The organism is uncultured Bradyrhizobium sp. (assembly GCF_947648125.1).
In the GTDB taxonomy this organism is placed as follows: domain Bacteria; phylum Pseudomonadota; class Alphaproteobacteria; order Rhizobiales; family Xanthobacteraceae; genus Bradyrhizobium.
Window position 1 is genome coordinate 339,465 of the sequence record NZ_CANSMR010000002.1, and the last position, 109,971, is coordinate 449,435.

A 109,971-nucleotide genomic window follows, 5' to 3' on the forward strand; every position below is an offset into this window, starting at 1 on the left:
AGTTCGACACATTCGATTGATCGGAGCGTGACCGCCGGGACCGAGACACGAGCGGCCGCAACCGAGCCTGCCTGCGCGCAATTCAAATCCGGTTGCGGGACCTGCGACAAAACAACCCGACGGGCAACTCGGCAATAAGCGTCAAGCTGCGTCCCCACAACAACTGTCATCGCCCGGCTTGACCGGGCGATCCAGTACGCCGCGGCCTCTCGGTTCGAGCACAGGCGTCTCTGGAATACCGGATCGCCCGGTCAAGCCGGGCGATGACACCGAACTTGTTCGAGACCGCGCCACACATTCGATGTCGTCCTGGCGAAAGCCAGGACAACGATGGGGCAGATTGCGGGCTCAAATCTATCACCGTCGCGCTTCAAGACGACCGCTTCGCGGCCCCCTCAACGTGGCGGTGCCTATAGAGCATACGCTCGAGATCCCAATCCACCGTTGAACTCGCGCCAACTCGCGGGTTACGCTGTCACCAATCGCGCCCCCTCGCTGGAAGGATCACCATGAACGGCAATCGATATTATGGCGTGCGCGTCGAGGGCGCGAAGTACGGCGTGGGGTTCGGCTCGGCGCTGGCGATTGCGATCTCCTACACCAAGAACCATTCGATCCTGTGGGCGATCATCCACGGTATCCTGGGCTGGCTCTACGTGATCTACGCCGCGCTGTTCGGATGATGCGGACAACATGACCGTCATCTCGATCCAGTCACAGGTCGCCTGGGGCCATGTCGGCAACAGCGCGGCCACCCTTCCGATCCAGCTGCACGGCATCGACGTCGTCGCCGTGCCGACCACGCTGCTCAGCAACCGGCCGGGCTATCCGACCATCCGCGGACGGGTGCTCGACGTGCAGCTGGTCGCCGACCTCTTGCGCGGCATCGAGGAGCGGGGCGCGGTCGAAAGCGCCCGGATGATCCTCTCGGGCTATCTCGGCTCGGCCGACATCGCGATTGAGGTCGCCGACTTCGTCGCCCGTGCGAAAGCGGAAAACCCGGCCCTGCTCTATTGCTGCGATCCCGTGCTCGGCGACCGCGACCGCGGCATGTTCGTGCGATCGGACATCCCGCCGCTGGTGCGCGACCAGCTCTGTCCGCTGGCCGACATCATCACGCCCAACCATTTCGAGTTCGAATTCCTCTGCGGCACGCGGGTGACGACGACCGACGACGTCATCGCGCAAGCCCGCGCGCTGATGGCGCGGGGGCCTGCGACCATCGTCATCACCAGCGCGGAGCTTGCCGGCACGCCCGACGGCGAGATCGAGACGCTGGCGATCGAGCGCACGGGAGCGTGGCGCGTGCGCACCCCGCGCGTGCCGATCAGCCCGTCCGGCACCGGCGACCTGTTTGCCGCGCTGTTCGTCGCCGCCCGCGTGCGTGGCCTGGCGACGCCGGAGGCGCTCAGCCACGCCGCGTCAGGCATCCACGGCGTGCTGGTGCGCACGGCGCAGAGAGGAACCGAGGAAATGCGCATTGTCGAAAGCGCTGAGGTGATGCTTGATCCGAAGCCGCGCTTCACCGCGGTCGCGATCCCTGCATCCTGACATCCGGGACACATTTCATGATCGACATCACCACCCTCCTCACCTACGCCGCCGTCGTGCTCGGCCTGTTCCTGATCCCGGGGCCAGCCGTGCTGCTCGTGCTCGCGCGTTCGGTCACCGGCGGGCCGCGCGTCGGCGTCGCGACCGGGTTCGGCATCGCGCTCGGCGACCTCGTCCACACCGCCATGGCGACCTTCGGCCTGTCGGCCGTGCTGATGACCTCGGCGCTCGCGTTTTCGATCGTCAAATATGCAGGCGTGATCTACCTGATCGTGCTCGGCGTCCGCGCTTTGTTCGAGAAAAATGACGACCTGCATTTGCCGGCATCGCAGCCCGTCGATCCCAGGCGCGCGTTCCGGCAGGCGATCTGGGCAGAGATGCTCAACCCGAAGACCGCGCTGTTCTTCCTCGCCTTCCTTCCCCAGTTCGTGCATCCCGGTCACGGCTCGGCCGTGGCGCAGTTCGCAACCCTCGGCCTGATCTTCGTTGCGATGAGCGCCGCCTACACCTCGCTGCTCGCGCTCGCCGCCGGCCAGATCGGCCCGTGGATCCGACGGCATCGCCGCATCGGCCAGTGGCAGGGCCGCGTGGTCGGCACGATCTACATCGCGCTCGGCATCCGCCTCGCGTTTCAGGAGCGCTGAGCCGCGCAGGGCTTAACGGGGGGCATGACATGATCGGGGCCAGCCTGAAAACACGTATCGCGGCCATCATCATCGCCGGGCTCGCGGCGCTGCTCGCCGCGCCCGCGCTGGCCTTCGACTACGCCCGCTACAAGGACGCCGATCTCGACGATGTGCTGGCGCAGCCGCGGCCCAAGACCGGCGTCGACCTCAACGGCTCGAAGCCATTGCGGCTTGAGGTCGTGCTGGTCTCCTACGAGGAAGCTTGCGCGATCCAGACACTCCAATCGACCATGCGGATGCAGGGCTACACGACAGAGCAGATCGATGGCGTCCAGGCCTCGCGCTGCATCAAGGTGCGCTCGGCGAAAGGCAAGGAGGCGATCCTTTTCATCCAGGACGTGGTGCGCGCTTTCCTGCCCCGCGAAGTGCCACTGGGCAGCAGCCTGACCCTGTTCACGATCCATATCTTCACTGCGCACGAGGGACCCGGCCTGCTGGTCAATGAATTCCAGGCCCCCAAGGCCGCTCCCGCCACGGCCGCCAAGGAAGCAACGAATCCACCTTGTGGATGCGGCACGACGGACTTTCATCCCGGCGTCGACATGACCTCGGAAAAGGAAGGTGCGCCGGTGGCCACGATGGATGATGGCGTCGTGATCAGGGTCGAGCAGGATGACCAGGCCTCGGTCGACGCTCTCAACATCGGCCACTGCGGGCGTTATGTCGTGGTGAAGCACATCTATCCCAATGGGCACGTCGTCTTCAGCCGCTATGCCCAGCTCGGCCGCGTCGTCGGCGCCAACGGCCAGCCGGTTGCGGTCGGCGCCAAGATCAGGAAGCAGGACAAGATCGGCGAGATCGGCCCGCGCAAATTGCTGCATTTCGAGATCCGTCCCGCCGTCATCGGAGCGCTCAAGACGGATGCGGCGTGGCAGGCGCGCTACGGCAGCGACCCGTCGATGGACTGGTCGCGCTACGATCCCGTCAATCCCCAGACCTTCGATGCGGACCTGTTCGCCGGCCGCGCGCGCAAGCCATGAGGACCAAATCGTGAGGACCCAAACCGGAGAACCAACGTCTCCGCTCAAGCCGCAAGCCACATATGACGACTTCGCCCGCCTCGACATCAGGATCGGCAAGGTCGTCGAGGTGCAGCCGTTTCCCCGCGCCCGCAATCCCTCATACAAGGTCGGCGTCGATGTCGGCGCCGGGCGGACCATGTGGTCGAGCGCGCAGATCACGAATTACGAGCCGGCGGCGCTGGTCGGCTCGCTGGTGGTGTGCATCTGCAATCTCGGGCCGAAGAACATCGCGGGTTTCACCTCGGAACTGCTGATCCTGGGCGCCAAGGATGCCGGCGGCCAGGTGATCGTGCTCGGCCCGCGCAGCCAGGTCGCGGTCGGCGAGCCAATCTTCTGACGTCGCCTCGATCACGGCCGCGTGATTCAAATCGTCTGGATTCCCCGTAGTTTACCGATGGGGGATCACCCGGATTCTAAGTGCCCGCGCGCGCTGCTATTCCAGCGCACGAGAATCGCTTCGGCATGGGAATCGGAAGATGTCTGCAGTTTTCTTTCACTGCTCCGACGACAAGCACGTCATCCTGGATCGCACCGGCGCCGCGATGGATTTTACGGAGGTGCGGGTGTATGCGGAGCAGCTTGCGCGCAGCTTTGTCATGACACCGAGCGTAGAAGACTGGCGCAACTGGGCGGTCCACGTCACCGACGATATCGGTACCGAGATCTTCGAGCTGCCGTTCGCCGCCGTTCTCGGCGAATTGCACTGAGGGCGTGCCATGACGTCGATGGAACTCACCCTGCAGCCCTTGCGGCGCCACTTCGCCCGCCTCGTGGCGCGCTGCGTCGCGCTGATCGAGCGCTTCTTCAACCCCTATCGCCCCGAGCTGTATTACATGCGCGGGCCCGGCCCGAAATGCCGCGCCAGGCGGCAGGCCATGCTGCGCGACTAGAGCATTTTCGGTTCTGATAGAATCAGAACCGAAGCTCTAGTTTGTTGTTTAACGCGTTTTCTTCACGCGAACCGGTGTCCACTTCGCTCGAAAACGCTCTAGTCCGAGGGCTTGAGCGACGAGAAAAGGCCGATGGGCGTTACGCCACCGGCCTTCTCCTGCGGCTGCCGGTTCCCGGAGTCCGGTTCCGCCGCAATTCCACCTGGCCCCAAGCTTGCGACGACAGTTTTAATCAAATCTTAACGGCATGGCGGTGAGCTGGATGACAGGACTCGTTCGCCGTGCCGCGCGTGTAGTCGTTCATCGCGCTGGATGTGCTGCACATCGTTTTTGCGCCGATCGCCCGACGATTGTGCGCGATGCATCTTAGGGAACGCCCGACTCAGTGTTACCCTGTGATGCAAACCGAAACGGAGACTTCGGAATGCCGTACTACACCTTCGATCTCGTGGTGGGGGACGAGTTCCGCAATCAAGGAACGATCATCCTCGAAGACATCAGCCTCGCTTCCGATCGCGCCGATCAGCTCGCCAACGAGCTGTCGCAGGTCAAGCCGGAGTTGAAGGCGCGCGGCTGCGCCGTGCGCGTCACCGACATCGACCGGCGCGAGCTCTACCGGACGCCGCTCGATCCTGTGCCGCGGTGGCGCAGGGCGGGCTAGCGTCCGCACGCTTGAGGTTCAACTGATCGCGCCGGCCCGCGCGCGGTCTTGATCTTGCTGCGTGCGAGGCGGCCGGTGTTGCCGCCTCAGCAAGACCAATCTGCGCGCGGCCCGATCACTTCTTCATGTTCAACCGGCCGATGAAGTCGCGTTTGCCGAGCGGCGCGCCCTTGTGGCGGAGGATGTCGTAGGCGGTGGTCGAGTGGAAGAAGAAGTTCGGCAGCGAGAACGACATCAGGAATCCCTCGGCCGTGAACGGCATCGTGCGTTCGCCGAGCTTGAACATCACTTCGCGCCCGAGCAACGCGTTGACCGCGTCCGGCGTCAGCGCCGACAATTCGCTGTGCGCGTCCTTCACCAGCGCCTGCAGCGCGGCGTAGTCCAGATCGGGCTTGCCGGACGGCGGGACGAACACACCGTTCTTGGCGGCTTCCATCGCGCCGCGGGAATGATGCGCGAGCGAGACCACCTGAAAGCGGAACGGCAGCATGTCCGGAAACAGCCGGGTCTCGACGATCTCGGCCGGATCGATGCCGTTCGCCTTGAAGTGCGCGAGGCTCTTGTCGAGAAAGCCCGAGGCGGCGCCGAGGATCTGCAGATAGTTGGCAACGGTCGCGTCGTAGAGTGAAAAGGTCATGGCGAATTCCCCCAGATAGAAAATTTGTTTGCTGCTTGTCCTGAACACAGTTCCCGGAAACTCCGGCGAAGGCAAGCGGCATCGGGGGCGCAAATCGAATGGATCCGGCGCACAGCGCCAGAGCACTCCGGCAGGCGTTGCGCGCTCCCGCGGTCAGCTCTGATGCGGTCCGCGCATCATCTTCATGGCGTCCTCGATATGGCGCCACTCGCGGGCCTCTTCGGTCTCGCCCTTGCTCTCGCAAGCGATGGCGTTCTGCGCCGCCTCGGCAATCGCCTGCAGGCCGTGCTTCTCCAGCATCTGCCGCGCGATGGTGTGGATCTGCATCTCGGCTATCATGGCGCTCTCCTCTGCTGTCCGACGCCGTAGGGACAGGCTGACCGCGCTCCCGCGGACTGACTTCAAAACGGCCGAACGCCGCGTCTGGTTCCAGCATCCCGGCCGGCGCGACACAATCAGCGGTTTCCACGCGCCGTGGCGGCGGTTACAGAGAGGCGGACCCCGCTCCCTCCCGAGTTGCCGGACCCATGGCGCAGAACATCTATGACGATCCCGGCTTCTTCGCCGGCTATAGCCAGCTGCCGCGGCAGGTCCGCGGACTGCTCGGCGCGCCCGAATGGCCAGCGATCCGCGCCATGCTGCCCGACATCACCGGCAAGCGCGTGGTCGATCTCGGCTGCGGCTTCGGCTGGGTGTCGCGCTGGATGCGCGAGCAAGGCGCCTCCGGCGTGCTCGGCGTCGACCTCTCGCAGAACATGATCGTGCGCGCCACGGCGATGACGCAGGATCCGGCCATCGCCTACGAGATCGCCGACCTCGAGACGCTGGAGCTGCCGAAGGCCACATTCGACCTCGCCTACAGCGCCCTCACCTTCCACTACATCAGGGACTTCGATCGCCTGGCGCGGATGCTGTATCGCACGCTCGTCCCGGAGGGGCACCTGGTCTTCACCATCGAGCATCCGATCTACATGGCCGCCACCCATCCCGACTGGGGACAGGACCAGGACGGTCGCAAGACCTGGCCGGTCAACCGCTACTTCATCGAGGGCGAACGCCGGACCGACTGGTATGTGAAGGGCGTGCTGAAATATCACCGCACCATCGGCACCGCGCTCAATGCGTTGATCGGCGCCGGCTTCACGCTTCGCCATGTCGAGGAATTCTCCCCGACACGGGAGCAGATCAAGGCTGTGCCCGAACTGGCCGACGAACTGGAACGGCCGATGATGATGCTGGTGTCAGCGCAGCGCTAGCGCATGATCCGGAAAAGTGCGAAGCGGTTTTCCCTCGCGACAAACGCGTAGCGTTTGCGCGGAGATCATGCGCAAACGGCAATAGAGCATTACGCCGCGAGCAGCTTGTCGAATTCCTCGGGCGGGTATGATTTCCCGTCCTTGTCGGTGATCACCACCTGCCATCCCTCGCTCGCCCAGACCTTGGCCTTGGCGATGATGATGAAGGTGCTCTCCCGCTCGATCCTGACCGTTTCGTTCTCGCGTTCTGCGATCATCTTGTAGGCCAATGCTTGTCCCTCGCCGACGTCATCCATTCGCCGCTGTGTTGGCAGCGGCGTTGGGCCGCAATTCGCCGGGAGCATGACAATTTGGTGGAAGCACAGGCGCCGGATACGGCAGAGCGCAACGTGCGGTCGCGGCTAGCTCAACTTGCCCATCAAGGTCGGTATATCCAGCATGCGCCTGGCCTTGCCGCAGCCCGCAGCGCACTCTACGTGCATGCTCAAAGAAAAACCCCGCCTCGGTGGGACGCCAAGGCGGGGAAGGTTCATTGGGTAGAAATCCACGCGCCTGGAAAAAGAGAGCGCGGGGAAGTAGCGGCAACAATTCTATTTGCAGCCAGCGTTCGGACAACAGGATTAAAGCGCGCGCAGCGCCGGGACTTTTTCCCGATCCGTCCGGCAAAAATCCCGAACCTGGCTTACGACGCAGCTCACTGCACCACGTCGAGCCTGACATTCGCGACGCCCTTGCCGATCATGCCGAGCGACTGTGCGGCAGAATACGAGACGTCGACGATGCGCCCGGGAACGTAAGGTCCGCGGTCGTTGACGCGTACGGTCACCGAGCGGCCGGTCTTGACGTCGGTAACGCGCAGCTTGGTGCCGAACGGCAAGGTCGGATGCGCGGCGGTCAGTTCGTGCGCGTTGAACTTCTCGCCGCTCGCGGTCTCCTGCTCGTCGCTGTAGAAGCTCGCGACGCCTTGCGAGGCGATCCTGGTGCCGGCGGTCTTGCGCGCGGCGTACGGCGTGTGCTTACGCGCGGTGGCGACATGTGTGCGCATCGCCGATGACGCAGCCCGCGACGGCTCGGCCCGGCTCGCGAGCGCCTGCGAGCGCTGGCTGACGACGGAGGATTGCGCACAGGCGGCAAGCGACGCCGCGCCGATCACGATGGCGCAGAGCCGAAGCGGCTTTCGCGCATGAGTCAACAAAATTGCGGGCGCAGCGTCGCGCGCGCTGCGTTTGACGTCGACGTACGAAATGACTGCATCGTCGCGTGACATGTTGCATCCCCAACTCGCGCCCCAGCCCAAGCCGAAAATCCAACACCCGCATGGCCGAATCCAATCGGGGCGGAACGGTGGCGGAGCGCGGTCGGACGTGCCGCCGGCGACCCGATTTCCCCTCGGGTGTGGTGGATGCGCCACACAACCAGTGAGATTCACCCGGAAACGCGATCATGGAGCTTCCCCGCGCGCCTGGGCGAGCGCCTGCCCCCCGGCTCCCGGCATCGGTTCCCGAAACTCCCCAACCTCTCCACCCTCTCGCCTTGCTTTGGTCAAACCGGACTGGAGTCGTGGGGTCAGGGCCAGGGGTCGATACAGAGCTCAAATTGCCGGCCGCCCATTTGCGGTTGACCTTGGACTGAAACGGGGACCGCCATGCAATCGACACTGAAAGACGCAGATCCGCACGATATTTTCGCGATCGAACCTAGCTTCGCTCCGGCACGCCCGGACAACGCCGCCGCGCCTGCACCCGCCGTCAAGGCAGCGCCGGGGCTGCGCGAACCATGGTTTGGCCCGAGCCTCGCGCCTTCTTCCACGCCACAGGTCGCGCCCGCCGCCCCCGTCGCGTCGCTGCCACCGGTGACACCGATACCAGCGGCGGCGCCGCCGGCCGCGCCGGAATACAGCACCGCGAGCCATGACGGCAGGCTGGACGACATCAGACTGGAGCGCGCGCCGCGTCCGACCAACAAATGGGCGATCCGCGCCTTCTGGTTCCTGTTCGCGATCGCCGGCGCCATGGGCACCGCGGCGTGGCAACACTACGGGCACCGCGTCAAGCAGGTGGTGGCGGAGTACGTGCCCCAGGTCGAGGCCCTGACGTCGCTGCTGCCGGGCAAGGCCACTCCCGCCGCCGACCAGGCGAGCCCGCCCGCGCAGGCGGCTGCCGCCGATCAGCCGGCCGAGGCTGCTCCGGCGGCTCCGCCACAGGACGTCGCCACGGCGCAGCCAGCGGCTGCCGCAGCACCCGCTGCCGCAGCGGCGCCAGTTGCGGCCGCCGCCCCGGCAACGACAGCCGCAGTGGCACCCGACCAAACGCAATTGCTGCAGTCGATGGCGCGCGATCTCGCCTCGATGGGACAGCAGATGGAGCAGCTCAAGACCAGCATCGATCAGCTCAAGGCGAGCCAGGATCAGCTGACGCAGCGGGTCGCACGGACAACCGAGACCAGGGCCGTCGAGCCTCGGCCGGTCGCGCCGCGCCCGCGTGCCGCGATCGCACCGCCCCCGACGGCGCCACGCACGGCTGTTGCTTCACCGCCGGTGCGCCGGTCGTACCCGCCGACCCAGGCCTACATCCCGCCGCCCCCGGCTGCATCAGCGGCCCCGCTGCCGGCGCCCGTTGCAGCCGCACCGCAGGTTGTCGCGCCGCGGCCGGTGCAATCGCAGCCGTCCTCTGTGGTCGATGCTGATGATAACGGCCCCGTGGTTCGGCCGCCGATGCCGCTGCGCTGACGGCCAGCTAACTGGTAATGAAAAGGCGCCGATCGCGATGACGCGATCGGCGCCTTTTGCACATCAAATGCGAACTACGCGCTCTGTCCCGGCGGCAGCACGACCACGGTCGCGCCCGGTTTGACGTGCTGGTAGAGATCGATGACATCGGCGTTGTTCATGCGGATACAGCCCGACGAGATCGCCTGCCCGATATATTCGGGCTGGTTGGTGCCGTGGATGCGGTAGAGCGTGTCCTTGTTGCCCTGATAGAGGTAGATGCCGCGGGCACCGAGCGGATTGGCCGGTCCGCCGGCGACACGCGCCGGATACGGCCCGAGCCGCTCCTGGATGTCCTTGGTCGGAACCCAATCCGGCCATTCGGCGAGACGGCCCACAGTGGCAACGCCGGAGAAGGCCATGGCCTCCTCGCCGACGGCGACGCCGTAGCGGATCGCCTTGCCGCCGGGCAGCACGTAATAGAGGTAGCGCGCGTCGGTATCGACCAGGATCGAGCCCGGCTGCTCCTTCCGCGTGTAATCGACAATGTGGCGCTGGAACTGATCCGGAATCTTGGCGTCCGCATAGGGCGGATGCGCCAGCAATTGCCGATCGCGCGGCGTCATCGCGGCATCCGTCACCGGCGACAGCGTCGCCTGCATGCAGCCGCCAAGTGCGATCGAACCCATCAGCACCGCAGCAAGCCCCAACTTCGACACGATCATTCTCCCCTGCGTCAAGTTGTGGCACTTGCTGCCGAAATCGTGCTGAAATCGTGGCAGCCCCGACTGGAACACGGCTGTTTGATCGGTTCCTTCCGCAAGTGTGTCCTTCCGGTTGCAGTCGGTTCCCGCGGACGCTAGCCTTGCGGCAAAATTGTCTAAACACCGGGAGGAATTCGAATGCGTTACGCTCTGCTGATCGGCGGCCTGATTGTCGCGGCAACACCGGCCCACGCCGATCCGCGCGCGGCCTATGTCACCATGGTGCTGCAGGCCTTTGCCGCCAAGGTCGAGTGCCCCGGCACCGATCTGGTCTATCAGGACCTCGTGCAGCGCGCGCAGGACATGCACCTGCCCGACGGCACCACCGAGCAGGTGCGCAAGGCGATCGCCTTCATGCATACCGGCGGCAAGATGGGCGAGAAGCAGGCCGACGACCTGATGACGGAAGTCGCGATCGCAACCCAGACCACCGACCTCGACCAGCGCCGCGCCGGCAGCATGACGACCTGGTGCCAGGACCAGAAGACGCGGCTTGCGGGCTACATCAGGACGAAAGAGTAATTTCGATTCTCAATCGAGCTCCGGCGGCGCGAACCAGTTGGTCAGCGACAGGCCGCCGTCGACCACGATCGATGCGCCGGTGACGTAGCCGGAGAGCTTGTGCGAGAGCACAGCCAGCGCCATCGGCGCGAGATCGTCCGCCTGACCAAGCCGCCCGAGCGGAATGTGCTTGGCCAGCGCGGGATCCGCAACGAAGCCGCCGGCCGCGATCGCGCCGGGCACCAGCGCATTGACGCGGATGCCGTAACGGCCCCAGCTCTTGGCAAGCTCCTTCACCAGCATCGCCATGCCCGCCTTCGCCGTCGAGTAATGCGGCAGGTTGCGCGGCGTGCCCGCGTGCAGCGAGGTGAGCAGCAGAAACGAGCCCAGCGTCTTCGCCGCGATCAGCTTGCGCGCCAGTTCGCGCGACAGATGAAAACCGGCATCGAGATTGACCGCGTGCATCTGCCGCCAGGTCTCTTCATCGACCGCCATCGCATGATCCGCCTCGCGACGCGGCGGCGAAGCGCTGTGGACGAAGTGCGTCACCTGCCCGACCGTGGCTTGCGCATGCGCCAGCAGGGCGTCGCACGCCGCACGTTGCGCGAGATCGCCGACCCAGGGCACGGCAAGCTCGGGACGCGGAGCGGCCTTGATCGCGGCCAGGACCTTGTCCTCATGCAGGTCGGCGAACACCGTGCGCACACCTTCGCCGACCAGGGCCTGCGCGATGGCCCGGCCGATGCCGTTGCCGGCGCCGGTCACGAGGGCTGCCTCGCGCGCGGGATCGAAGGGCGATGTGAAGAGGCTCATGAACGCGAAACTCCCGGGCTTGCAGATCTGCGCTCAGTATGGCGGCGCCTTGCGCGCCCGCTGTGCCTTGGCGGCTTCGATCCACCAGGTGAAGTCGTCGGCAAAGCGTGGAAAGGCGCGTTCGAGCGACTTGCCGCCCTCGCCGATCGGCTTGCCTTCGGCGGACAAGGTCTGCGCGATCGGGCCCGCGCTGATCGTGCTCGACACCACCACCATGCCCATCTCCGACAACGTGCCGTGCCAGGCGGTCGCGGCGCGCGCACCGGCGAACCGCCCGGCCGAATAGCTTGCGATCGCCGCCGGACGCCAGAACCATTCCTCAAGGAAATGATCGGTCAGGTTCTTCAGCCCGGGCTGCATGCCCCAATTGTACTCGCCGGTGACGAACAGGAAGCCGTCGGCGTCGCGGATCTTGCCGGCAAGCGTTTCGAGCACGGCCGGCGCCTGGCCCTTGGGATGCTCCTTGTACATCCGATCGAGCATCGGCAGGCCGACCTCCTTGGCGTCGATCAACTCGACGTCGTTGCCGCGCGCGCGAAGGCCGTCGACGACGAAGTGCGCCAGGCGGATGCCCATGCGATCCGAACGATAGGAGCCGTAGAGAACGAGAATGCGGTGGGTCATGATGGCGCGATCCTACCACGGCGCTGCGACAGCCGTCCCGCGGCCGGCGCGCAGATGTTAACCGGCATTCCGGCGCGTTTTCCCGGCATTAAGCAATTCGTCGCAGGTCGCCCGCCGCGGCCAAAAATCGCCAGATTTGTTTTCTGGATATGCATTTGCTTCGAGAAGGAGAACCCGACATGCGGATCGCAAAGCTGGTCTTCGCAGGCTCGCTCGCGGCCATCGCTGCAATTGCCACGCCAGCGCTGGCGAAGAGCGCCGAGCGGCAGAAGGCCGACGAAAAAGCCGCCACCACAACCAATTCGGCCGGCTGCCAGGCCTACCAACAGGCTGCCGACGGCACCTGGAACCAGCTTCCCTGCGGCGAAGCGGGCACGGGCGGCGCGACCCAGCACCGCGCCGCGACCAAGGGCGCTGACGAAGACTCACGCTAGAGTCTCTGTGGGAACCGCCGCGCGTACGCCAATCGGCGGACACGGTATCGTACAGCTGTCGCCGCATTCCCGGTCTTAACCTCTCTCCTTACGGAGGGAGCCGGATGTTCAAACGAGTGGCAATCGCGGTACTTGGGCTTTCGCTCGCGCTTCCATTGATACCATCGGAAGCCGCGGAGCAGCATCGCGGCGGCGACGCCGCGCTCGGAGCGTTGTCGGGCGGGATCATATTCGGCCCCATTGGAGCCGTCGCCGGCGCCGTCGTCGGCTACACGGCCGGACCGTCCATCTCTCACTCGCTCGGCGTCCGTAGCCATCAGACACATGCGCGGCGGACCAAATCCGTCAGACAGGCGCAGGCATCCACGAAGTATCGTCAACCCGCACCGGACCGTCAGGCGGCACTCCCTGCGGCGGCGCCGGCAGCGGCACCGGCACCGGCACCGCCGCCGTCTCCCCTCGAGACGGCAACGACAATGCCGCCGGTCCAGCCGCTGGAATAGGCGACGGCCCAGCCGGAGTACCTCCGGTTGTCGCCGCTCGAGTGAACGCCCGATCATAAACCCAAGCTTAATGCGCACCCGGTACGGTTGAGGCCTCTCCTCTCCCGTCAAGAAATGGCGCGCATCCCATGAAAATCGGTACTCTCCTGACGGCCGCGATCGTCTCTTTGTCCGCGGTCGGCGGCGGCCTGGCGGCCTATGTCGCGGCGACCAAGTACCAGACCATGGACAAGGTCTCGACCGCCCAGAGCCGGCTCGAGATCGTCCGCGCCGTCGGTGATATCCCGCGCTACATGAACCCCGAGCGTGGCTACGCCACCAACCTGCTGCTCGCGGGCGGCACGATCGATCCAAAGCAGATCGCCGAGCTCGACCGTCAGCGCCAGCTGACCGACGGCGCGCTGGCCAAGGTCAACCAGGTGCGCGCCACCCTGCCGGGATCGCTCGACGATGGCGAGGCCATCGCGCGCGAGATCGACGCGCTGAAGGTGAAGTTTGCCGGGCTGCGCGACGCCATCGCGACTGCAATCTCAGGTCCGGCCGATGCCCGCCGCGCGGCCGCCGGCAAGATCGTCGCCGACAATTCCGTGTTCAACGCCGGTGTCACGACGCTGCTCGACGAGCAGGTGCGGCGCCTCGCCGGCCTCGACGGCAATGCCTATCGTCAGGCCAGCTACGCCAATGTCGCCTGGATGTTGCGCGACACCGGCGGCCTCAATGCCAGCCTGCACAAGGCGCTGGTCGGCGCCAAGCGCGTCGCGACCGATCAGGAAAAGCTGGAACTCTACCGCTCGACCGGCCGCACCGAGCAGATCCTCGCGACGCTGCAGGAATTGCGCAACAATCCGGCGACGCCTCCCAACGTCATGACGGCGCTCGGCAAGATGCAGGCCGACTATGTCGAGCGCTTCGGCAAGGCGCTGAAGCTCGCCAAGGAAGGCGCAGTGACCGGCAAGTACGAGGTGGATCTCGACACCTACTATCCGGAATCGCAGATCGGCCTCGCCGCCATCATCACCGTGCGCGACGCATTCTACGAGAACGCCGAGCAGGTGCTTGCGAGCGCCTATTCGTCGGCGCGCTTCAGCTTCGTGATCGCACTGACCGGGCTGCTCGCGGTCATTGCCGTCAGCGCCGGCCTCATCGTCGTGGTCCGCCGCCGCATCCTCAACCCGATCGCCGCCCTCACCGGCCGGATGTCGCGCCTCGCCGCGGGCGACGTCGCCGAGGCGATCCCGGGCGCCGCACGCAACGACGAGATCGGCGCGATGGCCGCCGCCGTGCAGGTGTTCAAGGACAACAGGATCGAAGCCGATCGCCTCGCGTCCGAGAAGGAAGCCGAGAACGACGTCAAGATGCGCCGCGCCCGCGTGCTCGACGATCTGACCCGCGCCTTCGAGGCGAAGGTCACCGAACTGGTCGGCGGATTGTCCGCGGCGTCATCGGTGATGGAGGACACCGCGCAATCGATGTCGGCCACCGCGGCCGCCACCAACCGCCAGGCCGCGGTCGTCGCCGCGGCGTCGGATCAGACATCGACCAACGTGCAGACGGTCGCGAGCGCGACCGAGGAATTGACCTCCTCGATCTCGGAGATCGCTCGCCAGGTCGCGACCTCGACCGAGATCGCCGCGCGCGCCGTCGACCATGCCCGTCGCACCGGCGACACCGCGCGCTCGCTCGCCGAAGGCGCCCAGAAGATCGGCGACGTCGTGACGCTGATCCAGAGCATCGCGGCACAGACCAACCTGCTCGCGCTCAACGCCACCATCGAGGCGGCCCGCGCCGGCGAGGCCGGTCGCGGCTTTGCCGTCGTCGCTTCGGAGGTGAAATCGCTCGCCGGTCAGACCGCGAAGGCGACCACGGAGATTTCCGAGCAGATCACCGCGATCCAGACCGCAAGCGACGAGACCGTGACAGCGATCCGGAGCGTCGTCGACGTCATCACCGAGATCGACCAGATCGGCACCGCGATTGCCGCCGCGATCGAGGAACAGGGCTCGGCGACCAAGGAGATCTCGCGCAGCGTTCAGGAAGCCGCGCGCGGCACCCAGGAGGTCAACTCCAACATCTCCGGCGTGCAGCGCGCCGCCGACGACACCGGCGCGGCAGCAACCCAGGTGCTGGGCGCGGCCGAGCAGCTCTCGACACAGTCCAAGGACCTCGCCGGCCAGGTCAACCGCTTCCTCTCCGACGTGCGCGCGGCGTAGTCGCGAATCCGTAGGACGGGTAGAGCGCGGCGAAACCCATCGCTCCGCGGCGAGTGTTGATGGGTTTCGCTTCGCTCGACCCATCCTACATTCGTCATGACGTGATCGAATGGTGACGTGGCTCACTCCACGTGCTAGCCGCCGCGCAGGCCAAGCACGCGGCGGGCGATCGCCTGGCGATGGACCTCGCTCGGGCCTTCGTACACCCGCATCAGGCGGGCCTTCTGCCAGAGCGCGTTGAGCGGCAATTCCAGGGTCACGCCGAGTGCGCCGAGCGTCTGCATGGCGTGGTCGCAGGCCTCATAGGCCATCTCGGTCGCGAACACCTTGATCATCGAGGCCTCATGGCGGATGTCCTCGCCGCGATCGGTCTTGTCGGCGGCCTCGCGCACCATCAGCCGGCACGCATGCATGCGCGTGGAGATGTCGGCGATCCACCACTGGATCGCCTGGCGCTCGGCGAGTTTGACGCCGAAGGTCTCGCGCTGCTTGGCGTGCTCGCACATCATGTCGAGCGCGCGCTTGGTGATGCCGACGCAGGTCGATCCCATCTCGAGCCGCCGCGTGCGCAGGCGTAGCTGCATCGGCGCATAGCCCTTGCCGACCTCGCCGAGCACCGAGTCCTTCGGGATGCGGCAGTCCTCGAACACGATCTCATAGGTCGAGCCGCCGCCGACCATCGGGATCTCGCGCTCAATGATGAAGCCCGCCGTGCCCTTCTCGACGATGAAGGACGTGATGCCGCCCTGGCGCTGGTCGTTGCCGACGCGCGCCATCACGATGATGAAGTCGGCGGCCCGCGCATTGCTGATCCAGATCTTGCGGCCGTTCAGCACCCATTGCTCGCCGTCGAGCACCGCGCGCGTCTTCATGCCCGCGGGATCGCCGCCGGCGCCGGGCTCGGAGATCGCGATCGCCGACGCCATCCGGCCCTCGATATAGGGCTGCAGATACTTCTTCTTCTGCGCGTCGGTGCCGACCGCCTGCAGCATGCGCAGGTTCGGCGAGTCCGGCGGCAGCACGAACGGCACGCAGCTGCGGCCGAGTTCTTCGTGCACCGCGGCCATCGTGCGCGTCGGCAAATCGTGGCCGCCGAGATCCTCGGGCGCATCGAGGCCCCAGAGGCCGAGCTCCTTGGAGACATCGCGCAGCCGCTTGCGCTGCTCCGTGGTGAGCTCGGGATGATCGCTGCCGGGCAGTTTCGATTTCAGATATTGCGGCTCCAGCGGGATGAGTTCGCGATCGACGAATCTGGCGACGGTCTCGCGGATCATGGCTGTCTGTTCGTCATCGCTCATCTGGGATTCCTCGCCTGTGCTGTTTCGCTTCACAAAACCAGTAGCGCATTTTTTATCGGCAGGAATAGCGGAAACGCGCGCACGCGCTCACGCTCGTGCAAGAGTTTCATGGTGCGGAATTCAATATCCCGCGGCGCGGTCAGCGCGTGCGCAATTGCGCAGAACGTGGCAACGTGTCGAGCAATTGATCGCGCAGCACGATGTGCTGTCGCCGGGAATACGATCGACGACCCGACGCGCAAATCGCAGTTGCTCGCTCGCGGAACAGCGCGCACCCGTCGCTGCAAATGCCGCTGCGCAGCGCCGCAAGTGGCCCGACCCTACTCGGCAAAGCCGACATAGCGGACAAAATCGCTGTTGGCCTCGCGGTCCGACCGCACCGCGTTGGCGGCAAAGCTGTCGTCGGGATAGCCCATCGCGACGCAAGTCATGATCACCTGGTCTTCCGGGATGTTGGCGACCTCGCGCACGATGTCGGAACGCATGATGCCCTGGCCGTTGATCACGCTGCCGAGGCCGCGATCCCAGGCCGCCAGCACGATGCCGTAGCAGAGCGCGCCGAGGTCGAAATGGCAGACCGCGCCGGGATCGAGGATCCGGTCATAGGCCAGGACCAGCGACACCGGGGCGTCGAACTGGCGGAAGCCGCGCAGCACCCAATCCTGGCGCATCGGCTTGTCGTCGCGGGCGATCCCCATGGCCCCGAACAGCTTCTTGGCGATGTCGACCTGACGCCCGCGATGCACGCCCTGGTACTCGCCGTGGCTGACGATATCGCGCTTGGCCTTGGCGCCGGCGATCATCTCCTCCATGTTGCGGCGCCGCACTTCCTCCAAGGGCGCCCCGGTCAGGACATGGACGTGCCAGGGCTGGGTGTTCATCGAGGACGGCGCGCGCTTGGCCACCTCGATGATCTCCTCGACGGTCGCCCGGGACACCAGCTGCTTCTTGAACCCGCGCACGCTTTTGCGTGTCTGTACCAGCGTCTCGAACTCCATTCCGCGTTTCCCCCATTTTGTTCCGCGCTGCACGCGGAATTTTCTCACGGCTATCCGGGTATTTTATAGACAAATTCGGCTGTGGGAACTTGATCGGGCCAAGAATCCGATATCCAATCCGTCCACTGGTTTGGTTTAGGGAGAACCCAGATGAAGCGGATTTTCTTGGCGGCCGTGATCGCGACCTTTGCCGCCGGTTCGGCATTTGCACAGGACGCCTCCTGCGAGACGAAAGCCGTCGGCAAGGACGGCAAGCCGCTGGCCGGCGCGGCCAAGACCTCGTTCATGAAGAAATGCACGATGGATACCTGCGAGACCAAGGCGGTGGGCTCCGACGGCAAGAAGCTCGCCGGTGCGGCCAAGACCTCGTTCATGAAGAAGTGCCAGAGCGGCGCCTGAGCCTCTCGCCGGCGCTTATTTAGCCCCCCTCAATCGGGACAGATCATCGGGTCGCGCAGGACGCGGCCCGAACCGCTATTGATCGGTGTCCTCAGAACGAGACGCCGACCCGGACGCCCCTGCTCCAGACCCGACGGCAACGCTTCCTGGTGTTGCCGTGAAACATCTCGAAACGTTCGGGCAACTGGACCGGCTTGGCAAATTCCAGGCAGGCCCCGCCGGCGGAATAATCCACCAGCCGGCATTCGATCAGCGGCGCCTTCGGTTCGAGCTGGAGCTTGACCACGCTGGAGACGCATCCTGTCGGACGAACACGCGCAAATCGTCGGGGATGCATCGGGCCGCCTCTGGTGGAATCGTACCAATAGATTCGCAACCGCCCGTTAAGATTTCGTTCAGGCGAATTGTTACGATTCGTGTCTGCCGCCGGACGGACCGGCGGGCACGACGCCGGCACGGCGCGAGGCCGCCAGCGTCACCGATGGCGCTTCCCCGAACTGCGACCGGTAGCTCCGCGAAAAATCGCTGAGGTGCCAGAACCCGTAGGCCAGCGCACAGGCCTTGACGCTCGGCGCGCCGGCAAGCAGCTGCTGGCGCACCAGCCAAAGCCTACGCAGACGCAGATAGCGATGCAGGCTGATGCCCCGGTAGCGCTGGATGGCGTCGTGCAGCGTGCGCACCGACACGCCGATCTGCCCGGCGAGCTCGCCGCTGTAGATCGGGTGAGCCACGTCGCCGGCCAGGACGGCGCGTGCGTCGTTGAAGACCTTGAATTGGCGCGTCGTGTTGGCCCGCGTCGCCCACTTGGCCGGCACGATCTCGGCGAACGCGTTGTCGATCGCGGCCAGCAGCGTTTCCTTGATCGACGCGCCCGTGGCGAACTCGGCAATCGTGACCTGATCCGAGGTGACGAGCAGAACCTGCCTCACCACCTCGCGCAACCGATCCTGCGCGCGCTGAGAGATCTCGTGAATGCTGAAATGGAGACCAGGTTTCGGCCAACCGCGGTCGACGATCTCGGGCGTGAACATCATCGAGACATATTGGCGGGGCGTCTCCTCCACCGAGGTGTAGAACGCGCCGCCGCCGCCGAGCACGACCACCGCACGATCGCGCTCGACGCCGTTGAACCGCATCGGAACGCCGTCATCCATCGTGAAGCCGACCGCAGTCGTATGCCGCGCAAGCTGCGCGTCGACGATCCGCGGGAATGACTGTGTGTAGTTGAGCTCGCATCCCGGCAAACTCAGGATGACCTGCTCGGCCGAAATCTTTCGTGCAAGTGGTGTGAAATCAACATCCAGATCCCGGATCGAACTCCGGAATGCATCGACATCGTCAAAACGAAAGACTCTCGGCACCAGCAATGGCGCCGTCAAATGACTGCTCCTGTGAAATGGTCTCTAAAATTGGCGCGCGGCGCCGCGCACAGCCCGCCGCATTGATAAATTGCATGCACAAAATGCGAATCGTCCAATCAACTCAATCAAGAAAAATGCGGTCCGCTCGTCGAACCCGACAATCTGGCAAAATAGCGCTGCTGCCGAATTTCGATAGTGTTTGCCGGGATATCCACCGTTGGGATCAGCCTCCACATCGATTTCTATACCCCTATTAAAGATTCGGGGAGCAGATTGACATCGGGAACGATGATGTTCCCCGTCGCGGAACATTTTAGGGACCGCAATGACAGCCATTGCCTCGCCCGATCTTATTGCCAAGCTCGACCAAGTCTTGAGAGCCGGTTCCCCAGACCTTCGCACCCGCATGTTGCAGGAGGTGGCCGGGCTGTTTCTCGACGACGCTCACCGCCTCAGCGAGCACCACGTCAAGCTGTTCGACGACATCCTGATCCGTCTGACCGAGAGCGTCGAGCTGCGCACCCTGACCACGCTCAGCCGCTCGCTCGCCGACTTGCATCTGGTGCCGCGGGAGCTCGCCCGCCGCCTCGCCAACCATGACGATGCCGATGTCGCCGCTCCGATCCTGCGAAAATGCGCCTGCATTCCGGACGCCGATCTGATCGACATTGCCTGGATGCGGGCCGAAGGACATCTCTGCGCGATCGCGGGACGCAAGGCCGTCAACCATGAGCTCACGGACATTCTGCTGATGCGCGGCGACAGCAATGTGCTTCGCGCTCTCGCGCGCAATCCCGGCGCCGACCTGACCAGCGCAGGCCTTGCCATGATGGTCGATGCCGCAGAGCGCGACGAGGACATCGCAGCCGCGCTGGTCGCTCGCAAGGACCTGCCTCACCGCGTTCTTGCCGACCTCATCAAGCAATCCACGCGGCGCCAGCAGACCCGGCTGCTCAAACTTGCACGCCGCGAGTTTCAGGACACGATCCGCGCCGCGATCGATGCCGGCCTCGCCGCGAAACCCGTTCAGGCAGTGTGAGTGGCGTCATGGCGTATGGTGACCGCAGGGCGGAGCGCGTCAAGCTTGAGACGCACCATCCCGTCAATCTCATGGGGGTCGACGGCACGTGGCGGCGGAGCTGCATCCTGCTCGACGTCTCGCAAAGCGGCGCCCGGCTCGAGGTCGACGGAACGCTTGATGTGCTGAAGGCGCAGGAGTTCTTCCTGGTGTTGTCCTCGCGGGGACTGGCGTTCCGCCGCTGCGAGCTGGTTCGTGTCGACGGCATCGAGATCGGCGTGAGATTCATCGAGGAACGCAAGCGAAAGGGCCGCGCCGTCATTCCGAAGTGAGACTTGCCGAAATGAGGATTGGCGGCATCCGGCCCGAGGGGAAGTCGACGACATGACCTTGCAGAGAGCAACAAGCATCGCGGTATCGGCGGTCTCCGCCGCACCATTGCGCGGCACCATCGCAGTCGACTGTGCCGGCACCGTCGCGACGTTCGAGATCGACGAAGAGCTCGCCCATCGCCTGTGCAGCGATCTCGAGCGGTTTCTGACCCAGGTCCCGCGCCGGACCAGCACGGCGCGGTCCGGCTGACATTGCCCCCGAGCGCGGGCGCTGCCTACTCGCGCTTGAAGCGATAGTCGAAGCTATCGCCGTCCGCCTTGATCAGGCCGACGGTCGGCGCCGGAAAATGGATCGGCAGGATCAGCGTGTCGGTCCCGGCGACCGAGGCAAAGAACTTCCGCCGCGAGACTGCCGATTGCTTCGGGTCCCAATCCGGCTTGGCCGACCACTCCGGCTCGCGGCACTGGATCGCGTGGTGCATCAGATCGCCGGCGACCACCGCGCGCTGACCCTTCGAGAAGATGTTGACGCAGCAATGGCAGGGCGAATGGCCCGGCGTCGGCGTCAGCGTGACGGTGTCGTCGAGCGCATAGTCGTCGTCGACCAGCAGCGCCTGCCCGGCTTCGACGATCGGCAGGCAATTGTCGCGAAACACCGTGCCGGGCGGATTGGCGCCCTTGGCGTTCTCGGCCTCCCAAGCCGCATACTCGCCCTTGTGGAAGACGTATTTCGCATTCGGGAAGGTCGGCACCCAGCGCCCGTCGCGCAGCGTAGTGTTCCAGCCGGTGTGATCGATATGCAGATGGGTGCAGAACACGTAATCGATCTGCTCATACGAGATGCCTAGCGCGAACAACTCGTTGCGCCAGCGCTCCTTGCCCGGGAAATCGAACGGCGGCGGGTGCCCCTTGTCCTCGCCGGTGCAGGTGTCGACCAGGATGGTATAGCGTGGCGTCCGCACCACGAAGGTCTGATAGGTGATCACCATCATGCCGCGCGCGGTATCGAAGACTTCCGGCTCCATCGTCTTCAAATGATGCTTGAACACGGCGTCGTCATAGGCCGGGAAGAAATCCTGCGGCCGCCGCCATGGTCCCTCGCGCTCGATCACCGCGTCGATCGTGATGTCGCCGATCCTGATCTGCTTCATGCCGTTTCGCTCCCGCTTTTTCGTGAAGCGTAGCGGGCGGTCCCTCGCCCCACAAGGCACGGATCACGCAACGCGCCATGCGGCCAGCCGCTCCCTTGCTGCCGGCGGCAAGATCGACATCGTGCTCTATCCCGGCGCGCCCCACGACTTCGACAATCCCGGCCGCAACCGCCAGTCGAACCCCGCCAACAGTGCGGCGCTCAGGGGTGCGATGGTGCGGGCGATTGCCGCAGTCGACGGCTTGAAGGATTAGGCCGCCGCAAATCGACCAGAAACCGCCCCTACCTCGACCGGCGATCCAGCAAGGAAACGAGTCGCTTGGGCAGGAAATTGAAATACGCGGCAGCGGCGATCGTTGCCGTCGCCGCCGGCATCTACCTCAACAACTCCAGCCTTCTCGCAACCCGCGCCGGCGGCAAGCCGGTGCTCCTCGCCCATCGCGGCATCGCGCAACGCTTCGACGAACGCGACCTCAGGAACGACACCTGCACCGCGGCGCGCATGCAGCCGCCCACCCATGACTATCTCGAGAACACGATCCGCTCGATGCAGGCGAGCTTCGATCGCGGCGCCGATATCGTCGAGTTCGACGTCCATCCGACAACCGATGGCGAATTCACCGTGTTTCACGACTGGACCGTCGATTGCCGAACCGACGGCCAGGGCGTCACCCGCGAACAGCCGATGGCGCGGCTGAAGATGCTCGATATCGGCTACGGCTACACCGCCGATGGCGGCAAGACCTTTCCATTCCGCGGCAAGGGCATCGGCTTGATGCCCTCGCTCGACGAGGTGCTCAAGACCTTTCCCGACCGCCGCTTCCTGATCAACGTCAAGAGCCGCGATCCCGCCGAGGGCGAGAAACTCGCAGCGGTCTTGAACCGGCTCCCCACCGAGCGGCGCAAGCTGATCATGGTCTATGGCGGCGATGAGCCGATCGAGGCGATCCGGCGTCTTGCGCCGGAGACGCGGACGATTTCGCGCGCAACGATCAAGAGCTGCCTCGTTCGCTATCTCGGCTATGGCTGGACCGGCATCGTGCCGGACGCCTGCCGCAACGCCATCGTGCTGGTGCCGATCAACTACACACCGTGGCTGTGGGGATGGCCGGACCGCTTCCTGAACCGCATGGCGGCGGCGAACAGCGCGGTGTTCGTGCTCGGCCCCTATCAGGGCGGCGAATTCTCGACCGGGGTCGACGATGCCGAGCTATTCCGGCGCCTGCCCGAAAACTATTCCGGCGGCATCTGGACCAACGAGATCGAGACCATCGCCCGCCTCACCGGCCGGTAGATCCGGCCTCTCCTGTCATTTCACCGTCATAGAAATCGTGGACTGAAGCCGCTCGCCGCATCGAGGATAACGCTATGAACGGACCGACCGCCGCCCGCCCCAAGCTTGCCGAAACCGTCATCGAGCCGACGGTCAAGCTGCGCGAGGTCAAGGTCGGCCGTTGCTGCGAGGTCCTCGGCGACACCGCGATCGAATATACCGAGCTCGGCGATTACTCCTATCTCGGCAGCGGCTGCATGGTCGCCGACGCCGTGATCGGCCGGTTCTGCGCGATCGCGGCGCAGGTTAGGATCGGCGCACCCAATCACCCGGTCGAGCGTCCCTCGCAACATCGCTTCACCTACTGCCCTGAATACTACTCGGCCTCCGCCGAGCGCGATCATGGCTTCTTCAGCGATCGGCGCGCGGACCGCGTCGTGATCGGCAACGACGTCTGGATCGGCCACGGCGTGATCGTGCTGCCGGGCGTCACCGTCGGAGACGGCGCGGTGCTGGCGGCCGGCGCGGTGGTCTCGCGCGATGTCGCGCCCTACACCATCGTTGGCGGCGTGCCGGCCCGGCCGATCAAGGAGCGCTTCAACCGCAAGATCGCGGCCGAGCTGTCGCAGATCGCCTGGTGGAACTGGCCACCCGAGACCATCTGGGAGCGGCTACCGGAATTCCAGTCCGGAGACGTCGAGGCGTTCTGCGCGCGATGGAAAGCTTGAACTAACTCCGCAGCCCCGGCGCTTCCTGCCCGGTGCGCGCGACGTATTCAGTGTAGCCGCCGCCATATTGGTGGATGCCATCAGGCGTCAGCTCCAGCACGCGGTTGGAGAGCGCGGCGAGGAAGTGCCGGTCGTGGGACACGAACAGCATGGTGCCCTCGAACTCGGAGAGCGCATTGATCAGCATCTCCTTGGTGGCGAGATCGAGATGGTTGGTCGGCTCGTCCAGCACCAGGAAGTTCGGCGGATCGAACAGCATCTTGGCCATCACCAGCCGCGCCTTCTCGCCGCCCGACAGCACCCGGCATTTCTTCTCGACGTCGTCGCCCGAGAAACCGAAGCAGCCGGCGAGCGCGCGCAGGGAGCCCTGGCCGGCTTGCGGGAATGCATCTTCCAGCGACTGGAACACGGTCCGCTCGCCGTCCAGCAGGTCCATCGCGTGCTGGGCGAAATAGCCCATCTTGACGCTGCCGCCGACCGCGACCGCGCCGTCATCGGGCTCGGTTGAACCGGCGACCAGCTTCAAGAGCGTCGACTTGCCGGCGCCGTTGATGCCCATCACGCACCAGCGCTCCTTGCGGCGGATCATGAAGTCGAGACCGTCATAGATGCGCTTGCTGCCGTAGGCCTTGTGGACATTCTTCAGGCTGACGACGTCCTCGCCGGAGCGCGGCGCCGGCTGGAATTCGAACGCCACGGTCTGGCGCCGCCGCGGCGGCTCGACCCGCTCGATCTTGTCGAGCTTCTTGACCCGGCTCTGCACTTGAGCTGCGTGCGAGGCGCGCGCCTTGAAGCGCTCGATGAACTTGATCTCCTTGGCGAGCATCGCCTGCTGCCGCTCGAACTGCGCCTGCTGCTGCTTGTCGGAGAGCGCACGCTGCTGCTCGTAGAACTCGTAATTGCCCGAGTAGCTCGTGAGCTGGCCGCCGTCGATCTCGACCACCTTGTTGATAATGCGGTTGATGAACTCGCGGTCATGCGAGGTCATCAGCAGCGCGCCTTCATAACCCTTCAGGAACTGCTCCAGCCAGATCAGGCTTTCGAGATCGAGATGGTTGCTCGGCTCGTCGAGCAGCATGACGTCGGGACGCATCAAAAGGATGCGCGCCAGCGCCACGCGCATCTTCCAGCCGCCGGAGAGTTTGCCGACGTCGCCGTCCATCATCTCCTGGCTGAAGCCGAGACCCGAGAGCGCCTCGCGCGCACGGCCGTCAAGCGCGTAGCCGTCGAGCTCCTCGAACTGATGCTGCACCTCGCCATAGCGCGCGATGATGTCGTCCATCTCGTCGGCCTTGTCGGGATCGGCCATCGCGGCCTCGAGTTCCCGGAGCTCGGCTGCCACGACACTGACGGGGCCAGCCCCGTCCATCACCTCGGCGACCGCGCTGCGGCCGGACATTTCGCCGACATCCTGGCTGAAATAGCCGATCGAGATGCCGCGATCGAGCGAGACCTGGCCTTCATCGGGGATTTCCTGGCCCGAGATCATCCGGAACAGCGAGGTTTTGCCGGAGCCGTTCGGGCCGACAAGGCCGATCTTCTCGCCCTTCTGGAGCGCCGCGGAGGCTTCGATGAAGAGGATCTGGTGGCCGACTTGCTTGGAGACGTTATCGAGGCGGATCATGCTCTCATACTGGGAACTGAGGGTTTGCGGCCTCTTATTCGATCTGGGACGTGGGTGGAAGCCCATTCCTTGGGGTTTCGCGCCGTGCTCCATGCATGCCACGATCGTTGCCGATGGAATATGACATGAAGCTCTTCGGCGATCGGTTCTGGGGCGTCACATGCAAGTCTGGTTTCTCTATCTGCTCGGGCTCGGCGCCGGCATCAGCGTCGCCACGCAGCAGGTCCTGAACGGCAATCTGCGGTCCGCGCTGAACTCGCCGGCCTGGGCTGGGCTCGTCAGCTATCTCGGCGGCCTCGTGACGATGGCGGTCGTGCTGGTCGCGACGCGGGAGCCGGCGCCGTCCTGGAAGCTGGTCTCGGCCGTGCCGTGGTGGGCCTGGAGCGGCGGCATCCTCGGCGGCGTCTTCATCCTGCTGATGATCCTGCTGCTGCCCTCGCTCGGCGCCGCGACCTTGCTGGCGCTGGTGGTCGCAGGTCAGATGACCGCGGGCATCGCGATGGACCATTTCGGCGCGTTCGGGCTGGCGCAGCATCCCGTGTCGATCTCACGACTGGCCGGCATCGCGCTGATCATCGGCGGCGTGCTTCTGATCAAGGATTGAGGCCATCGACAAGCCGATCGATGCGATTGATTCCCTGAATGAGAAAGCTCCGCTGAATCCGTATCCGCCGTCGAATGACGTTATGACGCAACCACCCGGGTAGTAGTCTCTGGGTGTGGACACCCGCCGATTCGTCGCTTAGCTGTAAGCACCCGCCCTCGTCGTGTTGCGTCATGCGGGACCGACCCTCCCTGTTCATTTGCGTCAAAAGAATTGCGCATCCCGCCAGCGTCGAGAGGCCGCATCCCGGGCTTCGGCGTGAGTCGGAGGTTGCGAGGAGCACAACATGACCCATCGTTTCCGTTTGGCCGCTGCGCTGGCGTTGCTGCTCGGCAGCGGCGGTGCGGCGCCGGCCCAGTCGCTGCCTGACTACATGGCGCCGATCTCCGGCAAGACCGCGTCCACGCCGGCCGAAATCGCAACCAAGGACGTGCTCGCACTCAACACCGGCATGTTCGAGCTCTATGGCGATGCGGCACGGATCTTCCAGAAGAACATCCTCGACAAGCATCCGGTGATCCTCGGCCTGTTCTCCGGCGCCGGCGGCCGCCTGATCCTGTACCGGCCCGGCAAGCCGCCGACCGAGGCGCCGCAGGTGCCGGTCGTCTATCAGCTGCTCAAGTCGGTCGGCCACAGCACGATGGCGCTGGCCGAGGTGGTCGGCCCCTACGTCAACAATCCTGACGACAAGGCGTGGCGCGGCTCGATGCAGGCCTATCGCAGCCGGATGCAATCGGCGCTCGACGGGCTCGATGCCACGCCAATGCAGGCGGACTGGCGCGACAACAACCGCGCCATCCTCAAGAACAACATCGCCTTCATGGATGAATGCCTCACCGCCGGCGCGATCCCCTTCGCGACGCTCGAGGCATTCGGCAAGAAGCAGGCGCCGCTGCTCGCCAGGAACGTCGCCTGGGCCGCGCAGACCCAGGTCGCGCACTGGATGACCGTCATGGCCGACTGGAAGACCCAGCTCGGCGCCGACTGGGACAAGACCTACGGCGCGAGCAACACGATCTATGTGGCGCGGCAGAACAACGTGATCTTCAGCGTGCTGGCGCAGTTCTTCGGGCCCGATGCCATCAACAGCCGCTTGATGCTGATCGAGACGATCTCCTTCACCACGACGCCGTCGGACATGCTGGAGTCGCTGACCCGGATCATCGCCGACCGCTCGGTCGGCGCGCTGTTCTTCGGCAGCTACCATTTGATGGACTACGAACTGATGGGGGGCGATGCGCGCGAGGCGATCATCGTCGAGACCAAGAAGCGCGGCATGACGACCTTCCTGCCGCCGCTGGTGCCGTTCGGTTCCAAGCAGTGGCCGACCTTGATCACCCCGGGTCCGGGACCGGCCACCATCGCCGACCTCAAGTGAGGCCAGATCTACAAGTGAGAAGGCTACGACCTATTGCGGCATTGCGATTGCACTCGCTTTGCCGCAACACTGCAGCGTGTATTTTGCCAATTCATAAACCGCGGCGCGATACGCCGCCGAAGCGTTGATGAGAGATCAGACCATGCGGCCCTCGCGACGCGAATTCGTGAAGTGGTTGTCGGCAGGCGGCATCTCGGTCAGCCTGTCGCATCTGGCGCTTGCGAAGGAACCGGCCTTCGCGACCCACGAAACGCTTCCCGGGCGCGGCCATTTCAATCCGGCCGCCAAGGGCGCCGGCCGCGTCGACGGGGTGGCAAAGGTCACCGGCGCAAAGCTCTACGCCTCCGACTTTCGTGCCGCCGACATGCCGGGTTGGCCTGTGACCACCTCGCACGCCATCCTGGTCCGCGCCAACGACGCCACGCATGTCTATGCCGGCATGGACCTCGGCCGCCTCGATGGTCCTGCGAAGCCCTCGGTCGTCGTGACGTCGGCCGATCTCGACCGGATCGGCACGCGGGTGCCGGAGTTCTACACCGGTGATCTGTTCTGCCCGGTCGGCAGGACGCCGATCTATCTCGGACAGCCGGTCGCGCTGTTGATCTTCGAGCAGTTCGACGCCTTCGACCGGGCACGCCTCGCGCTGCGCGATGTCGGCTTCGTCAAGTTCGGCGACGAGACCGGTCCGGTCGTCCTGCCGAACTTCGGCGCGTATCGCTTCACGCGCGTCGCCGGCGCCACGTCAGAGGCGCCCGACGTCTATTCGCCGATCCAGGCCGGCTGGGTCTCGCCGAGCCGCATCCAGAACGCGGCGCTGCCGGTCTGGCTGCCGCTCGCCAAGGAGACCAAGGCGGACTACGCCAAGGCCGCAACCTATGGCGAAGAGATCCGCGCCCAACTTGCAAAGGACGATCCCTCGCAGCTCGTGCTCGACCGCGAGTTCGAGACCCAGTCAGTCGATCCGATGTTCCTCGAACCGGAGAGCGGGCTCGCCTGGTACAGCGACAACAGCGGCAATCTCGAACTGGTGCTCGGCGTGCAGTCGCCCTATGAGGCGACCGAGTCGATCGCCTTCATGCTCGGCAAGGCCCGCCCACAGTTCCGCCCCTCGCACATCAACGCGCAGTTCGCTCATGTCGGCGGCGGCTTCGGCGGCCGCGACCACACCCCGTTCGTGCTTTACGTGGCGCTGGCGGCGATGTTCTTCCCCGGACGGCCGGTGCGGCTGGCGCAGGATCGCTACCAACAATTCCAGGGCGGCATCAAACGTCATCCGATCAAGATGCGCTCCCGGATCGGCATCGATCGCAAGAGCGGCAAGATCACCGCATTCGCCGCCGATCATGTGCTCGACGGCGGCGGGCTCGCCAACTTCTCCGCCAACGTCGCGACCGTCGCCGCCACCGCGGCGATCGGCATCTACGACATCCCGAAGGTCGACGTCACCACCGTGGCGCTGCATTCGCGCGGCGTCACCGCGGGCTCGATGCGCGGCTACGGCGCGCTACAGACCATGACCGCGCTCGAAGTCCTGATCGACGAGGCCGCCAGCGAGCTCAAGGTCGATCCGATCGCGTTCCGCCGCAACAATGCGTTGAAGCAGAACGGCCGGACCATGACCGGCAATCCCTACATCGTGTCGGTGCGCACACCCGAAATCCTCGACAAGCTCGAGACGCATCCGATCTGGCAGCAACGCGCCGACTTCAAGCAGAAAACAACGGAAGGACGGCTGGTCGGCACCGGCGTCGCCTGCGTCACCAAGGATTACGGCGCGGGCGCGGATTGCTCGCTCGGCCGGGTCGAGATCGATCCCGAAGGACGGATCGCGATCTTCTGCGACCACGTCGAGATGGGCAACGGCATCGGCACCGCGCTTGCCAACCGGGTCGCGAGCCATCTCGGCGTCGTCGCCAATGAGGTCGCCGTCTCCCGGGTCGACAGCTACGAGGCGCTCGGGCTCGTGACGTCCGGTAATCCCTACACGATGGATCAGAGGACCCAGGATCTCGCCGAAAAGAACCCACGCTGGGTCCCCGCGATCAGCTCGGCCACCAGCGCCTCGATCGGCGCGCATGTCGGCACGCACTCCTCGGCCGAAGCGGCCCGCGTCATCTTCCGCTTCGGCCTGTGGCCGGCGGCGCTCGAGCTCTGGCACATCGGCAAGGCCGATCCGCGCGCCCGGCAGTGGGACGGAGCGCGCTGGAACGATGGCCAGCTCGTGCTCGATGATCTCGCGCCGCTGCCGCTGTCAAAGCTTGCCGCGACCGCGCATGCGCGCGGCTTCGTCACCGGCGCGGTGGCGCACAGCTTCTCGCGCTGGGCCTGGTCGCGCGCGCGCTTCCCGCTGTTCGGCGAGCAGTACCGCGCCGAGATCGACGCACTGGCGATCCGCCGTGGCCGCGGCCGGTTCGAACGGATCGACCGCGTCAGCGTCAAATTCCCGCCGACCGACAACAACCGGATCGGCACCGCCTATACCTCGATGTGCGGCACCTTGGTGCGCGTCGAGATCGAGCGCGCGACCGGCATCCTACGCATCGCCAAGGCCTACAGCGTGTTCGAATGCGGCCAGGTGCTGGTGCCCGAAGTGGTGCTCGGCCAGTCGCATGGCGGTTTTGCCATGGGCGTCGGCTACGCGCTGCTGGAAACCCTGCCGCCGTTCGAAGGCGGGCCCGGCAACGGGCAGTGGAATCTCGGCCAGTATCTGATCGCGCGCGGCTCCGACCTGCCGCTGCACGATCTCGAGATCGAGATGCTGCCGCCGCTGACGCCGGACGAACCGCCGAAGGGCATGGCCGAGGTGGTGATGATCCCGATCGTGCCGGCGCTGCTCAACGCCATCAACGATGCCACCGGCCACCGCTTCCGCTCATTGCCGGTGACAACGAGCCTGCTCAAGGGAGCGCTTGCGTGACGACGCTCAACCTCACCATCAACGGCCGCAAGCACGGCCCGATCGAGGTCCGCGACGACCTCTCGATGAACGATTTCCTTCGCGAAATGCTCGGCATGACCGGCACCAAGTTCGGCTGCGGCGCCGCGCAATGCCTGAGCTGCGCCGTCATCATCGATAACCCCGACGGCACGAGCTACACCACCCCGACCTGCGTGGTGCCGGCGACGAATTTCGACGGCAAGGCGATCCGCACCGTCGAGGGCCACGCCAAGGACGGCGAGCTCTCCGCGTTGCAGCGGGCCTTCATCGACCATTTCGCGTTCCAGTGCGGCTATTGCACGGCCGGCTTCCTCAACGAGGGTCAGGTGCTGCTCGAACTGCTGGCACGAGAGCCAGTGGCGCGGGACCAACTCGAAACCGTCATTGCCGACGCGCTCGATGGCCATCTGTGCCGCTGCACCGGCTACATCAAGTACCACCAGGCGGTGCGCGACGTGATCCTCGCCGATGCCAAACGCTATCTGACCGCCAACAAGTGAGCCCGCCAGCGATGACATCGGAAACGCGGTTTCGGATCATTGCAGTGCTGACGGCGCTCGCGACCAGCCTTTGCGCAGGCTATGCGGCGTCGGAGAGCGCGAGCCACGCCCTCGCCTCGCCGGAAAGCTTTGCCGGTATAGAGAATGTCGAGCAACGCTCCGCGGCGATCTTCACCGAGCTCGGCAAGGTGCTGACCCATCCGCGCTGCACCAATTGCCATCCGGCCGGCGACAGCCCGCGGCAGGGCGACATCAGCCGGATGCATCAGCCACCGGTCACGCGCGGTGCCGATGGCCATGGCACCAACGCGATGCGCTGCTCGATCTGCCACCAGCACGCCAATTTCGATCCCGGCCGGGTGCCGGGTCACCCGGAATGGCACCTCGCGCCGCGCGAGATGGCGTGGGCCGGGAAAACCGTCGGCGAGATTTGCGCCCAGATCCGCGATCCCGCGCGCAATGGCGGCCGCAAGGTCGAGGATCTGATCGAGCATATCGGCAAGGACACGCTGGTCGGCTGGGCCTGGCATCCCGGCTTCGGCCGCTCGCCGGCGCCGGGCACGCAGGCAGAGGCCGCCGCGCTGGTCGAGGCCTGGGTGAAGACCGGGGCGGCCTGCCCGCCCTAGCGCGGCGAAGCATTGCGTTTTCGAGCGAACCGGCGTCGCTCGAAAAACATCTAGAAGCAGAGGTTGGTCACGGCATTGCCGCGCTTGTCCTTGATCACGTACGGACAGCGCGCGCGCTCCAGCGCCTTCTTGGCATCCTCGTCGCCGAGCGCTGCCGCCCGTTCGTAATAGGCTTTTGCTGCACCGGTATCCTTCGGTCCGCCGCGGCCGGCCTGCGCGAAGGCGCCCATCCGCTCCAGTGCGCCCGGATGGTTCTGCGCCGCAGCCTTCTCGAACAACGCCCGCGCGCCGGCATCATCCTGCGCGCCGCCCTTGCCTTCCGCCAGCATCATGCCGAGCTGGTACTGCGCCTCCGCATTGGTCTCGGCAGATTTTGCCAGCAATTCGCGCGCGCGTGCCGGGTCGGACGCTACGCTGCCGCCGAGGGCGGCGAGATTGCTGACGCCGCGCGCATTGCCCGCCTGCGCCGCGCGCTCGAACAATTTGCGCGCCTGCGCCTCGTCCTTGGCGACACCGGTGCCATTGCCGTAGAGCACACCGAGCTCGACCATCGCCGAGGTCGAGCCCTTGTCGGCTGCCTTGCGCCAGGCCGACATTGCTTCCGCGGTCTGCCGGTTGGCGGCATAGGCTCGGCCAAGCTCGTACGTCGCGCGGCGCGACGATTTTGCCGCCACCGCGCAATACTTGATCGCGGTGGCGATATCGGCCGACGCAATGTCGGGCACGCCCTTCACGTCAGCCGGCTTGTCCGGATCGGTGGGATCGGCGGCGAGCCGGTCGCACAGCACGAGGTCGGCCGATTGCGCGTGAGCAAGCACAGGTGCGGCCAGCGCCACGGCAAGGACAATTGCATGGAAAGGTCTGAACATGACCGGCAGGTTGCGTCGCGGTGCGGGCAAATTCAAGGCTCGAGCCCGGTCGCGCGCAGCACCGGCGCGACATCGGCCGACGCCAGGTAACGCAGCAGATGATCGGCGGCTGCTGCGCGCTCTGAGGCGACCATGCGGCCCGCGGAAAACACCGCCGGCGTCTGCAGGCCTAGGGGAATTGGCCCGACGATTTCGACGCCATCGATCTGCTTCAACTCGCTGATCTGCTGGATCGCAAGGTCGGCCTCGCCGCTGACGAGCCTTTCCGCCGTGAAGCCCGCCGGAATGATCACCGCACGGGCGTTGACCGCCTCGGCAATACCGAGACGCGCGATCAGCTGCGCGAACAGGATGCCGCTGGCGCCGAGCCGCGAATAGGCCACCGCCCGCGCGCCGAGCAGCGCGGCACGCAATGCGGCTTCGCTCGCGATGTCGGGATGCGCGGCGCCCGCTTTCACGGCGACGCCGACATAGGACCGTGCGAGATCGACAACACTTTTCCGCGCAACGCGGCCCTCGCCGGTCATCTCGTCGAGGCCCTCGCGGGTCAGGATCACGAGATCGGCGGTCTCGCCGCCGCGCAGGCGTTCGAGCAGCGCCAGCGTCGGCGCGAAATCGGCATCGATCCGCACACCACTTGCCGCCTGGTAGGCCGCGGCAACGCGCGCGACCGCGCCCTTCAGCGCCAGCGTCGAGAGCACGCGAACCGAATTGTCCATTCCCCTTACGCCCGCCGCATCAGCTTGAGCGCGGCCTTGAGGCGGAGGCTGCGCTTGCCGGCAAGCGCCGTCGCTTCGAGCAAAGCGCCTTCCGCGTCGCAGGTACCGGCAAAGCCGATGCCGACCTCATGGCCGCCGAACACAGGGTTCTCACCCATCGCCGAGGTGTGCTCCTGATTGAGGATCTGCCCCTTCCAGCGACCTTTCTCTGACGTGTAGGTGCCGAGATAGTAGAAGAACGCATCGCCGCCGAGGATGCGGCCATTATTCAGCAGCATCACGCCGGTGAGGCTGCCGTCGACACCGTCGAGCAGCTGGATGTGGATCGAATAGAGCCCGTTGATGATGCCGCCCTCGCCGACCCCGCCTGCGATCGGGACCTCGTCCTCGGTGATCGGCGTCATCACCGACTGGAACGGCACGCCGGGCAACTCCTTCAGCTCGCCCTCGAAGCGGTAGAGCTCGCCGTCCGGGCCGCCCTTGGCGAGCAGCGTCGCGTCATCGGTGCCGGCCATCGCACGGTAGTTCGGATCGGGGTTGTGGCGGACGGTCTGGATCTCGACCGCGACCTCGTCGCCGGCCTTCTCGTAGGTGCCGATATGGGCGAAGGCCGAGTTGCCGCCGAGCATCTTGCCGTCGCCGACATACATCACGCTGCGGCCGACGGCGCCGCCCAGCTCGAACCGGACCTTGTAAAACCCTTCAAACAAGCGCCGTGTCCCCGGGCAGCCAAGATACAACCGTTGTCTAGCGCGGTTCATAACGCAGCGAAACCGCTTTCGGCGGCAGGCCGCCCGCAAAGACTGTCGTCAAAAAGCAAGGGTCCGCCAAGGCAGTCGCCCTGGCGGACCCTATTGCGGTACCGGATGGCTCCATCCGGGTCTGACAGCTGCTTAGGCGGCGGCCATTAAGCCGGAGCCACTTAAGCCGCGGCCTTGGCGCCGGTCGGCACCTCGGAGATCGTCTTCAGGATCTGCGAAGCGATCTGGTAGGGGTCGCCTTGCGAGTTCGGACGGCGGTCTTCCAGATAGCCCTTGTAGCCGTTGTTGACGAAGGAGTGGGGCACGCGGATCGACGCACCACGATCAGCCACGCCATAGCTGAACTTGTTCCACGGCGCGGTCTCGTGCTTGCCGGTCAGACGCTTGTCGTTGTCCGGGCCGTAGACGGCGATGTGGTCCATCAGGTTCTTGTCGAAGGCCTTCATCAGGCTCTCGAAGTACTCCTTGCCGCCGACTTCGCGCATGTACTTGGTCGAGAAGTTGGCGTGCATGCCCGAGCCGTTCCAGTCGGTGTCGCCGAGCGGCTTGCAGTGGAATTCGATATCGATGCCGTAGCTCTCGGTGAGGCGCAGCATCAGATAGCGGGCCATCCACATCTGGTCAGCGGCGGTCTTGGAGCCCTTGCCGAAGATCTGGAATTCCCACTGGCCCTTCGCCACTTCGGCGTTGATGCCTTCGTGGTTGATGCCGGCGGCGAGGCAGAGATTGAGATGCTCTTCGACGATCTTGCGGGCGACGCTGCCGACGTTCTTGTAGCCGACGCCGGTGTAGTACGGGCCCTGCGGAGCCGGATAACCCTCTTCCGGGAAGCCGAGCGGACGGCCGTCCTTGTAGAAGAAGTATTCCTGCTCGAAGCCGAACCAGGCGCCTTCGTCATCCAGAACGGTGGCGCGCTTGTTCGAGACATGCGGCGTCTTGCCGTCGGGCATCATGACTTCGCACATGACAAGCACGCCGTTCTCGCGCGCGGCGTCGGGATAGCAGGCGACCGGCTTCAGCACGCAGTCAGAGCTGTGGCCTTCAGCCTGCTGAGTGGACGAACCGTCAAAGCCCCACAGCGGAAGCTGTTCGAGGGTCGGGAACGACGCGAATTCCTTGATCTGCGTCTTGCCGCGCAGGCTCGGCGTCGGCGTATATCCGTCGAGCCAGATATACTCGAGCTTGTACTTGGTCATTGAACCTCTCTGTTGATGATGCAAAACCGTGAGGAACCGAAAGCCAGTCGGCCGCCGCACGCGTACCCGGCCACCATCGGCCGGCTCTTACTAAGCAATTAAAATGCCAGTCGCTGCACTGCGGCACCCGCCCGGCCTGCGGATGTCCACAGCGGACATCGCATTTTTAGCTGCGACAAAGCAGCGCAGCTGGCATGCGCCACGATCAGCCAAAATCTTCTCTCAGCCCCCTCCGCCGCCCGTTTCTGCAGCAAATTCAGCTACGACACCGGCCGCCGATTAATGCTGCGGCAGCGCCATGTGACAGTTCGTGTCCAACCATCGGGCGCCGGGCAACCATCACCTCGGCCCAAGCGTTGGTCAGCTGCATCCTGCCTCGCAGGATGCAAACCCGGAATTGCACACTAATTGGACAGAGAATGACTATTTCTTGGTCAACTTGCACCCCGCCGGGCCCGGTCCGATATCAAAACGACGGTAACGACACGCGAATGAGTCGGGCGCACCATGGAGGCTCGCTCCGGCCATAGGAGACTTTGACATGATCACGACGGGCCAAAATCAGGAATCGGCAACGATCTATCAATTCCCGGCTGGGGGCCGCGCGGCTCTCGGCGGACGCCGCTACGGCGAGATGCGGACGGCGCGCGAGCTTGTCGCTGAGGTCGAGACCTCCGCTTGCAGCGAGAGCTGGTACCATCAGGCGGCCATCGACGACGCTAAGCCGAGCCGCGATCACTGATGTCGATCAGGCAGAGAGGCGCGACGCAAAAACGTCAGACAGCAACAGAGCAGTAGGAAAGGGTCGGAACGCAGCGTTTCGGCCCTTTTTCATGCCAGCTCGCAGGCCGTCACCGGCCGCTTGGCGTGCCGGAGCCTGGTCAATCCAGCCCGCGTGATCTCAAGCGTGACCCCGCCGCCCCTGTAGCGCGTGCCCGTCAGCGACAGACGCTTCGTCAGTGTCACCGCCTTGCCGTCGAGTTGCAGATGCGCGCGGGTGTCCCCGCCAAAGAACGCCGCAATGAACTGCGTGCCGTCGGCACAATGATAATTCCGGAAGGCGGATTGCGCCGGCGCTGCCGAGGAACCAAAGATCTCGAAAAGAATTGCGCCGACGAGAATGGCGCCTCCGCGATAAGTCATATTCTCCCCCCGAGAGGCCGGTTATAGACCTGTCTGCGCCGACACTCCTGCGCCAGGATTCATCCACCAAGTTTTCTGCGCCAAGTTTTCTGCGCCAAGACCTCACCAGCTGCAACAGGCCCGCCCGATGTCAGAAGCCCCTGCCCGTCACCTCAATCTCGCCGGCGCCAGCAATTTTCGCGACCTTGGCGGCTACCAGACGCGTGACGGCCGGACGGTGCGCTGGCGGCAGATCTTCCGCTCCAACCATCTTGCCTATCTCACCGAGCAGGACATCGCTGTGGTGCGCTCGCTCGGGGTCAAGAGCGCGTTCGATTTCCGCGGCGTTGCCGAGCGCGCCGAGGCGCTGTGCAGCATGCGCGACGTTGCCGTGCATTCACTTCCGGTCGAGCCGACGGTGGTTGCTTCGCTGCGGGCGATCGCCAGCAACCGTCAACTTCTGGAATCCGACGCGATCGACGTGATGCGGGATTCCTACCGCGGTTATGTCCAGGACAACACGCCGCGCTATCGCACGCTGTTCGCTCATCTGCTCGAAGACCGCGCCCCGCTGGTGATCCACTGCACCGCGGGCAAGGACCGCACCGGCTTTGCCTGCGCGCTGATCCTGCATTCGCTTGGCGTCCCCGATCAGGTGATCGCGGACGACTATCTCCTGACCAACCAGTTCTACAAGCGCGACCCGGCCCACAGCACCGAGCTGCCCGATGACGTCAAGCAGGTGCTCGGCACCGTACGCGCGGCGTTTCTGGAGGCGGCGTTCGAGGCGATCGATGCCGATTATGGCGGCCTCGACGGATATTTCCGCGAAGGCCTCGGGCTCGGCCAGGCCGAGCGCAAGGCGCTTGAAGGCCGCTATCTGCAGGCCTGATCAATTCGCGCGAGCGCGATTCAATCAGAACCGAAGGAGCTCAGGCCGCAGCGGCCTCGAGCTCGAGCTCCGCGTCGAGATCGGCGATTACATCCTCGAAGGCCGAGATCGCCTGCTGGATTGCGGCGATCTGCATCAACTCCCAGCTGCCCACTGGTCCCGTGCGGTTTTGCAGCGCCACCACGAGATCGCGCCGCTGCTCCTTAAGCTGAACGAGCGGTAAACCGTGATCCGGAAGATTTCCCATTCGCATAACCCCTACCTTGGCTGGAGTTCCGCTTCTAAGGAAAGGGTTCTGAAAACGACTTACGGAACTGCCGCAAATTTTATCCAACCGGCCCACCTCCGTAGTCTTACGTAGTCGGGTCTAGGTGATGCCTTCCGGCTTCAAGGCCTCGTCGATCGCGCCGAACAGCGACTGGGTCACACAGTTCGTCGCCCATTCGCTGGTGTGAAGCTGCCCGCCATCGTCGAGCTCGCTAAGCGGAATCCCGGCATCGGCCCAGCGTTTCATCAGCGCGAAACGGCTGAACAGGTTGACGCCCTTGGTTGACGTGACCTCCGCGATCATCGGCATGATCACATTGGCGAGATTGAGCGCAGCGTCCGTTCCGACGATCGCCTGCGTGTACTGTGAATCCATCACGATCACGTCGAGCGGCTCCGCGGCGAGCACGTCGAGCCCGGCCTCCAGCGTGGCGCGGACCTCGGCCGGATTGTAGCTCTTGTAGACGGCGTTGGTGCCGACTTGCCAGATCACCAGCACCGGCGCCTCGGTCGTGACGTCGGACTCGATGCGCGAATATTCCTCCGGCGCTTCCTGGCCGCCGATCCCGCGGTTGATCACGTCGATCATCCGGCCGAAGAAGCGTTGCCGCAGCAGCATTTCGAGCCGCGGCGGGTATGGCAGGATGTTGTCGGCGCCCGCGGTCGACGACGATCCGAGCGCCACCACCTTGATCTTGCGCTGGTGCCTGAGCGCTTCCGCGAAGTGCGGCAGCCGATGAGCGAATTTGACGAGTTCGAGATGGGTTTCGCACGGCCTTGGTGTCGGCATCGCAAACATCCTTGAGGCGAATGAATTGATGAATGCGCGCAGTAGGAGACGAAATTGGCGGCATTGCAAATGAAATCCGCCTGATCATAGTGGGCAGCAACCTGTTGCTGATACGGAGACCGCCATGAACGGAAAAGCCATCGTCATCACCGGCGCGCTTGGCGCCCTTGGCAAAGTGGTCGCCGAAGAAGCCCTGGCGCGCGGCGCGCGCGTCGCCGGCATCGATCATGCGGCCTCGCAGCTTGCCGCGACGGCCGATCGTATCGAGCTCGGCAATATCGACCTCACCGACACCGCGCAGGCCACGGCTGCGATCGACAAGGCGGCGGCGCATTTCGGCCGGCTCGACGGGCTGATCAACATCGCGGGCGGCTTTACCTTCGAGGCGGTGAGCGACGGCGATCCCGCGACCTGGCAGCGCATGTTCGCGATGAACGTGATGACCGCCTTCAACACGTCGCACGCGGCGATTCCGCACCTCATCAGATCGGGCGCCGGACGGATCATCAATATCGGCGCACTCGGCGCCTTGCAGGCGGCCTCCGGCATGGGTCCCTACGCTGCCTCGAAGGCCGGCGTGCACCGCCTGACAGAGTCGCTCGCTGCCGAGCTCAAGGGCAAGGTCACGGTCAACGCGGTGCTGCCCTCGATCATCGACACCGCCGCCAATCGTGCCGCGATGCCGAAGGCCGATATCTCGAAATGGGTGACGCCGAAGGAACTCGCCGACGTCATCCTGTTCCTCGCCAGCGACGCCGCGAGCGCGGTCACCGGCGCACTGCTGCCGGTCAACGGGCGGGTTTAGCGCTCCACTTTGTCCCGACGTCTTTTCGCCCGATGCTAGCAATGCTATATATCTGGCATGACCACTGCCGAAGACATCGAGAAGGCCGTCGAACAGCTGGCTCCTCGCGAGCTTGCACGTTTTCGCGCCTGGTTTGAAACGTTCGATGCCGAGCGTTTCGATGCGGCGATCGAACGAGACGCAAAAGCCGGGAAGCTGGACGCCCTGGCAGACGAAGCCTTGACGGCGCATCGCGCCGGGCAGTCGCGCGACTTGTGAAGCACTCCGCCTCCCCGAAGTTTTGGGCCGCCTATCAACAGTTGCCTGTCCCAATCCGGGAGCTCGCCGACGCGAACTTCGCACTGTTGAAGCGCAATCCACGTCATCCATCTCTCCAATTCAAGAAGATCGGGCGGTTTTGGTCCGTTAGGGTCGGCTTGCGTTATCGAGCGCTCGCCGTCGAAACAAACGAGGGATATCTCTGGTTCTGGATCGGCTCTCACGCGGAATATGATCGCCTGATCAGCTAACGCCGCGAGCCCGTCGAGCATCGCCCGTTAGTCCGCAACCAGCAGCCGCAGCTTCGACCTGAAGCGGATGCTCTGCTTGCCGGCGAGCGCCATGCCGTCGCCCTCGGCGGTCTCGTCGGTGTAGGTGCCGGTAAAGCCGATTGTGACCACCTTGCGTTCCCACACCGGGCGCTCGCCATAGGTCGGCGAATGCTCCTCGTTGGTGACCTCGCCCTTCCACTTGCCGTCGGCCGCGGTGTAGCTGCCGTGGGCGAAGAAGAACGAGTCGCCGCCGCGCATCTGGCCGTCGCGCAGCACCATGACGCCCTGGTTGCCACCAGAGACGCCATCGAGAAATTCGACGGTGATGTGATAGAGGCCGTTCCGGATCATGAAATGGTCGCGCCCTGTCCCGGCACAATAATAGCCGCCTGGCCGCGCTTTGGGCAAATTCCATCCGCCTCAATGGGCGCAATTCCGCGCTATGCTGGCACCTGAGTCGCGGCGGGATGCCGCAGGAGCCGCCTGTTGGAAACCGCGCTTTATCTGCCCGTCAAACGCTTCCTGGAAAAGCTCGGCTTCACGGTGAAGGGCGAGGTCGGCGGCTGCGACCTCGTGGCACTGAGCGGCGGTGATCCGCCTGTCGTCGTGATCGGCGAACTGAAGCTCGCCTTCAATCTCGAACTGATCCTGCAGGCGGTCGATCGCGCCGGCGCCGCCGACGAGGTGTGGATCGCGGCCAAGGTGTCGGCCCGCGGCAAAGGCCGCGAGAGCGATGCGCGCTATCGCAATCTGTGCCGGCGGCTCGGCTTCGGCATGCTCGGCGTCACCGATCGCGGCGACGTCGAGGTGTTGGTGCCGCCGCCGACTGCGGCACCACGCCGCAATCCGAAGAAGCGCTCGCGCCTGATCACCGAGCATCGGAAACGCAAGGGCGATCCTGCCATGGGCGGATCGACGCGGGCGCCGATCATGACCGCCTACCGGCAGCAGGCGCTGGCCTGCGCCTGTGCGCTGTCGGATGGCCCCCGGCGAGTGCGCGACCTGCGCGCCGAGATTCCCGACGCCGGCAAGATCCTACAGCATAATGTCTACGGCTGGTTCGATCGCGCCGAGCGCGGCATCTATGTGCTGACCGATGCCGGCCGTGCCGCGTTGAAGCGCTGGCCGCAGCAGCCGATCAATGCATCAGGGGCGGAAGCCGCCCCGTAACAACAGGGGGAGATCATGATCGTCGTCACCGGCAGCGTTACCGCCCGCCCCGACTCGTTCGACGAGGTGCGGCGATTGAGCCTCGAACATGTCCATCGCTCGCGCACCGAGCCCGGCTGCATCTCGCACGCGGTGCATGTCGACTGCGAGAATCCGCTCAGGCTAGTATTTTTCGAGCAATGGGCCGACCCCGCCGCGTTGGCGGCGCATTTTGCGGTCCCCGCCTCGCGCGATTTCGTCCGCTCCCTGCAATCTCTTGCGGCCGTAGCGACCACCATCGAACTTTATGACGCTCACAAGATTGAGAGACTCTAGCTGCATGGCTGGATTGCCATCTCATATTCATATTGCAATGCAACATTGGGGACCTTACGTATCTCCCGCGATTCAAAGATGAGGCGGCGATGAGCGGAGACTGGAACACCAAGTATGGCACCCGGCGCGTGCGGCATGATCCGCCGACGCTGGAGGAGGCAATCTTCGCCGCCATCGGCATCACCGAAGACGTGGAGGCCCAGGCCGAGATCGCGTCGTCCCTGATGGGGCTGCCCTATGAAGAGGTGCTGGCCGAGGTGAAGAAGACCGCGCGCGTCAGCGCCCGCACCGGCACGGCAACCCGCGTGATCGCCGGCGAACAGGGCGCGCAGCGTTCGGTCGTGGTCGAGCGCCGTGTGGTCCGCCGCTTCGCGATCGACAAGCGCACCGGCACCTGAACAACGACATCCGGTTACTCAAAGAAAAAGGGCAATCAGCTGAGCGGATTGCCCTTTTTGTATTTGACGTGAGATCTCAGCTCAGGCTGCCCGGCCCCAGCCGGACATCTGCATCACCATTCGCCAGTAGGCGCGGTTCATGTCGACGATCGCGCGCGCGGCCTCGACCGGAGTCACCGGAGCAGCGACCGGCGCCGGTTCAGCCTGGTGCGGTTCGGTCAGATCGATGCTGCCAGTGGACTCGCCGTGACGGAAGGTCAGCTGGGCACCGAACTTGGTGGCGAGCGCACGCATCGCGTCGTTCTGCGCGCCCGTCGTGATGCGCAGGCTGCCGTAGCCCTTGGCATGCGCCTCGGCGATCAGCTTGCGGAACAGGGTGCTGCCGACGCCCCTGCGCCGAACCGACCGCTCCACGCTGAAGGCGATTTCCGGCTGTGCATCCGGTGACTGCTCCGGCGGATGCAACTCGGCCGCGCCGCGGACCACGCCATCCTCGAAATAGGCGATGATGACGGTGCCGTCGTTGGCGCAGCGCTCGGCATAGCGGCGGATGAAACTGTCGTCGATGAAGCCATGAAAACGATCATGGCGGCTGGTACGGTCCAGTCGCAGCAGGTGATCGCGCAGCAGAGGAAGCTCCTCCTGCTGGCTCAACGTCCGCACGGTGCCCTTGGCGGACGTCGGACGAATGGAATCATAGTTCATTTCATAACTCCTCTTGGTAGCCCTCGAGGAGGCGTCGAGTCCCTAGCACCCCTATATTGTGCGTCGCAGCATATAATTCAAGTCTCTAGATTCATTTAAGTAAACAATGATGTGATCGACAAATCACATCATTGCCTCATCATAATACCAATTGCGTTTGCGTAACCACCGCAACCAGCTTGCCGTCCTCGGTCTCCAGCCTGGTCTGCCAGACCTGGGTCCGCCGGCCCCGATGAACCGGTGTCGCCGTCGCGATCACGGTGGTGCCCTCCTTGGCCCCACCGATGAAGTTGGTCTTGCTCTCCAGCGTCGTGGTGCCCCTGGCGTCCTCAGGCAGGTTGATCACGGTGGCGGCGGCGCCGACCGAGTCGGCGAAGGCCATCACCGCACCGCCGTGGATGGTGTTGCGCAGGGTACAGAGGTCCGGCCGCACCAGCATTTTCGCGACCACGCGATCCGGGCTGGCTTCGGTGAAGGTGACGCCCTTCAGTTCCGCAAACGGCATCTTCATCGACTGGATCTTTTCGAGCGGCGTCATGGGCACTCCCTAGCTTATGCGGGCTTCTTCGAGATTGGTGTTCGGCATGATGGATTGCCTGACCGGGCCGGGCAATGACGTCAGAGGTAATGGTGAGGATGACGTCATGACCGCCGTGACAATCGCTGGCTGGTCTGCATACCGTCGGCGATGCGCGACTTCCCTCCCCGCCGGATCGTCTGCCTCACCGAAGAGACGGTCGAGACGCTGTACCTGCTCGGCGAGCAGGACCGCATCGTCGGCGTCTCCGGCTACGCGGTGCGGCCGCCCGAGGTTCGCCGCGAGAAGCCGCGTGTGTCGGCGTTCATCTCCGCCGACATTCCGAAGATCCTGGCACTTGAGCCCGATCTCGTGCTCGCCTTCTCCGATCTGCAGGCCGACATCGTCGCCGATCTCGTGCGCGCCGGTGTCGCCGTCCATGTCTTCAATCAGCGTGATGTCGCCGGCATCCTTGCGATGGTCCGCAGCCTCGGTGCGATGGTCGGCGCCGCCGAGCGCGCCGGGCAACTCGCGCAAGGACTCGAACAGCGGCTGGCCGCGATCGCAGCGACGCCGCGCCCGGCGCCGCGGCCAAAGGTCTATTTCGAGGAATGGGACGATCCCTTGATCAGCGGCATCGGCTGGGTGTCCGAACTGATCGACATCGCCGGCGGCGAAGACGCGCTGCCGCACCTGCGCGCGCACAAGGCCGCCAAGGATCGCATCGTCACGCCCGACGCCGTGCGCGCGGCGATGCCCGACGTGATCCTGGCGTCCTGGTGCGGCAAGAAGGTGGTGCCCGACCGGATCCGCAAGCGCACTGGGTGGAGTGACATTCCGGCCGTGCGCAACGACCGCATCGTCGAGATCAAATCGACGATCATCCTGCAGCCCGGCCCCGCCGCGCTGACCGACGGGCTTGATGCGATCGTGAAGGCTTTGTGGGCGGAGCGGGGTTGAGTACCTGCCGCCGTCATTGCGAGCGCAGCGAAGCAATCCATCTCACCGCTAGCCGCGAGATGGATTGCTTCGTCGCTTCGCTCCTCGCAATGACGAGGAAGGAGCGGAACTACGCCTTCTCTACCCCGCACCATTCAGCGATGAACAGCGCGGTCGCCTTGGTCGACTTCAGCAGCGAATCCAATTCGACATATTCGTTGAAGCCGTGCATCGCCGCACCACTGGCGCCGAAGCAGAGGCTCGGGATGTCGTAGTTCAGGCCGTAGAAGCGCGTGTCGGTCAGCGCGGTGAAGGCGCGGTCTTCCACCGCGCCGCCATAGACCGCCTGATGTGCCTTGGCGAAGGCGGCTTCCGGCGCCTCGGAATTCACCAGCTCATAGCCTTCCGACAGGAACCCCGACCATTCCACCTGCGGCGGATTGTTGGAGAGGAAACGATGGTCGCGCGCCGCGGCCGACACGCAGGCCAGAATCTCCTGCTGGCATTCGGCGATCGACCAGCCCGGCAGCACCGCGATGCGGCAGTCGACATCGCACCAGGCCGGCACGCTGGACGCCCAGTCGCCGCCCTTGATGATGCCCGGGTTGAAGTTGATCGGGTGATTGACGTCCTTGAAATGGCGGTCGGCCTTGGCGCGCTCGTTCCAGGCGATCTCGAGCTTCTCCAGCGCATGCATCAGGTGATATGCCGCCATGATCGCGTTCGAGCCGGCACCGGCCTCGAACACATGCACCGGGAAGCCGCGCACCTTCAGGCGGAACCAGATCACCCCGACCTGCGAGCGGATCATCTTGCCGTTGGTCGGCTCCGGGATAAAGCAGGCATCGGCGCGATAGCCGCGCTGCAAGGTCGAGAGCGCGCCGACGCCGGTGCTCTCCTCCTCGATGACAGACTGGAAGTGAATCCGCGCCGTCGGCTTCAGCCCGGCTTTCTTGATCGCATCCAGCGCATAGAGCGCGGCAATGGTGCCGGACTTCATGTCGCAGGCGCCGCGGCCGTACATCCTGCCGTCCTTGATGACCGGCGAGAACGGCGGCGTCTCCCACATCTCGAGCGGGCCGGTCGGCACCACGTCGCAGTGGCCCTGCAGGATCAGCGATTTGCCGGCATTGGTGGCCGGGCGATAGGTGCCGACCACCGTCCGCGCCTTGGAGAAATCATGCTCGATCGGGCCGAAGCCGCGCAGGTCCTTCAGCTCGTCGAGATTGATGTGCCAGTCGTCGACCTCATAGCCGCGCTCGCGCAGGAGATCGCCGATCATGTCCTGGCACGGCCCCTCGGCGCCGCGGGTCGAGGGGATCGCGACAAAGGCCTGCGTCGTCGCAAGCTGCGCATCGAATCCCTCGTCAACGGCGGCAAGGATTCGTTGTTGCGTCTCGGCAGTCATTCGGCAGCTCCATGGAGGACATCAGAAAAGGCGGGAGCCGCACCGTAACCCGATTTCACCCCTCCTTGTATTGCGCAAAATAGGCATCCCGCAATGCATCTTCGAGCAGACGGCCTTCCGAATAGCCATCAAGCGTCGCAGGCCGCGTCACGCCGTCGAGCAACCGCGGGCACGGCTCGGGTGCGCCGAGCACGGTGCGAACCGGAATACGCTCGGCATAGATCGGCAACTCGTAATCCTCGTCGTCGTCGGCGACGCCCTTGGCGCGCACTTTTGCCGAGGCCTCCTCGATCTCCATCGCGATGAACGAGGTCGCCTTGATCTCCTGCTTGTTGCTGGCGCGCAGGCTCGCGGTGCGCTCGGGAAAGAAGCGGTCGACCATCGCAACGATCGCGCGCTCCTTCTCCTCGGGGTCGGTCACGAGATAGGCTGACCCGAACGCCATCACCGCGCGATAGTCGGCCGAATGGTTGAAGCCGCAGCGCGCCAGCACCAGGCTGTCGAGATGGGCGACCGTCAGGCACACCCGCTGGCCTTCGGACTGGTTCTCCAGCATCCGGCTCGCGCTGGAGCCATGCCAGTAGAGCTTGGTGCCCTCGCGCCAGAAGAAGGTCGGCGTGCAATAGGGCTGGCCGTCGATCACGTAGGAGACATGGCACAGCATCGAGGCGTCCAGGATCTTGTGCACGGTGGCGTGGTCGTAGAAGCCGCGGTCATGGCGGCGCTTGACCCGGTTGCGGGACGACATGGGGTAGGACGGAGTGGACGCGCCTTCGGTCACGGCAGTGCCTTTCGAAATCTGGAATCTGTCCAGAGTTGTAGCGGCCCATTTGGTCTGCGATAGTGCCAATTCCATGCGAAAAATTCCGACCAATTCTCGAGAGCCCACGGCGCGCAAGCCGGAGCTGCCGCTCGACCTCACCGGCCCGCACGTGACCGCGGGCGCGGCCTCGCAGCAGCGGCTCTATCAGGCGCTGTGCCACACCATCGTCGGCGGCCTCGTCAAGCCGGGCGAGCCGCTGCCGCCGTCGCGCGCGCTGGCGAAACAGACCGGCTTCCGCCGCAACGCTGTCACTACGGCCTATGAGCGGCTGATCGCCGACGGCTTTGCAGTGGCGACCACGGGTTCCGGCACCTTCGTTGCGGCGCGCATTCCGGCCCAGGCCACCGCGCCGCGACGCGCCAAGATCGAGATCGAGCCGCCGCAGCACAACGCGCTGTCGCTCGGCTGCACGCATATCGATGACCGCGCGCTGCAGCGCTTCCGCGCCTTTGCCGGTCGCCGGCTGCGCGCCTTCGGCTCCGAGCATCTGCATTACGGCGATCCCCGCGGCAGCAGCGAGTTGCGCGCCGCGATCTCGGACCATTTGCTGTCGGCGCGTGGGCTGCGCTGCGATCCCGACCAGATCATGCTGGCCTCGGGCACGCTGCATGCGCTGCGCATCGTGCTCGGCGCCATCCTCAAGCCCGGCGATCAGGTCTGGTGCGAGGACCCCGGCTATCCGGCGGCGCGGCGTGCGATCGAGCATTGCGGCTATCGTCCGGTGTCGGTGCCGGTCGATGGCTCGGGCATGCGCATCGACAAGGGACGCGTATCCGCTCCCGCGGCGCGCGCCGCCTATGTCACGCCGTCGCACCAATTTCCGCTCGGCGTGCAGATGTCCATGCCGCGCCGGCTCGAGCTGCTCGACTGGGCCCGGGATGCCGGCGCCTTCGTGTTCGAGGACGATTACGACAGCGAGTTCCGTTACGACGGTGCGCCGCTGCTGTCGCTCGCCGGCATCGATCATCTGCGCCGCGTGATCTACATGGGCACGTTCGCGAAGACGCTGTTTCCGGGATTGCGGATCGGTTACTGCGCCCTGCCCGAAGCCTTGATCGGTCCGGTGACGGCGGCGCGCGCCGCGCTCGATCGCTTTCCCGGCACCCTGATGGAAGGCGCGGTCGCCGACATGCTGAACTCCGGCGCCTTCGCCGCCAACCTGCGCAAATCGCGCAAACTCTATCGCGAGGCGCGCGACGTGCTGGCGGCGACACTCACCCGTGCATCGGAGGGTGAGCTCACGGTTCCCGTGCCGTCGCAAGGCCTGCATCTCGTGGCGCGGCTCGATCCCTTAACCGATCCGCTGATCGCCGCGCAGGCCAAGGCCAATGCGGGCGTCGGCGGCTGGCTGCTGGCCGAGACCTATCATCGCGCACGGCCCCTGCCCGGCTTCGTGCTGGGATTCTCCGGTCATCCGGTTCCGCAACTTGTCGCGTCTGCGGAACAATTGGCGCAGACGACGCTGGCTGCGCTGCGCGCGACGCGCAAGAAATCCGTCAAGCCGTCCGCCACGCCGCAGCGCTCTAGGAGAATCGCAACCACCTGACTAAGGTCGCCCGCGTTCAGTCAGTGTCCGCCTATGGAGATACCGGATGCCCAATCGCAACGTCCTGTATCTCGTGATCGGCGCGCTGGTCGTGATCACAGGGATGCTCGGCTACAATCTGTATCAGGCGAAGAAGCAGCCCGAAGGCCTGCAGATCAATGTCGGCCCCGACGGGGTCAAGATCCAGAACAAGTGAAGGAGGCTGCGATGCCGCGCATTGGATTGGTCGCGCTGGTCAGCGCCGCCGCGCTTGTCGCGATCATTCATTCCGCCTCCGCACAGACCGTCATGCGCGAGGCCGACATCGTCGACCTCCGGGTCGGTCAGCGCGTCCTGGTCGACGACGGCTCCTGCCCGGCCGGGCAGATCAAGCAGGTGATCGGCGCCAGGCTGAGCCAGAACGGCGTGGTGCGGACCCAAAGTTGCGTGCCGCGCCTCGCCAAAAAGTAAAGCGCCCCGCTGTCGCGAGGCGCCTCATTCATCATTGCTTCGGCAACACGCCGCTCAGTTCGAGATCGGCTCGAACATGCATTGCAGCGTCGGCTTGGCGATCTTGGTGAAGGTCGGGCCAATCTCGTTTTGCTTGGACGGCGGCACCCAATCGGTCTCGATGGTCGGCACGCCGGTCTCGCTGATGCCGCGCAGCAGCGCCTGGCGCAGATCGGGATCGTCCACCGTCGCGGCAGCATGGTCGTGCAGGCAACCGCACACGGCCTCGGGATGCGCCCAGCGCCCGAGCATATGCGGCGCGCATTGGCGCACGAACTCGTCGCGCGGCTCAGGCACCCGGTACAGCGAGCGGATCTGCATCGACTCGAGTGGAAGTTGGGATTGGGCCTGCGCGGAACCTGCCAAGAGACCCATCAGGGCGAGCGATGCCAGGATCGCGGCGGAACAGATACGGAGCAACATGGGGAGCCTTTACCGGCAGTTCTGTTTGTCGCGTCGCGCTCAGTTGGCCTGCGCCATCACCATCGTGGCCGAGGTGACCACCGGCGAGCCGTTATAGGAGAAGGTGCCGATACCGGGCAAACCGTTGTCCGGGGTGCCAGCCATCGACGAACCGGCCATCACGAAGGCGAAGGCGAGGATCAGGCTCATGGTCCGCATCTGACAGTCTCCGTCATTCCCGTTCGGCGTCCGGCGCCGTTGTTGACGGTTTGATAACGATCTGCCGTTTCGGGAGTTCTGCGGAACAAGCCGAAAATGGTTTCGTCGGCCGGAGAATTGTTTCGTCGGCGGGCCGCCCACGAAACATTGGCCGGAAAACACCAATGTTTTCAGTGAGAGTGCGACGCCCGTGAGCGCGTTCAACATTTCGCGCACGAGGGCCGCCCGGCGGCTGCACGCTGGCCCGCGGATTATGCGCGCAAATTGAGGGAGCTACCGCGCTTTCTTAACTTTCCTCTGCTGAGACAGGAAGCAGCACAGCAAGAGCGGTGTGAACCGGCCGGCGGTTCGGCCGACTCATCTGGGCACCGTGCAACCATCTTCGCGGTGGCACGTTGTCGTGATTCCCGATCCAACGGAGGATGTCAGTCGTGGGCAATGGCAACATCGGTGTTGGCAATCAATCCGCGGCCGGCAAATCCGGCCAGCAGCAACAGATGACGGCCGCGATGCCGCAGCAGGGCGCTTACGTGATGGGCGACAATGAATGCGCGCAGCAGAAGCTGGTCCGCCTCGTCGGCTGCCGCGACTCGAAGGTCAAGCCAGGCCTCAGCAGCGTCGGCACGAAGCAGTTCGGGCAAACCAACCGCTAGCTCGTCCGCCGCTTCAGCCACCCGGGCCAAGCCCCTGCTCCTGCTACTGAATGAACTCGCCGCACTTCTGCACAGCGGTGGCGTCGGCCGCGCCCCAAGGCATGATCGGAACCGACGACGTCGAATTCTTCGGCGAGCCCTCGATCAGCTTGTCGGAATACACCATGTAGACCAGCACATTGCGCTTGGCGTCGCAGCCGCGCACGATCTGCATCTTCTTGAAGAACAGCGACCGTCGCTTGCTGAACATGTCGTCGCCCTGGCCGAGCTTGCTCTTGAAGCGGATCGGCCCGATCTGCCGGCAAGCCAGCGAGATATCGGAGACTTCCTCGGCGAGGCCGAGCCAGCCCTTGAAGCCGCCCCTCTCCGGAACCGTGAAGTGACAGGCGACGCCCTCGACCTCGGGGTCGTCGACGCCATAGGTGGCGAGCTTGTCGTTGGGGCTCACCCATTTGAACACCGTCGAGCGGCGAAAGATCAGGTCCGGCTCGTCGGCCGCGGCTGCAGGAACTGCCTGTCCCAAGGCCAGCAACATCAGCAGCGCCGCGCAGCCCCATCGAGACAACAGTCGCACGTCACACAAGCTCACATTTCTCGATGTCATTGAGGTCTCCGCGGGGTGGGTTCCGCCTATGTAGTGCGCAAACGCCGCACAGGAAGGCGCTGACAGTTCGGTGATCAGACCGGGCGCTTTAACCTCCTGTGAGGCTTTTTTGTTACTCTTTCGTCGAAAAACCGCCCCTCACGGAAGGGTTAGATCGCTTGCGCTGGTGAACGCGTTCGGCGTCTGCGACAACCAACAGATAGTTTGGACTGGGATTCGGAATATGCGCGCAATCGGACGTCGGATCTCGATTTTTGATTCTGCGAATGGGCGGTTCTGGCAGTTTGCAATTCTGACAGCGGCCGGCACTGTCGCCGCTTCCTCGCAGGCCGATGCAGCGCTGTTCTACTGGAATCGTGACTCCGCCTATTACGGCGATGTCGAGCCGATGCCGCCGCAGCAGCCACGGCCGAAGCCGAAGCGCAGTACAGCCAAGAAGAATCCGGCGATCGAGAAAGAGGCCGGCCGCAAGCCGCAGGGTCCCCTGATCATCTCGGTCTCGATCGACCAGCAGCGCGTCAGCATCTACGACGCCAACGGCCTCTACGCCGAGAGCCCGGTATCGACGGGCATGAAGGGGCATTCGACCCCGATGGGTGTCTTCAGCGTCATCCAGAAGCAGAAGTACCACCAGTCCAACATCTATAGCGGCGCGCCGATGCCCTACATGCAGCGCATCACCTGGTCGGGCATTGCTATGCACGCCGGCGTGCTGCCCGGCTATCCGGCCTCGCATGGCTGCATCCGCATGCCGACGTCGTTTGCGGTCAAGATGTACAACTGGACGCGGATGGGCGCCCGCGTGTTCGTCACGCCGGGCACGATCTCGCCGGAGAATTTCTCGCATCCGCTGCTGGTGACGCAGAAGGTCACGCCGCAGCAGCCGGTTGCCGATGATGTTCTGAAGATGGATGCGCCGCTCGGCGTGAAGAGTGACAAGGGTGCCGACAAGCAATCCAGTCTCGACTTGCGCACCAGCGTCGGCCATGCCGCCGCCGCGTCGCTGCGCGACAACACCCACACCGCCGATGCCAGCGGCGCGATGCCGGCGGCAAGCGCGTCGGCGACGATGTCCGATGCGTCCTCCTCCGCGCGCGACGCCATTGCGGAGAAGATCGCGGCTGACAAGTCCGAGGCGAGCGCGACCGAGCCTGCCGCTGCCGACAAGCCGGCCGACACCAACTCCGCCGCTGGCGACAGCAGCGTCGTCACCGACGACAAGACGGTCGGCGAGGTCACCGGCAGCACCGACACGCCGAAGTCCGAGGTGTCCGCAAGCGACCCGGTGAAGGCCGAAGCCAAGGCCGATGAGCCGAAGGCGGACGCGGCCAAGACTGATGCGGCCAGCAAGGACGCAACCAAGGCGGCGGATGCGGTCAAGCCCGCCGAGGCGGCGACTGCCGCCGACGCCAACCAGGATGCGGCCAAGGATCCGGCACGGCTGCCGGGCGTTGCCAAGATCGACATACCTAAGCGCGCCGGCCAGATCGCGGTGTTCATCAGCCGCAAGGATTCCAAGCTCTATGTACGGCAGAACTTTGCACCGCTGTTCGAGGTGCCGGTGACGATCGCGGCCAGCGACCGGCCGCTCGGCACGCATGTATTCACCGCGGAAACCGACAAGACGGATGCGAACCTGCTGCGCTGGTCGGTGGTGACGCTGCCGACCCGGAGCGCCGCCCGCATCGACGTCGAGGAGCGCGCCTCGCATCGTCGCAAGATCGCGGCCGCAGCGCCGGTCGAGGCGAAGCCGCAGCCGGCGACCAACACCCCGGCCGAGGCGCTCGACCGCATCTCGATTCCGGCCGACGCGATGGCGCGGATCAACGAAGCGCTCGGCACCGGCGGATCGATCATCGTCTCAGACCTCGGCGTGAACCAAGGTGAGACCGGCGAAGGCACCGACTTCATCCTGCCGCTGCGCTGATCCTTCCGGCCCCTCATTCTGAGAGCCAGAATCACGTTCGGTCATGGCCGGGCTTGTCCCGGCCATCCACGTCTTGTCTTGCTCGATTGGAGCGAAGGACGTGGATGCCCGGCACAAGGCCGGGCCTGACGGCTGCGGTGTCGCGATATCCCCAATAACGCCTTCTTGAAAGCCTGCGCCTGGCCGCTGGATTATGATCCCGACGAACATCTGTTCCGGGGACGAGACCATGATGGACCGCAGGACAATGATCGTGGCGGCCTTCGCCGCGGCCGCAGGATCCCGTGCGCTGCATGCGGAGCAGCCTGCCATGAGCCGGATCACGGCCTACGCCTTCTCATTTCCGGCACTCTCCGGCGGCGACATTCGGCTCGCCGACTATGCCGGCCATCCCCTGATGATCGTGAACACGGCCTCGCTCTGTGGCTTCACGCCGCAATATGCCGGCCTGCAGCAACTGTGGACCGAATTTCGCGACCGCGGCTTCGTCATCATCGGCGTGCCTTCCAATGATTTCGGCGGCCAGGAACCCGGCGGCCCGACCGAGATCGCCGAGACCGCGCAGCATCAATACGGCGTCACCTTCCCGATCGCGGCCAAAGCCGTGGTCAAGGGCGCAAACGCGCATCCGTTTTACCGTTGGGCGGCGGAGGCACGGCCCAAGGACGTGCCGCGGTGGAATTTCCACAAATACCTGATCGGCCGCGACGGCTATATCGCCGACGTCTTCCCTGAGTCGGTCGCGCCGGACGACACGCGCATCAAGACCGGGATCGCACGGGCACTGGCGGCGGCCTGAGAGGCGGCGGTAATCCCCGGAATTAACTGGGATTTCGGACAGAGCCCCGCCACGTTCATTGCCTTGGCGTCGCCACTGTGACTAGGGTACGATCGGTTTGGGGGTGAAGCGGCCTTGGTTGCGGCAGTGCCGGCACCGGGACCGCGATCAGCAGGGAACACGCCATGCGCATTGCGGCAGGTCTGATTTTCGCAGGGACCGTATCGTTGCTCGCGTCGAGCGCAGCCTGGTCGCAGACGCCGCCCGCCAAGGGCGCCGCCGCAGCGCCGGCGGCAGCACCAGCGGCCGCAGCTCCAGCGCCTGCCGCAGCTGCGCCGGCGCCCGCCGCAGCGGCCGCTCAAGTGCCGCCGAAGCAAGCGCCGCAGCCGGCGCGCGCCGCCTGCAACAATCCGAACGCGCTCGGCGTCGCCCGGACCGTCGAGATCGACACCACCGGCGGACCCGGCTTCGGCTTCGAGCATTTCAAGCAGCTCGACTTCCTGCGCGATCATGAAGTGGTGCTGACCTTCGACGACGGTCCGTGGCCGGCCAACACGCCGGCGGTGCTGAAGGCGCTCGCGGATGAATGCACCACGGGCATCTTCTTCCCGATCGGCAAGCACGCCACCTATCACCCCGAAATCCTGCGCCAGGTCTATGCCGCCGGCCACACCGTCGGCTCGCACACCTGGTCGCACGAGAATCTGAACAACAAGAAGCTGACCGAGGATCAGAAGAAGGACGAGATCGAGCGCGGCCTGGCTGCGGTCAAATGGGCGCTCGAGACATCACCCTCGCCGTTCTTCCGCTTCCCGGCGCTGCAGCATCCGCCGGAGATGGTGACCTATCTCGGCAATCGCAACATCGCGATCTTCTCCTGCGATCTCGACTCCTTCGACTTCAAGTCGAAGAACTCGCAACAGGTGATCGACACCGTGATGAAGAAGCTCGCCAAGCTCGGCAAGGGCATCATCCTGATGCACGACTTCCAGAAGCACACTGCGGAAGCGCTGCCCACGTTGCTGACGCAGCTCAAGGCCGGCGGCTACAAGGTGGTCGCGATGCGCGCGAAATTCCCGGCGACCGTGCTGCCGCAATACGAGCAGGAGCTTGCCAAGGACGTCAAGCTGCCGACCGTGAGCTCGCGGCCGGTGAACAGCGTCGTCACCACTGTCGATCAGTAAACGCGCCGGCGATATTTCTGGTGTCTGGGTTGCGTATCGAGGGTTTCGTCATCGTCTCCGCCGATGGCCGGTTGGCGAACGCGCGGAATGTGATGCCTGACGACCTCAAGATCGAGGGCGACAAGCGGTTCTTCACCGCTGCCCTCGACCGTGCCGACCTCGTCGTGCATGGCCGCCACTCCCAGGAAGAGCAGCCGAACGCACCGAAACGGCGCCGCGTGATCCTGACCGGCAAGGTCGCCGCGATCGCACCCGACCCGGACAATCCGAAGGCGTTGTTGTGGAATCCCGCCGGCTGCCCGTTCGAGACCGCGAGCCGCGAGGCCGGCGTGAGCTCGGGCATGGTCGCCATCATCGGCGGCCCCGGCGTGTTCGGCATGTTCATGGACCGCTACGACACGTTCTGGCTCTCGGTCGCACCGAAGGTGCGCATCCCCGACGGCGAGCCATGCTTTCCCGGCGTCCCTGCCCGCACCCCGCAGCAGGTGCTGTCAGCGCACGGCCTTCACGCCGGCGCGCCGCAACTGATCGACGCCGCGCAGGATGTCAGCGTCACGCCGTGGCGACGGGTGGGTTGATTCCGGTCAAGCCACTGCGGCGCGTAACATCAGCTGCGCTGCTTGCGGAACGAGTTCTTCACCGTGATCTTGTCGCCCTCGAACTGAAAGACGTCGCAACCCGCGACTTCGACCGCCAGGCCGTCAGCGCCTGTGCCCGTGAAAACCCACTCCGAGCAGCCACGATCACCGGAGACGAAATGACGAGCGCCGTTCCAGCGCGCGTCCGGAAACAACTGCCACGCACGCATGAAGCCGCGGCGCACCTCTTCCCTGCCGCGATACACCGTGCCTGATACGTCGGGCCCGGCATTGGCCTCGAACACACAATCGTCGGCCATGAACGACATCAGATCGTCGATGGCGTGACGATTCCAGGCGTCGGCGAACGCTTCGAGCGTTGCAATGGTCACCTTGCGATCGGACGTCATGCGGCAGCCCTGACCGCATCCGCGAGGTGAAGCCGGTCATGGAGGAATTCCGCAATCATCGTCTCGACGTCGCATGCGCTTCCATCGGCGCGGAGCACCGTCGCGGTACGCTGATAGAAGTGATCGGCACCGGCCACATGCACGAACTGATTGGCGAGTCCAACGCGGTCAAAATGCGCGCGCATCTCGCCGATACCGTCGAGAATGACCGGAAGATCGCGTTCGCCATGGAACACCAGAGCGGCCGGCGCGATCGCACCGTCGGTGAGATGGAAATCCATCGTCGGCCCGGCGATACGGCCGGACAACGCGACAACGGCGGCAACCGGCGCCCGTTCCGCAAATGCTGCATTGAGCGCGATTGCGGCGCCCGCAGAGAAGCCTCCGCACACGATCCGCGTGACGTCGACGCCATAGGCCTGAGACCGGTTGCGGACGAAGTTGATCGCCTTCGTCATGTCGTCGGTCGCGGCTTCCAGCTCGTCGGCCATCATTTGCGGCGTGCATGGCGGCAGGCCGAGGATGTTGCGGACGAAGTCGATACGGTCGGTATTTTGCGGCTGGCCCGGCAACAGGAACGGCGTGACGCCGGGGTCGGGCGCCTCCTGCATCAGCCGGTAGTCGATCGAGAAGCAGACATAGCCGCGGCGCGCGAACTCACGGCAATACTCCGCCATCGCCGTGCTCGGGTTCTCGCCCTCGAACACTTCCACGCCCTTGGCGCCGCGATGGAATGCGCCGCCGAACGCGAGGATGAGTGCCGGTCGCGGCGCCTTGCCGTCACCGGCCGGACGGTAGACGTCGAGCTTGAGCTCGCGGTAGCGCGCAGGTCCCTTCCCCGCGACGTAGCCGACGCCGCCGACGCCATAGGTGACGTCGGGCGTGAACACGACGTCGTGGACCTTGTCGAGATAGAGTGCGTCGGCCGGTGGCCTGGACGAAACAGTGCTCACGGAATCCTCCTCACGTTCGAGCCGGCCGCGCCGGACCGGTGCTGCCACGCACGATCAGTTCGGTGGCCAATTCGATATGCTCCACGCCGGCAGCGCCGGCGAGCTTCGCCAGCAGGCTGCTTGCGGCCATCCGCCCCATCTCAGCGGCGGGCGTTCTGACCGTCGTGATCGCCGGGGTCATGGCCGCCGCAATGTCGAGGTCGCCATAGCCCACGACGGACACATCGCGCGGCACCGACAGGCCGCGCGACGTGCATTCCATCATCGTGCCCGCGGCGAGCAGATCGTTGGCACAAATCACCGCGGTCGCGTCGGGAAAACGCGCCTGCGCGGTCCGGAATGCATTGCGGCCGTCCTGCAGCCCGCTGCCGCCGGCGAAGATCACGCGGTCGCGTGGAAACGCGACGCCGCGACCAGCGAATGCGTCCTCGATGCCGGCCAGGCGATCGCGTTCGCGGTCGCTGACGTTCAGGAACGCCATGATGGCGACGACGTCGCGATGGCCGAGGTCGAGCAGATGATTGACGACCGGTTGGATCGCCTTGCGATGATCGAACCCGACCGACGCGACCGTGGTGTCGTAGGACCAGGTGACGATGAACGGCTTGCCGAGGTCATTGAGCAGCGGCAGCAAGGCTGGATCGTGCTGCATGCCGACCAGCACAACGCCATCGACGCCCTGCCGGATCATCGAGCGAACCGCCGCGAGCTCGGTCTTCTCGTCGAAATCCGATGTGGCCAGCAGCAGCGTGTAGCCGTGTCTTGCGATCTCGGACTGCAAGCCCTCGACGGTGCTCGCGAAGTAGGCGTGGCGAAGCGCGGGCACGACAGCGCCGATCACCATGCTGCGGTTGCGGCGCAAAGACCGCGCCAGGCCATCGGGAATGTAGTTGAGCTCTGCGGCTGCGGCGTTGACCCGCTTCAGCGTCGCTTCGTTGAGCAGGTCCGGCGTGTTGAACGCCCGCGACACGGTCGCCGGCGACACTCCAGCGAGATCGGCGACCTGCGCCAGCCTTGAGACACCGCTTGGGGATTTGTTCCGGACCGCAATCATAGATTCTGATATCTATTTCATCATAATCATGAGTAGGCCGGCGAGCCGGCAAAGTCAACGAGGCCAACAACGGCTAGATAAGACACTGATAATACGCATATTGTGGAAGATTTAGGCGCCCCGCCCACATATCAGGCGATGCAGGCCCTTGACGCGAGGCGTCTCGGATGTCCTGATTATGAAATTGATTTCATAACAGGGACGGACGATGCGCAACACTCCCTACTTTGCTGGTTGGTATGTCGTGGCCGGTTCGGGCATCGGCATCGCTTTTGGCTCGCTGCCCTTCTTCGCCGCAGGCTTTGCGCTGCTCGCCGGCGCGATGGCCAAGGATTTCGGCTGGAGCCAGCCCGAAGTCGCCAAGGCCGCGTCGATCTTCTTGCTGCTGCAAATGGTCGCCTACCCGTTTTGCGGCTGGCTCCTCGACCGCTGGGGCTCACGCAGATTTGCGGTCGCCAGCATCGCGCTATTTGCCGCATCGGTGCTGGTGCTGAGCCGGATCGACGGCTCGCTCTTGCAGTTCTATCTTGCCTTCGCCCTGATCGGCATCGTCAGCGCCGGCACTAATGTCGTCTCCTATGCCCGCGCCATTGCGCTGTGGTTCAACCGCAAGCGTGGGCTGGCGCTCGGCATCGCGGCGAGCGGACAGGCACTCGGGTCGTTCGTGATCCCGATCCTCGCACACCGGCTGATTTCGACGCACGGCTGGTCGTTTGCGCTGGTTGCGATGGCTGCATTCGAACTCGTGGTCTGCCTGCCGCTGGTGGCGCTGCTGGTCAAGGACAGCCCAAAGCCGTTCGGCCTGCTGCCCGATGGCGCGAGCAGCACCCAGGCGCCCGGTACAAGCGCACCGGCTGATGACGGCATGACGGTCGGCAAGATCGTCCGAACCGGCGTGTTCTGGAAACTTGCGATCTGCTTTGCCGTGATGGGCATGTCGTTCTACGCGATCGCGCCCAACATCGTTTACATTTTGACCAAGAAGGCCGGGATGAGCCTTGCCGATGTTGCGACGGTCCAGGCGGCCTCGGGCATCGCCGTTCTGTTCGGACGAATCGGCTTTGGCTATCTGCTCGACCGGGTGCACGCGCCGTTCGTCGGCATCGTTGCCCTAGCGCTCACCAGCATCTGCGCCATGACCTATGCAACGACGTCGATACCGACGTTGATCATCATCGCAGCCGTCCTCAGCGGACTTGCGATCGGTGGCGACACCGATTTGATGCCGTATCTCGCCAGCCGCTATTTTGGCACGGCTGCGGTGTCGCGGATCTTCGGCTGGTTCCTGTTCGCCTTCTTCCTTGGCGCCGCGATCGGGCCCGTCGCCTTCGCCCAGCTGAGCGCGACCTTCGGAGGCTCCGACATTCCGCTGATGCTGCTGGCGGGAGTGCAAGCCATCCCTGCCCTGTTGTTCATCTCGATCGGCCGCTACCGGACCGGACCGGCCGAGGCCTCCGGCCTCACCGCGGCGGCATCGTCGTGAGCCGCTTTACACATCCCCATACGCCGGGTCGTCGCGGCGCGGGCCGCGGCCGTAGCCGGCGATGATGAACAACGCGCCGATCAGCGACAGGTTCTTCAGCGCGTCGATCAGGGTCTTGGCATTGTCGGGCGCCGGCTGATTCCAGAAATCATGGAAATAGAAGGTCGTGAAGCACACGAAGATGATCAGCAGAATCGCGAAGAACCGCGCTAGCACGTTCACCGCGATCATCAGCCCCGCGATGATCTCGAAGCCGCCGATCGTGATCGCCAGCAGCTGCATGAAAGGCATGCCGACGAAGGTCTCGATCTGCTGCGTATAGGGCGCGACGATGGCCGGGATCGTCACCTTGGCCGTGAGCAGATCCGCCGTTGCCTGGATGCCGAACAGCTTGCTCGCCCCCGAATAGAGGAACAGCACGGCGAACAGAATCCGTCCGAAGGTGATGAACGCTGGCATGGGTCGGCCTCACTGGATGGCAGAAATCGGACGAAGCAGGCGGAGCGAGTATGGCCGCCCCGCCTGCTTCGATCAAATCGAATCCGTCCGACGTCGCTCGTTCACCCGAACAGCGTCGGCTGCGCGCGGCCGGCACGCTCCTGGGCCTCGACCGCGGCAACCGCGGTCATGTTGAGGATGCCGCGCGCCGTCACGCCGGGGGTGAGGATGTGCGCCGGGCGCGCCGGACCGATCAGGATCGGCCCCACCGGCAACGCGTTGGCCAGCGACTTGATCATCTGATAGGCGATGTTGGCGGCGTCGAGGTTCGGCATGATCAGGATGTTGGCCTCGCCTTCCAGCCGCGATTGCGGCAGAACGAGCTTGCGCGCAACCGCCGACAGCGCGGTGTCACCCTGCATTTCGCCGTCGGCCTCGATCTCCGGATGCTTGTCCTTCAACAGCTGGGTGGCCCGCCGCATCTTGCGTGAGGAATCCGTGTCATAGCTGCCGAAGTCGGAATGTGACACGAAGGCGACCTTCGGCTTGAAGGCAAAGCGCTGGACGTGGATCGCCGCGAGCGACGCAACTTCCGCCAGTTCCTCCGCACTCGGATTCGGCCGCACCTGGGTATCGGCGAGGAAATGGGCGCCGGTGGAGGTGATCATCAGCGCCAGCGCGGCATAGTCGCTGACCCCCGGCAGGAAGCCGATGATCTCGCGGACATGACGCAGATGGCTCATGTAGCGGCCCTCGACGCCGCACAGCATCGCGTCCGCCTCGCCGCGTGAGACCGCCAGCGCCGCGATCACCGTGTTGTTGGTGCGGACCACCGTTCGCGCTGCCTCAGGCGTCACGCCGCGACGGCCGGCGACGTCGATATAGGACTGCACGTAGGAACGGTAGCGCGGATCGTCCTCGGGATTGACCAGGTCGAAATCGCGGCCGGCCTTGATCGACAGGCCGAAGCGCTTGATCCTGGTCTCGACCACGGACGGACGGCCGACCAGGATCGGCCGCGCCAGCTTTTCCTCGAGCACCACCTGGGTCGCGCGCAGCACGCGCTCATCCTCGCCCTCGGCGTAGATCACGCGCACCGGCTGGGTCTTCGCCTTGGCGAACACCGGCTTCATGGTGAGGCCGGAGCGGAACGCGTAGCGTTCGAGGCTCGCGGCATATTCGTCGAAATTGGTGATCGGCCGGGTCGCGACGCCGGACTCGATTGCGGCCTTGGCGACGGCCGGCGCGATGCGCAGGATCAGGCGCGGATCGAACGGGCTCGGGATCAGCGAGCCCGGGCCGAACCCTTGCGTTTCGCCGCTCTCGAATCCATGGGCCACCGCATCCGACGGTGGATCGCGCGCAAGCTGCGCGATCGCGTCGACTGCGGCATGCTTCATCGCCTCGTTGATCGCAGTGGCGCCGACATCGAGCGCGCCGCGGAAGATGAAGGGAAAGCACAGCACGTTGTTGACCTGGTTCGGATAGTCCGACCGGCCGGTGCAGATCATTGCGTCGGGACGCGCCGCGCGCGCCTCTTCCGGCATGATCTCCGGCACCGGATTGGCAAGCGCCATCACCAGTGGCTTGTCAGCCATCTGCTTGACCATTTCAGGCTTCAGCACGCCCGGTGCCGACAGCCCGATGAAGATGTCCGCGCCCGGAATGACGTCAGCCAGCACGCGCGCGTCGGTCTTCTGGGTGTAGACCGCCTTCCAGCGGTCCATCGTGGTGTTGCGGCCCTCATAGACCACACCGTCGATGTCGCAGACAAAGATGTTCTTGCGCTGCGCGCCCATCGAGACCAGGAGATTGAGGGTCGCGATCGCGGCGGCGCCCGCGCCCGAGCAGACGATCTTCACGTCGGATAATTGCTTGCCGTTCAGCAGCAGCCCGTTGACGATCGCGGCCGCGACGATGATGGCGGTGCCATGCTGGTCGTCGTGGAACACCGGGATCTTCATGCGCTCCTTGAGCTGCCCCTCGATCTCGAAGCACTCCGGTCCGCGGATGTCCTCCAGATTGATGCCACCGAAGGTCGGCTCCAGCGCCGCGACGGTCTCCACGACACGCTCGATCGTGTTGGCATTGATCTCGATGTCGAACACATCGATGCCGGCGAATTTCTTGAACAGCACCGCCTTGCCTTCCATGACGGGCTTGGAGGCCAGCGGGCCGATATTGCCGAGCCCGAGCACCGCGGTGCCGTTCGAGACCACGGCCACCAGATTGGCGCGGGCGGTCAGCGTCGCCGCCTCGGCGGGATTATTGGCAATCTCGGTGCAGGCGGCGGCCACGCCCGGCGAATAGGCCAGCGCCAGGTCGCGCTGGTTGGCGAGCGGCTTGATCGCCTGGATCTCGAGCTTGCCCGGCCGCGGCAGCCGGTGATAGGCGAGCGCGGCGTTATGGAGTTCTTCAGACGATGACGACATGCGTGCTTCCCGCGTTTCCGGCCCAAATTTCTTGTTTCTGTGCTAATCCAGGCAAAAGTCAGTTGTCCGGCAAATCGAGCCGGATGTGAAGCATGTCCCGCCGCTTGGATGCAACATCGGATACTATCCCCGTCAACAGGCCCGGGCGGGCCCGTTCATCGATGCTGCACCTTCCGACCGCCGCTTGGCAATTTTTTTCCCTTGATGATCCGGAGTTGACCGAATGAAGAAAATTCTGCTCGGCTTGATCGCCGTCGCAGTCGTCGCGGCCGGCGGCTACTTCGGTTTCGACTTCTATGTCCAGCGCCGGGTCACGCGCGACGTCGAGGCCGCTTTCGAGCAGGTCCGTGCCGCCGGCGCCAAGGCGAGCCACGGCAAGATCGCGTTCGACGTCAAGAGCCGCACCCTGACGATTTCGGACGTTGCGGCCGAGTCGGCGACACAGCCCCCGGTCAGCATCAAGATTTCCAGCCTGACGGCGTCGGGCCTCGGCCAGCCGGAAGCGGCACGGGTCTCCGCCGATCGTATCGAGTTCAACGATGTCGAAGTCGGCCTGGCCGGACCGACACCCGCGGTCGGCTCCTTCACCTACAAGGCGCCGCGGGTCACGGTGAAGGACTATTCCAGTTCCGGAGGCCTGCCTCAGCTTCCGGCCTCGTCGTCGACCTTCGAACTGTACCGGTTTGCATTCACCCAGCTTGCGCACATCAACGCGTCATTGGTGAGCGTGCCCACCTTTACCGGACCGATGACTTTCAGCGCTGTCGCGCATGCCGGCGACGACGCCAGCGGCGAATTCGCTTACTCGGGCCTTGCCATCGAAAACATGAAGGACGGAAAAATCGCGTCCAGCAAAACCGACAAGGTTACGTTCACGGTCAATCAGCAGGCGGCCGACAAGCCGATCAAAATGACCGGCGACCTCGCCAATATCGTCGCGACCGACATCGACGTCGGCGCGATGGCAGCGATGTTCGATCCCACCAAGGCCAACGACGACCGGGAATACCGGATTCAGGGACACGTTTCGGCCGGTCCCTATGTCATCACCGCCACCCCTGGCATAAACTTGCGGATCGACGATATAACAGTCGACAACGTCAGGATGAACCCGTCTCGGATGCAACTTCCGGCGCTGATGGCGATGATCCCACCGCCGGGGAGCCCGCCACCGTCTGCTGCCCAAACGCGCGACCTGCTGGAGAAGATCGCCGGCATTTATTCAGGCGCCGGCATCGGAAATGCCGAGATGCATGGGCTCTTGCTTGAAACACCGGAGGCCCCGCTCAAGCTCGCCTCGATGCGCTTCAACTTCGAACACGGCAAGATCGGCGAGTTCACGGTCGAAGGACTCGATGCGAGTGCGCCGAAGGGCACTCTCAAGGTCGGACGGTTCTCGCTGAAGTCGTTCGATGTCGCCAAGTCCGTCCGGCTAACGGCGCAGCTCGCCGGACAGAAGCCGACGCCCGAACAGGCGCTGGCGCTGCTTCCGCTGATCGAGGGAGTCGAGTTCAAGGGACTCGTTTGGCCGTACAAGAACACGGACAAGCTGGTCAAAGTCGACGTCTTCAGCCTCGACTGGGGTCAGTTCGTCGGATCGATCCCGAGCAGGCTGCACCTGACCGCGAAGGTGGCGACACCGCTTGATGCGGCCATCCCCGGACAGGACGCACTCGTCGCCGCCGGGATCGACCGGATGGCCGTCGATGCCGATCTCGGCGCGGTCTGGACCGAGGCGTCACGCTCGTTCGCGCTCGAGCCGGTCAAGCTCGACATGGCTGGCCTCCTCAATGCGTCGGCGAAGGTCACGCTCGCCAATGTGCCGCGCGAGGCCTTCTCGACCAGCGCCGCGGAATCGCTGGGCGCGGCCGCGCAGATCGAGACCGGCACGATTGAACTTGCCGTCCACGACCTCGGCGCCATCGACCTCGCCATCGCCCAGTACGCGCGCACCCAGAACGTCAGCAGAGACGAGGCGCGCAACGCCGTCCTCAGCAGCATCAAGGCGCAGGGCGAAGCGATCAGCGGAGGCAATGCCGATGTCACGGCTCTCGTCACCGCCATCAGCCAGTTCATCGAGACGCCGGGACAGACGTTGGTCATCAAGCTGACCCCGCGCGCGAGAGCGCCGGCGCTTCAGCTGATGCAATTGCTCAAGACCGATCCACAGTCGGCGCTGGCGCAATTCCGGATCGAGGCCTCGACGGGGTTGTGATTGCCCCTCCCGTAGCCCGGATGGAGCGAAGCGCAATCCGGGACAGCGTCGCCGCAGGAGAGACCGCCCCGGATTTCGCTCCGCTCCATCCGGGCTACGCATCGCGAATCTACCTCTCCCCGTAAGAACGGGGCGAGGTGACTTCAAAGGCTAGCTCTTCGCCGGCAGGTTGGTCCTGATGTGCAGCTCCTTGAGCTGCTTCGGCGTGGCTTCCGACGGCGCGCCCATCAGCAAATCCATGGCCTGCTGATTCATCGGGAACAGTGAGATCTCGCGCAGATTGTTGGTGCCGCACAGCAGCATCACGATGCGGTCGAGACCGGCCGCCATGCCGCCGTGCGGCGGCGCGCCGTACTGGAACGCACGGTACATGCCGCCGAAGCGGTCGATGACCTCCTGCTCGCCATAGCCTGCGATCTCGAACGCCTTCACCATCGCTTCCGGCTTGTGGTTGCGGATGCCGCCGGAGGCGATCTCGTAACCGTTGCAGGCGATGTCGTACTGGAACGCCTTGATCGTCAGCGGATCCTGCGACTTCAGCGCGTCGAGACCGCCCTGCGGCATCGAGAACGGGTTGTGCGAGAAGTCGACCTTCTTGTTCTCCTCGTCATACTCGTACATCGGGAAGTCGACGATCCAGGCGAGCTCGAACCGATCCTTGTCGATCAGGTTCAGCTCCTCGCCGAGCTTGGTGCGCGCGAGACCCGCGAATTTCCAGAACTTCTCGGGATCGCCGGCGACGAAGAACGCGGCATCGCCTTCCTTCAGGCCGAGCTGGTCGCGGATCGCAGCGGTGCGCTCCGGGCCGATGTTGTTCGCAAGCGGGCCGGCACCCTCGCCGCCCTCGCGCCACATGATGTAGCCGAGGCCGGGCTGGCCTTCGCCCTGCGCCCAGGAGTTCATGCGATCGCAGAACGCGCGTGAACCGCCGCCGGTGCCCGGGATTGCCCAGACCTGGTTCTTCGGGTCTTCCAGCATCCGCGCGAACACCTTGAAGCCGGAGCCGCGGAAGTGCTCGGAGACTTCCTGCATCACGATCTTGTTGCGCAGGTCCGGCTTGTCGGAGCCGTACTTGCGCACCGCTTCGGCAAACGGAATCCGCGGCCAGTTCTTGGTCACCGGCTTGCCCTTGGCAAAATCCTCGAACACGCCGGTGATGACGGGCTCCATCGCCGCGAACACGTCGTCCTGCGTCACAAAGCTCATCTCGACGTCGAGCTGGTAGAACTCGCCCGGCAGCCGGTCGGCGCGCGGGTCCTCGTCGCGGAAGCACGGCGCGATCTGGAAGTAGCGATCGAAGCCCGACATCATCAGGAGCTGCTTGTACTGCTGCGGCGCCTGCGGCAGCGCGTAGAACTTGCCGGGATGGATGCGCGACGGCACCAGGAAGTCGCGCGCGCCTTCCGGCGAGGACGCCGTCAGGATCGGGGTCTGGAATTCGAAGAAGCCCTGCTCCTTCATCCGCTTGCGCATGGAATCGACCACCGCGCCGCGGGTCATGATGTTCTGGTGCAGCTTCTCGCGACGCAGGTCGAGGAAGCGGTACTTCAGCCTGATGTCCTCAGGATATTCCTGCTCGCCGAACACCGGCAGCGGCAGCTCGGCCGCCGGGCCCAGCACCTCGATCTCCTTGATGTAGATTTCGATCAAGCCGGTCGGCAATTCCGGATTGTCGGTGCCGGCGGGACGGCGGCGCACCTTGCCGTCGATCCGCACCACCCACTCCGATCGGAACTTCTCGACCTCGGCGAATGCCGGCGAGTCCGGATCGGCCACGCACTGGGTAATGCCGTAATGGTCGCGCAGATCGACGAACAGCACGCCGCCATGGTCCCGGACACGGTGGACCCAGCCTGACAGCCGGGCCGTCTGGTCGATATCGCTCTCTCGGAGCGCGCCGCATGTGTGTGACCGGTAGCGATGCATATTCGTTCCAAAACTGATGTCGGAGAGGAATCGCAATAGGAATTATCCTATTCGAAGGCGCTCGGTTTACCCGAGCCCGCCCGGGGCGGCAACCAACGGAACGGCAAGTTTTAGCTCGAAAACGCACATTTTCGGGTCCTCCGGAGCTGACCGTTTGCCTATTCTCACCTTCGGCCTATCTTTCTGGACATGACCATCCATTTCCCGTTCCAGAACACCTATTCGGCGCTGCCGGCGAACTTTTTCGCCCGCGTCGCCCCGACCCCGGTGGCCTCGCCCCGGCTGATCAAGCTGAACCGGCCGCTCGCGGTCCAGCTCGGGCTGGATCCGGACCTGCTCTCGACGGCGGAGGGCGCCGAAATCCTCGCTGGCAAGCGCCTGCCTGACGGTGCCGACCCGATCGCTATGGCCTATGCCGGCCACCAGTTCGGGCACTTTGTTCCCCAGCTCGGCGACGGCCGCGCCATCCTGCTCGGCGAGGTCATCGACAGCGACGGCGTCCGCCGCGACATCCAGCTCAAGGGAAGTGGCCCCACCCCGTTCTCCCGCCGCGGCGACGGCCGCGCCGCGCTCGGTCCGGTGCTGCGCGAATACATCGTCAGCGAGGCGATGTTCGCGCTCGGCATTCCAACCACGCGTTCGCTCGCCGCTGTCGTGACCGGCGAGCCCGTGATGCGCGAGACGGCGCTGCCGGGCGCGGTGCTGACCCGCGTCGCCGCGAGCCACATCCGCGTCGGCACCTTCCAGTTCTTCGCCGCTCGCGGCGACACTGACGGCGTGCGCGCCCTCGCCGACCATGTCATCGCGCGGCACTATCCCGAGCTGAAGGATGCCGCCCAGCCCTATCACGCGCTGCTCGCCGGCGTCCTCGCACGGCAGGCCGCGCTGGTCGCGCGCTGGCTCCTCGTCGGCTTCATCCACGGCGTGATGAACACCGACAACAGCTCGATCTCGGGCGAGACCATCGACTACGGCCCCTGCGCCTTCCTCGACGCCTACAACCCGGCGCAGGTGTTCTCCTCGATCGACGAGATGGGCCGCTACGCCTATGCCAACCAGCCGCGCATCGCGCTGTGGAATCTGACCCGGCTCGCCGAATGCCTGCTGCCGCTGTTCGACAGCGAGCAGGAGAAGGCCATCGAGCAGGCGCAAGTGATCCTCGGCGAATTCCCGGAAAAGTTCACCGCGGCCTATCAGGCCGGGCTGCGCGCCAAGGTCGGCCTGTTCACCGCGCGCGACGGTGACGAAGCGCTGATCCAGGACCTGCTCGACGCAATGGCGAAGAACGCAGCCGACTTCACGCTGACCTTCCGCCATCTCGGCGAAGCAGCCAGCGATGACGCCGCCGATGTCCGTGCGCAATTCACCGATCCGGCAGCATTCGACGAATGGGCCGTTCGCTGGCGCGCCCGCCTCGCGCTCGAACCGCAGACGCCGGCCGAGCGCAAGGCCGCGATGGATGCCGTCAATCCGGCCTTCATCCCGCGCAACCACCGGATCGAGGCGGTGATCCAGGCGGCCGTCAACAGCGACGACTACGCGCCGTTCGAGGAGCTGCTGACGGTGCTGGCAAAGCCGTTCGAGGACCAGCCGCAATTCGCAGCCTACGCCGACCCGCCGCTGCCCGAGCAGATGGTGACGCAGACGTTCTGCGGGACGTGAGCCCAAGATTTGTAGGATGGGTAGAGCGCAGCGAAACCCATCAATCTCGCCAGCGGAACCGATGATGGGTTTCGCTTCGCTCTACCCATCCTACTCTCACACCGTCACCACGATCTTCCCGAACTGCACGTTCGACTCCAGATACCGGTGCGCCGCGACGATCTCCTCGAACGGAAACGTCCGCGCGATGATCGGCTTCAGCGCGCCATCCGCAAGCCCATCGAGGATGAACGCTTTCGCCGTGGCGAGCCGCGCCGGATCCTGGACGATCTCGTGCACACGGTAGCCGCGCAGGATCAGGCTCTTGCTCAGCACGGTGAACAGCGGAAACGGCGTCGGTTCGGGACTGAGCCCGCCATACTCGATCAGGATGCCGCCATGCGCCATCGCTGCGGTCAGCGGCATGAAGACGGGGCCGCCGACCGGATCGAGCACCACGCGAACGCCGTTCGGCCCTGCGATCTGCTCCAGCCTTGATTGCAAATCTTCCTCCGCGGACGCGATCACATGCGCAGCACCGGCGCTGCGCAGGGCCTGCGCCTTGGCTGAGGTCCGCGTCACCGCGATCGGAATCGCGCCGACACGATTGGCGATCTGGATCGCGGCGAGCCCGACACTGCTCGATGCGGCCGTGATCACGACGAACTCCGCACGAGCGAGCTTCGCAATATCGATCAGGGCGCCATACGCTGTGAGGTATTGCATCCACACCGCGGCCGCCGCCTCGAACCCCAGCGCCGACGGATGCTTGATGACCAGCTCGGCCGGGAACGTCGCGAGTTCAGCATAGGCCGGCCAGCGCGCCATCGAGATCGGCGGCACGATGCTGACGGCATCCCCCAGCGCGAAACCGTCGCCCCCCTCGCCGATCGCCTCGACAATGCCGGCAGCCTCGAGGCCGAGGCCGGACGGCAGCGCCGGCGTCTCGATATAGCTCCCCGCGCGCACCAGGGCCTCGGCGCGGTTCAGTCCGAGCGCCTTGATCCGGATCTGAACCTCGCCGCGTGCCGGCGGCGCGATCGCAACGTCCTCGATGCGCAGCACCTCGGGACCACCATGTTGATGAAAACGAACCACGCGAGCCATCGGCAGCACTCCAAAATGATTGAATTGAATGAGCTATGCCAAGGCCAGTTCAGCGGATAAATCATCCCGCAGACTGAACAGTCAAAACTGAGGGTTTCGAATGATGGACCGCCTGACCAGCATGGCCGTGTTTCTCAAGGCGGTCGATCTCGGCTCCTTCGCGGCCGCCGCCGAGGCACTCGAGATGTCCGGCCCGATGGTCGGCAAGCATGTCCGCTTCCTCGAGGAGCGGCTCAGCGCCCGCCTGATCCACCGCACCACGCGGCGTCAGAGCCTGACCGAGTTCGGGCAAGCCTATTACGAGCGCTGCCGTGCGGTGCTCGCCGAAGCTGATGCCGCCGATGCGCTCGCGGCGGATCAACTGTCCGAACCGCGCGGACGGCTCAAGGTGACGATGCCGGCGCTGCTGGGCCGGCACTGCGTCGCGCCGCTACTGCTCAAGCTGGCGCAGAAATATCCCGCGCTCGAGCTCGACCTCTCGTTCGGCGATCCGGTCGCCGATCTGATGGAGGGCGGCTACGACCTTGCGATCAGGACCGGTGATCTCGACGAGCAATCCGGCATGATCACGCGGCGCATCGCACGCCAGCGCATGGTGGTGTGCGGCTCGCGCGCGTATCTGAAGGCCAACGGCAAGCCGCGCACGCTCGACGAGCTCGGCCAGCACCAGGCGCTCGTCTATCGCCGCCTGGGGCGCGCGCGCCCGTGGCTGTTCCCGCGCGACGGCCAACCGCCGCGGGAGGTCTGGCCCGCCGGGCGGCTCAGGCTCGACGATCTCGAAGCCATCGCCGACGCCGCGGCGCGCGGCATGGGGCTGGCGTGGCTGCCCTCCTGGCTGGTGCGCGAACGCCTCGAGCGCGGCGCGCTGGTCCGCGTTCTCGGCGACGAGGGTGAGCTTCCCTACGATTGCCATGCGCTGTGGCTGCCGACGCCGCGATTGCCGCTGAAGGTCCGGCTCGCGGTCGACGCGCTCGCAGCCGCGCTGCCGAAGCTCGTGGCGTAGCGCCGCACCACTGCACCGTAGGATGGGTAGAGCGCAGCGAAACCCATCGATCTCACACGCGGACGGAATGATGGGTTTCGCTTCGCTCTACCCATCCTACGGATTCCGCCCGTCGTGAGCGTTAACTCACCCTCCACCATGCCGGGAGCCTCGCGGCGGTAACCATAAGGCTTAACAGCGCGTCAACGCTCCCCCAACAAGTCTAACTGTTTCTAATGGGGGAGAATGGCCCGTGGACGCATTTGCATTCGAATTCATGGGACTGGCGATGATCGCGCTGTGTCTCGTCGTGCTGGCGATGCCGGCGGCGCGGCGGCCGTCGAAAAACATGCGCTGCGAGTGACGCCCCGACGCCACGCCGATCGGTGTGGTAGACAGGCGCCCGCTCGGGCCGTCGTCGTCAATTGAGGAGATCGTTCGTGTTGGACCACGTCTCCATCACCGTATCCGACATACGCGCAGCCGAGCCCTTCTACGACGCCGTGATGGCAGCGCTCGCCGTCACCAAGATGAGCAGTGGCGAGACGTGGATCAGCTACGGCGAGCGCTGTGACGCCGACCATCCGGACCTGACCTATTTGCTGATACGCCCCGGACCTGTGCCCGAAGATGCGCACGGGCGGCATTGGTGCTTCAAGGCGCAACGCCGCGTGCAGGTTGACGCGTTCTGGCGTGCCGGACTTTCGGCAGGAGGATCGGACGACGGCGCGCCGGGTCTGCGTCCCGAATATCATCCCCACTACTACGGCGCGTTTCTGCGCGACCCCGAGGGCAACCGGATCGAAGCCGTCTGCCATCGGCGTTTCGCGTAGCGCCGCATCACGCGACGCGGACTTCGTGTCGCGCGCGGCTCGTCCCGCCATCCCGACACGTCAGCCTTGCCCGATCACAGCCACGCAGCCGGGCTGCGCGGTGCTATGGCCGCGCCGATCGTGGTCGCTGCCGGCATGGCGGGCGTGCCGACCAGCGCGGCGGTCAAGATGTGCCTCGTCGTCGGCCTCATCTCCTTTGTCGTGCTGGCGCCGCTCTATCTCGTCTGGTTCCGGCTGCTCGGCTGGATCGGCTGACGGTCGCCACGAGAAATATCGCGCTTGGGCGTCATCGAATGACGATATGCTTGCCTTGATGAGTCCTGACGTGGGACGCAAGCCCAGGGAATTGACGACGCTTGAACGACACCGACGTCCAGCCATCCAACGCATCCGCCGCGCGGTCAGCGCACTCGCCGCTGGCAGTGCTGCTCATTTTCTTCAAGCTCGGCGTGACCTGCTTCGGCGGTCCGATCGCGCATATCGGCTATTTCCGCGACGAGTTCGTCACCCGCAGGCGGTGGCTTGACGAGCAGGCCTATGCGGATCTGGTGGCGCTCTGCCAATTCCTGCCCGGCCCTGCGAGCAGCCAGGTCGGCTTTTCGCTCGGCCTGATGCGCGCCGGCTATCTCGGCGCGCTGGCGGCCTGGACCGGTTTCACGCTGCCCTCGGCGATTGCGCTGGTGTTGTTTGCCTTCGGCGCCAGCGGATTGAGCGGCCCGGCCGGCGCAGGCCTGGTGCATGGCCTCAAGCTGGTCGCGGTGGCGATCGTAGCGCAGGCGGTCTGGGGCATGGCGCGCTCGCTTTGTCCCGACCGCGAGCGCGCATCGATTGCGACGGTCGCGGCACTCGTCATCCTCACCAGTTCCTCGTCGATCGCGCAGATCGGCGCCATCATGCTCGGCGCCATCGCCGGGCTGTGGTTCTGCCGAGCGCAGGCGGCCAACGGCGTCACGCACATTGCGATGCCGGTGTCGCGTCGCGTTGGCATGGCGGCGCTGATCCTGTTCCTCGCCCTGCTGGTCGGGTTGCCGCTGCTTGCCCGCACATGGCCCGGCCTCGGCCTGTTCGAAGCCTTCTACCGCTCCGGCGCGCTGGTGTTCGGCGGCGGCCACGTCGTGCTGCCGCTGCTGCGCGAAGCGGTGGTGACGCCGGGCTGGATCGGCGACGATGCGTTCCTGACCGGCTACGGCGCTGCGCAGGCCGTGCCGGGCCCGCTGTTCACCTTCGCGGCCTACCTCGGCGCCGCGATCGGCGGCGTGCCGGGCGCGCTCATTGGCCTCGTCGGCATCTTCCTGCCGGGACTGCTCGTCCTGCTCGCGGCGCTGCCGTTCTGGGATGGCTTCCGCAAGCGGTCGGCAGCACAGGCGATGATGCGCGGCGTCAACGCCGCTGTGGTCGGCATCCTCGGTGCCGCACTCTACAATCCGGTGTGGACCAGCAGTGTGCAGCGTCCGCTCGATTTCGGCACCGCGCTGGCCGGCTTCGTCCTGCTCACGGCATGGCGCGCCCCGCCGCTCGTGGTGGTCGTCCTCAGCGCGGCCGCCGGCATCGCCACGGGGCTCCTGCAATCGTGAACAGCCGCACGGGCGGTCGGCCGGCCGGATTAAGAACGCCTTCATGCCTCGCCGCCATGATTTGTGGCGTATGCCGAGCTTACCCAAACAACCGGATCCGACCCGCGTTCCCGTACTGGACCTGCTGCGGCTCGCCGCGGTCGGGGCCGTGATCCTGTACCATTACGGCTTCTGGGGCACCGCATCGCACGGCGTTCAGAAGGTGGCGTTGCCCTCCCTCGCCGCGGTCGCGCAATACGGCTTCCTCGGCGTCCCCGTATTCTTCGCGATCTCTGGCTTCGTCATTGCCTATTCGGCCGAAGGCCGCACGCCGGTCGGATTTGCAATCGCACGCTTCAGCCGGATCTATCCGACCTTCGTCATCTGCATGACGTTGACCTTCCTCACCACGCTGCTGCTGGGCAGCACGTACTTCCACGTGACCTGGGGACAATGGCTTGCAAACCTGTTCATCGCGGCGCCAATGCTCGGTCAGCCCTACATGGACGACGCCTACTGGTCGCTGGTGATCGAGGTCGTGTTCTACGTCTGGATCACGCTGTTTCTGGCCTCTGGCATTTTCCCGCGGAAGATCGACACCATCATCCTGGCGTGGATCGCCATCACCTTCGCCAACGAGCTGACGCTGGACGTTCCGCTGTTCGAGAAGCTGTTCATGGCCGACGACAGCGGCTTCTTCGCCGTCGGGCTGCTGATTTATGAGCATTACCGCGGACGGCGCGACACCAGGCTCTACAGCCTGCTGACGCTGGCAATGGGCACCGCGACGTTCCAGGCTGTGCACAAGCTGGAGCGGCTCGGCGTCCACACCCATGGCAGCTTCGATCCGCGCGTCGTCACCGTGATCTGCATCGTCTCGCTCGGCATCGTGTTCGCCGCCACGCGGATCAAGTCGGTGCCGCTGCCGGACAGCGTCGTCAGGGCCATCGGCGGCATCACCTATCCGCTCTATTTGCTGCACCTCCAGCTCGGTTACGTGATGTTGCTCCTGATAACGCCAGTGCCGGACGCGCTTTCGACCGCGCTCGTCGTGACGGCCATGGCGGTGTTGGCCTGGTTCGTGTGGCGCTTCCTCGAAGGCCCGGCGCACTATCTCGTCAGGGACAAGCTCACGACGCTGGCCTCACGCCATGGATGGCCGTCGCGCAGTAGCGTGGGCGAAGCCCCGGTCAATCCGGGCCACATCGCCGCGCCGGTCGAAGCCGGGCGCATCGCCAATCACTGATTTGCCGGACGGTGCAAGCCCGCGCTTGCTCGCCGCCGCTGCGCGTGAGGCGCATGCAACTTTAGAGATAGACGACATCAACTAACACGTATAGGCCTCATCCATACTCTCCACTACCGGAGGCTGTATCGGATGACTGATGTCGGCAAAATCTTCGGAGATGCGCTCGCTGCGCTCAACAGTCGAGACCTGACCCGGGCCGAGCGCCTCTTCAACCGCGTCATCAAGGCCGATCCAGCCAACGTTGCGGCCCTCAATTTGCTGACGGTCACCTTGATGGCCATGGAACGCTTCGCAGAAGCTGAGCCGCACATCGAAAAAGCGACAGCGATAAATCACGGCTCAGACGGGTCGTTCTATAACTACGGAATTATCTCCAAGTACCTGAACAAGCCCAGGCAGGCGCTCGACAAATTCAACAAGGCTCTGGCTCTCAATCCGAAAGCTGCGACGACATGGAACAGCAGAGGAGCGACCTATAACGACCTTGGAGAACACGGTCATGCGATTGCGGACTTCAATAAAGCAATTTCGCTGAACCCAGCATACGCCGACGCCTATGCAAATCTCGGCAACGCACTCTTGATGTTGAAGCGTTATCCGGATGCGATTGCTGCCTACGACAAGGCACTATCGCTCAAACCGCATCTCGCAGGAGCCCATTTTGGTCGCGGCAATGCCCTCTACGACCTCAATCGGTACGACGATGCGTTCGGCGCCTATGATAAAGCCTTTTCCCTCAATCCCCACCTGGGCGACGTTGAAGGCGCGCGACTTCATACGAAGATGAAGCTCTGCAACTGGAAAGAGCTAGCAGCAGAGGCCGCCCACCTGACAGAATCCATCAGATCCGGTAGTGCGAGTTGCGGTCCTTTCGCTTTGCTCTCGCTCACCGACTCATCTGACGACCATCTCACATGTGCTCAAGCGTGGACAACCAAAAGGCACCCCGCCGCGTCTACGTTAGTGTCGAGCAGCGTGAGGGTCCCTCATGAGAGGATCCGCCTCGGATATGTCTCAACGGATTTTCGTCAGCATGCGACAGCCCACCTCATAGCCGAGTTGTTCGAGGTGCATGACAAAACACGGTTCGAGATTTTTGCGTATTCTTTGGCCGCAGACGACAAGTCGAACATGCGCGCGAGGCTAGCTGGCTCCTTTGATCACTTTCTGTCATGCGAAACTCGCGCAGATGTCGAAATTGCGCGCATGATCGCGGACGCTGAAATTGACGTTCTCGTTGATTTGAATGGCTTCACCAAAGGCGCACGCACAAACATCTTTGCGCATCGTCCGGCTCCCATACAGGTGAACTACCTAGGCTACGCGGGAACTATGGCCGCTCCATACATCGACTACATCATCGGTGATGCAATTATTCTGACCAATGCCGATCAGGCTGCTTATTCGGAGAAGTTGGTAACTCTTCCGCATTGCTATCAGCCAAACGACCGGAAGCGGGTTATAGGGAACGGTGAGATCACAAGACGCGATTGTGGACTGCCGGAAGAGCAAATCGTCTTCTGTTGCTTCAATAACAGCCATAAGATCTTGCCCACAACGTTCGCGTGCTGGATGCGCATTCTAAGGGCCGTAGAAGGAAGCGTGCTCTGGTTGCTGACAGACAATCAGACGGCCATGCAAAATCTTCGGAAAGAGGCTGAGGCACGGCAGGTCGATCCGTCCCGACTGATATTTGCCAAACGAGTAGAGCCGACGGAACATCTGGCGCGACATCGGCTTGCGGACCTGTTCCTTGATACACTGCCGTATAACGGCCATACAACAGCGAGCGACGCGCTCTGGGCAGGTCTGCCGGTGCTGACCCAACGCGGAAAGACATTTGCCGGCAGAGTTGCGGCGAGCTTGTTGAGCGCAGTTGGATTACCCAAGCTTATCGCTCAGACGGCCGAAGAGTACGAAAGGCTCGCAATCCAGCTGGCGACTTGTCCTGATGAGCTCGCTGGCATCAGGGCCGCACTCGCAAAGAACCGGTCGACGGCGCCCCTTTTTGACACCGACTTGTTCGGAAGACACATCGAGGCCGCGTACCAACTGATGTACGACAGATATCGGGCGGGTCTGGCACCGGATCACATATGCGTACCTGAGTGAAGGTGTGTGAGCACATCCTGGCCGTTTGGCCGGGTGCGACCGGCTCAACCAGGAAATATTCCGGCCGCACGTCATCCGGTCTCAGCACCGATGTTCACCGCGATCACGGCCGTCGCCGCTCAGCGGCGCGACCAGCGATTGCTCGCCCATCCGGCGCAGAACACGGCATCGGCGCTGTCGGGAATGGTCTGCGCGAACCAGCGGTCGACGTCCGGCGAGGTTTGGGTCCTCGGCTCATCGCGATAGCGCAGCTGGCCATAGGCGCCCCGCATCGCCATCGTCGCCTTCTCGATGGCCTGACGAGGATACAGGATTGCAGCAAGGCTGAGACAAAGCTCTTCGAGATCGCCCGCGTGTGTCTCGGCCGCAATAGCCGGCACAACGCTTCGGCATTGCGCGCGACCCAATACGTAGATGACGGGATTTCGCGTCCGCCAACACAGGCAGAATTCTGCCGGCGCCGCCGGATCACCGAACTCCGCCGTCATCGCCGCATCGAACATCTGCTTGAAAAAGCCGCAGCCGCGATAGGAGTCCCTGACTGCGGTGCCGGAAAGATAGATCACCGAGGTGCCGGCAACAGCCAGGCGCTGGACGATCATGTAAGCCACGCATGCACCGCCGTGGCGGAGCAGGACAATGCCGTGGTCGACCTTGAACGGTGAGTGCTGGCGCGACCAGAATCTTCCTTCTGTCAGCCAGTTCGTGTCGATGATGCTGCTGATGTCGTCGAGCACGGCGTCGCGGCGATGCTCCGGGACATCAGAGGCGATTTGAAACAGCTCGCTGGTGACAGCCCCGGGCGGCGTCGCGATCACGGCAGCGGCTCCTTATTGGTCATCGACTTCAGGTTGCTTTGGTAGAGTACGGCACCCATGATCGGCCAGGCAAGCCGGCTCTAAGAAAGCTCAGCGCTCCGACTGCCCAAAATCGCCAATCACTGAATTGCCTCGCTGCGCAAGCCCCGCTTCATTATGAAGCTGTTCAGCCTAGGCCTGGCGGCGCACAATTTCGGAATAATGGAAAAATATCGCTGATTTGCCCGACGTGTCAAGTTGCCGTGTCGAACGCCGCTGGCTGTCGGCTACTTTGCATGGGGTTGTTTTCGATATTTTGGTAATGCGCCCCGGCGACAGCGGGCTATCGCCTATGGTGCTCAGCCCATGTTCGTCATACCCGATCAAGCCGGGCGATGACACCGGGGGTGGGGTTCGCCAGGACGACGGACGGATTCGCGGCACGACCGGGTCGAAAACGCCCCCGAATCGCGCCCGATCAATCCAAAAATGCACTGTCCCTCACCTCGTGCAGGGCCAAAATCCCTGCAAGACCCTTGACATAGCTGCCCTTTCGGCAGAACGCGTGGGGTTAAGCCGTCATGGACTGTTCATGGATCTAATTAGCACGACCTCCGACCTCGCCGCCGCCTGCGACCGGCTCGCCAAACACAAGGTCATCACCGTCGACACCGAGTTCCTGCGGGAGACGACCTACTATCCGCTGCTCTGCGTCGTGCAGATGGCCAGCGCGGATGAAGCCGTCGTGGTCGACGCGCTGGCGCCCGGCATCGACCTCAAGCCGTTCTTCGATCTGATGTCGAACGAGGCCGTGCTGAAGGTGTTTCATGCCGCGCGGCAGGACATCGAAATCGTCTGGCACCTCTCCGGCACGATCCCGCATCCGATCTTCGACACCCAGGTCGCCGCCATGGTGCTCGGCTATGGCGACAGCATCGCCTATGACCAGCTGGTCGATCGCGTCACCGGCCACCGCCCCGACAAGACCCACCGCTTCACCGACTGGTCGCGCCGCCCGCTGACCGAGGAGCAATTGCACTACGCCGTCTCCGACGTCACCCATCTGCGCGAAGTGTTCGCGGCGCTCGATGCCGATCTGAAGAAGCGCGACCGCAGCGACTGGGTCAGCGAAGAGATGGAGATCCTGACCTCGCCGAAGACCTACGACTTCCATCCCGAGCGCGCCTGGGAGCGGCTCAAGACCCGCGTCCGCAAGCCGCGCGAGCTCGCGGTGCTGATCGAGGTTGCCGCCTGGCGCGAGCAGGAGGCGCAGAGCCGCGACGTGCCGCGCTCGCGCGTGCTCAAGGACGATGCGGTCGGCGACATCGCCACCCATGCGCCGACCTCGCTCGACAAGCTCGGCAATCTGCGTTCGCTGCCGAAGGGTTTCGAGCGCTCGAAATGGGGCGCCGACATCATCGCCGCGGTGCAGCGCGGGCTGGCCCGCGATCAGGCGACGCTCCCCAAGCTGGAAAAGCCGAGAAACAATTCCAACGGCGCGGCGACCGTCGAGCTGTTGAAGGTGCTGCTCCGCATGACCTCGGAGCGCCACGGCGTCGCCAGCAAGGTGATCGCCACCGTCGACGACCTCGAGCAGATCGCGGCCAGCGATCAGGCCGAGGTCGGCGCCCTGCACGGCTGGCGGCGCGAATTGTTCGGCGAGGCGGCGCTCAAGCTCAAGCACGGCCAGCTCGCGCTTGCGATCGACAAGGGCCGCGTGGTGCGGGTGGACCGGGGCTAGCAAACCAGGTTCCGGCAGATCCGGCCGTCGGCCAGTGGCCGAACGCGCCGCGCCAGAGTTCGGCCGGCACAGGCTGAGGTTGCGTCACGCGAAACCAGCGCGCTTGCTAAGGCGCAGATTTCGTGTTGCAATCCCTTCACAATCGGATTGCGGCCGTTCGACTGTGCGTTTCACGACGTTGATAGCCAAGGCTTCGAGAGGCGAAACTTCGGACTTGAAGACCTTGGATATAGAGACCCGGGAATTGAACAGACAGCGGAAAGCCCGCTTGTGGCGTGGCACGTGGAAAACGTGGCCGCGTCTTTTTTATGTCTAGACTGGGAGAGAGACGATGCCGAAGGGTACCGTCAAATGGTTCAACCCGACCAAAGGTTATGGGTTCATCAAGCCGGCCGTCGGCGACAAGGATGTGTTCGTCCACATCTCGGCGGTCGAACGCGCAGGTCTCAGCACATTGAATGAGAACCAGACCGTCGAGTACGAGCTGGTGGAGAACCGCGGCAAGGCGTCGGCAGAGAACCTCAAGGTTCACTGAACGCCGCTGCTGGCGGAATTCATCCTGACGCCTCCCCCGGCCGCATCACCCGGGGGATTGTTCTCGGGGATCTCTCGTGCAACCGCGCGCTAGGGCGCCGGCGCGATCAGCGCGCTGTCGGTTGCCGCGCTGCCTTGCGTCCTGCAGACGTCGCCGTCGAGCTTGAGCCGCCCGCTCGCCAGCAGCCGCAGCGCCTCCGGATAGATGCGGTGCTCGATGGTGATCACGCGTGCGGCGAGCGTCTCCGGCGTATCGTCGTCAGCCACGGTGACGGCACCCTGCATCACGATCGGTCCGGCGTCGGTCTCCGGGATCACGAAATGCACCGTCGCGCCGGACAGCTTGACCCCTGCACGCAAGGCCTGGCCATGCGGATCGAGGCCGGGAAAGCAGGGCAGCAGCGACGGATGGATGTTGAGCATCCGGCCGTACCAGTGCCGCACGAATTCGGCGGTGAACAGCCGCATGAAGCCGCCGAGGCAGATCAGCTCGACCTGCTTGTCATCGAGCGCCCGCTGCAGCACCGCCTCGAAACCCGCGCGGTCCTTGCCGAACGGCTTGCTCTCGATGACGATGGTCGGAATGCCGCTCGCGGCCGCCTTCTCGAGCCCCGGAGCGTTGGCGCGGTTGGAGATCACAGCCACGATCTCGGCCGGAAAATCCGCAGCCTTCGCAGCCTCGATCAGCGCGGCCATGTTGGAGCCGCGGCCGGAGATCAGAATGGCAACGCGGCGCTTCATCGCGAGAGATCGAGATGACCGTGATAGACCACGCGATGCTCGTCCTTGGCCTCGGTGACTTCACCCAGCAGCGTCACGGTCTCGCCGCCAGCGGTGAAGGCCTCGGTCACCGCATCGACCGCATCAGCCTTGACGATCGCGATCATGCCGATGCCGCAGTTGAAGGTGCGCAGCAGCTCGGGCTCGGCGATGCCGCCCTGCTCGGCCAGCCACTTGAACACTGGCAGCACCGGCAGCCGCGCCAGATCGATGCCGACGCCGAGATGCTTCGGCAGCACACGCGGGATATTATCGGTAAAGCCGCCGCCGGTGATGTGGGCGAGGCCCTTCACCGCGCCGGTCTCGCGGATCGCGCGCAGGCAGGATTTCACATAGAGCCTGGTCGGCGTCAGCAGCGCCGCCCCGAGCGTCATGACCGGTGCGAACGGCGCCGGCGCGTCATAGGCCACGCCGGATTGCTCGACGATCTTGCGCACCAGCGAATAGCCGTTGGAGTGCACGCCGGAGGACGCAAGACCGATCACGGCGTCGCCCGCCGCGATATCCCCCGTCGGCAGCAGGGTGCCGCGCTCGGCCGCGCCGACCGCAAAGCCGCCGAGGTCGTAATCGCCATCCTTGTAGAGGCCAGGCATCTCGGCGGTCTCGCCGCCGATCAGAGCGCAGCCGGATTCGCGGCAGCCCTCGGCGATCCCGGCGACGATCTGCGCGGTGGCCTCCGGATGCAGCTTGCCGCAGGCGAAATAGTCGAGGAAGAACAGCGGTTCCGCGCCCTGCACGACAAGGTCGTTGACCGACATCGCGACGAGGTCGATGCCGATGCCGCCATGGATACCGGTCTCGATCGCGATCTTCAGCTTGGTGCCGACGCCATCGGTCGCGGCCACCAGGACCGGATCCTTGAAGCCCGCGGCCTTGAGGTCGAACAGCCCGCCGAATCCGCCGATCTCGGCGTCCGCGCCGGGCCGTGCGGTGGCCCGCACCATCGGCTTGATCAGATCGACCAGACGATTGCCGGCGTCGATATCGACGCCCGAATCCGCGTAAGTGAGCCCGTTTTTGCGCTCGGTCATGCCCAATTCCAGATGATAAAGGGCTGGTTACGAGGAATTCTGCCCCCGCGCAATGGCTCGCGGCATTGCTGCCGCGATACTATGTAGATAACACCCGGCCGCCGCGCAAAAGAGCCGGATATCGAGTAAAATCAGGCTTCTAGCCGGGAAGCGATTCAAGTTGAGCATTCCGAATATCATCACCCTCGCCCGCATCATCCTGGTGCCGGTGATCGTCTGGGCCATCGTGTCGAGCCAGATGGAGATCGCGTTCGCGATCTTCGTGATCGCCGGCGTCTCGGACGCGGTCGACGGTTTCCTTGCCAAGCGCTTCAACATGGCAAGCGAGCTCGGCGCCCTGCTCGACCCGCTCGCCGACAAGGCGCTCTTGGTGTCGATCTATGTCGCGCTCGGAATCTGGGGCGCGGTGCCGCGCTGGATCGTGATTCTCGTGGTGTCGCGCGACATCATGATCGTCTCCGCCGTGATTGTGTCATGGTTGTTCGACAAGCCGGTTGAGATGAAGCCGCTGATGGTGTCGAAGCTGAACACGGTGGCACAGGTCGCGTTCGCGGCCCTGGTGCTGGCCTCGCTCGGCTTCGGCTTTCAGCCGCATCCCTACGACCTGATCCTGATGGGCCTGGTCACGATCTTTACTTTGGGATCGGTGTCCCTCTATCTCGTCGAGTGGGTGAGGCACATGAGCACGATCGAGGCTCGGTAGAGCACGATCCGGAAAAATGAAAACCGGTTTTCCCGCGACAAGCGCGAAGCGTTTGCGCAGGGATCATGCTAAAATAAAGTGGTTTGGAGATTTGCGTGGCCGGTAGCGTTCAACCTCGTCAATTGGCCTTGGCCCTGCCGCACGAGGAGAAACTGACCCGCGACGATTTCCTCGAAGGGCCTGCCAATGAGGCAGCGCTCGCGCTGATCGACGGCTGGCCCGACTGGCCGAACCGAATCATGCTGCTGGTGGGGCCCGAGGGCTCCGGCAAAAGTCACCTTGCTGCTATCTGGGCCGAGAGCGCCGGCGCGCGCTCGACCGCGGCGCACGCCCTGACCGCCGATACGGTGCCGGCCGCGCTTGCGACCGGCGCGCTGGTGGTCGAGGACCTCAGGCCATCGGACTTCGACGAGCGCGCGATGTTCCATCTGATGAATCTCGCACGGCAGGACGATGCCTTCGTGCTGATCACGGCGCGGGTGCCGCCGTCGGCGTTCGAGATCGAGCTGCGCGATCTGCGGTCCCGGCTTCGCGCGGTGCCGACGGTGACGCTGCTGCCGCCCGACGACCAGCTGTTCCGCGGCCTGATCGTGAAGTTCTGCGCCGACCGCCAGTTGAGCGTGGACGAGCCGCTCGTCAGCTACCTGACCAACCGGATCGAGCGGTCCTATACCGCCGTCCGCCAGGCGGTCGAGCTGCTCGACACCGAGGCGCTCCGGCTCGGCCGGCCGGTGACCCGGGCGCTGGCGGCCGAGCTGTTGCGCGATGCGTGAGGCGTACCGCGGCTTGACGGCGCAGGCCAGCGGAACATCAATGTCATCGAAACGTCATCGCAATATCACATGGTCTGCGCGGCCCTCGGCTAGACCGCCTCAGCCCCCTGCCCGGAATTGGACCAGCACTTGATGGACTCGGCACAAGCACCTGAAATCAAAGAGAAAGAGGCGGAACTCCCGCCCGTCCCCGCGATCGCGAGCAGCCCCGAGCGCTTCATCAACCGGGAGCTGTCCTGGCTGCACTTCAACCGCCGGGTGCTCGAGGAATCGGTCAATCTCGGCCATCCCGTGCTGGAGCGGGTCCGCTTCCTGTCGATTTCGGCGAATAACCTCGACGAGTTCTTCATGGTCCGCGTCGCCGGTATCAAGGCGCAGGTCCGCGAGGGCATCACCGAGCGTAGCCCGGACGGCCTGCTGCCGGCCGAGCAGCTCGTGATGATCAACAAGACGGTGTCGCAGCTCGCCTCCGATCAGCAGGCGATCTGGAGTGACCTGCGCGACATCCTGTCCAAGGTCGGCATTCAGCTGGTCGACGGGCGCGACGTCACCAAATCCGAACGCACCTGGATCGAGGATCACTTCCTCCACAACATCTTCCCGCTGCTGACCCCGCTGGCGATCGACCCGGCGCATCCGTTCCCGTTCATCCCGAACCTCGGCTTCACGGTCGCGCTGCAATTGTCGCGGATCGCCGACGGCAAGGCGATGAACGCGCTGATCCGCATGCCTGGCAAGATCGACCGCTTCATCCGCATTCCCTCGGCCAAGGAAGGCGCTCCGGCCCGGCTGATCACGCTCGAGCAGGCCACCGGCCTGTTCATCGGCCGCCTGTTCCCCGGCTACACCGTCAAGGGCCAGGGCGCGTTCCGCATCATCAGGGACTCCGAACTCGAAATCGAGGAAGAGGCCGAAGACTTGGTTCGCCTGTTCGAGACCGCGCTCAAGCGCCGCCGGCGCGGATCGGTGATCCGGCTCGAGATCGAGGCCACGATGCCCGAAGAGCTGCGCACCTTCGTGCAGCACGCATTATCGGCCGCGGACGATGAAGTGATCCTGGTCGACGGCGTGCTCGCGATGAACGAGCTGTCGCAGCTCACCCGCCTCAATCGCCCCGACCTCGAATTCCCGCCCTACGTGCCGCGCCACCCCGAGCGCGTGCGCGACCATGGCGGCGATATCTTTGCCGCGATCAGGCAGAAGGACCTCGTGGTCCACCACCCCTACGAATCCTTCGACGTCGTCGTCCAGTTCCTGCAACAGGCGGCGCGCGATCCCGACGTGGTCGCGATCAAGCAGACGCTGTATCGCACCTCGAACAACTCGCCGATCGTGCGCGCGCTGGCGGAAGCTGCCGAAGCCGGCAAGTCGGTGACCGCGCTGATCGAGTTGAAGGCGCGCTTCGACGAGGAAGCCAATATCCGCTGGGCGCGCGACCTCGAGCGCGCCGGCGTGCAGGTCGTCTACGGCTTCATCGAGCTGAAGACGCACGCCAAGCTGTCGATGGTGGTGCGCCGCGAGGGCGGCAATCTCACGACCTATGTGCACACCGGAACCGGCAACTACCATCCGGTCACCGCACGCATCTACACCGACCTCTCCTACTTCACCTCGGATCCGATCATCGCCCGCGACGTCGCGCGGGTGTTCAATTACATCACCGGCTATGCCGAGCCGAGCGACATCGAGAAGATGGCGGTGTCGCCGCTGACGCTGCGCAAGCGGATCATCGAGCACATCCACGGCGAGATCGCCCACGTCAAGCATGGCCGGCCCGGCGCGGTCTGGATGAAGATGAACGCGCTGGTCGACCCTGACATCATCGACGCGCTGTACGAGGCCTCGCAGGCCGGCGTCGCGGTCGAGCTCGTGGTGCGCGGCATCTGCTGCCTGCGGCCCGGGCTGCCGGGATTGTCGGAGAACATTCGCGTCAAATCGGTGATCGGCCGATTCCTGGAACACGGCCGAATCTATTGCTTCGGTATGGGCCAGGGCCTGCCGAGCACAAAAGCTGCTGTGTATATCTCGTCCGCCGACATGATGCCGCGGAACCTCGACCGCCGCGTCGAGGTTCTCTGTCCGCTGCAAAATCCGACGGTGCATCAGCAGGTTCTCGAACAGATCATGGTCGCGAACCTGAAGGACACCGAGCAGAGCTGGCAATTGTTGCCGGATGGGTCGTCAACGCGTATGAAGGCCGCGAAAGGCGAAGAGCCCTTCAATCTGCATGACTATTTCATGACAAATCCGAGTCTGTCCGGCCGTGGTAAGTCTCTCAAGGAATCTTCACCGCGCCGTCTCACGCGTCGCAACGAGCGTCAGCAGTCATCGTCTTAAGGGGGCTTTACGGTGAAGCGGCCGCGGAAGCGCGCTTCCAGCGTCGCTGTGATCGATATCGGCTCGAACTCGGTTCGTCTCGTGGTTTACGAGGCGATGGCGCGCAGCCTCATCACCATCTTCAACGAGAAGGCGCTGTGCGGGCTCGGACGCGAGGTGCAGAGCACTGGCCTGCTCGCGACCGATGCCGTGAACAAGGCGCTCACCGCGTTGCGCCGCTTTCGCGCGCTGTGCAAGATTCAGCAGGTCGGCCGCGTCTACGCGATCGCGACCGCGGCCTGCCGCGACGCCAAGAACGGCCCGGACTTCATCGCCAAGGCCGAGCGCATCTGCGGCGCCAAGATCGAAATCCTCACCGGGCCGCGTGAAGCCAAGCTGTCTGCGCTCGGCGTCGTCTCGGGTGTGCACAATCCGAACGGCATCGTCGGCGATCTCGGCGGCGGCTCGCTCGAACTGATCGACGTCAAGGGCAACCGGGTGCGCAGCGGCGTGACGCTGCCGCTCGGCAGCCTTGCGCTGCAGGACCTCTCGAACAAATCGCTCAAGCGCGCCGAACGCATCGTCAAGAACGAGCTGCTCGGCGTCGCCCAGCTCAAGACCGGCCGCGGCCGCACCTTCTACGCGGTCGGCGGCACCTGGCGCGCGCTAGCGCGCATCCACATCATCCAGAGCGGCTACCCGCTCAAGGTGATGCACGGCTATTCGATTCCGGCGGCGGACGCGCTCGACTTCGCGCAGCGGCTGCGGCGGCTCGCGGCCACCAACATGCTGGCCAATATCGAGTCGGTCGCCGATGCGCGGCGGCCGCTATTGGCCTACGCCGCGCTCGTGCTCGAATACATCATCCGCGTGGCCCAGCCGAAGACCATCGTGTTCTCGACCTTCGGCGTGCGCGAGGGCCTGCTCTACGAGATGCTGCCGCAGGCCGAGCGCGCCAAGGACGGGCTGGTGTGTGCCGCGCAGAACCTCAACGAATTGCTGTCGCGCTCCGCCCGCCACGCCCAGGAGCTGACCTCCTGGACCGACCGGCTGGTGCGCGTCGTCCGGCTGCGCGAGACCGAGGAAGACCGCAGGCTGCGGCACGTCGCCTGCCTGCTCTCAGACATCGGCTGGCGCGTGCATCCCGATCATCGCGGCGAGGAAACCCTCAGCCTTATCATGAACGGCAATTTCGGCTCGATCACGCATCAGGGCCGTGCCTTCGTCGCGCTGTCGGTGTTCTATCGCTACGCCGGCCTCAGCGAGGAGAACGAACCGCCGCCGCAGATCCGCGCGCTGGTGACGCCGGCGATGGACGAGCGCGCGCGCGTGCTCGGTGCCGCGTTCCGTGTCGCCCATCTGATCACGGCGGCGCGCACCGGCGTGCTGCCGGCGACGCATTTCCGCACCCAGGGCCGCAAGCTGATGCTGGTGTTCGAGCACCGGATGGTGGATCTGGTCGCCGATCGCGTCGGCAGCCGCTTCAAGCAATTGGCGCGGCTGGTTGGGCGCGCCGGCTCGATCGTACGGCGCTAGACATTACGCCGCCTTGGCGGCGTGCTTGTCCTTGCGGAGCGCGTGACGGCGCCAGATCGATCCGATGAGCAGCACTACGACGATGCCGAGCACGGCGAGCGTGATCTCGCCGCCGTTGCCGCCATGGGCGAATTGCGGCGACATGCCGACCGAGGTCAGCCAGGAATCGAGCCTGGCACCGAGCGGTCCGGCAAACAGCGCATCCAGCCTGGGATGCACGGCCGGATCGGTCGCTATGACGTCGCCCGCGATCCAGCCGAGCAGCGCGGCGCCGGCCCAGACCAGGACCGGCAGCTTGGTGAGCAGCGCCATGATCAGCGCCGCACCGGCAACGATCAGGGGGACGCTGATCGCAAGTCCGAGCACCAGCAGCGGCACGCTTCCATTGGCGGCAGCGGCGACCGCGATCACATTGTCGAGGCTCATCACGATGTCGGCGACGACGACGATCTGAACCGCGGCCCACAGATGCGAGGCCGTGTGCACGCTGTCCTCGTCCTCCTGCTCCGGCACCAGGAGCTTGGCGGCAATCACGATCAGCGCCAGTCCGCCGACCAGCTTCAGATAGGGAAGCGCCATCAGGCTGGCGACGATGCCGGTGAAGATGACGCGCAGCAGCACCGCCGCGGCGGCGCCGAGAATCATGCCCCACAAGCGCTGGCGCGGCGCGAGTCCGCGGCACGCGAGCGCGATCACGAGCGCGTTGTCGCCCGACAGCAGGACGTTGATCCAGATGATCTTGCCAACGGCGACCCAGAAGGTCGGGGTCGCCATCTCGTTCTTGAACTCGGTGAAGAACGCGCCGATGTACGCCGGATCAAAGATCTGCCACAGCCAGTCCACAGCGAGTCCTATTCGGCCCTGCGGCCGCCCCTGGCGGCGGTGGGCCGCCGCTCCCAGTTCATTTTGACGCGGTCTCCCCAGGAGACCGCGTCACTTTCAGTTGAGCGGCGTCAGCCGACGATCTCGTTGCCGGCGAAGAACTGCGCGATCTCGATCACCGCGGTCTCCGGCGCATCCGAACCGTGCACCGAATTCTCGCCGATCGACTTCGCATACAGCTTGCGGATGGTGCCTTCGGCGGCCTTCGACGGATCGGTCGCACCCATCACGTCGCGATACTTCAGGATGGCGCCCTCGCCTTCCAGCACCTGGACCACCACGGGGCCGGAGGTCATGAAGTCGACCAGTTCGCCGAAGAACGGCCGCGCCTTGTGAACGGCATAGAATGTTTCGGCCTGGCCGCGGGTCATCTGGATGCGCTTCTGCGCCACGACCCGCAGGCCCGCCTTCTCGATCACCGCATTGACCGCGCCGGTCAGGTTGCGCTCGGTGGCATCGGGCTTGATGATCGAAAAGGTGCGTTCAATCGCCATGATTTCGTCCTTGTAAACGGTGGCTGGGAGTTGCCGGGGCTTATATCGGCGCGATGGGGCAACGGCAAGCGACCCTGTGACGCGTTAGCCTTTAGTTTTGATGGATTTTCACGACGAAAACCGTCGTCCGGGCGGTCTCCGGACAGAGACAGGCTCGGCCAACTTACCGCGATTTCACTTAGGTGAACCCATTCTGACAGCGCCGTGCCGCTGCCGTTCAGCTCCAGCCGCCTAAGCTCTCCACCGATCGGACGCCTTGCTGGCCCCCCATCCGCAAGCCTCACAGGACGTCTCGGGAAACGATGTCACAGCGGGCGCGTCACGCGCGCTCATACCTCGAGGAGACGATCATGTTACGCAAATTATCGCTCGCTGCCGTTGCCGCAATTTCGCTCGGTGCCGCCGCGCTCGCCCCGACCTCCGCCTCGGCCTGGGGTGGTTGGCATGGCGGCTGGCACGGTGGATGGCACCACGGCTGGTGGGGCGGCCCGCGCGTCATCGTCGGAGGTCCGGCCTACTACGGCGGCTATGGATACGGTTACGGCGGCGGTTGCTACGTGCGCCGCGTCGTGCCGACCCCGTGGGGTCCCCGCTGGCGCCTGGTCAATCGCTGCTACTGATCCATCCTTTCCGTCGACTGCTCCCCTGACTTGCCTTCGCCCCGGCCTCGCGCCGGGGCTTTTTTTCATGCCTGCCCAGGGAACCCGGCCGCATGATCCGCCTCACTACCTCAAGGCAAGAGTAAGGCGGAACGGAAACCAAATTCGGGGGTCGCGACTTGTCATGGCAAGGACTTACGAAACACGCGAGGTGGAACTCGCCAAGAGACATTCCAAGAGCCATGACGATGACAATGACCCAGACCGAGAACGATCCCGATCAGATTGATCGCAAGACCTGCCGTTACATCTGCGATGCCGTGGGTGAGCGGCTCCAGCAAAGCATGCGGCCAGAACCCGCACTTTCGTCCCGCCTGCAGCAGCTGCTCGAGGAAATGCAACGCCGGGAAAACGAGCGCCATTAGATATTATGGGCTGACCAGCAGCCCAGTTGCGTTCTTGCAGCAGCCGTCCGGAGAGATTTTACCGACAGACGGGTTGCGTTTGGCAGCGGGTCCGGTGACAACGCTGCATGCTCTCCATCACTGACATTTCAGTCCGGATCGCCGGGCGGCTGTTGATTGATCACAGTTCTGTGCAAATCGTGCCCGGCGCACGCGTCGGATTTGTCGGCCGTAACGGCGTCGGCAAGTCGACGCTGTTTCATGCCATCCGCGGCGACCTCCCGACCGAGAGCGGCAGCATCGCGCTGCCGCCGCGCTGGCGGATCGGCAGCCTAGCGCAGGAAGCGCCCGACGGGCCCGAAAGCCTGATCAACGTCGTGCTGAAGGCCGACCTCGAGCGCGACGCGTTGCTGCGCGAGGCCGAGACCGCGCACGACCCGCATCGGATCGCCGAGATCCAGACCCGGCTGGTCGACATCGACGCCCACTCCGCCCCTGCCCGTGCCGCGGCAATCCTCTCCGGCCTCGGCTTCTCGACATCAGACCAGGCACGGCCGTGCGCGGAATTCTCCGGCGGCTGGCGCATGCGCGTCGCGCTGGCGGCAACGCTGTTCTCCGCGCCCGATCTGCTGCTGCTGGACGAACCGACCAACTATCTCGATCTCGAGGGCACGTTGTGGCTCGAGAACCACCTCGCCAACTACCCGCGCACGGTGATCGTGATCAGCCACGACCGCGATCTGCTGGACACCTCGGTCGATCAGATCCTGCACCTCGATCGCGGCAAGCTGACGCTCTACAAGGGCACCTACTCCTCATTCGAGGAGCAGCGCGCCGCGCGCGAGTTGCTCGACGCCAAGCATGCCAAGCGGCAGGCCGATGAGCGCAAGCGCCTGCAGGACTTCGTCGACCGCTTCAAGGCCAAGGCCTCGAAGGCGCGGCAGGCGCAGTCGCGCGTCAAGATGCTGGAGCGGATGAAACCGATCACCGCGCTGGTGACCCAGGACGTTCGCGAGATCGCCTTTCCGGCACCCGAGAAGCTGCTGTCGCCGCCGATCATCGCGGTCGATGACGTCTCGGTCGGCTACGAGCCGGGCAAGCCGGTGCTCAATCGCGTGACGCTGCGCGTCGACACCGACGACCGCATCGCGCTGTTAGGTGCCAACGGCAACGGCAAGTCGACGCTGGTCAAGCTGCTGGCAGGCAAGCTCGCGCCGTTCGCGGGCAGGATCACGCGGGCCGATAAATTATCGGTCGGATATTTCGCCCAGCATCAGGTCGACGAGCTCAATCTCGACGGCTCGCCCTATGATCACATCCGCAAGCTGATGCCCGAGGCGCCGGAGAGCAAGGTGCGCGGCCGCGTCGGCGCGATCGGCTTCTCCGGAAAGGCCGGCGACACGCTGGTGAAGAGCCTGTCGGGCGGCGAGAAGGCGCGGCTGCTGCTTGGGCTTGCGACGTTCTACGCCCCCAACATGATCATCCTGGACGAGCCGACCAACCATCTCGACATCGACAGCCGCGCGGCGCTGGCGGAGGCAATCAACGAATTCCCCGGCGCCATCATGATGGTCTCGCACGATCGCTATCTGATCGAGGCCTGCGCCGATCGTTTGTGGGTCGTGGCGAACCAGACCGTGACGGCATACGACGGCGATCTCGACGAATATCGCCGCATGATCCTGTCGGCCAATGACGGACGGACCGTGTCGCGCGAGCGCGTCAAGGAGCCGGCAAAACCGGAACGTGCCCGCAACGAGAAGCGCGCTTCACCCAGGCAGCGGGTCGCGCAGGCCGAGAGCGAGATCGAGCGCATCAACGGCATCATCGCCAAGATCGATACCGCGCTCGCGCTGCCCGACATTTTCACGCGCGATCCCAAGCAGGCCGCACAGCTGACCAAGGCACGCGCCGGCGCCGAGAGCGCGTTGCAACGCGCCGAGGAAGAATGGCTGGACGCCAGCGCCGAAGTCGACGAAGCCGCGAACTAGATTTGATCCGCCGGGCGGAGCCTCATATTCGGTGTCGTCCCTGCCTAGGGCGCGATTGCGCTCCGGAGCAGGGACGACGTGTGGAGGGAGGCATCGACCTACCGCGGCCGGTGAAACGCCCTAGCTGTGCGCGGACTTTTTCTTCTTTGGCTTCGCGGCCTTCGGCTCCGGCGCTGGATCCGGACCGCGCTCGACCGACGTCAGGCGTCCCGACGAGAATGTATAGATACCGGCGCGCGCGCCGCGCGACCATGTCACGACCGCGACGCGCTCGCCGCCCGGCCCGCTGGACAGGTTGACGCTGTCGGGGGCGCCGATGCCGCGCACGACGTCGCATTCGGTGTGGCCGAGTGCGACACTGCCGCCCGTCGGCTGTGGCGGCGGCGCACCGGGCGCCTGCGCGTTCGCGTCAGTGGCTCCCGCTGGCGGCGCCATGCCGGGACAGCTTCCGTCGGCACTGACGAGATCGTCGTTGGTCACCGGCTTGTCCGGCGTCAGCGGCGGCGATTCGATCGAGATGTTGCGGATGAACACCCGTCCGGGGCGCGAGAACCAATCCGCGTCACGCGAAAAGATGTCGGACGCGCTCGAGCAGCCGGCAAGGCTAGGTGCAAGCACGAGCAACGCCAGCAGCGACTTCCGACTGAATGTTCCATCACGCACGATCGACAAGGCTCCTAACCCCTCTACCTAAGGGCTTGTCCGAACATCACTTTGCGGCATGACCGTGACCCGCCCCAAGACCCGCCTCAAGAAACGTCGAATTATCATTAATTAGTCGATATCGCTATTGGCGCCGCTGCCAGCGTCCCCGCTCGTCGGTCTGCCAATAGGTGACCTCGAAGCCGCGTGCCTTGCAAGCAGTCCAGCTCTCCCGCGCCGAAGCCACCGCGTCGGGGTCGTCGCCGTTGAAGACGAGGACCAGGCGCTCGTAGCTGTCGCAGTCGGCCGGGAGCGCCGCGTTGTCGACCAGGAACCGGACATTGGCCCGGTTCGGATTGCCCTCCTCGCTCGACAGGATGATCGGCTGGTCCTGTGCGTCGGCGACACGCGCGCTCGCATGCGGCAGGAACGAATCATCGCTGTAGGTCCACAAATGCGCGTCGAGCGTCTCGGCGCGCTCCTGCGACGTCGATTGCACGACCACCCGCCAGCCGCGCTCGAGCGACTTCTCGAGCAGCGGCGGCAGCACGCTCTCCAGCGTCATGTTCTGCAGATGGTAGAACAGAACCTCGGTCATGCGCCGGCTGACACTCTCTTACTTCTTGGCTTCATAATATTCGGAGACGAGCCGCTCGAGCAGCCGGACGCCGTAACCCGAGCCCCAGCTCTGATTGATCTCGGTCTTCGGCGCGCCCATTGCGGTGCCGGCGATGTCGAGATGGGCCCAGGGCGTGCCGTCGACGAAGCGCTGCAGGAATTGCGCTGCCGTGATCGAGCCGCCATTGCGCCCGCCGGTGTTCTTCATGTCGGCGAATTGCGAGTCGATCTGCTTGTCGTATTCGGGACCGAGCGGCATGCGCCAGACTTTCTCGCCGGTCTCCAAGCCGACCTTGGCGAGGCGCTCGGCGAGTTCGTCATTGTTGGAGAACAGGCCGGCGTAATCGGTGCCGAGCGCGACCATGATCGCGCCGGTCAGCGTTGCGAGATCGACCATGAATTTCGGCTTGCACTTCTTGGCGACGTACCAGAGCACGTCGGCGAGCACGAGGCGCCCCTCGGCGTCGGTGTTGATGATCTCGATGGTCTGGCCGGACATCGAGGTGACGATGTCGCCCGGACGCTGCGCGTTGCCGTCGGGCATGTTCTCGACGAGGCCGATGGCGCCGACCGCGTTGACGCGGGCCTTGCGCGCCGCGAGCGCGTGCATCAGCCCGACCACGCAGGCCGCGCCGCCCATGTCACCCTTCATATCCTCCATGCCGCCGGCCGACTTGATGGAGATACCGCCGGTGTCGAAGCAAACGCCCTTGCCGACGAATGCGACCGGCGCCTCGCTCTTCTTGCCGCCGTTCCAGCGCATGATCACGGTGCGGCTGGGCCGTACCGAGCCCTGCCCGACGCCGAGCAGCGCGCCCATGCCGAGCTTGGTCATCGCCTTGACATCGAGGACCTCGACAGTGACGCCGAGCTTCCGCAGCTGACTGGCGCGGCGCGCGAACTCCTCGGGGTACAGCACGTTCGGCGGCTCGTTGACGAGCTCACGCGCCAGGTTCACGCCGTCGACGATGGACGAATCGGGCGCAAACGCCTTCCTGGCGGAAGCGACGTCGTCGACCGCGATCGAGACGTCGGCCCGCACGGCGCCGTCCTCGCTGTCCTTCTTCTTGGTCTTGTAGCGGTCGAACTTGTAGGCGCGCAGGCGGATGCCGGTCGCGACCGTCGCCGCCTGGCCGGCCGTCATTGTGGCATCGGGCAGTTCCGCGAGGACGGTCATCGCACTGCTGCCGGCGTTGAGCTTGCCGGCCACCACGCCGCCGAATTTGAGAAGGTCCTTCTCCTTGAGGTCGGCCACCTTGCCGGTGCCGATTACGATCAGCCGGTCGACCTTGATTCCCTCCGGCGCCAGGATGTCCAGGGCCGCCCCGCTCTTGCCCTTGAACTGGTTGGCGGCCGCGGCCCGCTTGACCGTCTCGGCGGCAGCTCCGAGCGCCTTCCGGGTGGCGGCTCCCAGCTTCAATTGCTCGTCGCAAAACGCGACCAGAATGCCGCGGGCGGACGCGGAGAACGGGACGAAGCCGACCTTGACGGCGTCGGACATAGGAAAATCCTCCAGAACTCAGGGTGTTGCTCGGGCCTGAGGCGGCCCTTCCGGCACGCGGGGGTGAGCATTGCGATGGCGGTCCGGAGCGACCCGGACCGGGCTTGCCGCACACTATGACCTGTCGGCCGCGCCGCTGCCAAGCGCCGGAGTGGCCGGAAGGCCACAAAAGCGATTAATTAACCATAAATTAAGCGTGCCTTGGCCCGGCCATTTTGTTGACGGATCAAAGGGATGGTAGTGAGATTGTGAACAGAGAGTGAGCCGGACGAGTCCGCGGCTCGACCATAGGGGAACCCGGGTTGACGGGATTGGTCGAAAGCCGTGCGTTTGGTTGCGCCAAGGGGCCGTGCGGTAGCGATGGGGTCGATCGACAAGTACATCTTCAAAACGACGCTGGCGTCGTTTGCGCTTGTCCTGGTCAGCCTTACCGGCGTGATCTGGATTACGCAGGCGTTGCGCGGCATCGACCTGATGACGAGCCAGGGTCAGACCATCCTCACCTTCCTCGGCATCACCAGCCTCGTGATCCCCGCCCTGATCCTGATCATCGCGCCGATCGCGCTGATGATCGCGATCTCGCACACGCTGAACAAGCTCGCGACCGATTCCGAGATCATCGTGATGAACGCGGCGGGCTTCTCGCCGTTCCGGCTGTTCCGGCCGTTCTTTTTTGCCACCTGCGTGGTGGCGGCGCTGGTCGCCTTCATCGGCGCCTATCTCGCGCCCGACGGCATGCGCCGAATCAAGCAGTGGGACGCTGAGATCACCGCGGACGTTCTGACCAACATCCTGCAGCCCGGCCGCTTCGCCCAGCTCGATCAGAACCTGACGATTCGCATCCGCGAGCGCCTGCCCGGCGGCGTGCTCGGCGGGGTATTCGTCGATGATCGCCGCGATCCGCAGCAGCGCGTCACCATCGTCGCCGACCACGGCACCGTGCTGAAGAACGAGAGCGGCTCATATCTCGTGCTGGAGGACGGCAATCTCGAGCGATTCGAAGTCGGCAAGCGCGATCCGACGCTGGTGGTGTTTCAGCGCTACGCCTTCGACATGTCGAAATTCTCGCAGGGCCGCGACGTCACGCTCGGAATTCGCGAGCGCTACCTCTGGGAACTGATGTGGCCGGACGAGAACGACCAGACTTATCAGCAGCTGTCGGGCCAGTTCTTCGCGGAGCTGCATGATCGCTTCATGGCGCCGATCTATCCGTTTGCGTTCGCCGCCCTCACCTTTGCCTTCCTCGGCGCGCCGCGCACCACGCGCCAAAGCCGCAATTTCTCGATCGGCGGCTCGGTATTCGCGGTGTTCGGCCTGCGCATGGTCGGATTCGCCTGCTCCGTCATGGCGGTGAAGACGCCGCTAGCGGCCCTGGTGCAATATCTGATGCTGTTCGCCGGGATCGGCGTCGGGATATGGATGATCGTCGGCGGCGTGGTCGTCGAACCGCCGCCGGCATTGATGGAAGCGATCAACCGGAACAACGAACGCATTGCGCGCCTCTTCCGGAGGCCGGCGACCGCATGAGCATGGTCACAAATACGCTCGGGCGTTATTTCGCCGGCCGCTTCGTCGTCGCGGCGGTGGGCGTGTTCGCGGGCATCTTCGTGCTGCTCGTGCTGGTCGACTACATCGAGATGGTGCGCAAGACGTCGAGCCTTGTCGGGGCCTCCGCGATCACGGTCGCGGAAACCTCGCTGTTCCGCGTGCCGCAGCTGCTCGAGAAACTGATGCCGTTCTGCGTGCTGATCGGCGCGATGACCTGCTATCTCGCGCTGTCGCGGCGGCTGGAGCTCGTCGTGGCACGCGCTGCCGGCGTCTCGGCCTGGCAATTCATCTCGCCGGCGCTGGTCAGTGCGATCGTGCTCGGCATCTTTGCGACCACCGCCTACAATCCGGTGTCGGCCAATCTGCGCGAGCTCTCCAAGCGGATGGAGGCCGAGCTGTTCGGCTCGGCGCCCGGCGGCGGCATCCAGGACGCGTCCGGCTTCTGGCTCAATCAGATCAACGACGAAGGTCAGGCGATCATCAATGCGGCCCGCAGCGAGCAGCAGGGCATCCGGCTGACCGGCCTCACGGTGTTCCGATTCGACACGGCGCTGCAGTTCAAGGAACGAATCGAGGCCCGCGAAGCGACGCTCGAAGAAGGCCGCTGGGCGTTCACGGGAGTACGCCGATACACCCTCGACAAGGCCCCGGTGGATCAGGACACCTTCTACTTGACCACCACCCTGACCCCCGCACAGGTGCGCAACAGTTTCTCCACCCCCGAAACTGTGTCCTTTTGGCAACTGCCGAACTACATCCGTTCGTCGGAGAGCTCAGGGTTCGCGACGGCTGGCTATCGCTTGCAGTATCACAAGCTTATCGCGCAGCCGTTTTTGCTGGCTGCGATGGTGATGTTGGCGGCTTCTGTGAGCCTCCGCTTCTTTCGGATGGGCGGCGTGCAGAAGATGGTTTTGAGTGGCGTGGGCGCAGGCTTTCTGCTCTACGTCCTGTCGAAAGTAACTGAAGATTTGAGCAAGGCTGAGTTGATGCATCCCATCGCTGCGGCGTGGTTGCCTGTCGTTGTGGGTAGCCTCACCGGTTTCTTAGCTTTGCTGTACCAGGAGGACGGGTAGTGGCTACCGTCGCCGCCCGCCAGTTGAGGTCGCCTGCATCCGGGCGGCGCAGTGCCCTGCGCCGTCAACGGAGCCGCATGGCCGCGTTTGGCGTTTCGCTTTCTGCTCTCGTTGCCGCGTTCGTCGTGGTCAGCGCGCTCGACGTCGTCACGTCGACGCCGGCTTCAGCGCAGGCCTTCACCTACAATCCGCGTCCGCCGAAGCCGGTCCGCCCGCCGGCCAAGAATGACGGGCAGATGCTCGTTCAGGCCACCGAGGTCGATTACGACTACAACAACAGCCGCATCTCGGCCGTCGGCAACGTCCAGATGTTCTACAACGGCACCAGCGTCGAGGCCGACAAGGTCATCTACGACCAGAAGACCAAGCGTCTTCATGCCGAAGGCAACATCCGCATGACCGATGCGGAAGGCAAGATCACCTACGCCAACATCCTGGACCTCAGCGACGACTACCGCGACGGGTTCGTCGATTCGCTGCGCGTCGACACTGAAGACCAGACCCGCATGGCGGCGACCCGCGCCGATCGGTCCAGCGGCAATTACACGGTGTTCGACAACGGCGTTTATACCGCGTGCGCACCCTGTAAGGATGATCCGAAGAAGCCGCCGCTCTGGCAGGTCAAGGGCGCGCGCATCATCCATAATCAGACGGAGAAGATGCTCTATTTCGAGAACGCCCAGCTCGAATTCTTCGGCGTTCCGATGGCCTACCTGCCCTACTTCTCGACGCCCGATCCGACTGTAAAGCGCAAGAGCGGCTTCCTGATGCCGGGCTTCACTAGCTACACGGCGTTCGGCTACGGCGTCGAAATCCCCTATTATTGGGCGATCGCGCCTGACATGGACGCGACCTTCAGTCCGCGCATCACCTCGAAGCAGGGCGTGCTGCTGCAGACCGAATTCCGCCAGCGCTTCGTGGACGGCTCCTATCAGATCCGGCTTTACGGCATCGACCAGCTCGATCGGGGCCAGTTTACTGGCCAGCCGGGCGACCGCGACTTCCGCTGGGGCGTCGACACCAAGGGCCAGTTTGCGCTGAACGACAAATGGGTCTGGGGCTGGGACGGCGTCGTGCTGTCCGACTACTTCTTCATGTCCGACTACCGGCTCGCCCAGTACAAGGATCCGTTCGGATCGTTCCTGTCGCTGCCAACAGAAGCAATCTCGCAGCTCTATCTGACCGGTGTCGGCAACCGCAGCTTCTTCGACGCGCGCGCGATCTACTATCTCAGCTACTCGGGCAACCAGAACCAGGTCCCGGTGGTCGCGCCCGTCATCGACTACAACAACGTGATCAACAACAACATCCTGGGCGGCGAGTTCAGCTACAAGATGAACTTCGTCAACCTGACCCGCGAAACCGCGGTGTTCGACCCGATCACGACGACCGCCAACACCAACAGCCTGTGCACGACCACGTCCGCCGATCCGATGGCGCGAACGCCGTCGCAGTGCCTGCTGCGCGGCATGCCGGGCACCTACACAAGGCTGACGGCCGAGGCGCAGTGGCGCAAGTCCTACACCGATCCGCTCGGCCAGATCTGGACGCCGTTCGCCAGCGTCCGCGCCGATGCCATCAACGCCGACATCTCGAATCAGCCGGGCGTTTCCAACTTCCTGCCGGTCGGCGACACCCAGACGGTCCGCTTGATGCCGACCGTCGGCCTCGAATACCGCTATCCCTTCATCAATGTGCAGCCGTGGGGTACGACCACCGTCGAGCCGATTGCGCAGGTCATCATCCGGCCCAACGAACCCAATGCCGGCAAGCTTCCGAATGAGGACGCGCAGAGCCTGGTGTTCGACACCAGCAACCTGTTCGCGGTCGACAAGTTCTCCGGCTACGACCGTGTCGAGGGCGGCAGCCGCGCCAATGTCGGCGTGCAGGCCACCACGCAGTTCGACCACGGCGGCAGCGTCAAGGGGATGTTCGGACAGTCCTACCAGATGTTCGGGATGAACTCGTTCGCGGTCGCCGACGTCACCAACACCGGCGTCGACTCCGGTCTGCAGAACCCGCGCTCGGATTACGTCGCGAGCCTCGCCTATTCGCCGAACCGCACCTACACGTTCAGCGTCCGCTCGCGGATGGATGAAGCGACCTGGAACATCAACCGGTTCGAGGCCACGGCGAGCGCGAATTTCGACCGCTGGTCGATCGCCGTGACCTACGGCGATTATGCCGCGCAGCCGGAACTCGGCTACCTGACGCGCCGTGAGGGCATCCTCACCAGCGGTTCGGTCAAGGTGGCGTCGAACTGGGTGGTTCAGGGTGCGGCGCGCTGGGACCTTGAAGCGAACAAGATCAACCAGTATGCCGTCGGCGCGGGCTATGTGGACGACTGCTTCGTGCTGGCTGCCAATTACGTCACGTCCTATACCTATCAGGCAGGCTCGCAGCCGCCCGTCCTCAGCCACGCGTTCATGTTCCAGATCGGGCTGCGGACCATCGCCCAAACCTCCACGACCAGCAGTTCGGCTGGCGTGCAGTAGCGAGCGAGGGCCTGCCAAGGGGCTTGAATTGGGGGCTTGTATTGCCCGCGGGCCTGTGGCCCCGGCTTGAATTGGTTTAAACGACTGACATGACCACGATGACGACCGCTAGCCTGCCAACCCGCTGCTATCAGCTAGTGTTGAGTTCCCTGCTGGCTCTTTTCCTCCTGCTGGGGGGCGGTGCGCGACTGCATGCCCAGACCATCGCCGTGATGGTCAATGGCGAACCCATCACCAATTTCGACATCGAGCAGCGCGCCAAGCTGAACGCCCTGACCGGCGGCAAGAATCCCGATCGAAAGGCGATCCTCGACGAGCTCATCGACGAGAAGCTGAAGATCAAGGAAGCCAAGAAATTCGGCGTCGATCCCACCGCCAACGATATCGAACAGTCCTATGGCGGCATGGCGCAGCGGATGCGGCTGAACAACGACCAGCTGACCAAGGTCCTGGAGAGCAAAGGCATCCGCCCCGATACGCTCAAGCAGCGCATCAGGGCCGACATGGTCTGGACCAGCCTGGTCCGCGGCCGCTTCAAGGAAAGCCTGCAGGTCGGCGAAAAGGACGTCGCCACCGCGGTCAAGGAGACCGGTGATGCTCCCGACGCCGAAGCGTTCGAATACCGGATGCAGCCGGTCGTTCTGATCGTGCCCCGCGGCTCTCCGCAATCCGAATTCGAGAACCGCCGCAAGGAAGCGGACACCCTGCGCGAGCGCGTGACCAGCTGCGAGGAAGCCAACACCTTCTTCAAGTCGATGCGCAACGCCGCGATCCGCGAGATCGTCGTCAAGACGTCGGCCGACCTGCCGCAGTCGCTGCGCGACATCCTGGACAAGACCCCGGTCGGCCACCTCACCCCTCCCGAAGTCACCAAGCAGGGCATCGAGATGGTCGCCCTCTGCGGCAGGAAGGCGACGACGGTAGACACGCCGAAGAAGCGTGAGATGCGGGACAAGATGTACGTGCAGAAGTACGAGGCGAAGTCGAAGGCCTACCTGCAGGAAGTCCGAAAAGCCGCGATGATCGAATATCCGGGCGGGCGATGATCGACTATCGTTGACGCATGGCCCAACCTCTCGCACTGACATGCGGCGAGCCCGCAGGCATCGGCCCCGACATCACGCTCGCCGCATGGCTGCGCCGTCGCGAACTCGACCTCCCGCCGTTCTATCTGCTCGGTGACCGCGCTTCCCTGGCCGAGCGCGCCAAGACGCTCGGGCTTGTGGTCGAGTTTGCCGAGGTCAGTGCCGAGGAGGCATCCGCAGCATTTGCACGGGCGCTGCCCGTTGTTGCGACCGGCAAGGCGGCGACGGCGCAACCGGGCAAGCCCGACGGGACCAGTGCGGATGCCGCGCTGGCATCGATCCGTCAGGCCGTCGCCGATGTTGCGTCGGGCAAGGCAAGCGCCGTCGTCACCAATCCGATCGCCAAGAACGTGTTGTACCGCGCCGGCTTCCGCCATCCCGGCCACACCGAATTCCTCGCCGAGCTTGCCGCACGCGGCGGGCCCGCGCCGCAGCCGGTGATGATGCTGTGGTCGCCGGCGCTCGCTGTGGTCCCGGTGACGATCCATGTCTCGGTCCGCGAGGCGCTGGCGCAATTGTCGACCGACCTGATCGTCTCGACCGCGCGAATCGTGGTCGCCGACATGAAGGCACGGTTTGGCCTCGCCTCGCCGCGGCTGGCCATCGCCGGCCTCAACCCGCATGCTGGCGAAGACGGCACGCTCGGCATGGAAGACGTCGAGATCGTCGCGCCCGCGGTCGAGATCCTGCGCCGCGACGGCATTGCCGCCCGAGGCCCGCTGCCGGCCGACACCATGTTCCACGCAGCCGCGCGCAAGACCTATGACTGCGCGCTCTGCATGTATCACGACCAGGCGCTCATCCCGATCAAGACCGTCGCGTTCGAGGACGCCGTCAACGTCACGCTTGGCCTGCCCTTCATCCGGACGTCGCCCGATCACGGCACCGCATTCGATATCGCCGGCACCGGCAAGGCCAATCCCTCGAGCCTGATCGCCGCGCTCCGCCTCGCCGCGCGCATGGCCGCGGCATCAAGCTAAGTGAGCGCGATCGACGATCTGCCGCCGCTGCGCGACATCATTCGCGAGCATTCGCTGTCGGCGCGCAAATCGCTCGGCCAGAACTTCCTGCTCGATCTCAATCTCACCGCGCGCATTGCCCGCGCCGCGGGCCCGCTGGAAGACGCCACCGTGATCGAGGTCGGACCCGGCCCCGGCGGACTGACGCGCGCACTGCTTGCGATGGGCGCCAAGCGTGTCATCGCCATCGAGCGCGACGAGCGCGCGATCGATGCACTCGACTACATCGTCAAGCGCTATCCCGGCCGCATCGAGATCGTGCATGGCGACGCGCAGCACTTTGATCCGCGTCCCCTGCTCGATGGCGGCAAGGCCAAGATCGTCGCCAACCTGCCCTACAACATCGCAACCCAGCTGCTGGTCGACTGGCTGTCGATCGAGCCGTGGCCGCCCTGGTACGACACCATGGTGTTGATGTTCCAGCGCGAGGTCGCCGAGCGCATCGTCGCCCATGAGGACGAGGAGGCCTATGGCAGGCTCGCGGTGCTCGCCAACTGGCGCGCCGAGACCAAGATCCTGTTCGACATTTCGCCCGCAGCCTTCGTGCCGCAGCCGAAGGTCACCTCCTCGGTGGTACGATTGATACCGCGCGCCGCGCCGGAGCCGTGCGACCGCCGCATGCTCGAGCAGGTGGCCGCCGCCGCCTTCGGCCAACGCCGCAAGATGCTGCGCCAGAGCCTGAAATCGCTGTCGGTCGATCCGGCGCGGCTTGCGGCCGCAGCCGGGATCGACGCGACGCGGCGCGCCGAAACGATTCCGGTCGCGGGCTTTGTTGCCATGGCCAGGGAATTGGCCGATATACGGTCCACAAAATAGAACATCAGGAGAAAACGTAATGGCGCGAATGGTTCGCCAATCCCTCGTCAAATTCGATGCACCGCTGTGCGAAACCATCGTCGACACGCCCAAGCCGCAGGGACGCGAAGTGCTGGTGCGCATCGAGCGCTGTGGCCTGTGCCATTCCGATCTCCACATCCAGGACGGTTACGCCGATCTCGGCGGCGGGAAGAAGCTCGATACCACCCGCGGCATGACGCTGCCCTTCACGCTCGGCCATGAGATCGCCGGCGTCGTCGACGAAGTCGGTCCCGATGCGCCGAAGGATCTGGTCGGAACGAAGAAGGCGGTATTCCCCTGGATCGGCTGCGGCCAGTGCCGCGACTGTCTCGCCGGCGACGAGAATCTCTGCGCCAAGCAGCGCTTCCTCGGCGTCTCCATCGACGGCGGCTTCGCCACCCACGTGCTGGTGCCCGACGCGAAATACCTGCTCGATTACGATCCGCTGCCGGTCAATCAGGCCGCCACGCTGATGTGCTCCGGCGTCACGGCCTACGGCGCGCTGAAGCGCCTGGTCGATCGTCCGCGCCAGCGCAATTTGCTGCTGATCGGTCTTGGCGGCGTCGGCATGATGGGCCTGTCGTTCGCGCAGGCGATGTTCAAGCAGCCGATCGCGGTTGCCGATCTCAGCCCGGCGGCGCGCGAGACCGCGCTGAAGAACGGTGCGGCGGCGGCCTACGATCCCGCAGAGCCCGATGTCGTCAAGCGCATGCTGAAGGAGAGCGACGGCGGCTTCGACGGCGTGGTCGACTTTGCCGGCAACGAGAAGTCGATGGCGTTTGCGGTGTCGACGGTCGCACGCGGCGGCAAGATCGTGGTGTCCGGCCTGATGGGCGGCCAGTTCACGCTGCCGATGGTGCAATGGGTCTACAAGCGCATGACCATCGAAGGCTTCATGGTGGGTACGCTGTCAGAGGGCCAGGAGCTGATGGCGCTCGCCCGGGCCGGCAAGATCAAGCCGACGCCGATGAAGGAAGAGCCGATGGCCGACGTCCAGAAATGGATCGAAGAGCTGCGCGCCGGCAAGGTCGTGGGACGCATCGTCCTGAAGAACTAAAGCATGATCCGGAAAACTGCGTAGCGGTCCCTGCGACAAGCACGGAAACCGTTTGCGCGGTGATCATTGCTCAGACATGACGTCCCGCCGGCGTTGCCATCGCCGGCGGACGCAACGGCCTTGCAGCACCAACACGAGCTTTGGTCCGGCGGAACCTGACAGCCGACCAGGCAATCATTCAACCCGTGTTCCAGCCTTCCCCGCGCCGCAATTGCGGCGCGACGCGAGCCTCAATTAAGCCCTACCCGTTCCGGATTTGCGGCGCATTGCGACCCAACTCTTTACCGAGATTGGCTGCACCAGCGTTTGCGTAAAAAGAAATACCGGGGACGCGTATGTCAAATCGTTCAGCGAAATTCGCTGCGGCGCTTGCCGCCACCATGCTGGCCGGCGCCTTCAGCGCCATGGCCCAGAACGCCGCCAATACGGCGAGCACCGATACTACGAATGCCAAGACGGCCGACACCTGTCAGTCCGCGCCGAAGGGAACCGCGCCTGCGGGAAGCCACTGGTTCTATCACCTCGACCGCAGCACCCAAAAGAAATGCTGGTACCTCGGTGACGCCAAGAACAAGGTTGTTGCCAAGACCGCGACCGCGCAGCAGCAGCAGCCCGCGGCCGCGCCCGACACGGCGACGGCCGACGCGCAGCCGCCGCAGAGCCAGCCGGCGCCGCCACAGCCGGCCATGCGCAAGTCCGTCGCCGATGCCCATGCCGAATGGCCCTCACCGCAGGCCGCAGCAGCGCCGGTCGCGCCCCCCGCCGCCGGTCAAGCCGACGGTGCGGCAGCGGCGACCGATCCGGCGGCGTCAGGCACGAACGCCCAGGCGTCGGACGTGAACGCCCGATGGCTGGATGCATCGAGCATGGCCGGGACCAACGGAACCCGGCACGCCGCAGACCAGCCGACCGTGGTCGCGCAGGCCGACGCGACGCCGCAACAGGCGGCCGCGCCGGCAGCGGCCGCCCCGGTGGCAGCCGAGGCGTCCGCCGAGAAATCTTCCTCCTCGACGCAGATGCTGCTGATCGTGATGGTCGGTGCGCTGGCGCTGGCCGGCCTGGTCAGCGCGCTGGTGTTCCGGCTGACCCGCACGCGTACGCCGCCTTACGAGATCAGCGACGAATGGCGAGCGCCCTGGGATTCTCTCCACACCGAGCCGGCGCCGCCGATGGCAGTCGTGAGCCGCGACCGCCCGCTGCGCCTGTCGGAAGCGACCCCGCGCCGGTCGGAGACACCGGTTCCGCGCCGCGCCGAGACGCCGGCTGCTCGCCGCGAGACGGCGCGCGAGCCGGATCAAACCGAGCAGGACAACAAGCAGATCGCGGCGATGCTGCAGCGGCTGGCGCGCAGCGCCGCAAATTAGAGGGCGCTCAGGAAAGCAGATGAGACATGCTGCGATCGCCGGATCGCAGCATGGTTCCGGCGAGCTACTTCTCGAGCTGACGCTGCAGGCCGCGCACGAACTCGGTAAGGCCGGTGCGGCGCTCTCGCTTGAGACGCTCGGCCTTCAGGATCGACTGCACCTCGGCAAAGGCGTCGTCGACGTTCTGGTTGACGACGATGTAGTCGTATTCCGCCCAGTGGCTCAGTTCATGGGTGGCGCGGTTCATCCGCCCGCGGATGACCTCCTCGGAATCCTGCGCACGGGTGTGCAGCCGCTTCTCGAGGTCGACTGCTGACGGCGGCAGGATGAAGACGCTGACAACATCGGCGCGCGCCTTCTCGCGCAACTGCTGGGTGCCCTGCCAATCGATGTCGAACAGCACGTCCTGCCCGGCCGCGAGCGCAGCCTCGACCGGCGCGCGCGGCGTGCCGTAGCGGTTGTCGAACACGGTGGCCCATTCCAGCAGTTCACCTTGCTTGGCCATCGCCTCGAACTTGGTCTTGTCGACAAAGAAGTAGTCGCGGCCCTCGACCTCGCCCGGCCGCTTCGGCCGCGTGGTCGCCGACACCGACATCCTCAGCCCCGGCATGCGGTCGATCAGCATGCGCGACAGCGTCGTCTTGCCGGCGCCCGAGGGCGACGACAGGACGAACATCAGTCCGCGCCGCTCAACGCCGTCAAAACCCTGCGCCGTCATCGTTCACTCCAGATTCTGGACCTGTTCGCGGAATTGCTCGACCACGTTCTTCATTTCAAGCCCGGTATTGGTCAGCTCGACGTCGTTCGACTTCGAGCAGCAGGTGTTGACCTCGCGATTGAACTCCTGGGCGAGGAAGTCGAGCCGGCGCCCGACCGGTCCGCCCTTGCCGATCATCTCGCGTGCCTGGCCGATGTGCGAGGCGATACGGTCGAGCTCCTCGCGGATATCGGCCTTGGTGGCGATCAGGATCGCCTCCTGGCTCAGCCGGTCGGCATCGAAGCGATCGGAGGTCTCCAGCAATGCCGCGATCTGCTCGGCGAGCCGCGCCTTGATCGCCTCGGGCTTGCGGCCGGGAGCCGTCTCGGCGCGCTTGGCGAGCCGCTCGATCTCGTCCATCCGCTGCATCAGGATCTGGCCCAGCGCATCGCCCTCGCGGCGGCGCATCTCGACGAGGCTGCCGAGCGCCTGCTCGAAGGCCTTCGCCGCCGCCTCGCGTGCCGCCTTGTCCTCGTCCTCATCGCTGTCAGGCTCGACCACCTCGATGACGCCCTTGATGCCGAGCAATCCGTCGATGCTCGGCGCCACCGCGTCGATCCGCTGCGCGAGCTCACCTGCGACCTTCACGACCGCGGCCAGCACGTCCTCGTTGATCCGGATGGTCTGCGCCGCATCGGTGCGTTTGACGCTGAGATTGGCGTAGACCGTGCCGCGCGACAGCAACTCGCCGGCCCGCTTCTTGGCGAGGGCTTCCAGTTCGTCCCAGCCCGGCGGCAGCCGCAACCGCAGGTCAAAGCCCTTGGCGTTGACCGACTTCAGCTCCCACTCGAACGTATAGGGACCGCTCGCGCCATGGCTTCGGGCAAAGCCAGTCATGCTCGATAGCGCCATCGCGTGAAACTCTCCAACAGAAGGATATGGGACTCACCCGGAGACGACGAGACTCGTGGGCAGCCGGTGCGACCTTAAAACGGATTCCGTGAAAGTGGAATTACGTTCCACCCTCGGGAAATGCAGAGCTACGGCATGATCCGGAAAATTGTGAAGCCGATTTCCGAAAGACCATGCTCGAACAAGAAGCTAAGGCGCGATGATCGCATCGCGCTTTAGCGCTGCACAACAGGCGGCGAACTGGTCTGCTGGGCTGCACCCTGCCGACCGCCGCGCGGCGGCTTCTTCTGATTGGTGGGCTTCGGCGGCGTGGCCGCCGTGGGATTGGTGTCGGCCGCGCCAGGCGCCGCGGCGGCAGGCGCCGGATCATCCGCGGGCTCGACGGTGTCGTTCTGGATCTGCTTTTCCGACGCGCGCAGCTTGGCGACGTTCTTGGCGTGCTGGTCGTAGGTTTCGGTAAAGGCGTGGCCGCCGGTTCCGTCGGCAACGAAGAACAGATCGCGGGTGCGCGCCGGATTGGCGGTCGCCTCCAGCGAGGCGCGGCCGGGATTGGCGATCGGTCCCGGCGGCAGCCCGTCGATCACATAGGTGTTGTAGGGCGACGGCTGGGTGATCTCGCTGCGCTTGATCGGACGCCCCAGCGTTCCCTTGCCGCCCACCAGTCCGTAGATGATGGTCGGGTCGGACTGCAGCTTCATCCTCTGCCGCAGACGGTTGACGAACACGGCGGCAACGCGGCTGCGCTCGTCGGCGCGGCCGGTTTCCTTCTCGACGATCGAGGCCAGCGTCACCAGCTGGTCCGGCGATTTCAGCGGCGAGTCGGTATTGCGGCGTTCCCAGATCTCGGCGAGCACACGCTTCTGCGCCTGCTGCAGACGCTGGATCACCTGGTCGCGCGTGGTGCCGCGGGGAAATTTGTAGGTCTCCGGCAACAGCGTGCCCTCGCGCGGAATCTCTCGCACCGAGCCGGTGAAGATGTCGTTGTCGGACAGCCGCGTCACGATCTGCTCCGAGGTCAGACCTTCCGGGATCGTGATGGCGTGCTGCACCACCTTGCCGTCGACGATGGTGGCGATGACGTCGCGCAGGCTCGCATTCTTCTGGAACGAATATTCGCCGGGCTTGAGGTCGGAGCTCGCCTTCAGCGCAAACACGCTGCCGATGAAGACCCACGGATTGACGTTGATCACGCCCTCGCGCGACAGCACGTCGGCGATGTCACGTTTGCCGGCACGTGCGGGGATGTTGACGATCTTGTCTTCCTGCAGCGGCCCCGGGGATTCCAGCGTCTGCTTGCCGTAATAGTAGGTGGCGCCGGCGCCGATCATCAGGATGATCAGGATGGTGAAGATGGCATTGCCTACGATCACGAAGGGATTGCGGGCACGATCCGAGCGCTTGGGCGGCGGCGGAACCTGTTCGGGCTCCAGCGCGGCACGTGGACTCCGTGGTGAAATGGGCGGCCTCTCACTCATCGATGCAAACCAATATCCTGCCGGTTGAATCGTGGCCGAACAAACCCCTGCCCTGCCAATAGCATACGCCCGCTATTAGGAGTCACCGCGGAATACGGCAAAACGGTGGACTAGTTCTAAAGTCCCGTTCCGATCGCATCGGAACGGGACTTTAGATTCTTATTTTGACGCGTTTTCTTCACGCGAACCGGTACCCGCTTCGCTCGAAAACGCTCTAACGACCTACTAATTGGTCACGCGCTGCACGATCACGGAGGCGTTTGTGCCACCGAAACCGAAGGAATTGGACAGCGCCACATTCACGTCACGCTTGCGCGAGGTATGCGGCACAAGATCGATCGCCGTTTGTACCGACGGATTGTCGAGATTGATGGTCGGCGGCACCACATTATCGCGAATCGCCAGCACCGCGAAGATCGCCTCGATCGCACCGGCCGCGCCGAGCAGATGTCCGGTCGCGGACTTGGTCGACGACATCGAGACCTTCGAAGCCGCATTGCCGAGCAGACGCTCGACCGCGCCGAGCTCGATCTCGTCGCCGACCTGCGTCGAGGTGCCGTGCGCATTGATGTAGTCGAGATCCGATGCGACGAGGCCGGCGCGCTTCAGCGCCATGCTCATGCTGCGGAAGCCGCCATTGCCGTCCGGCGGTGGCGAGGTGATGTGGAAGGCATCGCCCGACAGGCCGTAGCCGGTGACCTCGGCGTAGATCTTCGCACCACGCTGTTTGGCGTGCTCGTACTCCTCGAGCACCAGGACGCCGGCGCCCTCACCCATCACGAAGCCGTCGCGATCCTTGTCGTACGGCCGCGATGCCTTTTCCGGCGTGTCGTTGAAGCCGGTGGACAGTGCGCGCGCGGCGCAGAAGCCGGCGATGCCAATGCGGGAGATCGGCGATTCGGCGCCGCCTGCAAGCATCACCTCGGCATCGCCGAGCGCGATCAGCCGCGCTGCGTCACCGACCGCGTGCGCGCCGGTCGAGCATGCCGTGACGACCGCATGATTGGGCCCTTTCAGGCCGTGCTCGATCGAGACGTAGCCGGACGCCAGATTGATCAGGCGGCCCGGAATGAAGAAGGGAGAGATCCTGCGCGGTCCACGCTCCTTCAGCAGCACCGCGGTTTCAGCGATGCCGGTGAGGCCGCCGATGCCGGAGCCGATCATCGTGCCGGTCGCGAACTGGTCCTCATCGGACTTCGGATGCCAGTCGGCATCGTCGAGCGCCTGCTTGGCCGCGCACATCGCATAGAGGATGAAGTCGTCGACCTTGCGCTGGTCCTTCGGCTCCATCCACTGATCGGGATTGAAGGTGCCGTTGGAGCCGTCGCCGCGCGGAATGTAGCAGGCGACCTGGCTCGGCAGGTCGGACACTTCGAACGTGTCGATCTTCTTGCCGCCGCTGTCGCCGGCGAGGATACGCGCCCAAGTTGCGTCAACGCCGCAGCCGAGCGGTGTAACCATGCCCAGCCCCGTGACGACAACTCGTCTCATTTCCACGTCTCCGGCCAGCAATGCGCGGCTGATAATAAGAAGCCGGGGGACCGCACGATCACGGTCCGTCCGGCCCCGTCAACTTCGCGATCGGCGTTAGCTCTTCGCGTTCTTCTCAAGAAACTTGGTCGCGTCGCCCACGGTCAGAATCGTCTCCGCCGCGTCGTCGGGAATCTCGCAACCGAATTCTTCTTCAAAAGCCATCACGAGCTCGACGGTGTCGAGGCTGTCGGCGCCGAGGTCATCGATGAAGCTCGCGCTATCGATCACCTTCTCGGGTTCGACACCAAGGTGCTCGACCACAATCTTCTTAACCCGCTCGCCAATCTCACTCATCGTTCAACCTCGTTGTTCCATTGGACCCGACCCCAAGACGATACGAGCCATCGTGGTCGTCTCGATTACTCAGTCGCGCATAGTCTTGATTCGGCCCGGTCGTAGCCGACTAAAGCCCCGGCGAACGGCAGGCGTCGCCACGCCAATATACAGGGTTTCAAAATCCTGCAATGGCGTTCTTTGCCCATCCATGGGGGGTTCAGCTATCATACTTCCAAAGCCTTGACTACACGCCTGAACCGGCTCCCGAAAACGGCTTTTCGCCGCATTGCGAGAGCCAGCAACCAGCTCAAATCATCGCCATCCCACCGTTGACGTGAATCGTCTGTCCGGTGACGTAGGCGGCCTCGTTCGAGGCCAGATAGACGGCTGCCGCAGCGATATCCTCGGGCGTCCCGAGCCGCGCCGCAGGAACCTTCGCCAGGATGGTTTCGCGCTGCTTGTCGTTGAGCGCATCCGTCATCGGCGTCTTGATGAAGCCCGGTGCGATGCAGTTCGCGGTCACGCCGCGCTTGGCGTATTCGGCGCCCAGCGTCTTGATCAGGCCGATGATGCCGGCCTTCGACGCGGTGTAGTTGCCCTGCCCCGGATTGCCGGTGACGCCGACGATCGAAGTGATCGCGATGATGCGGCCGAAGCGCTTGCGCATCATCAATTTGGTCGCCGCGCGCGCCAGGCGGAATGTCGCGGTCAGGTTGACGGCGATCACGTCGTCCCAATCCTCGTCGCGCAGCTGCACGAACAGGTTGTCACGGGTGATGCCGGCATTCGCGATCAGGATGTCGACCTGTCCCATCGCAGCTTCCGCCGCCGGCACCAGCGCCTCGACGTCATCCTTGCTGGAGAGATTGCACGGCAGCACATGGACGCGCTCGCCGAGCTTGGCCGCGAAGCCGTCGAGCACCTCCCGCCGCGTCCCCGAAATCGCGACCGTCGCGCCCTGCGCATGCAGCGCTTGCGCGATCGCGCCGCCGATGCCGCCGGTTGCGCCCGTCACGAGCGCCGTCTTGCCAGTCAGATCAAACATCGAATTCTCCTTCCGGCTGCTTTAGGCCGATGCTGCCAGCGCGTCCTTGGCCGCAGCGATATCGTTCGGGCCGCCGACGGATACGCCCACCGCGCCATCGGCGATGCGCTTGACGAGGCCGCTCAGCACCTTGCCGGCGCCGATCTCGAAGAACCGCGTGACGCCCTGGCCTGCCATATAAGCAATCGACTCGCGCCAGCGAACCGTCCCCGTGATCTGCTCGACCAGGCGGCGGCGGATCTCGTCGGGATCGGTGATTGCCGAAGCCAGCACGTTGCAGACCAGCGGCGCCGCGGGCGCCTTGATGGTGACGCCGGCCAGCGCCTCGGCCATCGCATCGGCCGCCGGCTGCATCAGCTTGCAGTGGAACGGCGCCGACACCGGCAGCAGCATGGCGCGTTTTGCCCCTTTGGTTTTCGCAATCTCCACCGCGCGATCGACGGCGGCCTTGTCACCGGAGACCACCACCTGGCCGCCGCCATTGTCATTGGCGGCCTGGCAGACCTGGCCCTGCGCCGCTTCATCGGCGACCGCGACCGCCGCCTCGTAGTCGAGGCCGAGCAGCGCGGCCATCGCACCGGCGCCGACCGGCACCGCCTTCTGCATCGCAAGCCCGCGGGTGCGCAGCAGGCGCGCGGTGTCGCTGACCGTCAGGCTGCCGGCGGCGGCAAGCGCCGAATACTCGCCGAGGGAATGCCCGGCAACGAAGGCCGCGTTGCGGCCGACCGAGAAGCCGGCCTCGCTCTCGAGCACGCGCAAGGTGGCGATCGAGACCGCCATCAGGGCCGGCTGGGCATTTTCCGTCAGTTGCAATGTCTCGCCCGGACCATCCCAGATGATCGCGGTCAGCTTCTCGCCCAGCGCGGAATCGACCTCGTCGAACACGGCCTTCGCGACCGGAAAGGCGTCGGCCAGGGCCTTGCCCATGCCAACCGCCTGCGAGCCCTGCCCGGGAAACGTGAATGCTGCCGTCATCGGCGCTCCCTACCTTGTTGAGCGTGATCCCCGCGCAAGCGCCGCGCCTGCCGCAGGGGAAAACGGTATCCCGTCGCGCGAAACGCGCCACAGCGGGTCCGGACCAATTCCCTGCAACCAAGTCTTGCAACCGGCCTCGGACCGGGCCGTAAGACACTGATGGGGGGCGCGATGTCAAGCCGCGCGCGCGGAACCCTGGGGATGCCGGGGCCGGCCCGGCCTAGAATCCACCGGCATTCTGGTCGGCGTTAACCTCGGCACCGGCCCTCGCCCGGCGCGCGCTGTTGACCAGTTGGCCCGGGCGGTCTTCCCGATTGGGCTTGGCGGTCGCCAGCCGCAGCACGGCGGCATAGCCCGGCTGGACCTCCATCCGGTCGGCATAGCGGCTTCCGCTCAGGATGCGGTGAACCCGCGGCAGGTTGTAACAGGGCACGTAGAACAGCAGATGATGCTCGAGGTGGTAGTTCACGTAGTACGGCGCGATGAACAGCCGCTCGAGGATATTGGCCCGCGTGGTACGGGTGTTGCGCAAGGGGTCGGCGCTGTCGGGCACGACGGCATGTTCGGCGATGTTGCGGATCCGCGTGATCACCATCATCCAGGTCAGCAGCGGCACCAGCCACAACAGCGGATAGGCCCACCACACGCCGGCGGCGGCGAGGCCTGCGAACAGCAGCGCGTTGGTGACGCATTGCGGCCCAAGCTTCTGCCAGAAGTTGGCGGCGCGCTGCGATAGCGGCCACTCTTTCGGTCCGATC

At 64.8% G+C, this 109,971-nt stretch carries 119 protein-coding genes (1 of these 119 cut by a window edge); 67 read left to right on the top strand and 52 right to left on the bottom strand.

All coding sequences use genetic code 11. The features are described 5' to 3' along the window. Nucleotides 1-509: 509 nt before the first annotated feature. From Q0030_RS05135 to Q0030_RS05170, 8 genes are all read left to right on the top strand, one after another. Nucleotides 510-683, top strand: a complete 174-nt coding sequence (locus tag Q0030_RS05135; protein ID WP_016840760.1) for a hypothetical protein — start codon at nt 510-512, stop codon at nt 681-683. A gap of 10 nt (nt 684-693) precedes the next feature. Then, complete coding sequence (gene pdxY, locus Q0030_RS05140) at nt 694-1,551, top strand: pyridoxal kinase PdxY (protein WP_298363653.1); 858 nt, start codon at nt 694-696, stop codon at nt 1,549-1,551. A 17-nt stretch (nt 1,552-1,568) separates the two neighbouring features. Further along, entirely contained in the window at nt 1,569-2,195 is a 627-nt protein-coding gene (locus Q0030_RS05145; protein WP_298363654.1) for a LysE family translocator, read from the top strand. A 29-nt stretch (nt 2,196-2,224) separates the two neighbouring features. Further along, nucleotides 2,225-3,217, top strand: a complete 993-nt coding sequence (locus Q0030_RS05150) for a M23 family metallopeptidase (RefSeq protein ID WP_298363656.1) — start codon at nt 2,225-2,227, stop codon at nt 3,215-3,217. A 10-nt stretch (nt 3,218-3,227) separates the two neighbouring features. After that, entirely contained in the window at nt 3,228-3,596 is a 369-nt protein-coding gene (locus Q0030_RS05155; RefSeq protein WP_298363657.1) for a tRNA-binding protein, read from the top strand. 139 nt (nt 3,597-3,735) lie between these two features. Continuing rightward, the gene (locus Q0030_RS05160; RefSeq protein WP_298363658.1) at nt 3,736-3,966 is read left to right on the top strand and encodes a hypothetical protein; all 231 of its coding nucleotides are present in this window, start codon (nt 3,736-3,738) and stop codon (nt 3,964-3,966) included. 9 nt (nt 3,967-3,975) lie between these two features. Beyond that, nucleotides 3,976-4,149 (top strand): hypothetical protein, encoded by a 174-nt coding sequence (locus Q0030_RS05165; RefSeq protein WP_298363659.1) that lies wholly within the window; start codon nt 3,976-3,978, stop codon nt 4,147-4,149. Nucleotides 4,150-4,573: 424 nt separating this feature from the next. Next, entirely contained in the window at nt 4,574-4,810 is a 237-nt protein-coding gene (locus Q0030_RS05170) for a hypothetical protein (RefSeq protein WP_016840755.1), read from the top strand. Nucleotides 4,811-4,925: 115 nt separating this feature from the next. Here Q0030_RS05170 and Q0030_RS05175 read toward each other — a convergent pair whose 3' ends face one another. Further along, nucleotides 4,926-5,447 carry a DUF1993 domain-containing protein gene (locus tag Q0030_RS05175; protein ID WP_298363661.1) on the bottom strand — a complete coding sequence of 174 codons (522 nt, stop codon included), beginning with the start codon at nt 5,445-5,447 and terminating at the stop codon, nt 4,926-4,928. Nucleotides 5,448-5,600: 153 nt separating this feature from the next. Further along, entirely contained in the window at nt 5,601-5,786 is a 186-nt protein-coding gene (locus Q0030_RS05180; RefSeq protein WP_092125583.1) for a hypothetical protein, read from the bottom strand. Between the two features lie 188 nt (nt 5,787-5,974). On the opposite strand from Q0030_RS05180, the gene Q0030_RS05185 reads away from it, so the two are divergent. Beyond that, nucleotides 5,975-6,703 carry a class I SAM-dependent methyltransferase gene (locus Q0030_RS05185; protein WP_298363664.1) on the top strand — a complete coding sequence of 243 codons (729 nt, stop codon included), beginning with the start codon at nt 5,975-5,977 and terminating at the stop codon, nt 6,701-6,703. An 89-nt stretch (nt 6,704-6,792) separates the two neighbouring features. Here Q0030_RS05185 and Q0030_RS05190 read toward each other — a convergent pair whose 3' ends face one another. After that, nucleotides 6,793-6,999 carry a hypothetical protein gene (locus Q0030_RS05190; RefSeq protein ID WP_050401388.1) on the bottom strand — a complete coding sequence of 69 codons (207 nt, stop codon included), beginning with the start codon at nt 6,997-6,999 and terminating at the stop codon, nt 6,793-6,795. A gap of 398 nt (nt 7,000-7,397) precedes the next feature. Further along, nucleotides 7,398-7,970 (bottom strand): septal ring lytic transglycosylase RlpA family protein, encoded by a 573-nt coding sequence (locus Q0030_RS05195; RefSeq protein WP_298363674.1) that lies wholly within the window; start codon nt 7,968-7,970, stop codon nt 7,398-7,400. 378 nt (nt 7,971-8,348) lie between these two features. On the opposite strand from Q0030_RS05195, the gene Q0030_RS05200 reads away from it, so the two are divergent. Then, on the top strand, nt 8,349-9,431 hold the full coding sequence (locus Q0030_RS05200) for a hypothetical protein (protein ID WP_298363680.1): 1,083 nt from the start codon (nt 8,349-8,351) through the stop codon (nt 9,429-9,431). Nucleotides 9,432-9,505: 74 nt separating this feature from the next. Here the strand turns inward: Q0030_RS05200 and Q0030_RS05205 are convergent, their stop codons facing one another. Further along, on the bottom strand, nt 9,506-10,129 hold the full coding sequence (locus Q0030_RS05205; RefSeq protein WP_298363683.1) for a L,D-transpeptidase: 624 nt from the start codon (nt 10,127-10,129) through the stop codon (nt 9,506-9,508). 183 nt (nt 10,130-10,312) lie between these two features. On the opposite strand from Q0030_RS05205, the gene Q0030_RS05210 reads away from it, so the two are divergent. Further along, nucleotides 10,313-10,696, top strand: coding sequence for a hypothetical protein (locus tag Q0030_RS05210; protein ID WP_212317603.1), 384 nt, complete (start codon nt 10,313-10,315; stop codon nt 10,694-10,696). 9 nt (nt 10,697-10,705) lie between these two features. On the opposite strand, the gene Q0030_RS05215 is transcribed toward Q0030_RS05210, so the two are convergent. Further along, nucleotides 10,706-11,488 carry an SDR family oxidoreductase gene (locus tag Q0030_RS05215; RefSeq protein WP_298363685.1) on the bottom strand — a complete coding sequence of 261 codons (783 nt, stop codon included), beginning with the start codon at nt 11,486-11,488 and terminating at the stop codon, nt 10,706-10,708. A 33-nt stretch (nt 11,489-11,521) separates the two neighbouring features. Further along, nucleotides 11,522-12,112, bottom strand: a complete 591-nt coding sequence (locus Q0030_RS05220) for an NAD(P)H-dependent oxidoreductase (RefSeq protein ID WP_298363686.1) — start codon at nt 12,110-12,112, stop codon at nt 11,522-11,524. Between the two features lie 179 nt (nt 12,113-12,291). On the opposite strand from Q0030_RS05220, the gene Q0030_RS05225 reads away from it, so the two are divergent. Both Q0030_RS05225 and Q0030_RS05235 read left to right on the top strand, forming a co-directional pair. Next, nucleotides 12,292-12,546, top strand: coding sequence for a hypothetical protein (locus Q0030_RS05225; protein WP_298363688.1), 255 nt, complete (start codon nt 12,292-12,294; stop codon nt 12,544-12,546). A gap of 631 nt (nt 12,547-13,177) precedes the next feature. Next, nucleotides 13,178-15,259, top strand: a complete 2,082-nt coding sequence (locus Q0030_RS05235) for a HAMP domain-containing methyl-accepting chemotaxis protein (protein WP_298363693.1) — start codon at nt 13,178-13,180, stop codon at nt 15,257-15,259. 134 nt (nt 15,260-15,393) lie between these two features. Here the strand turns inward: Q0030_RS05235 and Q0030_RS05240 are convergent, their stop codons facing one another. Together Q0030_RS05240 and Q0030_RS05245 are read right to left on the bottom strand one after the other, a co-directional pair. After that, a complete protein-coding gene (locus Q0030_RS05240; RefSeq protein ID WP_298363695.1) occupies nt 15,394-16,557 on the bottom strand; it encodes an acyl-CoA dehydrogenase family protein in 1,164 nt (387 codons plus the stop codon). 320 nt (nt 16,558-16,877) lie between these two features. Further along, nucleotides 16,878-17,555 carry a nitroreductase gene (locus Q0030_RS05245; protein ID WP_298363697.1) on the bottom strand — a complete coding sequence of 226 codons (678 nt, stop codon included), beginning with the start codon at nt 17,553-17,555 and terminating at the stop codon, nt 16,878-16,880. Between the two features lie 150 nt (nt 17,556-17,705). Here Q0030_RS05245 and Q0030_RS05250 point away from each other — a divergent pair, with 150 nt between their 5' ends. Next, a complete protein-coding gene (locus tag Q0030_RS05250) occupies nt 17,706-17,954 on the top strand; it encodes a hypothetical protein (RefSeq protein WP_076860250.1) in 249 nt (82 codons plus the stop codon). 91 nt (nt 17,955-18,045) lie between these two features. Here Q0030_RS05250 and Q0030_RS05255 read toward each other — a convergent pair whose 3' ends face one another. Continuing rightward, entirely contained in the window at nt 18,046-18,291 is a 246-nt protein-coding gene (locus Q0030_RS05255; protein ID WP_298363700.1) for a PilZ domain-containing protein, read from the bottom strand. Nucleotides 18,292-18,361: 70 nt separating this feature from the next. Beyond that, nucleotides 18,362-19,333, bottom strand: coding sequence for a helix-turn-helix domain-containing protein (locus Q0030_RS05260; protein ID WP_298363702.1), 972 nt, complete (start codon nt 19,331-19,333; stop codon nt 18,362-18,364). Nucleotides 19,334-19,640: 307 nt separating this feature from the next. On the opposite strand from Q0030_RS05260, the gene Q0030_RS05265 reads away from it, so the two are divergent. From Q0030_RS05265 to Q0030_RS05275, 3 genes are read left to right on the top strand one after another with little or no spacing between them, the layout of a single operon-like run. After that, nucleotides 19,641-20,354, top strand: a complete 714-nt coding sequence (locus Q0030_RS05265) for a DUF2336 domain-containing protein (RefSeq protein WP_298363703.1) — start codon at nt 19,641-19,643, stop codon at nt 20,352-20,354. Nucleotides 20,355-20,362: 8 nt separating this feature from the next. After that, entirely contained in the window at nt 20,363-20,665 is a 303-nt protein-coding gene (locus Q0030_RS05270) for a PilZ domain-containing protein (protein WP_298363705.1), read from the top strand. A 52-nt stretch (nt 20,666-20,717) separates the two neighbouring features. Beyond that, nucleotides 20,718-20,915 (top strand): hypothetical protein, encoded by a 198-nt coding sequence (locus Q0030_RS05275; protein ID WP_298363707.1) that lies wholly within the window; start codon nt 20,718-20,720, stop codon nt 20,913-20,915. 25 nt (nt 20,916-20,940) lie between these two features. Here the strand turns inward: Q0030_RS05275 and Q0030_RS05280 are convergent, their stop codons facing one another. Further along, the gene (locus tag Q0030_RS05280) at nt 20,941-21,816 is read right to left on the bottom strand and encodes an MBL fold metallo-hydrolase (RefSeq protein ID WP_298363709.1); all 876 of its coding nucleotides are present in this window, start codon (nt 21,814-21,816) and stop codon (nt 20,941-20,943) included. Between Q0030_RS05280 and Q0030_RS05285 the strand changes: the two genes are divergently transcribed. The 3 genes from Q0030_RS05285 (at nt 21,815) to Q0030_RS05295 (ending at nt 23,816) form a co-directional block, all read left to right on the top strand. Further along, nucleotides 21,815-22,069, top strand: coding sequence for a hypothetical protein (locus Q0030_RS05285; RefSeq protein WP_298363714.1), 255 nt, complete (start codon nt 21,815-21,817; stop codon nt 22,067-22,069). The two genes, Q0030_RS05280 and Q0030_RS05285, sit on opposite strands and share 2 nt — an antisense overlap. A gap of 65 nt (nt 22,070-22,134) precedes the next feature. Continuing rightward, nucleotides 22,135-23,109 (top strand): glycerophosphodiester phosphodiesterase family protein, encoded by a 975-nt coding sequence (locus Q0030_RS05290; protein ID WP_298363718.1) that lies wholly within the window; start codon nt 22,135-22,137, stop codon nt 23,107-23,109. A 74-nt stretch (nt 23,110-23,183) separates the two neighbouring features. Continuing rightward, complete coding sequence (locus tag Q0030_RS05295; protein WP_298363719.1) at nt 23,184-23,816, top strand: DapH/DapD/GlmU-related protein; 633 nt, start codon at nt 23,184-23,186, stop codon at nt 23,814-23,816. A 1-nt stretch (nt 23,817) separates the two neighbouring features. Here the strand turns inward: Q0030_RS05295 and Q0030_RS05300 are convergent, their stop codons facing one another. After that, entirely contained in the window at nt 23,818-25,440 is a 1,623-nt protein-coding gene (locus tag Q0030_RS05300; RefSeq protein ID WP_298363720.1) for an ABC-F family ATP-binding cassette domain-containing protein, read from the bottom strand. 160 nt (nt 25,441-25,600) lie between these two features. Here Q0030_RS05300 and Q0030_RS05305 point away from each other — a divergent pair, with 160 nt between their 5' ends. From Q0030_RS05305 to Q0030_RS05325, 5 genes are all read left to right on the top strand, one after another. Next, nucleotides 25,601-26,044 carry a DMT family transporter gene (locus tag Q0030_RS05305; protein ID WP_298363721.1) on the top strand — a complete coding sequence of 148 codons (444 nt, stop codon included), beginning with the start codon at nt 25,601-25,603 and terminating at the stop codon, nt 26,042-26,044. A gap of 286 nt (nt 26,045-26,330) precedes the next feature. Next, a complete protein-coding gene (locus Q0030_RS05310; protein ID WP_298363723.1) occupies nt 26,331-27,422 on the top strand; it encodes a hypothetical protein in 1,092 nt (363 codons plus the stop codon). Nucleotides 27,423-27,564: 142 nt separating this feature from the next. Next, on the top strand, nt 27,565-30,339 hold the full coding sequence (locus Q0030_RS05315; RefSeq protein ID WP_298364578.1) for a molybdopterin cofactor-binding domain-containing protein: 2,775 nt from the start codon (nt 27,565-27,567) through the stop codon (nt 30,337-30,339). Next, on the top strand, nt 30,336-30,860 hold the full coding sequence (locus Q0030_RS05320) for a 2Fe-2S iron-sulfur cluster-binding protein (protein WP_298363724.1): 525 nt from the start codon (nt 30,336-30,338) through the stop codon (nt 30,858-30,860). The genes Q0030_RS05315 and Q0030_RS05320 overlap by 4 nt, the downstream gene beginning before the upstream one ends. A gap of 11 nt (nt 30,861-30,871) precedes the next feature. After that, complete coding sequence (locus Q0030_RS05325) at nt 30,872-31,486, top strand: Isoquinoline 1-oxidoreductase subunit (protein ID WP_298363728.1); 615 nt, start codon at nt 30,872-30,874, stop codon at nt 31,484-31,486. A gap of 50 nt (nt 31,487-31,536) precedes the next feature. On the opposite strand, the gene Q0030_RS05330 is transcribed toward Q0030_RS05325, so the two are convergent. The 4 genes from Q0030_RS05330 to Q0030_RS05345 all read right to left on the bottom strand — a co-directional run bounded on the left by Q0030_RS05330 (nt 31,537) and on the right by Q0030_RS05345 (nt 35,031). Further along, entirely contained in the window at nt 31,537-32,355 is an 819-nt protein-coding gene (locus tag Q0030_RS05330; protein ID WP_298363730.1) for a tetratricopeptide repeat protein, read from the bottom strand. Nucleotides 32,356-32,387: 32 nt separating this feature from the next. Beyond that, entirely contained in the window at nt 32,388-33,074 is a 687-nt protein-coding gene (locus Q0030_RS05335; protein WP_298363732.1) for a substrate-binding domain-containing protein, read from the bottom strand. A 5-nt stretch (nt 33,075-33,079) separates the two neighbouring features. Then, a complete protein-coding gene (locus tag Q0030_RS05340) occupies nt 33,080-33,784 on the bottom strand; it encodes a hypothetical protein (protein WP_298363735.1) in 705 nt (234 codons plus the stop codon). A 212-nt stretch (nt 33,785-33,996) separates the two neighbouring features. Next, nucleotides 33,997-35,031, bottom strand: a complete 1,035-nt coding sequence (locus Q0030_RS05345) for a glutamine synthetase beta-grasp domain-containing protein (RefSeq protein WP_024581543.1) — start codon at nt 35,029-35,031, stop codon at nt 33,997-33,999. 541 nt (nt 35,032-35,572) lie between these two features. Between Q0030_RS05345 and Q0030_RS05350 the strand changes: the two genes are divergently transcribed. Beyond that, nucleotides 35,573-35,773 carry a DUF2735 domain-containing protein gene (locus tag Q0030_RS05350; protein WP_298363737.1) on the top strand — a complete coding sequence of 67 codons (201 nt, stop codon included), beginning with the start codon at nt 35,573-35,575 and terminating at the stop codon, nt 35,771-35,773. 89 nt (nt 35,774-35,862) lie between these two features. On the opposite strand, the gene Q0030_RS05355 is transcribed toward Q0030_RS05350, so the two are convergent. Continuing rightward, nucleotides 35,863-36,174, bottom strand: a complete 312-nt coding sequence (locus Q0030_RS05355) for an MliC family protein (RefSeq protein WP_298363738.1) — start codon at nt 36,172-36,174, stop codon at nt 35,863-35,865. Nucleotides 36,175-36,301: 127 nt separating this feature from the next. On the opposite strand from Q0030_RS05355, the gene Q0030_RS05360 reads away from it, so the two are divergent. Beyond that, on the top strand, nt 36,302-37,045 hold the full coding sequence (locus tag Q0030_RS05360; RefSeq protein WP_298363739.1) for a tyrosine-protein phosphatase: 744 nt from the start codon (nt 36,302-36,304) through the stop codon (nt 37,043-37,045). 40 nt (nt 37,046-37,085) lie between these two features. Here Q0030_RS05360 and Q0030_RS05365 read toward each other — a convergent pair whose 3' ends face one another. Next, complete coding sequence (locus Q0030_RS05365; RefSeq protein WP_298363741.1) at nt 37,086-37,292, bottom strand: hypothetical protein; 207 nt, start codon at nt 37,290-37,292, stop codon at nt 37,086-37,088. A gap of 120 nt (nt 37,293-37,412) precedes the next feature. Then, a complete protein-coding gene (locus Q0030_RS05370; protein WP_298363742.1) occupies nt 37,413-38,102 on the bottom strand; it encodes an SGNH/GDSL hydrolase family protein in 690 nt (229 codons plus the stop codon). A 124-nt stretch (nt 38,103-38,226) separates the two neighbouring features. Between Q0030_RS05370 and fabG (Q0030_RS05375) the strand changes: the two genes are divergently transcribed. The 3 genes from fabG (Q0030_RS05375) to Q0030_RS05385 are packed head-to-tail and all read left to right on the top strand — an operon-like array spanning nt 38,227 to nt 39,416. Continuing rightward, nucleotides 38,227-38,907: a 3-oxoacyl-ACP reductase FabG gene (gene fabG / locus Q0030_RS05375; protein ID WP_298363743.1), complete on the top strand. Its 681-nt coding sequence runs from the start codon at nt 38,227-38,229 to the stop codon at nt 38,905-38,907. Nucleotides 38,908-38,964: 57 nt separating this feature from the next. Next, nucleotides 38,965-39,165, top strand: coding sequence for a hypothetical protein (locus Q0030_RS05380; RefSeq protein WP_298363744.1), 201 nt, complete (start codon nt 38,965-38,967; stop codon nt 39,163-39,165). Then, complete coding sequence (locus tag Q0030_RS05385) at nt 39,162-39,416, top strand: hypothetical protein (RefSeq protein WP_298363745.1); 255 nt, start codon at nt 39,162-39,164, stop codon at nt 39,414-39,416. The genes Q0030_RS05380 and Q0030_RS05385 overlap by 4 nt, the downstream gene beginning before the upstream one ends. A gap of 27 nt (nt 39,417-39,443) precedes the next feature. On the opposite strand, the gene Q0030_RS05390 is transcribed toward Q0030_RS05385, so the two are convergent. After that, entirely contained in the window at nt 39,444-39,788 is a 345-nt protein-coding gene (locus tag Q0030_RS05390; protein WP_092113555.1) for a GrlR family regulatory protein, read from the bottom strand. Nucleotides 39,789-39,923: 135 nt separating this feature from the next. Here Q0030_RS05390 and Q0030_RS05395 point away from each other — a divergent pair, with 135 nt between their 5' ends. The 3 genes from Q0030_RS05395 (at nt 39,924) to Q0030_RS05405 (ending at nt 41,320) form a co-directional block, all read left to right on the top strand. Further along, nucleotides 39,924-40,607, top strand: coding sequence for a DUF2161 family putative PD-(D/E)XK-type phosphodiesterase (locus tag Q0030_RS05395; protein ID WP_298363749.1), 684 nt, complete (start codon nt 39,924-39,926; stop codon nt 40,605-40,607). Between the two features lie 15 nt (nt 40,608-40,622). Next, nucleotides 40,623-40,922, top strand: a complete 300-nt coding sequence (locus Q0030_RS05400) for a putative quinol monooxygenase (protein ID WP_298363751.1) — start codon at nt 40,623-40,625, stop codon at nt 40,920-40,922. Nucleotides 40,923-41,011: 89 nt separating this feature from the next. Beyond that, nucleotides 41,012-41,320: a hypothetical protein gene (locus tag Q0030_RS05405; protein WP_298363752.1), complete on the top strand. Its 309-nt coding sequence runs from the start codon at nt 41,012-41,014 to the stop codon at nt 41,318-41,320. Nucleotides 41,321-41,401: 81 nt separating this feature from the next. Here Q0030_RS05405 and Q0030_RS05410 read toward each other — a convergent pair whose 3' ends face one another. Further along, nucleotides 41,402-42,025, bottom strand: coding sequence for a GNAT family N-acetyltransferase (locus Q0030_RS05410; protein WP_298363753.1), 624 nt, complete (start codon nt 42,023-42,025; stop codon nt 41,402-41,404). Between the two features lie 139 nt (nt 42,026-42,164). Further along, nucleotides 42,165-42,563 (bottom strand): PaaI family thioesterase, encoded by a 399-nt coding sequence (locus tag Q0030_RS05415; protein WP_298363755.1) that lies wholly within the window; start codon nt 42,561-42,563, stop codon nt 42,165-42,167. A 150-nt stretch (nt 42,564-42,713) separates the two neighbouring features. Between Q0030_RS05415 and Q0030_RS05420 the strand changes: the two genes are divergently transcribed. After that, complete coding sequence (locus Q0030_RS05420; RefSeq protein WP_298363758.1) at nt 42,714-43,502, top strand: cobalamin-binding protein; 789 nt, start codon at nt 42,714-42,716, stop codon at nt 43,500-43,502. 109 nt (nt 43,503-43,611) lie between these two features. Here the strand turns inward: Q0030_RS05420 and Q0030_RS05425 are convergent, their stop codons facing one another. Next, nucleotides 43,612-44,889: an ArgE/DapE family deacylase gene (locus Q0030_RS05425; RefSeq protein ID WP_298363761.1), complete on the bottom strand. Its 1,278-nt coding sequence runs from the start codon at nt 44,887-44,889 to the stop codon at nt 43,612-43,614. A 55-nt stretch (nt 44,890-44,944) separates the two neighbouring features. Continuing rightward, on the bottom strand, nt 44,945-45,670 hold the full coding sequence (locus Q0030_RS05430) for a pyridoxamine 5'-phosphate oxidase family protein (RefSeq protein WP_298364581.1): 726 nt from the start codon (nt 45,668-45,670) through the stop codon (nt 44,945-44,947). Nucleotides 45,671-45,743: 73 nt separating this feature from the next. On the opposite strand from Q0030_RS05430, the gene Q0030_RS05435 reads away from it, so the two are divergent. The 3 genes from Q0030_RS05435 to Q0030_RS05445 are packed head-to-tail and all read left to right on the top strand — an operon-like array spanning nt 45,744 to nt 47,708. Further along, nucleotides 45,744-47,258, top strand: coding sequence for a PLP-dependent aminotransferase family protein (locus tag Q0030_RS05435; protein ID WP_298363764.1), 1,515 nt, complete (start codon nt 45,744-45,746; stop codon nt 47,256-47,258). A 46-nt stretch (nt 47,259-47,304) separates the two neighbouring features. Beyond that, nucleotides 47,305-47,454 (top strand): hypothetical protein, encoded by a 150-nt coding sequence (locus Q0030_RS05440; RefSeq protein WP_244063434.1) that lies wholly within the window; start codon nt 47,305-47,307, stop codon nt 47,452-47,454. Nucleotides 47,455-47,465: 11 nt separating this feature from the next. Further along, entirely contained in the window at nt 47,466-47,708 is a 243-nt protein-coding gene (locus Q0030_RS05445; protein WP_298363766.1) for a DUF6719 family protein, read from the top strand. Nucleotides 47,709-47,762: 54 nt separating this feature from the next. On the opposite strand, the gene Q0030_RS05450 is transcribed toward Q0030_RS05445, so the two are convergent. The 4 genes from Q0030_RS05450 to Q0030_RS05465 all read right to left on the bottom strand — a co-directional run bounded on the left by Q0030_RS05450 (nt 47,763) and on the right by Q0030_RS05465 (nt 49,625). After that, the gene (locus Q0030_RS05450; RefSeq protein ID WP_298363767.1) at nt 47,763-48,170 is read right to left on the bottom strand and encodes a hypothetical protein; all 408 of its coding nucleotides are present in this window, start codon (nt 48,168-48,170) and stop codon (nt 47,763-47,765) included. A 39-nt stretch (nt 48,171-48,209) separates the two neighbouring features. Further along, nucleotides 48,210-48,368 (bottom strand): hypothetical protein, encoded by a 159-nt coding sequence (locus Q0030_RS05455; RefSeq protein WP_298363768.1) that lies wholly within the window; start codon nt 48,366-48,368, stop codon nt 48,210-48,212. A 425-nt stretch (nt 48,369-48,793) separates the two neighbouring features. After that, complete coding sequence (locus Q0030_RS05460; RefSeq protein WP_298363770.1) at nt 48,794-49,051, bottom strand: hypothetical protein; 258 nt, start codon at nt 49,049-49,051, stop codon at nt 48,794-48,796. Nucleotides 49,052-49,064: 13 nt separating this feature from the next. After that, a complete protein-coding gene (locus Q0030_RS05465; protein ID WP_298363771.1) occupies nt 49,065-49,625 on the bottom strand; it encodes a CreA family protein in 561 nt (186 codons plus the stop codon). A gap of 223 nt (nt 49,626-49,848) precedes the next feature. Here Q0030_RS05465 and Q0030_RS05470 point away from each other — a divergent pair, with 223 nt between their 5' ends. The 4 genes from Q0030_RS05470 to Q0030_RS05485 all read left to right on the top strand — a co-directional run bounded on the left by Q0030_RS05470 (nt 49,849) and on the right by Q0030_RS05485 (nt 54,092). Further along, nucleotides 49,849-51,552 carry a L,D-transpeptidase family protein gene (locus Q0030_RS05470; protein WP_298363772.1) on the top strand — a complete coding sequence of 568 codons (1,704 nt, stop codon included), beginning with the start codon at nt 49,849-49,851 and terminating at the stop codon, nt 51,550-51,552. Nucleotides 51,553-51,781: 229 nt separating this feature from the next. Next, a complete protein-coding gene (locus tag Q0030_RS05475) occupies nt 51,782-52,351 on the top strand; it encodes a glutathione peroxidase (protein ID WP_298363773.1) in 570 nt (189 codons plus the stop codon). 164 nt (nt 52,352-52,515) lie between these two features. Continuing rightward, the gene (locus Q0030_RS05480; RefSeq protein WP_097675574.1) at nt 52,516-53,514 is read left to right on the top strand and encodes a polysaccharide deacetylase family protein; all 999 of its coding nucleotides are present in this window, start codon (nt 52,516-52,518) and stop codon (nt 53,512-53,514) included. A gap of 20 nt (nt 53,515-53,534) precedes the next feature. Next, nucleotides 53,535-54,092, top strand: coding sequence for a dihydrofolate reductase (locus Q0030_RS05485; RefSeq protein ID WP_298363776.1), 558 nt, complete (start codon nt 53,535-53,537; stop codon nt 54,090-54,092). Between the two features lie 29 nt (nt 54,093-54,121). Here the strand turns inward: Q0030_RS05485 and Q0030_RS05490 are convergent, their stop codons facing one another. Genes Q0030_RS05490 through Q0030_RS05500 form a run of 3 tightly spaced genes read right to left on the bottom strand, consistent with a single transcriptional unit; the run spans nt 54,122 to nt 56,509 of the window. Continuing rightward, the gene (locus Q0030_RS05490) at nt 54,122-54,502 is read right to left on the bottom strand and encodes a nuclear transport factor 2 family protein (protein ID WP_298363779.1); all 381 of its coding nucleotides are present in this window, start codon (nt 54,500-54,502) and stop codon (nt 54,122-54,124) included. Further along, nucleotides 54,499-55,455 carry an alpha/beta hydrolase fold domain-containing protein gene (locus tag Q0030_RS05495; RefSeq protein ID WP_298363781.1) on the bottom strand — a complete coding sequence of 319 codons (957 nt, stop codon included), beginning with the start codon at nt 55,453-55,455 and terminating at the stop codon, nt 54,499-54,501. The genes Q0030_RS05490 and Q0030_RS05495 overlap by 4 nt, the downstream gene beginning before the upstream one ends. 10 nt (nt 55,456-55,465) lie before the next feature. Continuing rightward, a complete protein-coding gene (locus tag Q0030_RS05500; RefSeq protein ID WP_298363783.1) occupies nt 55,466-56,509 on the bottom strand; it encodes a substrate-binding domain-containing protein in 1,044 nt (347 codons plus the stop codon). A 208-nt stretch (nt 56,510-56,717) separates the two neighbouring features. Between Q0030_RS05500 and Q0030_RS05505 the strand changes: the two genes are divergently transcribed. Beyond that, the gene (locus Q0030_RS05505; protein WP_298363785.1) at nt 56,718-57,992 is read left to right on the top strand and encodes an MFS transporter; all 1,275 of its coding nucleotides are present in this window, start codon (nt 56,718-56,720) and stop codon (nt 57,990-57,992) included. A 6-nt stretch (nt 57,993-57,998) separates the two neighbouring features. On the opposite strand, the gene Q0030_RS05510 is transcribed toward Q0030_RS05505, so the two are convergent. Both Q0030_RS05510 and Q0030_RS05515 read right to left on the bottom strand, forming a co-directional pair. Beyond that, complete coding sequence (locus tag Q0030_RS05510) at nt 57,999-58,451, bottom strand: DoxX family protein (protein WP_050401433.1); 453 nt, start codon at nt 58,449-58,451, stop codon at nt 57,999-58,001. A gap of 101 nt (nt 58,452-58,552) precedes the next feature. Continuing rightward, nucleotides 58,553-60,862, bottom strand: a complete 2,310-nt coding sequence (locus Q0030_RS05515; RefSeq protein ID WP_298363788.1) for an NADP-dependent malic enzyme — start codon at nt 60,860-60,862, stop codon at nt 58,553-58,555. Nucleotides 60,863-61,085: 223 nt separating this feature from the next. On the opposite strand from Q0030_RS05515, the gene Q0030_RS05520 reads away from it, so the two are divergent. Then, nucleotides 61,086-63,077: a hypothetical protein gene (locus Q0030_RS05520; protein WP_298363790.1), complete on the top strand. Its 1,992-nt coding sequence runs from the start codon at nt 61,086-61,088 to the stop codon at nt 63,075-63,077. Nucleotides 63,078-63,227: 150 nt separating this feature from the next. On the opposite strand, the gene aspS is transcribed toward Q0030_RS05520, so the two are convergent. After that, nucleotides 63,228-65,003 carry an aspartate--tRNA ligase gene (gene aspS, locus Q0030_RS05525; RefSeq protein ID WP_298363792.1) on the bottom strand — a complete coding sequence of 592 codons (1,776 nt, stop codon included), beginning with the start codon at nt 65,001-65,003 and terminating at the stop codon, nt 63,228-63,230. A 189-nt stretch (nt 65,004-65,192) separates the two neighbouring features. Here aspS and Q0030_RS05530 point away from each other — a divergent pair, with 189 nt between their 5' ends. After that, complete coding sequence (locus Q0030_RS05530) at nt 65,193-66,665, top strand: protein adenylyltransferase SelO (RefSeq protein ID WP_298363793.1); 1,473 nt, start codon at nt 65,193-65,195, stop codon at nt 66,663-66,665. 96 nt (nt 66,666-66,761) lie between these two features. Here the strand turns inward: Q0030_RS05530 and Q0030_RS05535 are convergent, their stop codons facing one another. Beyond that, nucleotides 66,762-67,751, bottom strand: a complete 990-nt coding sequence (locus tag Q0030_RS05535) for a zinc-dependent alcohol dehydrogenase family protein (protein WP_298363795.1) — start codon at nt 67,749-67,751, stop codon at nt 66,762-66,764. 103 nt (nt 67,752-67,854) lie between these two features. On the opposite strand from Q0030_RS05535, the gene Q0030_RS05540 reads away from it, so the two are divergent. The 6 genes from Q0030_RS05540 to Q0030_RS05565 all read left to right on the top strand — a co-directional run bounded on the left by Q0030_RS05540 (nt 67,855) and on the right by Q0030_RS05565 (nt 74,480). Next, the gene (locus tag Q0030_RS05540; RefSeq protein WP_298364583.1) at nt 67,855-68,754 is read left to right on the top strand and encodes a LysR family transcriptional regulator; all 900 of its coding nucleotides are present in this window, start codon (nt 67,855-67,857) and stop codon (nt 68,752-68,754) included. A 419-nt stretch (nt 68,755-69,173) separates the two neighbouring features. Further along, the gene (locus Q0030_RS05545) at nt 69,174-69,566 is read left to right on the top strand and encodes a VOC family protein (protein ID WP_298363797.1); all 393 of its coding nucleotides are present in this window, start codon (nt 69,174-69,176) and stop codon (nt 69,564-69,566) included. A gap of 66 nt (nt 69,567-69,632) precedes the next feature. Continuing rightward, nucleotides 69,633-69,821: a hypothetical protein gene (locus Q0030_RS05550; RefSeq protein ID WP_298363799.1), complete on the top strand. Its 189-nt coding sequence runs from the start codon at nt 69,633-69,635 to the stop codon at nt 69,819-69,821. A 161-nt stretch (nt 69,822-69,982) separates the two neighbouring features. Next, the gene (chrA, locus tag Q0030_RS05555; protein ID WP_298364585.1) at nt 69,983-71,140 is read left to right on the top strand and encodes a chromate efflux transporter; all 1,158 of its coding nucleotides are present in this window, start codon (nt 69,983-69,985) and stop codon (nt 71,138-71,140) included. Between the two features lie 70 nt (nt 71,141-71,210). Beyond that, complete coding sequence (locus tag Q0030_RS05560) at nt 71,211-72,365, top strand: acyltransferase (RefSeq protein WP_298363801.1); 1,155 nt, start codon at nt 71,211-71,213, stop codon at nt 72,363-72,365. A 132-nt stretch (nt 72,366-72,497) separates the two neighbouring features. Next, nucleotides 72,498-74,480 (top strand): glycosyltransferase family 41 protein, encoded by a 1,983-nt coding sequence (locus tag Q0030_RS05565; RefSeq protein ID WP_298363802.1) that lies wholly within the window; start codon nt 72,498-72,500, stop codon nt 74,478-74,480. A gap of 119 nt (nt 74,481-74,599) precedes the next feature. Here the strand turns inward: Q0030_RS05565 and Q0030_RS05570 are convergent, their stop codons facing one another. Then, the gene (locus Q0030_RS05570; RefSeq protein WP_298363804.1) at nt 74,600-75,298 is read right to left on the bottom strand and encodes a hypothetical protein; all 699 of its coding nucleotides are present in this window, start codon (nt 75,296-75,298) and stop codon (nt 74,600-74,602) included. A gap of 571 nt (nt 75,299-75,869) precedes the next feature. Between Q0030_RS05570 and rnd the strand changes: the two genes are divergently transcribed. Together rnd and Q0030_RS05580 are read left to right on the top strand one after the other, a co-directional pair. Next, nucleotides 75,870-77,018: a ribonuclease D gene (gene rnd / locus Q0030_RS05575; RefSeq protein WP_298363806.1), complete on the top strand. Its 1,149-nt coding sequence runs from the start codon at nt 75,870-75,872 to the stop codon at nt 77,016-77,018. A gap of 331 nt (nt 77,019-77,349) precedes the next feature. Next, the gene (locus tag Q0030_RS05580; RefSeq protein WP_021079877.1) at nt 77,350-77,553 is read left to right on the top strand and encodes a cold-shock protein; all 204 of its coding nucleotides are present in this window, start codon (nt 77,350-77,352) and stop codon (nt 77,551-77,553) included. 89 nt (nt 77,554-77,642) lie between these two features. Here Q0030_RS05580 and purN read toward each other — a convergent pair whose 3' ends face one another. Both purN and purM read right to left on the bottom strand, forming a co-directional pair. Next, the gene (gene purN / locus Q0030_RS05585) at nt 77,643-78,293 is read right to left on the bottom strand and encodes a phosphoribosylglycinamide formyltransferase (protein WP_298363810.1); all 651 of its coding nucleotides are present in this window, start codon (nt 78,291-78,293) and stop codon (nt 77,643-77,645) included. Continuing rightward, nucleotides 78,290-79,363 carry a phosphoribosylformylglycinamidine cyclo-ligase gene (gene purM / locus Q0030_RS05590; protein ID WP_298363811.1) on the bottom strand — a complete coding sequence of 358 codons (1,074 nt, stop codon included), beginning with the start codon at nt 79,361-79,363 and terminating at the stop codon, nt 78,290-78,292. Before purM ends, purN begins: the two co-directional genes overlap by 4 nt. 160 nt (nt 79,364-79,523) lie before the next feature. On the opposite strand from purM, the gene Q0030_RS05595 reads away from it, so the two are divergent. From Q0030_RS05595 to ppx, 4 genes are all read left to right on the top strand, one after another. Next, nucleotides 79,524-80,066, top strand: a complete 543-nt coding sequence (locus Q0030_RS05595; RefSeq protein ID WP_050401447.1) for a CDP-alcohol phosphatidyltransferase family protein — start codon at nt 79,524-79,526, stop codon at nt 80,064-80,066. A 95-nt stretch (nt 80,067-80,161) separates the two neighbouring features. After that, nucleotides 80,162-80,839 carry a DnaA/Hda family protein gene (locus Q0030_RS05600; protein ID WP_298363812.1) on the top strand — a complete coding sequence of 226 codons (678 nt, stop codon included), beginning with the start codon at nt 80,162-80,164 and terminating at the stop codon, nt 80,837-80,839. A gap of 132 nt (nt 80,840-80,971) precedes the next feature. Continuing rightward, entirely contained in the window at nt 80,972-83,176 is a 2,205-nt protein-coding gene (locus Q0030_RS05605) for an RNA degradosome polyphosphate kinase (RefSeq protein WP_298363813.1), read from the top strand. Nucleotides 83,177-83,188: 12 nt separating this feature from the next. After that, nucleotides 83,189-84,691 (top strand): exopolyphosphatase, encoded by a 1,503-nt coding sequence (gene ppx / locus Q0030_RS05610; RefSeq protein WP_298363814.1) that lies wholly within the window; start codon nt 83,189-83,191, stop codon nt 84,689-84,691. Between the two features lie 3 nt (nt 84,692-84,694). Here ppx and Q0030_RS05615 read toward each other — a convergent pair whose 3' ends face one another. Both Q0030_RS05615 and ndk read right to left on the bottom strand, forming a co-directional pair. Continuing rightward, nucleotides 84,695-85,534: a TerC family protein gene (locus tag Q0030_RS05615; protein ID WP_298363815.1), complete on the bottom strand. Its 840-nt coding sequence runs from the start codon at nt 85,532-85,534 to the stop codon at nt 84,695-84,697. 110 nt (nt 85,535-85,644) lie between these two features. After that, entirely contained in the window at nt 85,645-86,067 is a 423-nt protein-coding gene (ndk, locus tag Q0030_RS05620) for a nucleoside-diphosphate kinase (protein ID WP_050425938.1), read from the bottom strand. A gap of 350 nt (nt 86,068-86,417) precedes the next feature. On the opposite strand from ndk, the gene Q0030_RS05625 reads away from it, so the two are divergent. From Q0030_RS05625 to Q0030_RS05635, 3 genes are all read left to right on the top strand, one after another. Continuing rightward, nucleotides 86,418-86,687, top strand: a complete 270-nt coding sequence (locus tag Q0030_RS05625) for a sulfur globule protein precursor (protein WP_173643210.1) — start codon at nt 86,418-86,420, stop codon at nt 86,685-86,687. 233 nt (nt 86,688-86,920) lie between these two features. After that, complete coding sequence (locus Q0030_RS05630; RefSeq protein ID WP_298363816.1) at nt 86,921-87,091, top strand: hypothetical protein; 171 nt, start codon at nt 86,921-86,923, stop codon at nt 87,089-87,091. Nucleotides 87,092-87,198: 107 nt separating this feature from the next. Beyond that, the gene (locus tag Q0030_RS05635) at nt 87,199-89,061 is read left to right on the top strand and encodes an ABC-F family ATP-binding cassette domain-containing protein (protein ID WP_298363817.1); all 1,863 of its coding nucleotides are present in this window, start codon (nt 87,199-87,201) and stop codon (nt 89,059-89,061) included. Between the two features lie 120 nt (nt 89,062-89,181). Here the strand turns inward: Q0030_RS05635 and Q0030_RS05640 are convergent, their stop codons facing one another. From Q0030_RS05640 to Q0030_RS05650, 3 genes are all read right to left on the bottom strand, one after another. After that, nucleotides 89,182-89,733 carry a hypothetical protein gene (locus tag Q0030_RS05640; protein ID WP_298363819.1) on the bottom strand — a complete coding sequence of 184 codons (552 nt, stop codon included), beginning with the start codon at nt 89,731-89,733 and terminating at the stop codon, nt 89,182-89,184. A gap of 115 nt (nt 89,734-89,848) precedes the next feature. After that, the gene (locus tag Q0030_RS05645; protein WP_298363821.1) at nt 89,849-90,301 is read right to left on the bottom strand and encodes a DNA polymerase III subunit chi; all 453 of its coding nucleotides are present in this window, start codon (nt 90,299-90,301) and stop codon (nt 89,849-89,851) included. Nucleotides 90,302-90,319: 18 nt separating this feature from the next. After that, on the bottom strand, nt 90,320-91,822 hold the full coding sequence (locus Q0030_RS05650; protein ID WP_298363823.1) for a leucyl aminopeptidase: 1,503 nt from the start codon (nt 91,820-91,822) through the stop codon (nt 90,320-90,322). 360 nt (nt 91,823-92,182) lie between these two features. On the opposite strand from Q0030_RS05650, the gene lptF reads away from it, so the two are divergent. The 8 genes from lptF (at nt 92,183) to Q0030_RS05690 (ending at nt 102,300) form a co-directional block, all read left to right on the top strand. Next, a complete protein-coding gene (lptF, locus tag Q0030_RS05655; protein WP_298363829.1) occupies nt 92,183-93,349 on the top strand; it encodes an LPS export ABC transporter permease LptF in 1,167 nt (388 codons plus the stop codon). After that, nucleotides 93,346-94,443: an LPS export ABC transporter permease LptG gene (gene lptG, locus Q0030_RS05660; RefSeq protein ID WP_092113464.1), complete on the top strand. Its 1,098-nt coding sequence runs from the start codon at nt 93,346-93,348 to the stop codon at nt 94,441-94,443. Before lptF ends, lptG begins: the two co-directional genes overlap by 4 nt. 77 nt (nt 94,444-94,520) lie before the next feature. Beyond that, nucleotides 94,521-96,938 carry an LPS-assembly protein LptD gene (locus Q0030_RS05665; RefSeq protein ID WP_298363831.1) on the top strand — a complete coding sequence of 806 codons (2,418 nt, stop codon included), beginning with the start codon at nt 94,521-94,523 and terminating at the stop codon, nt 96,936-96,938. Nucleotides 96,939-97,036: 98 nt separating this feature from the next. Next, nucleotides 97,037-97,984, top strand: coding sequence for a SurA N-terminal domain-containing protein (locus tag Q0030_RS05670; protein WP_298364593.1), 948 nt, complete (start codon nt 97,037-97,039; stop codon nt 97,982-97,984). Nucleotides 97,985-98,001: 17 nt separating this feature from the next. Continuing rightward, the gene (pdxA, locus tag Q0030_RS05675) at nt 98,002-99,003 is read left to right on the top strand and encodes a 4-hydroxythreonine-4-phosphate dehydrogenase PdxA (protein WP_298363833.1); all 1,002 of its coding nucleotides are present in this window, start codon (nt 98,002-98,004) and stop codon (nt 99,001-99,003) included. Beyond that, entirely contained in the window at nt 99,004-99,858 is an 855-nt protein-coding gene (gene rsmA, locus Q0030_RS05680) for a 16S rRNA (adenine(1518)-N(6)/adenine(1519)-N(6))-dimethyltransferase RsmA (RefSeq protein WP_298363834.1), read from the top strand. Nucleotides 99,859-99,877: 19 nt separating this feature from the next. Then, nucleotides 99,878-100,936, top strand: coding sequence for an alcohol dehydrogenase (locus Q0030_RS05685; protein WP_298363836.1), 1,059 nt, complete (start codon nt 99,878-99,880; stop codon nt 100,934-100,936). Between the two features lie 335 nt (nt 100,937-101,271). Continuing rightward, entirely contained in the window at nt 101,272-102,300 is a 1,029-nt protein-coding gene (locus tag Q0030_RS05690; protein ID WP_298363837.1) for a hypothetical protein, read from the top strand. A 64-nt stretch (nt 102,301-102,364) separates the two neighbouring features. Here Q0030_RS05690 and gmk read toward each other — a convergent pair whose 3' ends face one another. The 8 genes from gmk to Q0030_RS05730 form a co-directional block, all read right to left on the bottom strand. Next, on the bottom strand, nt 102,365-103,018 hold the full coding sequence (gene gmk / locus Q0030_RS05695) for a guanylate kinase (RefSeq protein ID WP_298363838.1): 654 nt from the start codon (nt 103,016-103,018) through the stop codon (nt 102,365-102,367). A gap of 3 nt (nt 103,019-103,021) precedes the next feature. Then, complete coding sequence (locus tag Q0030_RS05700; RefSeq protein ID WP_298363849.1) at nt 103,022-103,909, bottom strand: YicC/YloC family endoribonuclease; 888 nt, start codon at nt 103,907-103,909, stop codon at nt 103,022-103,024. Nucleotides 103,910-104,124: 215 nt separating this feature from the next. Next, nucleotides 104,125-105,384: an endolytic transglycosylase MltG gene (gene mltG, locus Q0030_RS05705; protein ID WP_298363850.1), complete on the bottom strand. Its 1,260-nt coding sequence runs from the start codon at nt 105,382-105,384 to the stop codon at nt 104,125-104,127. Nucleotides 105,385-105,609: 225 nt separating this feature from the next. Continuing rightward, nucleotides 105,610-106,875, bottom strand: coding sequence for a beta-ketoacyl-ACP synthase II (gene fabF, locus Q0030_RS05710; RefSeq protein ID WP_298363851.1), 1,266 nt, complete (start codon nt 106,873-106,875; stop codon nt 105,610-105,612). 96 nt (nt 106,876-106,971) lie between these two features. Continuing rightward, nucleotides 106,972-107,211: an acyl carrier protein gene (locus Q0030_RS05715; RefSeq protein ID WP_056294916.1), complete on the bottom strand. Its 240-nt coding sequence runs from the start codon at nt 107,209-107,211 to the stop codon at nt 106,972-106,974. A 289-nt stretch (nt 107,212-107,500) separates the two neighbouring features. Further along, nucleotides 107,501-108,238, bottom strand: coding sequence for a 3-oxoacyl-[acyl-carrier-protein] reductase (fabG, locus tag Q0030_RS05720; protein ID WP_024581467.1), 738 nt, complete (start codon nt 108,236-108,238; stop codon nt 107,501-107,503). 21 nt (nt 108,239-108,259) lie between these two features. Then, on the bottom strand, nt 108,260-109,213 hold the full coding sequence (gene fabD, locus Q0030_RS05725) for an ACP S-malonyltransferase (RefSeq protein ID WP_298363854.1): 954 nt from the start codon (nt 109,211-109,213) through the stop codon (nt 108,260-108,262). Between the two features lie 220 nt (nt 109,214-109,433). Beyond that, a protein-coding gene (locus tag Q0030_RS05730) for a fatty acid desaturase family protein (RefSeq protein WP_298363857.1) crosses the window boundary here: on the bottom strand, nt 109,434-109,971 show its 3' portion. It continues 488 nt past the right edge of the window; only the last 538 of its 1,026 coding nucleotides appear in the window; its start codon lies beyond the right edge, outside the window; it ends in the stop codon at nt 109,434-109,436.

Excerpts from the sequence above, each read along its gene's own strand:
- Q0030_RS05520 (WP_298363790.1), top strand. The coding sequence starts at position 61,086 with ATGAAGAAAATTCTGCTCGGCTTGATCGCCGTCGCAGTCGTCGCGGCC.
- Q0030_RS05490 (WP_298363779.1), bottom strand. The coding sequence starts at position 54,502 with ATGACGTCCGATCGCAAGGTGACCATTGCAACGCTCGAAGCGTTCGCC.
- fabG (WP_024581467.1), bottom strand. The coding sequence starts at position 108,238 with ATGTTTGATCTGACTGGCAAGACGGCGCTCGTGACGGGCGCAACCGGC.
- Q0030_RS05475 (WP_298363773.1), top strand. The coding sequence starts at position 51,782 with ATGATGGACCGCAGGACAATGATCGTGGCGGCCTTCGCCGCGGCCGCA.
- Q0030_RS05170 (WP_016840755.1), top strand. The coding sequence starts at position 4,574 with ATGCCGTACTACACCTTCGATCTCGTGGTGGGGGACGAGTTCCGCAAT.
- Q0030_RS05220 (WP_298363686.1), bottom strand. The coding sequence starts at position 12,112 with ATGACCCACCGCATTCTCGTTCTCTACGGCTCCTATCGTTCGGATCGC.
- Q0030_RS05145 (WP_298363654.1), top strand. The coding sequence starts at position 1,569 with ATGATCGACATCACCACCCTCCTCACCTACGCCGCCGTCGTGCTCGGC.
- Q0030_RS05330 (WP_298363730.1), bottom strand. The coding sequence starts at position 32,355 with ATGTTCAGACCTTTCCATGCAATTGTCCTTGCCGTGGCGCTGGCCGCA.
- Q0030_RS05200 (WP_298363680.1), top strand. The coding sequence starts at position 8,349 with ATGCAATCGACACTGAAAGACGCAGATCCGCACGATATTTTCGCGATC.
- Q0030_RS05160 (WP_298363658.1), top strand. The coding sequence starts at position 3,736 with ATGTCTGCAGTTTTCTTTCACTGCTCCGACGACAAGCACGTCATCCTG.
- Q0030_RS05635 (WP_298363817.1), top strand. The coding sequence starts at position 87,199 with ATGCTCTCCATCACTGACATTTCAGTCCGGATCGCCGGGCGGCTGTTG.
- Q0030_RS05480 (WP_097675574.1), top strand. The coding sequence starts at position 52,516 with ATGCGCATTGCGGCAGGTCTGATTTTCGCAGGGACCGTATCGTTGCTC.
- Q0030_RS05355 (WP_298363738.1), bottom strand. The coding sequence starts at position 36,174 with ATGACTTATCGCGGAGGCGCCATTCTCGTCGGCGCAATTCTTTTCGAG.
- lptF (WP_298363829.1), top strand. The coding sequence starts at position 92,183 with ATGGGGTCGATCGACAAGTACATCTTCAAAACGACGCTGGCGTCGTTT.
- Q0030_RS05605 (WP_298363813.1), top strand. The coding sequence starts at position 80,972 with ATGGACTCGGCACAAGCACCTGAAATCAAAGAGAAAGAGGCGGAACTC.
- Q0030_RS05325 (WP_298363728.1), top strand. The coding sequence starts at position 30,872 with ATGACATCGGAAACGCGGTTTCGGATCATTGCAGTGCTGACGGCGCTC.
- Q0030_RS05365 (WP_298363741.1), bottom strand. The coding sequence starts at position 37,292 with ATGGGAAATCTTCCGGATCACGGTTTACCGCTCGTTCAGCTTAAGGAG.
- Q0030_RS05315 (WP_298364578.1), top strand. The coding sequence starts at position 27,565 with ATGCGGCCCTCGCGACGCGAATTCGTGAAGTGGTTGTCGGCAGGCGGC.
- Q0030_RS05390 (WP_092113555.1), bottom strand. The coding sequence starts at position 39,788 with ATGATCCGGAACGGCCTCTATCACATCACCGTCGAATTTCTCGATGGC.
- Q0030_RS05630 (WP_298363816.1), top strand. The coding sequence starts at position 86,921 with ATGACCCAGACCGAGAACGATCCCGATCAGATTGATCGCAAGACCTGC.
- Q0030_RS05410 (WP_298363753.1), bottom strand. The coding sequence starts at position 42,025 with ATGAACTATGATTCCATTCGTCCGACGTCCGCCAAGGGCACCGTGCGG.
- Q0030_RS05665 (WP_298363831.1), top strand. The coding sequence starts at position 94,521 with ATGGCCGCGTTTGGCGTTTCGCTTTCTGCTCTCGTTGCCGCGTTCGTC.
- Q0030_RS05135 (WP_016840760.1), top strand. The coding sequence starts at position 510 with ATGAACGGCAATCGATATTATGGCGTGCGCGTCGAGGGCGCGAAGTAC.
- lptG (WP_092113464.1), top strand. The coding sequence starts at position 93,346 with ATGAGCATGGTCACAAATACGCTCGGGCGTTATTTCGCCGGCCGCTTC.
- Q0030_RS05305 (WP_298363721.1), top strand. The coding sequence starts at position 25,601 with ATGCAAGTCTGGTTTCTCTATCTGCTCGGGCTCGGCGCCGGCATCAGC.
- Q0030_RS05400 (WP_298363751.1), top strand. The coding sequence starts at position 40,623 with ATGATCGTCGTCACCGGCAGCGTTACCGCCCGCCCCGACTCGTTCGAC.
- pdxY (WP_298363653.1), top strand. The coding sequence starts at position 694 with ATGACCGTCATCTCGATCCAGTCACAGGTCGCCTGGGGCCATGTCGGC.
- Q0030_RS05225 (WP_298363688.1), top strand. The coding sequence starts at position 12,292 with ATGCGGATCGCAAAGCTGGTCTTCGCAGGCTCGCTCGCGGCCATCGCT.
- Q0030_RS05165 (WP_298363659.1), top strand. The coding sequence starts at position 3,976 with ATGACGTCGATGGAACTCACCCTGCAGCCCTTGCGGCGCCACTTCGCC.
- mltG (WP_298363850.1), bottom strand. The coding sequence starts at position 105,384 with ATGAGTGAGAGGCCGCCCATTTCACCACGGAGTCCACGTGCCGCGCTG.
- Q0030_RS05510 (WP_050401433.1), bottom strand. The coding sequence starts at position 58,451 with ATGCCAGCGTTCATCACCTTCGGACGGATTCTGTTCGCCGTGCTGTTC.
- Q0030_RS05345 (WP_024581543.1), bottom strand. The coding sequence starts at position 35,031 with ATGACCAAGTACAAGCTCGAGTATATCTGGCTCGACGGATATACGCCG.
- Q0030_RS05440 (WP_244063434.1), top strand. The coding sequence starts at position 47,305 with ATGCCCAATCGCAACGTCCTGTATCTCGTGATCGGCGCGCTGGTCGTG.
- Q0030_RS05255 (WP_298363700.1), bottom strand. The coding sequence starts at position 18,291 with ATGCATCCCCGACGATTTGCGCGTGTTCGTCCGACAGGATGCGTCTCC.
- Q0030_RS05415 (WP_298363755.1), bottom strand. The coding sequence starts at position 42,563 with ATGACGCCGCTCGAAAAGATCCAGTCGATGAAGATGCCGTTTGCGGAA.
- Q0030_RS05350 (WP_298363737.1), top strand. The coding sequence starts at position 35,573 with ATGATCACGACGGGCCAAAATCAGGAATCGGCAACGATCTATCAATTC.
- Q0030_RS05210 (WP_212317603.1), top strand. The coding sequence starts at position 10,313 with ATGCGTTACGCTCTGCTGATCGGCGGCCTGATTGTCGCGGCAACACCG.
- Q0030_RS05445 (WP_298363766.1), top strand. The coding sequence starts at position 47,466 with ATGCCGCGCATTGGATTGGTCGCGCTGGTCAGCGCCGCCGCGCTTGTC.
- fabF (WP_298363851.1), bottom strand. The coding sequence starts at position 106,875 with ATGAGACGAGTTGTCGTCACGGGGCTGGGCATGGTTACACCGCTCGGC.
- Q0030_RS05190 (WP_050401388.1), bottom strand. The coding sequence starts at position 6,999 with ATGGATGACGTCGGCGAGGGACAAGCATTGGCCTACAAGATGATCGCA.
- Q0030_RS05450 (WP_298363767.1), bottom strand. The coding sequence starts at position 48,170 with ATGTTGCTCCGTATCTGTTCCGCCGCGATCCTGGCATCGCTCGCCCTG.
- Q0030_RS05715 (WP_056294916.1), bottom strand. The coding sequence starts at position 107,211 with ATGAGTGAGATTGGCGAGCGGGTTAAGAAGATTGTGGTCGAGCACCTT.
- Q0030_RS05645 (WP_298363821.1), bottom strand. The coding sequence starts at position 90,301 with ATGACCGAGGTTCTGTTCTACCATCTGCAGAACATGACGCTGGAGAGC.
- Q0030_RS05310 (WP_298363723.1), top strand. The coding sequence starts at position 26,331 with ATGACCCATCGTTTCCGTTTGGCCGCTGCGCTGGCGTTGCTGCTCGGC.
- Q0030_RS05580 (WP_021079877.1), top strand. The coding sequence starts at position 77,350 with ATGCCGAAGGGTACCGTCAAATGGTTCAACCCGACCAAAGGTTATGGG.
- Q0030_RS05180 (WP_092125583.1), bottom strand. The coding sequence starts at position 5,786 with ATGATAGCCGAGATGCAGATCCACACCATCGCGCGGCAGATGCTGGAG.
- Q0030_RS05685 (WP_298363836.1), top strand. The coding sequence starts at position 99,878 with ATGGCGCGAATGGTTCGCCAATCCCTCGTCAAATTCGATGCACCGCTG.
- Q0030_RS05540 (WP_298364583.1), top strand. The coding sequence starts at position 67,855 with ATGGACCGCCTGACCAGCATGGCCGTGTTTCTCAAGGCGGTCGATCTC.
- Q0030_RS05250 (WP_076860250.1), top strand. The coding sequence starts at position 17,706 with ATGAAGCGGATTTTCTTGGCGGCCGTGATCGCGACCTTTGCCGCCGGT.
- Q0030_RS05530 (WP_298363793.1), top strand. The coding sequence starts at position 65,193 with ATGACCATCCATTTCCCGTTCCAGAACACCTATTCGGCGCTGCCGGCG.
- Q0030_RS05560 (WP_298363801.1), top strand. The coding sequence starts at position 71,211 with ATGCCGAGCTTACCCAAACAACCGGATCCGACCCGCGTTCCCGTACTG.
- Q0030_RS05435 (WP_298363764.1), top strand. The coding sequence starts at position 45,744 with ATGCGAAAAATTCCGACCAATTCTCGAGAGCCCACGGCGCGCAAGCCG.
- Q0030_RS05470 (WP_298363772.1), top strand. The coding sequence starts at position 49,849 with ATGCGCGCAATCGGACGTCGGATCTCGATTTTTGATTCTGCGAATGGG.
- Q0030_RS05380 (WP_298363744.1), top strand. The coding sequence starts at position 38,965 with ATGACCACTGCCGAAGACATCGAGAAGGCCGTCGAACAGCTGGCTCCT.
- Q0030_RS05500 (WP_298363783.1), bottom strand. The coding sequence starts at position 56,509 with ATGATTGCGGTCCGGAACAAATCCCCAAGCGGTGTCTCAAGGCTGGCG.
- Q0030_RS05515 (WP_298363788.1), bottom strand. The coding sequence starts at position 60,862 with ATGTCGTCATCGTCTGAAGAACTCCATAACGCCGCGCTCGCCTATCAC.
- Q0030_RS05285 (WP_298363714.1), top strand. The coding sequence starts at position 21,815 with ATGCCGTTTCGCTCCCGCTTTTTCGTGAAGCGTAGCGGGCGGTCCCTC.
- Q0030_RS05240 (WP_298363695.1), bottom strand. The coding sequence starts at position 16,557 with ATGAGCGATGACGAACAGACAGCCATGATCCGCGAGACCGTCGCCAGA.
- Q0030_RS05565 (WP_298363802.1), top strand. The coding sequence starts at position 72,498 with ATGACTGATGTCGGCAAAATCTTCGGAGATGCGCTCGCTGCGCTCAAC.
- ndk (WP_050425938.1), bottom strand. The coding sequence starts at position 86,067 with ATGGCGATTGAACGCACCTTTTCGATCATCAAGCCCGATGCCACCGAG.
- Q0030_RS05150 (WP_298363656.1), top strand. The coding sequence starts at position 2,225 with ATGATCGGGGCCAGCCTGAAAACACGTATCGCGGCCATCATCATCGCC.
- Q0030_RS05535 (WP_298363795.1), bottom strand. The coding sequence starts at position 67,751 with ATGGCTCGCGTGGTTCGTTTTCATCAACATGGTGGTCCCGAGGTGCTG.
- Q0030_RS05295 (WP_298363719.1), top strand. The coding sequence starts at position 23,184 with ATGAACGGACCGACCGCCGCCCGCCCCAAGCTTGCCGAAACCGTCATC.
- Q0030_RS05370 (WP_298363742.1), bottom strand. The coding sequence starts at position 38,102 with ATGCCGACACCAAGGCCGTGCGAAACCCATCTCGAACTCGTCAAATTC.
- Q0030_RS05425 (WP_298363761.1), bottom strand. The coding sequence starts at position 44,889 with ATGACTGCCGAGACGCAACAACGAATCCTTGCCGCCGTTGACGAGGGA.
- Q0030_RS05300 (WP_298363720.1), bottom strand. The coding sequence starts at position 25,440 with ATGATCCGCCTCGATAACGTCTCCAAGCAAGTCGGCCACCAGATCCTC.
- fabD (WP_298363854.1), bottom strand. The coding sequence starts at position 109,213 with ATGACGGCAGCATTCACGTTTCCCGGGCAGGGCTCGCAGGCGGTTGGC.
- Q0030_RS05335 (WP_298363732.1), bottom strand. The coding sequence starts at position 33,074 with ATGGACAATTCGGTTCGCGTGCTCTCGACGCTGGCGCTGAAGGGCGCG.
- Q0030_RS05465 (WP_298363771.1), bottom strand. The coding sequence starts at position 49,625 with ATGACATCGAGAAATGTGAGCTTGTGTGACGTGCGACTGTTGTCTCGA.
- Q0030_RS05625 (WP_173643210.1), top strand. The coding sequence starts at position 86,418 with ATGTTACGCAAATTATCGCTCGCTGCCGTTGCCGCAATTTCGCTCGGT.
- fabG (WP_298363743.1), top strand. The coding sequence starts at position 38,227 with ATGAACGGAAAAGCCATCGTCATCACCGGCGCGCTTGGCGCCCTTGGC.
- rnd (WP_298363806.1), top strand. The coding sequence starts at position 75,870 with ATGGATCTAATTAGCACGACCTCCGACCTCGCCGCCGCCTGCGACCGG.
- Q0030_RS05505 (WP_298363785.1), top strand. The coding sequence starts at position 56,718 with ATGCGCAACACTCCCTACTTTGCTGGTTGGTATGTCGTGGCCGGTTCG.
- Q0030_RS05270 (WP_298363705.1), top strand. The coding sequence starts at position 20,363 with ATGGCGTATGGTGACCGCAGGGCGGAGCGCGTCAAGCTTGAGACGCAC.
- Q0030_RS05235 (WP_298363693.1), top strand. The coding sequence starts at position 13,178 with ATGAAAATCGGTACTCTCCTGACGGCCGCGATCGTCTCTTTGTCCGCG.
- Q0030_RS05700 (WP_298363849.1), bottom strand. The coding sequence starts at position 103,909 with ATGGCGCTATCGAGCATGACTGGCTTTGCCCGAAGCCATGGCGCGAGC.
- Q0030_RS05280 (WP_298363709.1), bottom strand. The coding sequence starts at position 21,816 with ATGAAGCAGATCAGGATCGGCGACATCACGATCGACGCGGTGATCGAG.
- Q0030_RS05690 (WP_298363837.1), top strand. The coding sequence starts at position 101,272 with ATGTCAAATCGTTCAGCGAAATTCGCTGCGGCGCTTGCCGCCACCATG.
- Q0030_RS05275 (WP_298363707.1), top strand. The coding sequence starts at position 20,718 with ATGACCTTGCAGAGAGCAACAAGCATCGCGGTATCGGCGGTCTCCGCC.
- Q0030_RS05360 (WP_298363739.1), top strand. The coding sequence starts at position 36,302 with ATGTCAGAAGCCCCTGCCCGTCACCTCAATCTCGCCGGCGCCAGCAAT.
- Q0030_RS05265 (WP_298363703.1), top strand. The coding sequence starts at position 19,641 with ATGACAGCCATTGCCTCGCCCGATCTTATTGCCAAGCTCGACCAAGTC.
- Q0030_RS05195 (WP_298363674.1), bottom strand. The coding sequence starts at position 7,970 with ATGTCACGCGACGATGCAGTCATTTCGTACGTCGACGTCAAACGCAGC.
- purM (WP_298363811.1), bottom strand. The coding sequence starts at position 79,363 with ATGACCGAGCGCAAAAACGGGCTCACTTACGCGGATTCGGGCGTCGAT.
- Q0030_RS05420 (WP_298363758.1), top strand. The coding sequence starts at position 42,714 with ATGCGCGACTTCCCTCCCCGCCGGATCGTCTGCCTCACCGAAGAGACG.
- gmk (WP_298363838.1), bottom strand. The coding sequence starts at position 103,018 with ATGACGGCGCAGGGTTTTGACGGCGTTGAGCGGCGCGGACTGATGTTC.
- aspS (WP_298363792.1), bottom strand. The coding sequence starts at position 65,003 with ATGCATCGCTACCGGTCACACACATGCGGCGCGCTCCGAGAGAGCGAT.
- pdxA (WP_298363833.1), top strand. The coding sequence starts at position 98,002 with ATGGCCCAACCTCTCGCACTGACATGCGGCGAGCCCGCAGGCATCGGC.
- purN (WP_298363810.1), bottom strand. The coding sequence starts at position 78,293 with ATGAAGCGCCGCGTTGCCATTCTGATCTCCGGCCGCGGCTCCAACATG.
- Q0030_RS05405 (WP_298363752.1), top strand. The coding sequence starts at position 41,012 with ATGAGCGGAGACTGGAACACCAAGTATGGCACCCGGCGCGTGCGGCAT.
- Q0030_RS05175 (WP_298363661.1), bottom strand. The coding sequence starts at position 5,447 with ATGACCTTTTCACTCTACGACGCGACCGTTGCCAACTATCTGCAGATC.
- Q0030_RS05670 (WP_298364593.1), top strand. The coding sequence starts at position 97,037 with ATGACGACCGCTAGCCTGCCAACCCGCTGCTATCAGCTAGTGTTGAGT.
- Q0030_RS05245 (WP_298363697.1), bottom strand. The coding sequence starts at position 17,555 with ATGGAGTTCGAGACGCTGGTACAGACACGCAAAAGCGTGCGCGGGTTC.
- Q0030_RS05215 (WP_298363685.1), bottom strand. The coding sequence starts at position 11,488 with ATGAGCCTCTTCACATCGCCCTTCGATCCCGCGCGCGAGGCAGCCCTC.
- Q0030_RS05185 (WP_298363664.1), top strand. The coding sequence starts at position 5,975 with ATGGCGCAGAACATCTATGACGATCCCGGCTTCTTCGCCGGCTATAGC.
- Q0030_RS05455 (WP_298363768.1), bottom strand. The coding sequence starts at position 48,368 with ATGCGGACCATGAGCCTGATCCTCGCCTTCGCCTTCGTGATGGCCGGT.
- Q0030_RS05650 (WP_298363823.1), bottom strand. The coding sequence starts at position 91,822 with ATGTCCGACGCCGTCAAGGTCGGCTTCGTCCCGTTCTCCGCGTCCGCC.